Raw genomic sequence first — 115343 nt, 5'->3', positions numbered from 1 at the left:
AATTGATTACCCGTGGCGCCTTAACCACCTTTTCTCTGGCAAATGATGTCTCCAAATACTTTGTGATTTTACCTGCATTGTTTGCAGTAGCAATTCCACAACTTGGGGTGTTGAATATTCTGCAACTCAGTAGTCCAAGCAGTGCAGTAATTTCAGCATTGATCTTTAATGCGTTGATTATTCCGATGCTGATTCCATTGGCATTAAGAGGTGTGCAATTCAAACCCGCCAGTGCATTGCAATTGTTACGCCGTAATATGCTGATTTACGGTGTAGGTGGCGTGATCTTTCCGTTTATTGCGATCAAGTTGATTGACCTTGTTGTGTCATTGTGGATTTAGGAGTGAGAGATGAATACTTTATTGAATCATGAGCAATTGAATAAACAGGACCTACCATTATCCAATCCAGTGCATGCAATTTTACGTCCAAGCCTTGGTTTGATCTTGGTGGGGTTCCTTGTCGCAGGTGTCTTATATTCTGCTGTGAGTATATCGATTGCCCAGTTAATTTTTCCGAAGCAGGCCAGTGGTAGCTTAATTGAATTTGATGGCAGAATTGTTGGTTCAAGTTTGGTGGGGCAAAATTTTGTTGGTGAACAATATTTCCATGGCCGCCCCAGTGCGGTAAGTTACAATGTTGATGGGATGGCAGGCAGTAATTTGGCGGTTTCTAATCCTGACTTACAAAAACAAATGAAGGAAAGAACAGTGCAATTTGCTCACAATAATCACATTTCAGAACAGCAGGTACCGAACGATATGGTTACGGCATCAGGCAGTGGGATTGATCCTGATATTTCACCTGAGAGTGCATTATTACAAGTGAAACGAGTGGCACAACAACGCCATTTAGCAGAGCAGCAATTGCAAGATTTAGTGCAACAACAGATTCAGCCTGCACAGCTTAGTTTATATGGGCAAGCACGAGTCAATGTACTGCAGTTGAATCTAGCCTTAGACCAATTGTCATCTACACCTCGTTAGTAGAGTCCACTTATGCAGATCGACCGTAATCACAAAGCAGATGCATGGCTGGCACATAGCCAGCGTGAACAGTCTGGACGTTTGACCATTTTCTTGGGTGCAGCACCGGGGGTTGGTAAAACCTATGCCATGCTGACTCGAGCACATGAATTGATGCAGCAAGGGCAACATGTGGTGGTTGGGATCGTAGAAACTCACGGTCGATCTGATACCGAGCGCTTGATTCAAGGCCTCAATGTGATTCCAAGAAAGGCAGTGGAGTATCAAGGCCGTATTTTGGAAGAGATGGATCTTGATCAAATTCTTAAATTAAAGCCTGAAATTGTGTTGGTAGATGAACTCGCACATCGTAATGTTCCGAATAGCCGGCATGAATTTCGCTGGCAAGATGTGAATGAATTATTGGATGCAGGCATTGATGTCTATAGCACTTTAAACATTCAGCATCTAGAAAGTCTGAATGATGTGGTCTATCAAATCACGGGCATTCGGGTCAGTGAAACGGTTCCTGATGCGTTATTAAAACGTTTGAAAGATATTCGTTTGGTTGATTTGCCTGTTCCTGAATTATTAGAACGCATGAATCATGGCAAAATTTATTTAGCCGATGTTGCACCACATGCACTGCAAGGTTTTTTTAAGCCCGCACATTTAACTGCTTTACGTGATTTAGCAATTCAAACCGTTGCAGGGCAAGTTGAAATTGATTATCGGGAGAAGTTTGTTGCACAAGGGCAGATTATCCCGATTCAAAATCATGTGATGTTAGCGATTGATGGATCAGAATTTTCTGAAGATCTGGTACGGCGGGCACATCGTATTGCGGAAAGACGCAATGCAATCTGGAGTGTGATTTCGATTCAAAAAAGCCAAAATTCGAATACACAAGTTTTTGCAGTGACCAAAGCATTCAACTTGGCACGTAAGCTGGGTGCTGATACTTATTTGTTACATAGTAATCATATTGCATCGACCATTTTACAGGCTGCCTATGATTATGGTGCATCGAATATTCTGTTGGGGAAAAGTCCTAAAAAATCATTATGGCAACGCCTGTTCTCCGACCATATTGCGGATCAGCTATTAGAAAAGCAGCATCCATTTGAAATTACTTTTGTTCAACCCTTAAAAGCTAAAAATAATACTGAGGCTAAACCACAGATAGATAAGGCTTACTCTTCTTGGTTAGAACAAGGTTTGGCATTTAATCCACGTGAGATGATCGAAAGTATTTTGATTGTTCTATTGGGGTTGATTGCGGCAACTGTGAGTGATCACTTTATTGGTTATAGCGAATTGGCCTTGATCTTTGTAGTCACCGTGCTTGTCGTGGCGATGCGAGCAAGGATGTTCATCACCATTATCAGTGTGTTGATTTGCTTCTTGCTGTATAACTATTTCTTTATTGAACCACGATTTACGCTTCGCATCAGTGCTGAACGAGGGGTGATGACCATCATCATCTTTATCATTTCAGCATTATTGGTGGGTCGTTTAGCCAATCAATTACGTGCTCAGGTATTGAGCTTACGTGCAGCAAACTCAGTTTCCCTACAAATGCAAGAATTAGAACGGAAACTATCCAGCTGTGTCGATATTGAACAAGTTCTGAATATCGCCAAGCAACATTTAGAAAGCTCTTTAAATGCAGCCGTTTGGCTACGGATCGGAACACAAGAGTTAGGTGATCACTCTTTATTCAATGAAAAAGATCAGATTGCAGCGAGTTGGACCCAGAAAAATGCCAAACCTTGTGGACGTTTTACCAATACATTAACGCAATCCGAATGGTGGTTTAATCCGCTGAATTTGGTGGGGGACTATGGTGTCATTGCCATTCGATTTAATCAAAATACAGACAGCATTAGTTTTGAACAACAACGCCTTACAGAATTGATGATCGATGATATTGCTCAAACCGCTTCGCGGGTGCAACTGTCTCTACAATTAGAAAACTCGCGTGTGGTGGCTGAAACTGAAAAGTTGCGCTCTGCATTATTGTCGTCAGTCTCGCATGACCTACGCTCACCATTGGCGGCAATGATTGGTTCTGCAGATAGTCTGAAATACTATGGCGAGCAAATGTCCGAGGAGGACCGACATGAATTGTTAGATACCATTCATGTCGAAGGTGAACGATTGGATCGCTATATTCAAAATTTACTGGATATGACCCGGCTCGGCCACCAAGGTTTGAGTCTCAGTCGTGACTGGATTGGGGTCGAAGAACTGATTGGTTCTGCGACGCAACGCCTGAAGCGTTATCAACCCAAAGTCAATATTGATGTCACAATGACAGATGACTTGCCGCAATTGCATGTGCATCCTGCGTTGATTGAGCAAGCGATATTTAACGTGCTAGAAAATGCAGCCAAGTTTTCACCAGATGATATCCCGATTGAAGTACATATCCAACAGGATGACGGTTATCTTCAAATTGATATTATCGACCAAGGTGTTGGCATTCCCGAAGAGGAGCGAGAGCAAATCTTTGATATGTTCTATACCATGCAACGTGGTGATCGGGGAAAAACAGGAACCGGATTAGGCCTCGCCATTGTCAAAGCCATTATCGGTGCGCATATGGGCAGTATTGAAGCTTTGGCTAGTACATATGGTCAGGGCACCTTAATTAGAATACGATTACCACTGCATCAGGATTAAAATTATTATTTATGCCGCAAACATTAAATTCTCAAGCATCGATTCTGATTATTGATGATGAGCCACAAATTCGAAAATTTCTGGATATCGCTTTACGTGCACAAGGTTATCAGGTACATGTCGCGGAAAATGGTATGAAGGGGCTGGAGACTTTGGCGACACGTGGTGCTGATTTATTGATTTTAGATCTTGGCCTACCAGATATGGATGGGCAAGAAGTTTTGATTGAGTTACGACAGTGGTCTGCGATTCCTGTGATTGTATTATCTGCGCGCCCTGATGAAAATCAAAAAATAAGATTATTGGATGCTGGAGCGAATGACTATGTCACCAAGCCGTTTAGTATTCAAGAACTCTGTGCGCGTATTCGGGTGATGTTTCGGAATATGCCACAACAGTTGGAGCATAATTTAGTCTTCAATGATGGGCAGCTTTGTATCGATGTAGCTGAACATGCTGCTAAATTGCTAGGTGAAGAAATTGCCCTAACTAAAAAAGAGTTTCAATTGCTGGCTTTATTGATTCGTCATCAGGGCAAGATCGTGACGCAAAAACAAATTATGACCGAGTTATGGGGCATTACCCATGAAGAAGATACCCATTATCTTCGTATCTTGGTGAAAAAGCTTAGAACCAAAATCGGTGATTCTGCTGTGACGCCCAAGTATATTTTTACTATTGCGGGTGTAGGGTTACGTTTTTGCGAATAATCTGGATTAAGTTGAGCTAATTGGTTGGATTATAAAATTATTTATGATAATTTAAAGGTGGAGCTTGAATTGTAAAATGTTAGATAGTTCACGGTTTTTAAGCTATAATTTTCACGTTTTTTAATCTTTATTTTGATCGAGCGACAATGAAAAAATTATTAGCGGTGACAGTATTCAGTACTTTTGGCTTAATGGCCTGCTCAACCACAGAAACATCTAAATCAATTCAAAGTCCTCAAGTGACGGCAGCAGTTCAACAGATTAAATATAACGGGGTAAAAGTACCTGTTTCGATTGGTAAGTTTGATAACCGTTCTAGTTATATGAGAGGCATTTTCTCTGACAATGTTGATCGTCTTGGTGGGCAGGCGAAAACTATTTTAGAAACGCATTTACAGCAAACGGGTTATTTCTCTGTTCTAAATCGCGATAATTTGTCTGAACTTAAGCAAGAAGTGGGATTTAGCAACAGCACTCAAAGCATTAAAGGTGCACGTTATGTGATCACTGGTGATGTATCTGAATTTGGTCGCAAAGAAGTGGGTGATCAGCAATTATTTGGGATTTTAGGGCGCGGTAAACAGCAAATTGCTTATGCCAAAGTGAACTTGAATATTGTGGATGTAAAAACTTCAGAGATTGTACATTCAGTACAAGGCGCGGGGGAATATGCATTGAGCGCACGTGAAGTACTCGGTTTTGGTTCTACCGCATCTTATGATTCGACTTTAAATGGTAAGGTTTTAGACTTGGCTGTACGTGAAGCAGTGAATAACTTAGTGACTGATATTCAGAATAATCGTTGGACTGCGCAATAAGGCTGGACCGCTGTAAAATGAAAAAAATTCTGTTCACCAGTTTAATCACGATCGGCTTGGTTGGCTGTGCTGCGGGGCCTCAACCTTTATATAGTTGGGGTTCTTATACACAACAGACCTATCTGATGTATAACCAGCCAGAAAAAGCTACACCGAGTGCACAAATCATTAAGTTAGAAGCGGAAATTGAAAAAGCCAAAGCGAAAAATCTGGCCGTTCCGCCAGGTTTATATGCACATCTAGGATTGTTATCTTTACAAGTGAATAATGCGCAAAAAGCAGTTGAATATTTTCAATTGGAACGACAAGTTTATCCTGAATCTACGGTATTGATGGATCGGTTGTTGCGGAAAATGAATGCCAATGTGGGATCGACGCAGCCATGATTAAGACCTTTTTAGTTACAACCCTTCTGCTGACGGGTTTGGTATTGACGGGCTGTGCTTCATCTCCAGCGGTAAATAAGGATATGACGGCGTATAAACAGCATATGCCGAAATCTATTTTGGTATTACCGCCCGTTAACGATTCTCCTGATGTAAAGGCAACTTATAGCTATTGGCCGACAGTCGTTATACCTGTTGCTGAAGCGGGTTACTATGTCTTTCCAATTTCTGTTGTGGATTCGATGTTTAAAGAGAATGGCGTGACCAATGGTCATGACGCGCAAAGCATTTCAACACAGAAATTGAAGGAAATCTTTGGTGCTGATGCGGCTTTGTATATTCGAATTAAAGAATATGGTTCTCAGTATCAAGTCATTCAAAGTGTTGCAACGGTGAGTGTGGAAGCAAAACTGGTCGATTTAAACACCAATGAGACGCTTTGGTCGGGTGAAAAGAAAGCCGTGCAATCGAGCAATAGTGGCAACAATGACTTACTCACAGCACTGGTCGGGGCATTGGTTGAACAAATTGCGGGGAGCTTAAATGATCGTGCTTATCCCTTGGCAACGATTGTAAATACCCAACTCTTTACCCCGACGCAGCATAACCCTGGTTTGGGTTTGCTTTACGGACCTCGTTCACCGAAATACCAACAAGATGGCGTAGTGAAGTAATTCATGTTTCATTTGCAGAATAAAAAAGCCTCTTGATGAGGCTTTTTTATTATCGAATCTTATTTAATATTTGGATCACCTTGTTTCAAGAAGAAACGTAAGGCGAGTTTCTGTACCCAAGTACCATAAGGTGGATAGAACAGTTGGGTTGGGAAGAAGCGATGACGTGCAAAAACAGTTTTTGCATGGGAAAGCTCACGGAAACCTTCTTCGCCATGATATGTGCCCATGCCTGAGTTTCCGATTCCCCCAAAAGGTGCATCATGATTGACCACATGCCAGCCCCAATCATTTAAGGTTACACCGCCTGAATGAGTCTGCTTTAAGACATAATCACGTTCATTAGCATCGTGGGTAAAGAGGTATAAGGCTAATGGTCGTTCACTCGCTTGAATATAATCAATTGCATCATCCACTGTACCGTAAGCAACCACAGGCAAAACTGGGCCAAATAACTCTTCTTTAAGAATCCGCATCTCTGGGGTGCAATTGAGGACGATATGCACTGGCATACGACGCGCATCTTTGTCACGATCATATTCACCACAGGCAATGATTTGAGCGCCTTTGGCTTTGGCATCATCTAAGATATCGAGTAAACGTTTTAGATGACGATCATTCACAATCGAAGTGTAGTTTGTATTTTGGCTAATATTATTGCCATACATCGTAGTGAAATTTGCTTGGCATTCTGCAACGAATTGATCCACTTTTTCTTTTGGCACCAGTGCATAGTCGGGCGCAACGCAGATCTGACCACAGTTGGTCGCTTTACCATGTAAAACGCGTTTCGCTGCATCAGCAAGAGGATAGTTGCGGCTGACTAATGCTGGGGATTTACCACCAAGTTCTAAGGTGACTGGGGTTAAATTATCTGCTGCCGCACGCATGACCACCCGACCAATTGCTGGTGAACCTGTAAATACAATATGGTTGAAGGGCAGCGAGGTGAATTGTGCTGGATCAAGGATCTCTTCACCAAAAACAGCTACTTCATCTTCACTGAAAATTTCAGCCAGCATCCGTTTAACTACAGCATTGGTTACTGGAGTCACTTCAGGTAACTTGATCATCACCCGATTGCCTGCTGCAATTGCGGCAATTAAGGGTCCCAAGGCTAAATAAACAGGGAAGTTCCATGGAACAATGACACCGACTACACCTTTAGGCTGGTATTGCACCCGTAAACGATTCGATAAAAATAGTAGTTCAGTGCTACGTTTACTTGGTCGCATCCAACGTCTTAAATGATGAATGGCATGTTCTGCTTCAAGCACTGAACCGAGTAAATCAAGCAGTTTTGATTCATCTACTGAGCGTGAACTAAAGTCAGTATTAATTGCAGTCGCAATCACATCTTGATAACGGATAATTTGTTTTTTTATTTGCAATAATTTAGTACGTCGATCATCGAGATCTGGGTAGGGCTTGGCATCAAAAGCAGCACGCTGTTGCTTAAACACCGAATACATATGTTCGGTTGCAGGATCACTGAATTGTTGTGAAGTTGAAAGTGTCATTGTTGCTCCTTTCATGCTTATTAGTAGAATAGACTTTATGATTGATGAGATTTGTAGTCGATGTTAAATTGAGACAACAAAAGGTAATTTAGTGCCATTATGCATCATCACTCAAGGGATGAGGTGAAAAAATGCGTAAACAGGATGTGAGCCCGATGCTGATTGAAGCGCGTTATGATCAAAATCAATTGGCTCAAGGTACGCCGATTTTAGGTCTAACCAGCCTGCTAGAAGCCATGCAACAGCAAGGTTATCGTTTGGATGAGGTTTTAGCGGGCACAGGCATTTCTCAAGATGCGCTGAATAGTGCAGCTTCTCATATTTCTCCCTATCAAAAATTACAACTTTTTCAAACGATTCAGCGTTTATCTAAAGATCCGCTGATTGGCATGCGGGCTGGGCAAAAACAGCGGCTATCGGACTTTGGCGTTTATGGCTATGCGCTGTCTTCCTCTCGTAATTTCCAACAGGCCGTAGAGTTTGGGATTCGTCATATCAAACTCGCGGCACCCGTACTCAAGAAAAGCTTTTCGATTCAAAAGCAAGTTGCCATTTTTGAAGGTCATGAAATTATTGCACTCGGCAAGCTATTGCCTTTGGTGTGTGAATTTTGGTTTAGTTCGATGCAAACCTTGATTGAATGTGTTTTGGAAGCACCCTTTCAAGCGAAAAAATTGTTACTGCCTTATCCTGCGCCTGACTATGCAGATGAATATGAAAAAGTCTTTCGCTGTCCTGTGGAATTCGATGCAGAGGTGATGCAATGGCATTTTGATCTTGATTGGCTCGATAAACCTTGTCCGAATGCCAATCCGATTACTGCAGATATGTGTCAATCCTTTTGCGAAAGGATGTTGGGGAGCGATGATGATGAACAAGAACCCGATTTAGTCCGAACAATCCGTCTGATCTTATTAGATGCAGTGGGCAGCTTTCCGAGCGCACAAGAGATTGCTGATCAATTGCATTTATCCAAGCGAACTTTATACCGCCGTTTGTCAGATGCTGAAGTCAGTTATCAAGAGATTTTAGACAGCACCAGAAGGCGACTTGCAGATGAATATTTGGCAACAAGTTTGAGCATTGATGAAATCGCAGAACGCTTAGGATTTTCGGATACCTCAAATTTTAGAAAAGCCTATCGTAATTGGGTGGGGATTTCACCAAATGAATATCGAGCGGATAAAAATAAGATAATTTAGTTTAAAAAATAGGTTTTATTCTCAAAATATGAATTTTTTAATTTAATTTTAATATCGCGCGATAATAATGACTATTATAATTACTGGAATGCTCATAAACAGATATTTATTTAAATACAATAGAAGTTTTATAAATGAATGATATTTGTTTTAATTATCATTTAATTAAATATGTTATTTTTTAATCAAAAAATGCACCATAATATTGCATTGTGATTTTAAATATATAGCATTTTGATTAGTTATTCTTCAGGTGTTTTGATCGATTGATCTATATTTTTTAATAAAAACATATTAATAATTAGAGTCTTATATTTAAAAAGTATATTTGTATACTTTTAAGGTATTTTTCATGTGAATGGTTGTGTTCACTATATAATTAAATTAAATGAATTAGCTAAAGTTAAATCGCATAGAATCTGTGCTGGATTAGGGTAGGTCTACCCATTAAAAAAACTTATTATGCTAAGGATTGCATTCAATGCTGACTTTTTTAGGTATCAGCATGATCATGTGCTTTATGTATTTGATCATGTCAAAACGTCTCAGTGCATTAGTTGCATTAATTTTAATCCCATTCATATTCGCTATTATCGCTTGGGGCTTAGGTTTTTATTTTGACAGCTTAAGTCATATTCAATTGGCCGAACTTGGCAATACCATGTTAGAGGGTATTAAAAAGCTCGCACCAACAGGCGTCATGCTTCTTTTCGCTATTTTATATTTTGCCTTAATGATTGATTCTGGGTTATTTGACCCTTCGGTAAGATGGATTTTAAAGAAAGTAAAAGGCGATCCATTAAAAATCACTTTGGGTACAGTTTTTCTCACATTATTGGTCTCTTTAGATGGTGATGGTTCAACCACATATATGATTTGTGTGGCAGCAATGATGCCGCTTTATAAACGAGTCGGTATGAATCCACTGATCATGACCTGCTTGATGTTGCTTTGTAGTGGTGTGATGAATTTGACGCCATGGGGTGGACCAACAGCCCGTGCTGCAAGTGCATTACAAGTTGATGCCAGTGAAGTCTTCATTCCAATGATCCCATCAATGATTGTGGCGGCTGCTTGGTTATTCTTCTTGGCTTATATGTATGGCATGTATGAACGCAAACGTTTAGGTGTGATTGAACTGGTCGATATTAGCCATGCAGATGATATTTCGATTTCAAAAGATCCAGAAGCACAACGTCCACATTTACGTTGGTTTAACGGTATTTTGACCTTAGTCTTGATGGCATCTTTGGTAAAAGGGATTTTACCAATGTCGATCTTATTTATGCTGGGTTTCTGTATTGCATTGGTGGTGAACTATCCGTGTGTCAACATGCAGAAAAAGCGTATCGCCATGCATGCAGACAGTGTCTTAGCGGTAGTGGGTGTAATCTTTGCTGCGGGTGTTTTTACAGGGATTTTATCAGGCACAGGTATGGTTGAGGCCATGTCTAAAGGTTTCGTTGCGGTGATTCCACCTAGCTTAGGACCTTATCTAGCACCAATTACGGGCGTATTGAGTATGCCTTTAACCTTCTTTATGTCTAATGATGCCTTTTATTTTGGTGTTCTACCGATTTTGGCAGAAGCAGCATCACACTATGGCATTGCACCCGTTGAAATCGCACGTGCGTCGATTATTGGACAACCGATTCATTTATTATCGCCATTGGTTCCTTCAACCTACTTACTTTGTGGTTTGGCTGCGGTAGAAATGGGGGATCATCAGAAATTCACTTTGAAATGGGCATTTATTACTTGCTGCGTGTTGATGGGCAGTGCCTTAATATTTGGTGTATTTCCATTTTATAATATGTAAGTCAAATTGTTATAATGCTTTTATATTCATGAGAATATAAAAGCATACTTATTTACGCATTCCCACTTAATTCTAAATTTTGCTTGAAACACAGCGAAATAGAGATTTTTTACACTTTTTTTAGATGGTTAGGAACATAACAATGAAGATGAAAATTGCACTCGCGACAATGATGAGTATTGCGACCTGTTCTGCATTTGCAGCACCAAAATTTTATGGAGAGATTGATGCCAGTATTGATTATCTACCAGAAAAAAATGCAAATTCGGCAGATCATGATGTTTGGAAAGTAAATAGTAATAGTTCATTTGTTGGAATTAAAGGTGAAGAAAAATTAACCGAAAATTTGAGTGCGGTTTATTTAGCAGAATGGGCATTTTATGCGGATGGCGACAAAACTGATTGGTCGCAACGTAATCGTTTTGTCGGATTAAAAGATGATCGTTTTGGTACAGTCAAAATTGGTAAACATAATACACCGTTAAAAGATTTATCCAGTCCTGTAGATAGTTTTAATAACTATATCAGTAATAAAGCGGATATCACCGGCATTATGACAGGTGAGAATCGTGTCAATAATGTGGTGGTCTATGATTCACCTGAAATTGCCTTGAATGGTGGTAACTTAGAAGCCAGTGTTTTACTTGCAACAGGTGAGAGTAGAGGCATTGAAGATGATAAACGTGGTGGTGTGAATGCTGCCGGTCGTGGTCTAGGTGATGCATGGTCGGCATCGCTGAGCTATAGTCATCCTGTGTTTTTGGTTGGTGTTGGTTATGACAAAGCCATTCCAAGTGATTTCTTGGGACACGGTTTATTAAATGCAGCTGAGACTGAAACGCAAGTGGATGAAGTGTTCGCTGCTGCGAATACCGTGCGTGTGATTGGTCGTTTGACACCAATTGAAGGACTTGCCATCAAGGCTCTTTATCAGACATCAAAGATTGTAGATAAGCCAGGCAATAAAGTTGTTGATCCAACAACTTTAGATCCAGAAGGATTTATTCGTAATATTGATGATTCACAAGGCTGGCTCATTGGTGCGGAATACAAATTACCAAATCAGTCAAAATGGACGGTGAAAGCACAATACAGTCAAAACAGCACCAGCTTTAAAAGCAATGAGGCCGATTTCGATGCCAATCAATTATTACTTGGTACCGACTATTCATTTAACAAACAAGTGAAAGTCTATGGCTATGCTGGATATTCAACATTCGAGCAGGCAAGTGCTAAAGACAAGCAACCGATTGCGGGCACGGGTTTAGAATTTAAGTTCTAAATTTCAGTGAATTAACATCAATAAATAGGATAAATTTGTCCTATTTATTGGTGATTTTATTTGAATTGTTTTTCTCGTTGATAAAGCAATGTATAACTTAATTCCTTTTAGGATATGTGAATAATAAAATATAAAAATTATTAATAATTTCTTCATTATTCTCCTGTATATTGAGCGCATTGATCTTCATGGATAGTGTGGATAGAAAAGGAAATGATTTTTAAAGATTTAAATATCTCTTTGTTTAATAGTATAAATTCTTTTGCAAAGGAGCATGCCGCGCTAGACAAGGCCGCAATTTTTTTGGCGGAGGATTTGAATACGGTACTGATCAGTTTTCTGGTATTTTTATTGGTCATCCAATGGAAAACATATCATCTTTTATTTGCCAAAACTTTAGTGATTGTGCTGTTTTCTTTACTTCTAAGCGACATTATTGAATTCTTTTATCATCATCCTCGCCCATTTCAAATTGACTTAGGTCATAAGTTAATTGGCCATGGTTCAACTTCATCTTTCCCAAGTCAGCATACGATAACGGTTGTGATTATTGGCTTTTCTTATTGGATGGCGGGCTTTAAAAAGATTGGTTTGATCGGATTATTGTGTAGTGTAGTTGTCGGTCTATCGAGAGTTTTTGTCGGTGTTCATTTTCCGTTTGATGTGATTGGTTCTTTTGTGATTGGTTTTATGCTGGTGGTATCAGTCAATTATGCACTGAAAGAGTTGGCAATTAGAGTCAGAAGGTTGAAAATCATTCGCATTGCGGATTAAAGATTTCAATCTAATAAAAAACGGAGCTTGACTCCGTTTTTTATTGCCCGAGTTATAAGAAATTTATTCGATTACCCCAAGAGTTTACGCACTGTTTACGTTACTTCTAACCAAGCTTTAACTAAGCTAAATCTATCTATATAACTTGAGCTTTCAGCTATGAGTGCTGTACTTGTTGAGATCAATCATCCATCTGCGCTTAAAAAGTATATTCAAACGGCAATCTGCAACAATGATATTAATGGTGTTACGCTAAAAAAACGATTTATAGAAGAAGTTGAAACTTATTTAAAACATTATCCACAGACACAACACGTCGATATTTATTTATGTGACTTAAATGGACATTTACGCGGTAAACGTATAGATGTTAGTTGCCTCAAAAATCTGAGTAAAGGTTGTTATTTCCCATTGTCGATTTATGCCATGAGTCTGGATGGCAAAGTGATTGAGGAGACAGGACTCGGTAAGTATATTGGAGAGCCTGATCATTTATGTGAACCTGTTTTAGGCACATTGAAACCACACGCACTTGAGCCAGAAACAACAGCCCAACTACTGCTCAGTATGAAGGATGATCATCAGCAAGATTGCGTATTTGAACCTCGCAATATGTTGAAAAAAATCCTCTCTCAACTTCATGATAAAAGTTACTTTCCCTGTATCGCTGCCGAAGTCGAGTTCTATCTGCATCCCTTAAGTGAGGCTGATGAGGTTGAAGAAACCATGAGCCAATGCTTTGATATTAATACCTCCGATCATTATCAAAATATTCTGAATGAGATCGAAGCAGTCGCAAAACGACAGCGTATTCAAATTACAGGAATCGTTTCTGAATCCTCTTCAGGTCAGTATGAGATTAATCTGCAACATACAACGGATCTATTGAGCTTATGTGATCAGATTATGTTGCTGAAAAGAACCATCAAGCAGATTGCGAATAAGCATGGACTACGTGCAAACTTCCTTGCCAAGCCTGATATGCATAAAGCGGGCAGTGGCATGCATTTCCATATGAGTCTTTTAGATCACAATCAGCAAAATATTTTTAGCTCATCACAGGGTAATATCTCTGATAATTTATTAAAAGCGGTGAGTGGATTACTGTTATTGATGCCTGATTCGATGGCGATTTTAGCGCCCAATCTGAATTCTTTTAGACGCTTTAAATTTGGCAATCATGTGCCACTTGAAGCCAATTGGGGGCTGAATAATCGTAATGTGGCGATTCGAATTCCATGTTCAGATCAAGAAAATCAGAGACTGGAATACCGCGTGGCAGGAGCTGATTGTAATCCTTATTTGGCTGTCGCTATAATTTTGATAGGTACATTGCATGGTCTAACACAGGGATTAGATATTCCAAAGCAAGCGCATCAGTTAAAACTTAAAAGTGAGCATGTATTCTTGCCGACTGAGCAAATGCAGGCTTTGCAATTATTCCAAGCCAATTCGGTTTTAATCGAATACTTAGGAAAGGACTTTGCCACGCTTTGGTGTACGCTAAAGCAGGCTGAATATCAAAGTGTCTATAGCCAGATTACTGCTATTGAAAAGAGCTGGGATATTTAGCCGCTCGATGTGCTGTTGCAATATAACAAAAATGCTAATGGGTTATGCGCTCAGCGGGACTCGAACCCACGTCGGTCGCTTAGGAGGCAACTGCTCTATCCAGTTAAGCTATAAGCGCATAATTTTATGATTATAAACAAAAAAGTGATTGCAGAAGCAATCACTTTTTAATGAAACCGATTAACTGTTAGTTTTCAGTTTTGCGATTTAAAAACTTATAGAAAATAAACATGGCGACGATCCAGATCGGAATCATCAGTACAGATTCTTTGAAGCCTTGTTGCCACATGATATACAGCACTACAGCAATAAAACCTAATACCAAATAGTTACTAAATGGAGACCATAAAGCAGGGTAAGAGGTTTTAATTTGAGCTTTTTTGATATGACTTCTATATTTCAAATGGGTCAAACTGATCATGGCCCAGTTTAAAACCAGTGCACCAACAACCACATACATCAAATGTCCAAGTGCATCTTCAGGTACAAAGTAGTTTAACAAGACACAACCAAAGATCAGGAATGCCGAGAGCAGGACTGCTGGAACAGGGACGCCTTGTTTATTGGTTTTGGTAAAGATTTTTGGTGCATTACCTTGTTGAGCTAGGCCAAATACCATACGGCTATTGGCATACATACCACTGTTGTATACAGATAATGCTGCTGTCAGGATAATAAAGTTAAGTAGGTGGGCTGCCCAACCAATCCCCATTTGACTGAAAATCATCACGAATGGACTTTTATCTAAGCCACCTAAGTCCAATTGGTTCCAAGGCACAAGTGACAAGAGAATAGCAAGCGAACCCACATAGAACACTAAAATACGAATCACCACTTGGTTAATCGCTTTAGGAATGGTGGTCTTTGGATCTTTGGCTTCTGCTGCGGCCATACCAATCAGTTCAATACCCCCGAAGGCAAACATCAAGAAAGCCAGCATATAGAACAAGCCATCGAAGCCATGCGGGAAAAAGCCGCCATGTGACCACAGGTTGCTAAATGAGGCTGTTGAATTTGCATCCGCAGTGAAGAGCAAGAATAGACCAAACAAGATCATAGCAACGACGGCAGTTACCTTGATGATCGCTAACCAGAACTCTGATTCACCATAGAATTTAACATTGGTTAGGTTCACTGCCGTAATCACGACAAAGAAGAACAATACAGACTGCCAAGCGGGGATTTGTGGCCACCAGTAATTAATGTATTTACCTACTGCCGTTAGCTCAGTCATTGCGACAAGGATATACAGTACCCAATAATTCCAGCCAGTGATAAAACCTGGAAATTTACCCCAATACTTATAAGCAAAATGGCTAAATGAACCTGCAACAGGTTCTTCAACAATCATTTCACCTAAATGACGCATGATTAGAAAAACAATCAAGCCGCCAATCGCATACCCCAAAATAATAGATGGCCCAGCAGACTGGATAATTTGCGCAGAACCTAAAAATAAGCCCGTACCAATCGCTCCACCCATCGCAATGAGTTGGATATGGCGGTTTTTTAGTCCACGCTGAAGTTGAGAAGAATCGTTGTTCAAAGGACTGAGCTCGACGAGGAATTAACTGGATTATTCTAATAGATTCAAAGATTTTCGCCTAGTAAAAGTACAGCGATGCTATGACTGGAAAGTTGTTTTTAAAAGTTATTTAAAATCTTATATTTATATGAACATTAAAATGAAATATGCTGCAATTTTGTACAGTTGGAGAATGCCTTTGTTTTTCCCGACGGATGGAATAGTATTTTTGCCATTGTGAAAGTCTTGAAATCTACTCACTATAATGCATAGATTTTACACATTATGACCAATCCCAAAACCATTGGTCGTATGGTATTTTTGATGGCCGTGCAGTACCTTTAGATTCAAAACCAATCTGCACCAAGAATATGATAAAAGGAAGACATTGACATGAGCTCAGTACCGCAAATAAAAGTCCCAGCAACCTATATGCGTGGGGGGACAAGTAAAGGTGTGTTTTTCAAACTGGATGATTTACCTGAAGCGGCACAAATAGCGGGCAAGGCACGTGATCAACTTCTTCTCCGTGTGATTGGCAGTCCAGACCCTTATGGCAAACAGATTGATGGCATGGGTGGGGCGACCTCAAGCACCAGTAAAACGGTAATTTTGGCAAAAAGTTCTGAGTCAGAACACGACGTTGATTATCTATTTGGTCAAGTATCAATTGATCAGCCGTTTGTCGACTGGAGTGGTAACTGTGGCAACCTAACCGCAGCAGTGGGTTCCTTTGCCATTTCAAATGGTTTGGTCGATGCAGCGCGTATTCCTGAAAATGGGATTTGTACGGTACGGATCTGGCAGAAGAATATTCAAAAAACCATTATTGCACATGTTCCTGTGACCAATGGTCAAGTTCAGGAAACAGGTGATTTTGAACTGGACGGTGTGACTTTCCCCGCAGCTGAAGTTCAGATTGAATTTTTAGACCCGGCTGATGATGGCGAAGAAGGCGGCGATATGTTCCCGACAGGAAACGTTGTGGATCAACTGGTTGTTCCTGAAATTGGCACATTCCAAGCCACATTTATCAATGCAGGTATTCCGACCATTTTCCTCAATGCAGAAGATATTGGTTATCAAGGTACAGAATTACAAGATCAGATTAATGGTGATGCTGCAGCTTTAGCACGTTTTGAGAAAATTCGTGCTTATGGCGCAGTACATATGGGTTTGATTGAAGATATTTCAGAAGCAGCTGCGCGTCAGCATACGCCTAAAATTGCTTTTGTATCACAACCAAAGAGCTATACCTCATCAAGTGGTAAACCCGTCGAGACCAGTGATGTGGACTTATTGGTACGTGCTTTGTCGATGGGAAAATTACATCATGCCATGATGGGAACGGCAGCAGTTGCGATTGGTACGGCAGCCGCTATTCCAGGAACCTTAGTGAATTTGGCTGCCGGTGGCGGTGAGCGTGAAGCCGTTCGTTTCGGTCATCCATCTGGGACTTTACGTGTGGGTGCTCAAGCTGAATTGATTGATGGTAAGTGGTCTGTTAAAAAAGCCATTATGAGTCGCAGTGCGCGTGTGTTGATGGAAGGCTGGGTTCGTGTACCAGGGGATACCTTCTAGTTTATTTTCTTTTTGAGTTTTATAGGTAAGGCCTTCATTTGAAGGCCTTATTATTTTAGGTCTATTAAAAATACAAACACAATTTCATGAGATAAATAATGTTATGATGTGGCAATTCTGGCAAGTCTTGTCATTTTACTCTTCCATTCAGATTTCCTGAGGCAACAACTGTGTCATCTATCTCTCAAGTTAATGCGGATGTTCTAAAACAAGCTCAACAACGTATTCAACAAGATTTATTGACAGCATTGGCTGCATTTTCAATTCCAGAACCTTTAAAAGCAGCCGTTCATCATACCGTGATGTTAGGTGGTAAGCGGGTTCGTCCTGCACTCTGTTATGCAGCAGCGTCATTACAGCCGAATCACAACTTTGCAGCAGCACGCCGTGCCGCAGTTGCGGTTGAATTGATACACTGTTATTCGTTGGCACATGATGATTTACCATGCATGGACAATGATTTACTACGTCGTGGACAACCAACCTGTCATGTTGCATTTGGTGAAGATACGGCCTTATTGGCGGGTGATATTTTGCAGTCGATGGCATTTGAGATTTTGGGCAGCCGTTTGTTTGATGAGCAGGGCCAAGGAACTGAAGCTGCCATTGTCTTAAAACAAGTGCAAATCTTGGCAACAGCAAGTTCAAGAATGGTTTGTGGCCAGGTATTGGATTTACAGGCTGAAGGGGAAGGAAAACAAGTTGATCAAGCTGAATTGGAAAATATTCACCGTAATAAAACAGGGGCTTTGATTCAAGCAGCAATTATGATGGGTGCGGTGACCATTTTTAATGGGACTGATCAGGCAATTCCTAAATTACGCCAATTTGGGCAAACGATTGGTTTAGCCTTCCAAGTACAAGATGACATTCTAGATGTGACGGCAAGCACTGAGACTTTAGGTAAGACTGCGGGTAAAGATGAGCAAGTTCAGAAATCAACTTATCCATCGTTGATGGGCTTAGCACAAGCACAGGCTTATGCACAAACTTTACATGATCAAGCCTTTGAAGCCTTGGCTTATTTTGGTGCTGATGCCAAAGAGCTGGTCGAAATTTCGCAGTTTTTACTGGCTCGGAAAAGTTAATCTTTCGTCAGCTTTGATCAATTATTGAGTGTTATAAAAGACCATCCTTGTATGGTCTTTATTTTTGGAGTCGGTATATACCTTAAGATGATCAACAGAATAGATTTAAGCAGTTTATAAATCATTGTTTTAATATAAAAGTGAATCTAAGATAAATAGATGATCCATAGAAATAACAACAGAGCATCACTTTATGAATGACGATCAATTAGAACAATGTGCGCTTGAATATGGACAACAACTGGCTTTTTCCATCCAATCACAACCTTTTGGTCCAGACTGTGAGGTCTTTAAGGTCTTTGATAAGGTATTTATGTTGATTGGTGCTTATTCTGGCAAGTTGCTGGTGACGATTAAATGCGAGCCTGAGAAAAGTTTGGAATATCAGGAACTTTATCCTTCGATTTCGGCAGGCTACCATATGAATAAGAAACACTGGATTTCGATTGCAAGTCGTCCAGAGATCACCGCAGATTTGCTGCAAGACCTGATTAAAGATTCTTATGATTTAGTGGTGGGAAAACTCCCACTTAAAGATCGAAAGCGAATTCAGAATGTATAAAAAATAAAGCAGCGATAACGCTGCTTTATTTTGATTGGAAACAGGACTTAGTGTTTGCCCATAATTCCACGAATGGCATTGAGTACATCCGCTGGAAGGACCACAGTTTTTGCATTGCTAGATTTAGAAAGATCTTGCATCGCTTTCACATATTGCTCACCGAGTAAGTAAGCAACAGGGATTTCTTTATCACCGACAGCTGTCGTGACCATTTCAATCGCACGTTGTGAAGATTCTGCAAGAACAACCTGTGCTTCTGCATCACGACGCGAAGCTTCCAAACGACCATCCGCTTCTAGAATCGCAGCCTGTTTTTCACCATCTGCTTTAGTCACCGTCGCACGACGTTGACGCTCAGCCGCCGCTTGAGCTTCCATCGCAGCTTGCATGGTGTGAGATGGCTGAATATCTTGGATTTCAACCGTTTTCAGGGTAATGCCCCAATCTGAAATATCATCAGAAATGGCTGCTTTTAACTTCGCTTTGATATGATCACGTGAAGAAAGCGCATCATCCAAATCCATTTCACCAACGATTGAACGGAGTGAAGTTTGAACAAGGTTTTGAATGGCCCAAGTATAGTTTTCAATCCCGTACACCGCTTTTTCTGGTGTTGTCAGGTTGATATAAGCTACGGCATTCATCACCAGTACAGCATTGTCTCGGGTAATGACTTCTTGTGAAGGAATATCTAAAACAATATCTTTCGTGGTAATTTTATAAGCAACTTCGTCTACATATGGAATCACGAAATTGAGACCAGGATTCAACGTGGTATGGTATTTACCTAAACGTTGAACAATCCATTTATAACCTTGGGGAACAATACGAACCCCTTTAAAGATGGTTATAGCAATAAAAGCTAAAAAAGCTAAAACAACAATAGTACCGACAGACATTGAAAACCCTCTTTTGTATTTATGACGTGCTATGCGGTTGAACGACTAAATCATTACCCAAAATATCAACGACTCGAACGCGATCGCCGACTTGTACAGGTACAGTACAACGGCAATTCCATTCATCAGAACCTAAAACAGGCATCGAGAAGCGTACAATAATTTGTCCATGTTCAAGACCAGTCTGGATCACCATACCGACTTGACCAATGGTTGCTTCACGAGGAAGTCCTGCTTTGGTTTTATCAATGGAGAGAGGTTTGATAAATTTGAACCAAAGAATCGTGCATAAAATAGATAAAATTCCCCAAGTAATGACTTGGGTGGTAAAGCCCATCATCGGGAAAAGCCACAGTAAAATACAGACCATGACTGCTGCTATGCCAAACCATAATGCAGCAAAAGCAGGCAAAATTAACTCTGAAAGAATGAGTAAAATCCCTAATACAAACCAGTGCCAAGGTTCAACTACAAATTCCATAGATTTGCTCGCATCATTAAACGGAGTGGAGGTGAAAAAATATTCACCTTTAGCACTCTAGCAGATCATTATCTTTATGAATATACAAAGATTGTTTTTTTGGAATTTGGGGCTGATGGTCACAAGGAATCTTGCTTGGATTGCAAGTCGTTATGCAGATCAACAGCCCTTGAGGAGGATTTTTAGAATTTAGACTTTGGCGCAGGCTTAAGGGCAGCAGGGGAGTTTTTAAACGTCGTAATCGCATTTCGAATCGCAGTGATCTTGGCTTGAGCCGCTTTTTCACCTTCTAAAATTGCTTCATTACTGGATTTTAGGTCTAATGCGCCTAAATGGCCCACTTTAGGCTGAATCACGACGGTGGCTTGATTCAACTCTTCATTAATACTTTGCTGTCCCATGATATTAATGGTTTGATCGAGTAAGCCCCACATACTTAAAGGTTTGCCTCCTACTGGACGTGCAGAAATATCTACGGCAATCACAATATCAGCCCCCATATCTTTGGCTGTTTTAACAGGAATTGGACTGACTAAGCCACCATCTACATATTTGGTATTGCCAATCACCGCAGGCACAAACACGTTTGGAATACTACAAGAAGCTCGTACAGCTTGACCTGCATTGCCTTTAATAAACTCTGCTTTTTTTCCATTATCTAAGCGCGTTGCGACCGCAGCAAAACGAATTGGGAATTGCTCAATTGGTTTATTGCCCACTTGCGTATTTACATAGTTTTGTAGTTTTTGGCCGAGGATAATACCTTGACTATTCAAAGTTAAATCGCGTAAATCAGATTCTTGCAGTTTTAACGCCAGATTCTGCATTTGATAAGGGGTTTGTCCACTGGCATAAATACTGCCCACGAAACTCCCTGCACTGGTGCCCGTCACGATTTTGGCTTTAATGCCATGTGACTCTAACACCTTGATCACGCCAATATGGGCAAAGCCTTTGGCACCGCCACCACCCAACGCGAGTGCAATGACAGGTTCACGTGCTTTAATCGCCGTAGTTTGAGGTGTTTTCTTTGCTGTTTGATCACAACCAAATAAAGCGAGACTTAGAACAGCCAAGCAAGACAGTCGAGCAATTTTCATATCAGGTGCAGATAAAATGTACAAAAAGATGGGCACATCAGAGCAGATTTACCCTTAACTTTCTAGTTTTTTTTCACAAGTTTTTGTAAGGGTTCTGCCAGCCAATCTGGGTTCTTGGGCGAGAAGTGTCCGACATAACGTTGCATGATGTGCTCTAAGTCTTGTTGATAGTGACCTGTTGGGGTAAAAGCACCTAAGCAGTAAATGGTTTTATGGTCGTAATCAAAAGCAAACATTACGATGGGAATCCCGGCAGCATGGGCAATATGATAGAAACCACTTTTCATTTTCTCTGCTTTTTTACGTGTTCCTTCAGGCGCCATCCCAATCCAGATTTTATCGTGTTGATGAATCGTGGCAACGACTTGTTCGGTTAAACCATGAGCACTATCACGATGAACAGGAATGAGTCCTGCCCAGTTTAAAAGTGGCTTCAAAGCTGGTTTAAATAAAGTATCTTTACCTAAAACCGTAATTTTTAAGCCCAAGCCACCTATAGCGAGAAAGCCATACCAACCGTCAATGTTGGAAGTATGTGGCGAGATAATGGCAACAGCTTTAGGTAGATTGGGAATTTCACCAACAACCGTCCAGCCTTGGCCGAGAAAAAGTTTTTTACACAATGCACGACTATAAGCTGTACCACGTTGTGGAACCAGCGGAGGTAAATCTGGAAAATGCTGTGGCATAAATCACGATATGTAATGACAACTACAATTATGTTAAACACTCATGACAGCGCCTGCATTGGCAAAAAATAAGATTTTATTGCCTTACAGATGAAAGGATTGGATACTTGATCGACTTTATTGTACTGCCATGGAAAACGCGGAATGCCTAATCTTCGACAGATTTACATTTTATTGTTTTCTTTGTATTGGGCACAGGGCTTGCCTGTTGGCTTTATGACGCATGCATTGCCTGTGATTTTAAGGGCACAAGGGGTGTCGCTGGCGCATATTGGTGGTTTCGGCTTATTGATGTTGCCTTGGTCGATTAAGATTTTTTGGGCTGCTTATGTGGATCGGTTTGCCTTATTGGGATTCGGGCACTACCGTAGCTGGATCATTCCGACGCAACTTTGCAGCGTTGTTATTCTGATTATTCTCTCATTTTTCCCTATCCATGCCTTGGATCAACCGAGTTATCTACTGATTTTCTTTGGCTTACTCTTGTTGATGAATTTAACAGGGGCAACCCAAGATATTGCCACAGATGGTTTGGCTGTCAATTTACTCAAAAGTGATCAGCAGCATTGGGGCAATACCTTCCAAGTGATCGGATCACGTTTAGGTTTTATTGTAGGGGGCGGAGCTGTACTTTGGTGTTTGGATTGGCTGGATTGGCAAAGCACATTTCTGGCTTTGGCAGGTTTGGTTTTTTTAAACACATTGCCTGTTTTATTTTATTCCGAGCCGCAACATGAAAGCAAAGACACACTCAATAAAGCGAATGTTCAATCCTTTACTCAGGCAATTAAAGCTTATTTAAATTATTTCCAGTCTTCTCCAGAATTAAAAGCATGGCTGTTGGTACTGATCAGTTTTAAAGTGGCTGATGGTCTAGCAGGACCTTTATTGAAACCATTGATGGTGGATATGGGGCTGAATTTCACTCAGATAGGGGTGTTTATTACCATGTTTGGAGCGGTTGCGGCATTATTGGGAGCGGCTGTCGCTGGGCTATTATTAAAATATTTCTCTAGAACAAGTTGTTTAATCGTATTCTCATTTTTGAAAATTATAAGTTTGGGGGCGTATGCCATTCTCGGCTATGCCTATGAATCTCGTTATCAAATTGCTCCACTTTGGTTGTATGTGGTAAATGCAGTTGAAGATGCCTGTTCTGCAATGCTGCTGGTCGCGATGCTGACACTGGTCATGCAATATAGCCGTAAACAATTTGCAGGAACGGACTTTACCTTTCAGGTATCGACCATGGCAACGGTCAGTGGTTTATTGTATTTATTCAGTGGTATGGTTGGCGATTGGCTGGGCTATGCAGATTATTTACTGGTGATCTGTGTCATTTCGATGCTGTGTATGAGTCCGATCTTTTATTGGAAAAATAAAGCAAGATAAAGGTCACTTTTTATTACAATTTTTGTGTTTAAACGATGTATGTTGAAACAAATAATCTGGGTATATGACTCAGCTTATATAGGAATGGAATGATTTTCGTCGGATTTTATCATTTTATGAATATAGAGATTTCTGTGAATAAGAATATAGAAATATTGCGATAATTAATTGATATAGATATTAAATTTAGAGTGGATATTGTCGTAAATAAGTCAATTAAAATGAATAACTGAATGTATAAAAATTAAACTTTAGTCGAAATTGGAATAAATTAATAAGATTTTAATCGTTTTGTCATATAAAGTTAATGTGTAGGATTTGTTACAAATTTAACCAGGATGTAAACAATGAAAATCAAAATTGTAACAGCAGCAGTGCTTAGTTTACTTGCAACAACCACTTTTGCTGCACCAACATTTTATGGCGAGATTGATGCCAGTGTTGATTATTTACCAGAAAAAAATGCAACGAAGTCAAACAAAGACGTTTGGGAAATCAGCTCAAACAGTTCATTCCTTGGACTTAAAGGTGATGAAAAGCTAACTGAGCGTTTAAGCGCAGTTTATGCAATTGAATGGGGCTTTAGCGCTGATGGCGATAGCAATGATTGGGTACAGCGTAATCGTTTTGTCGGTTTGAAAGATGCGCAATTGGGTACTTTGAAAATTGGTAAGCATGATACGCCTGTAAAACAATTATCGAGCGTTGTAGATACTTTTAACAACTATGTTGCCAACAAGGCTGATATCACAGGTATTTTCACAGGTGAAAACCGTATTGATAATGCAGTGATTTATGAATCACCAGCAGTGAAATTACTCGATGGTGCATTTAAATTTAATGCGTTACTTGCAACAGGTGAGTCTTCTGGTATTAAAGCAACCAGTGGCGGCGCAAAAGTTGCTGGTCGTGGTTTAGGTGATGCATGGTCAGCATCTGTAACTTATGAAAATCCATTGGTGGTAGCTGGTCTTGGTTATGACAAAGCGATTCCAAGCACCTTCCTTGGTCGTGGTTTCTTAAATGCTGCTGAGCCTGCAATTGCTGGTGGTGGCTTGTTTGCAGCGGCAAATACGGTACGTGCAATTGGTAAAGTCACGCCGCTTGAAGGCTTGGCCCTTAAAGCACTGTATCAGACTTCAGAAGTAGAAGCTGTGTCTGGTAATGCGCCAGGTTCAGAGAATATTGATGACACACAAGGTTGGTTGTTGGGCGCGGAATATAATATCCCTCAAGCGAAGAACTGGACAGTGAAAGGTCAATATAGCCAGAATGATACGAGCTTTAAAACCAATACTGCTGACTTTAAAGCAAAACAAATTATCGCTGGTGCAGATTATGCATTTAACAAACAAGTTAAGACTTATGGTTATGCAGGTTATCTAACGCTTGAGCAAGCAAGCAAAAAAGATAAACAACCTGTTGCAGGCTTAGGTTTAGAATTCAAATTCTAATCTGTTTTTATTTAAAAAAATGCCCTTTAAGTTTGCTTAAAGGGCATTTTTGTTTATATTGTTTTTTCTTTAAATAGAATCATTTATTTTAATAAAACGCTAGGCTACAAGGATCGGGAATTGCTTCAACAAGGATTTATAAAAACAGGACATTATTTATACTTTAATTAATCCAATTCTTAATTAACTCAATTTTTAACCTGTCATTTTGTTGGGTTGCTATCGTTTTGTTTAAGTCATTTTTAAGTTTTTATTCTTATCTTAAAAAAAGCTAAGAAATTTATTTTTAGATTGTGATGCTTATGTTGCTGAAAAGACTCAAAACCAAGACCATTTCATTACTTACCTTCAATGTGTTACTCGCAGTTTGGTTAGGGGTTTTTCTCAATCTTGCATTTTATGAAAAGATGCAGACACTGACCCCTTATACAGGTTTTAAAGCAGGACTATTTGTTTTAGCCTCAGTCGGTGTGGTAACTGCATTCTATACTTTTCTTTTTCAAGTTTTGAATTGGAAATGGACCGCAAAACCAATCGCAATCGCCTTAGTTTTTATTGGTGGTTTTGCCTCTTATGCGGTTAATACTCTAGGGGTCTGGATCACCTCAGACCAAATTCAAAACCTGATGCAAACGGATATCGCTGAAGCAAAAGATACATGGTCTTGGCATTTGCTGGTTTGGATCATTGGTATGGTGATTGTGCCGATTATTGTGATTTTGCTGATTAAATTAAAACCTGAACCTGTTATTCGACAAATTTGGAAAAAGGTGGTGGCTTCACTTGTTTCTTTAGCTATGGTTGGTGGTTTATTATTTGTCTTTTATGTCGATTTTGCTGCAATCTTTCGTGAAAACCGCGATTTAAAAGGCATGATTTCTCCTCAAAATATGATTGCTTCATTTGTATCGTATTATAAAAAGAAAGCACCTAAGGAAAATCTTCCTCTGGTGACTTATGGCGAAGATGCTCAAGCAACGCAATCATCAACAACTGTACCCAAATTGATGGTGTTGGTGGTGGGTGAAACGGCACGTGCAGAAAATTTTTCTTTAAATGGTTATGCAAAAGATACCAATCCCAAACTCGCCAAACAGGATATTTTAAATTTTTCTCAGGTGCGTTCGTGTGGTACAGCAACGGCAGTTTCAGTACCTTGTATGTTCTCTGGTATGCCCAGAGAAGATTACGATGAACGTCTTGCGAGTCATCGAGAAGGCCTACTGGATATTGCAAAACGAGCGGGTTACCAAGTGACTTGGATTGATAATAATTCGGGTTGTAAAGGGACTTGTGACCGTGTTGAGCAATTTAAAATCCCTGAGCCAATTCAACAGAAATGGTGTAAGGATGGAGAGTGCCTGGATGATATTCTGATTGATAGTTTAAAAGCTTATCTTGAAACCATCCCGAAAGATGATACCCGTCCACATTTAGTGGTATTGCATCAAATGGGCAGCCATGGACCAGCCTATTATAAGCGGGTACCTGCTGAATACCGTGTATTTAAACCAACCTGTGATACCAATGCGATTCAGGGCTGTACTCAAGAAGCACTCGTGAATAGCTATGATAATACTTTGCTTTATACCGATTATGTTTTAGATTCATTGATTGAAACATTAAAAAATACAACGAAATATCAAACAGGTTTGTGGTATTTGTCTGATCATGGTGAATCAACAGGTGAGAGTGGGATGTATTTGCATGGTGCGCCTTATGCGATTGCACCGACGCAACAAACCCATGTCCCGATGGTGATGTGGTTCTCTCAGACATGGCAGCAACAAGCCGCGAAGCAAGTCAAATGTTTGGCACAACAAAGTAAAAATAAGCTGAGCCAAGATAACTTGTTCCCAACCATGCTGAGTTTGCTTGATATTAAAACCAAGGTAATTAATGCTAAAAATGACATGTTGCAGACATGTCCTAACCCATAAGGTGTAATGAAATCATGACTAAGATCTTGATGATAGAAGATGATTTTATGATTGCTGAGTCAACATTGACTTTATTGCGATATCATCAGTTTGAGGTGGAGTGGGTCAATAACGGGGTTGATGGGCTAGCTTTGTTAACCAAACAGCCTTTTGATTTAATCTTGTTGGATTTAGGCCTACCTTTGATGGATGGGATGCAAATTCTCAGACAGATTCGTCAACGTAGTTCAATACCTGTGTTGATTATTTCTGCACGAGATCAGTTACAAAATCGTGTCGATGGTCTCAATCAAGGCGCAGATGATTATTTGATCAAGCCGTATGAGTTTGATGAATTACTTGCACGGATCAATGCGTTATTACGTCGAGGCAGTGTAGAAACAGCACAATTGAAAAGCCAGTCACAATTGTTAAAAAGTGGTGAGTTGACTCTCGATGTTGAACAGCACTTGGCGACATTTAAAGGACAACAGATTGAACTGTCTAATCGGGAATGGGCCATTCTGATCCCGATGGTTTCTCATCCAAACAAAATTTTCTCGAAAGCTAATTTGGAAGACAAACTGTATGATTTTGACAGTGAAGTGACCAGTAATACCATTGAAGTCTATGTACACCATTTACGAGCCAAACTTGGAAAAGACTTTATTCGAACCATTCGTGGTCTAGGTTATCGTTTGGGGCAAGCTTAAACTTATGAAAAAAACTCAGCATTATTCACTCAAGAAAAGACTGATTTGGGGGACCTCTATTTTCAGTATTGTGCTGGGTTGTTTCTTGATTTTAGCCGCATATAAAATTTCATTACATGAGGTCGATGAAATTTTAGATACCCAAATGCAATACATGGCGGAACGTTCCAGCTCTCAGCCAGTAACGCCAACGGCAAGTCGGGTGGAGTTGCACAGAACCTACCATGAAGAGGATTTGTTGATTGATATTTGGGCCTATAAAGATCAAAGTCATTTATGGCATCAGACCCATCTCTTGCTCCCCCCTGTGAAACAAGCTGGTTTTTATACCCAAAACACACCGCAAGGAAAGTGGCGTGTGTATGTGATTCCATTAAAAGACTATCAGATTCAAGTCAGTCAGCAAGAAGAGGTACGCCATGCGTTTGCGTGGGAGTTGGCCGGGAGTATGTTTGTCCCTTATCTGCTCTTATTGCCGATTGCGATTTTGGTGTTAGCATTTATTATCAGTTTGAGCTTAAAACCCTTAGATGATTTTAAAACGGAATTGACCCAACGTGATTCGGATGGTTTATCACCGATAGATGTGAAAGATTATCCGCAAGAACTGTTACCCACCATTGAAGAAATGAATCGTTTATTTGAGCGTATTCAGCATGCTCAAACTGAGCAAAAGCAATTTATTGCCGATGCCGCGCATGAACTTAGAACACCTGTGACTGCACTGAATTTGCAAACCCGAATTTTGATCAGTCAGTTTCCAGAACATGAGGCTTTGCAAAACCTGAGTAAAGGCTTAGCCCGTATTCAACATTTAGTCACCCAGCTTTTAGCATTGGCTAAGCAGGATGTTGCACTAAGCCTGATTGAACCCAATACTAATTTCAGATTGAACGATGTTGCACTCAACTGTGTTGAGCAATTGGTGAATTTGGCCATGCAAAAGGAGATTGATTTAGGCTTTGAACGCAATGATCCAATTGAAATGCAGAGTCTTGAATCAACTGTACATTCGATTATTTTTAACCTGATTGATAATGCGATTAAATATACCCCGAATCAAGGCATTATTAATATTTCAGTCTATAGCGATACCGATGATTTTGCCTATATTCAAATCGAAGACAGTGGTAATGGAATTGATCCTGAACAATACGACAAAGTTTTGAAACGTTTTTATCGTGTCCACCATCACTTAGAAGTGGGCAGTGGACTGGGACTTTCAATTGTAGATAAAGCCACCCAACGTTTAGGTGGGGTTTTGACTTTATCTCGGAGTATTGAATTAGGCGGTTTGAGCGTTTTGGTCAGATTACCAAAGAAACTTGCGCATCATGAACCGCATTGAATATAAAGAGGACTTAATTTGACTGAGTATTGATTTCAGATTGCTGTTTCAGGTCGCGCAGGAATAACACACATTTCTGGATGCGTTTACCATCATTGCCGACTTTGCTGACATTCAAGCGTAATACCCAGTTTAAACGTTTACCGACCTTACAAATATCTTTATAGACTTGAGGTTCATCCAGTAAAGCTTGATAAAGTAGCTGGCTGGCTGGCTCGAGTCGTTCAAATTCAAAATGATAGGCTGTCGAGAAGATAAACAGTAACCAGTCACGAACAAAACAGTCATGCAGGCTGAGCACATCTCGCGGATCTGTTTCAAAATCAATAAAAGTAAACTGATTTTGTTCATCGACCAGAATGTTCCGCGCAAAGGCTTCACTTAAATAACCCTCATTCCCATGCAACTGGCGAATGGATTGAATGGCTTGATGAAATAAGTCGAATTGTTGTTCAGGATGATCTTTAAGGCTTGCAATTTTCTGGTCTAGTTGGCTGACGCGGCTTTGACGTTGTGAGCCGACATCTTCGAGCAAAATGCCTTTTTTTGAAAGTGCCAATACATTTGGTGTTGAAATCCCTAATGCTTTGAGCTGATGGATACGTTTGAATTCACATTGGATTGCAGCTGATCCCCCTTGGTTGGGAACTGGGGTGATGGAGCCGAGATTAAATATTTTTGCTAGCCATTTCAGAGGCGTATATAACCACAAACCATGACGTTCAGATGCTTTTTTAAGCCATACTTTACGTGAATCTAGTTCATAAGACTGAATAGAGTCGGATTGCGTTGCTAAAGTGGATTCCAAAAAAGTTTGATAGTCAGACATACGGCAGCAAGAAAAATCCTAATGTGGGTGTCAACCGAACTCGTTCTATAAGTTCGGGCATCCACTTTACCACATTGGATATCGAGAAAGGTACTCAATTGCGATTTGTAATGGCTTGGTGGTGCTTATAAGTGAGCGCATACAACACAAGGTTCACAGCAACACAAACCCATGCAGTCCATAAGTTATGACTCAAAAAATGGGCGCCACGCATCATCTGTGCCCAACCCATCGCAAAGCCAATAATCATTGCTGCAACAAGATAAAACCAAGCACGTTGTGTTTGATGCAAACGATAGACAAAATAGCCTGTGACCAGTGCGAAGCCTGTACTGGCATGCCCACCAGGAAAACAGTGTCCAGCAGTTGCAGAGAAATCCCAGATAAAGCCTGTTGGCGTTTCATGGGTCATATACCATGGACAAGCGTGATAAGAATGGGCTTTGAGTAGTCCTACGATACCTGTACAGAGCATGCTGACCCAAAACATATAACCATATTGCCAACGTTGTGGTTTCAGCTTTTCGACTTTAAAAGAGGCGCACCACAAAAAGAAAAAAACCACATAAACAAGCGTTAAAAGTTGTTTGACGTAAGTATGGTTAAGTTTATCGAGAAACCAATCATTTTTATAAGGGAAGCCACCCTGTTGACTGACCCAAGGTTGGATCAGTTGCATGTCAATGGTTCCACCGACTGGAAACACGAACAACAAGATGAAAAAGCTGACCAATAATAGAAAGCTCATCAATGCGAAGAAAGGTGTTTTCAAAATCATGGAACGTATTATTAAAATCAGATGACAATTGTGTTATTTAATGTGAATAAGCTTAATTGGCTCTTAAATCATCATAAAAAATGTTAGTAGAGGATAGTTAAAAATAAGCACAAACTTATTTTTTTAAGCATTTGAAAATATTTATTTTATTTTTTATTTAAGTATATTTTATGATTTTTGCTTGTTCCATTTCAGCATAAAGCAGCCATTTGGCTGCTTTATTTCTGCTATAAACTAGAACTGATTAGTGCAGGATTTTATTCAGGAATTGCTGTGCACGTTCTCCACGTGGTGCCCCAAAAAATTCGTCTTTAGAACAGTCCTCTACGATTTTTCCTTGGTCCATGAAAATAATCCGATTGGCCACCTGACGGGCAAAGCCCATTTCATGCGTCACACACATCATGGTCATGCCTTCTTTGGCCAATCCCACCATCACATCGAGCACTTCATTGATCATTTCAGGGTCAAGCGCAGAAGTTGGCTCATCAAATAGCATCGCAATCGGGTCCATACTGAGGGCACGGGCAATTGCAACTCGCTGTTGTTGCCCCCCTGAAAGCTGGGCGGGATATTTATTGGCATGGGCACTGAGTCCAACCCGATCCAGATAGGCCAGTCCTTTTTTATTGGCTTCCGCTTCTGAGCGTCCAAGCACTTTGATCTGTGCAATAGTCAGGTTTTCGGTAATGCTGAGATGAGGAAACAATTCAAAGTGCTGGAACACCATACCAACCCGACTACGTAGTTTAGTCATATCCGTTTTGGGTTCGTGAACGGGCACGCCATCGACAAAGATTTTACCTTGCTGAAATGGTTCAAGCCCATTCACGGTTTTAATCAAGGTTGATTTTCCTGAGCCTGATGGGCCACAGACCACCACCACTTCACCTTGGCAGATTTGGGTACTGCATTCGGTTAGCACCTGAAATTGATCATACCATTTACTGACATTCTGGAGGTCTATCATTACTTTATTGTCGCTCATACACTTAACCTCCTTTGTAAACGTTTCACTGCGAATGTTGCTAAAGCACTAATCGTGAAGTACACCAGCCCCGCAAATAAAATATATTGGGTGAGTAGAGACATTAAATCGCCACGAACATAATTTGTTCTGAAAAAATCGAGTAAGCCAATGGCATAGACCATGGTGGAATCCTGAAACAGGATGATGCTCTGTTGAAGCAGTAACGGTGTCATTTTTCTGAATGCCTGTGGCAGAATAATCAGTCGCATGGATTGGCCATAGCTCATGCCCAATGCAGAAGCAGCGGCAGCTTGACCTTTGGGAATGGACTGAATCCCTGCACGGACAATTTCAGAAAAATAAGCAGCTTCAAATAGCATGAAGGCGACGATACTTGAAACTAAAGCGGTATCAATGGTCAGATATTGTCCGGTAATTGCGGTATAAAAAAATGGCACAGCAAAGTAGAACCACATCAGCACCAGTAACAGCGGAATGGAACGGAACAGATCCACATAAGCCTGTGCAATCCAATTTAAAATTTTGATTGATGACAGCCGCATCAGGGCCACGAGAGTACCAATCGCAATACCGCCAATGGTCGCAATCACCACGACTTTTAAGGTAATGCTGAATCCATACCACAGCGCAGGTCCAGACTGCTGTAAGTCACTGAGAAAAGACGTTAGCCATTCCATACTACTTTCCTCCTGATATTAAACCAGGAATACGCAGACGCTTTTCCAACAGGTTCATGCTAAAAATAAGACAGATGTTAATCAGAATAAAAATGAGCGTGACATAGGTATAAATTTCGATGGTATTCTGGGTATATTCACTGATGGTTTTCATCTGTGAAATAATTTCTGCAACACCGACCAGCGAGGCGACCGAGGTGTTTTTGACACAGTTGGTCAACTCTGAACTGAGCGGCGGTAAAATGGTGCGAAATGACTGAGGTAGAATGACATAGCGATACAGTTGCGCCGTGGAAAAGCCCATGGCATAACCTGCATTGATTTGTCCCTTGGGTAAGGCTTCAATCCCAGTTCGGACTTGCTCACATACCCGCGCAGCAGTGAACAGACCCAGCCCGATACTGGCCGAGATCAGGGCAGTGGTATTGGCCCCAAGATCATTCATCCACCAGTTTTTAATCGGGGCGGGCAGAAAGTTGGGAACCACATAAAACCAGATAAATAATTGAACCAGTAAAGGTACATTTCTAAACAGGGTGACGTAGGTGGTACCGATGGCTCTGGCGGTTTTATTGGGGAGCGTGCGCATAATGCCGAGGATACTGCCCAGCAGCAGGGCAATACTCCAGGCGACCACAGCAATCACAACCAGCCAACCTAGACCTGTGATGATCCAGTTCAGGTAGGTGGTATCTCCGATACCTGTAGATTGCCACAAAACTCCCCAGTTCCAGCTATAATTCATAACAACTCCTGAGTAGAATCGGGACAACATCCACTGTTTCCCGATTCCACAATATTATGCTTGCGATAAGGGGAGCGAATTACTGATCGCGATCATGTGGATTGCTGATTAAGGCTTTGAGCTGATCCGACATGGCAAAATTCAAATTAATATTTTTTGGCGGAATCGGTTGCTGGAACCATTTTTCATACATCTTGTTGATTTCACCAGAGGCATAAGTTGCCTTGATGGCATCATCAACTACCTGTTTAAAACCAGTATCACCTTTACGCAGCATACAACCATAGATTTCATGAATTGGTGCAGTACCAACGATGTCCCATTGATTCGGATCTTTGGCTTTAGATTTTTCACCTGCGAGCAGAATATCATCCATCATAAAAGCGACAGCACGGCCATTTTGCAGCATCAAGAAAGATTCAGCATGGTCCTTGGCAGAAATGATTTCACCAATACCAAGTTCTTGTTGGTGTTGACGGATATAGCGTTCAGATGTGGTTCCTGCTGTTGTCACCAATTTTTTGCCTTTTAAATCGGCAAAGTCTTTAATCCCCGAATTTTTAGCAGTTAGCAGTCGAGAGCCGACCTCAAAGAAACCAACAGAAAAATCAACCTGCTGCTGTCGTTCTTTATTATTGGTGGTTGAGCCACATTCTAGATCGACAGTCCCATTCGAGACCAGTGGAATACGGTTCTGACTAGTGACGAGGTTATAGCGAATTTTCAGGTCTGGCATATTCAGCTTCTGCTTTACGGCTTCAACCACTTTAAGTTGCAGATCATGCGCATAACCGACGGGTTGGTTTGGGGTCGATGCAATATAAGAAAAGGGAATGGATGAATCTCGATAACCCAGCACTATCGTGCCAGAGCTTTTGATTTTGTTTAATGTTCCCGAAGTGGAGACACCCGCTTCAGTCGCTTTGTCGCCAGCAGCCGGCGCTTTGTTGTCACTACAAGCACTGAGTCCGAATACCAATGTGCCTGCACAAAGCAGAGAGGTCATGGTGCGTTTATAAATCATGTACAAAACTCCTTTTGTATCGTTATGATCGCATGCGTCATTGTTGCGGTTTAACCGTTCATTGTTATGAAAAATAATGTGTTCTTTTTGATGTCTTAAAAAACATTATTTTTCATCTTAATAGAGTTCAATGCGCATGCTCAAGCGATATTCTTTGCGGTTTTGTTAATCGTAATGGTGGATGAATGGCGTAATTTAAAAGCTGTAAATTACAGTAAAAATTGCAAGAAATATAAAGCATGATATGTGCCATGATCGCTTGAATTCACTGGGGCAGAGTCGGTTGCACAACTGCTTTATTTCAGTATTAAAACTGCTATGTATCGATAGCATCGATGAGAAGAGAAAAATAAAATAGGGAAAATAAAAACTAGCCCGTTTTTAATTGAGATAAAAAAAAGCGACGTTTCCGTCGCTTAAAAAGGTTTGAAAATTAGAACATCGATTCTTCAGAATTGGCTGAAATTTTATGGATTGAAAGATCCGCACCACGATACTCATCTTCTTGTGACAGGCGAATACCCATAGTGGCTTTTAATAGACCATAGACAATAAAACCACCGACTAAGGCAATGATAATGCCAAGACCCGTACCAATGACTTGTGAGATAATGGAGACACCCCCTAAGCCACCTAAAGCTTGTTGACCAAAGATGCCCGCTGCAATACCGCCCAATGCACCACAAACACCGTGTAATGGCCATACCCCAAGTACATCATCGACTTTGAGTTTGTTTTGAGTGTAAGTAAACAGGTAAACAAACAATGCACCTGCAGTACCACCAATTACTAACGCACCAATTGGGTGCACAATATCGGAACCTGCACAGATTGCGACCAATCCAGCCAATGGACCATTGTGTAAGAAACCAGGGTCATCTTTGCCCATGAAATTGGCAGCTAAAGTTCCACCTACCATTGCCATGAGAGAGTTAATTGCAACCAGACCAGAGATGGCTTCAACCCGTTGTGCACTCATCACGTTAAAGCCAAACCAGCCCACGATCAGAATCCATGAACCTAAAGCAAGGAATGGAATAGATGAAGGCGGATGGGCACTGACACGACCATCATTTTTATAACGACCATGACGAGCACCGAGTAAAATCACCGCAGCAAGGGCAATCCAGCCGCCCATTGCATGAACCACAACAGAACCTGCAAAATCATGGAAACTTGCACCAAAAGAGTTCTCTAACCACTTTTGCAGACCATAGTTACCATTCCAAATCATGCCTTCGAAGAAAGGATAAATCAGTGCTACCAAGATCAATGTTGCAATGGCTTGAGCACGCATCTTGGCACGTTCTGCGATACCACCCGAAATAATCGCAGGAATTGCAGCAGCAAAGGTCAGTAAGAAGAAACAACGCATTAAGTTATAGCCATGATCGGCTGCTAAGGTACTGCCTGCATGGAAAAAGTTTTGACCATATGCAATCCAATAGCCTACAAAGAAATAGGCAATCGCTGAAATGGCAAAATCGGTAAGGATTTTACTCAATGCATTGACTTGGTTTTTATGGCGTACCGTGCCCAATTCCAAGAACGCAAAGCCAGCGTGCATTGCTAATACTAGTACTGCACCGAGCAGTAAGAAAAATAGATCTACGTTTTGCATAGTGGTGCTCAAAAAAAGTGCTAAATTTTATTTTGATGCAAATATTTGATTCATTTTTTGCACCAAAATAGATTTAGTAAATCTAAAAACTCAAGCTGTATTGAAACAGCTCAATTTGATGAAATTTATAAAGCAAAAAACGCACCAATTTAGAAATTAAATTGTAATTTTGGTGAAAAGTGGTGCAATTTGCCTAAAAATAGCACAGTTCTGGGCATTTCTAAATGAAAGGAGTCGTGGGTGATTTCAATGCAAATGGGGAGATGGTTTTTGCTGTGTTCAAGAACAGCTCACGCCACTTTTCATATCTCTGATGTTCAATATAAAAAGCAGCGCTGTACAATTGTTGCTGGTCTTACATGACTGGTGGGCTATAGCTGAGGGTGCGTCCTAAAATCCACAATAAGAACAGCACTAACGGAAGATGGAACACCAATTGAGTCACGGTAAAACCAATCACGTCTTTGGCCTTGAGTTTTAAAATTCCCAACATCGGCAGCATAAAGAAGGGATTGATCAGATTTGGCAATGCTTCTGCCGCATTATAAATCTGCACCGACCAACCTAAATGCACCTGCAAATCATTGGCAGCCTGCATCACATATGGCGCTTCAATAATCCATTTACCACCGCCTGAGGGAACAAAGAAACCGAGTACCGCAGAGTAGATGCCCATCACAATCGCAAAGGTCTCTTTGGAGGCAATCGAGACAAAGAATTCAGCAATATAGTGCGACAGGGATAAATCCTGACTATTCAGCGCTTGGGTCATAATAAAGGCGATACTGCCATAGAGTGGGAACTGGATTAAAATTCCTGACACAGCAGGCACGGCCTGACTCACCGCATTGAGAAAATTACGTGGAGTACGGTGTAGTGCAAGCCCCAGCATCAAAAACACAAAGTTATAAGTATTGAGACTGGAAATGGCGATGATTGGATTGGTTTTAGAAAACTCGATAAACATCCAGATCAAGCCTAATGCCACCACAATAATGGTCAAAAGCGGTGAGTTCTCCAACCAATCCCCAGGTCGGGTCGATTTGACTTCGGTCTTTTCCTCTTCTTCAAAGTTGAGCTCAAAATCCTGCATGGTTTTGACATTGTCACCTTTCGGTGCAGACCAATAGGCAATCGCAATTGAGACAATCACCAAGATTAAAGTCATTAACATGGATTGCCACAGGAAGATGGTTTCGGTAAATGGAATTACACCGGTTAAGTTATAGATTGACTCAGGCAGACTGGCTTTATTGGCCTGTAACTGGGCTGCAGAAGAGCTGATACCCAGTGCCCAAGTTGCGCCCATGCCAATGATTGCAGCGGCTGCGGCTGCACGGTAGTCCATTTGTAGTTCTTTACGTTTTGCTAGCGCAATCACCAATAACGCCGTCAGAATAGTACTGACTGCCCAATTGACCAAAGAAATCAATAAACTGACCGTGGCCACCAACACAATGGCACTGCGTCCCGAATGGGGGATACGCGCCATCTTCTGAATCAGTTTTTTCACAGGTGCAGAAACCGAAACCACATAGCCAACAATAATCAGCATGGTCATTTGCAGAGTGAAAGGGATTAAACTCCAAAAACCATTCCCAAAGGAGCTGGCGACATCTTGTACCGATGCACCGATACTGATTGCAGCAAAGGAAACGATAATCACACCGAGCAGGGCAAAGATATAAGAGTCAGGAAACCATTTTTCCGACCAGTTACTAATCCGCAGGGCAAACCGTTCTAACAAGGCAGGTTGTTTATTCATGTTTAGCATCCATTTTTAATTTTGTTGTATCTGATTCATTTGTCCTAAATGAATGTGCTGCTCCCGAAAACAGCGAAAAGTGATGCCATTACAGCATCACTTCAACGAGAAAAATAAAAGGGGGGGAGAGTTAAGCTTTGGCTTCAATCAACAGCTCAACACCTGTAGCATCTAGAATTTGTTGTTCAGTGACATCCGGTGCTAACTCCACCAGTTTGATGCCTTCTGCGACAACATCTAAAACGCCCAAGTCGGTAATAATACGATGCACGACTTTTTGACCTGTCAGCGGTAAGCTACACTGCTTAACGATTTTAGCAGTCCCATCTTTGGCATTGTGTTCCATCAGCACCACCACACGTTGAACGCCTGCAACCAAGTCCATCGCGCCGCCCATGCCTTTGACTTTTTTGCCCGGAATCATCCAGTTGGCGAGGTCACCTTGTTCAGAGACTTCCATAGCACCCAGAATGGCGATATTGACGTGGCCGCCACGAATCATGGCAAAGGATTCACTGCTTGAGAAAAATGCCGCACCTGCACGAGCGGTGACAGTTTGTTTGCCTGCATTGATTAGATCAGGGTCGAGTTGCTGTTCGGTTGGAAATTCACCAATGCCGAGTAGACCATTTTCCGATTGCAACCACACATCCATATCCTCTGGGATGTAGTTGGCAACCAATGTTGGCAGGCCAATACCAAGATTGACGTAGAAACCATCTTGTAATTCTTGCGCGGCACGTTGTGCCATTTGTTCACGTGTCCATGCCATGATTATGCGTCCTGTGCTTTTAGGGTTTTTTGTTCGATACGTTTTTCTGGTGTGGCATTCAGCACCACACGATTGACGTAAATGCCCGCTAAATGAATTTCATCTGGATCAAGTTCGCCGATCTCAACAATTTGCTCTACTTCAGCAATGGTGACTTTTCCAGCCATTGCACATTCAGGGTTAAAGTTTTGTGCAGTTTTACGGAACACCAGATTGCCAGCTTTATCCGCTTTGTAGGCTTTAACCAGTGCCACATCTGCGGTCAGTGAGGGTTCAAGGATGTAAGTACGACCATTAAATTCGCGCTGTTCCTTACCTTCAGCCACCAAGGTGCCTGCACCTGTTGCGGTATAAAAGGCAGGAATGCCTGCACCGCCAGCGCGTAATTTTTCGGCTAGTGTGCCTTGAGGAGTGAGTTCAACTTCGAGTTCGCCATTTAGATACTGGCGTTCAAATTCTTTATTTTCGCCCACATAAGACGAGATCATTTTTTTAATTTGTCGGGTTTTGAGCAAGACACCCAAGCCAAAATCATCAATGCCTGCATTATTGGAAATACAAGTGAGGCCTGTTACACCAGTTTCTTTCAGTGCTTGGATTAATGCCTCAGGAATACCACATAGGCCAAAACCGCCAACCGCAAATGTCTGTTGATCTTGCACCACATCTTGCAGTGCCAGTGCTGCGGTTGAATAGACTTTATTCATTTTTTTCACCTGTAAATTCCTTGGTTTCTAATAGTTTTAGCACTCAGGGATTATTTACAGAAGTTTAAATTTTTAAAGGATTAATGAGGGAAACTCATTAATACAATAAATTTCATCTATTTCACTCAAAACTGGCGTTATAACAGGGGAGTCTGTCTTGGTGTATCAGCCGAAAGGACTTAGCCAAAATCATGTTGTAGCAAGATCTCGATAAACTCGGCTGAGATATTGGAAAGCTCAAAGTCTTTTTTATAGACAATGCCAATCGCTTGCGGCAGTTTGCCGTCCTCAATTTCAATTAAGACATTATGTTCCTTATCGATAAAATTCTGAAAATGACGGGGGATGGCACTGACCCCCATATCCAATGCGACAAAGCTGGAGAGGGAGCTGATCTGATGACATTCAACTTTTAAATCTAAAGTCAGATGGTTTTTAAGACAGTTTTCTTCAATCAGGTGTCGAACGATCGAGGGATGTTGCAAGGTCACAAAGGGATTGGCACAGAGTTGTTTCCAACTGATCGAATCCGCGCTTGCCAAAGGATGAGTCTTTGGTAAGAGCGCAAGGAAATCTTCCTCAAATAAAGGTTTAAATTCCAGTTGATCATTGCGTGGTGGTTCAAAGCAGATACCAATTTCAAAAATGCCATCCTGAACGTTTTCCAGTACTTTTTCATTGGGAATGTCATGAATAGAAAAACTGATATTGGGGTGTTTGGCTAAGAAGCTATGAATCACTTGCGGCAAAATCGCATGGGTGACAAAGGGCATCGAGGCAATATTGAGGGTGCCGCGATTGAGTTTAAATCGTTGCTTGACGTCTTTTTCCATATCTTCCCAATTGGCCAGTAATTTCTTGGCATAGGGGATCAATGATTTTCCTTCTTGTGTTAGTTCAACCCGACGGGTATTACGTTTAAACAGCTTGCCGCCCAGTTCTTCTTCCAGTGATTTGATACTTAGACTTAAAGCAGATTGACTGAGATGCAATTCAGCAGAGGCATTTGCATAATTCAGGGTACGAGTCAAAGCCAGAAATGCTTTGAGTTGCTTTAAAGTCATGGTGGACGACCTATGCGGAAAGTTTTTGATTTATATGCTGTAATTTATAAAAAAAACAGCACATTGTGACTGGCATTTTTGTTAATTCGGTGGCGAGAGGCAAGCTGTTTATTTTTAAAAATTTGACATGCGATTATTGATTTATTTTATCTCAATATCGAAAAATGGATTTTAAAAAGAATAAGCTAAATATAATTTGATGAGATTGATGAGTATTTTTGAATAGTTAATTTGTTTTATTAATCAATTAAATTTTTTGGTATTAATTTGTGTATTATATTGATTTTTAATAATAATTAAAATTATGTGTTTTGTTTTAATGGTCTTGTTTTTTGTGATTTTAATGCTATTTTAAAATACGTTTTAACATGCGTCATGGTTTTAGATTCAGTACTGCAATCGGCAGTATTTTGATTTTATTTATGGTTAGGATAACCACCACACAGTATAAAAAAAATAATTTGGTTGACCCTGACATATATTCTTTGGAATGGAGTAAAAGAATATGTGGGACTTATTTGTCATTCTGCTGTCTTTAGGCTTGCTGATGTACACGGCCTATCGCGGTTTTTCCGTGATTCTCATGGCGCCGTTATGTGCATTGCTCGCGGTTTTTCTGATTAACCCTGCCAATGTGCTGCCATTTTATTCGGGCGTTTTCATGCCGAAGATGGTCAATTTCATTAAAGACTATTTCTTGGTGTTCTTGCTGGGTGCAATCTTTGGCAAAGTGGTAGAAATGTCAGGTATTGCCGAGTCCATTGCCCGTACCATTGTCAATTTGATTGGCGCAAAGAAAGCCATTTTAACCGTGGTTTTACTCGGTGCCATTCTGACTTATAGTGGTGTCAGTCTGTTTGTGGCGGTATTTGCGATTTATCCATTTGCCAATCAGTTGTTCCAACAAGCCAATATTCCAAAACGTTTGATTCCCGGCACTATTGCCCTAGGCGCATTTACATTCACCATGGATGCTTTGCCGGGTACACCGCAAATTCAAAACGTGATTCCAACCACCTTCTTTGGCACCAATATTTATGCAGCGCCGTTTTTAGGTGTCATTGGGGCGATTTTCGTCTTGAGCATGGGTCTACTCTATCTGGAATCACGCCGTAAAGCTGCGGCTCGTGCAGGTGAAGGTTATGCTGGTTTTGCTGCTGAAGATGCAGTCACACCAGCGACTGCCGATGTTGAACAATCTACGCAGCACAATGGTTCAGTACTACGTCAATGTATGGCCTTTGTGCCGTTGATTTTGGTTGCAGTGATGAACCGTTATCTATCCACAGCCATCAAAGAATGGTATCCAAATGGCTTTGATTTTAATGCAATTGGTCTCGCCAACTACACTGTTGATGTGGCAAAAACAGGCGCAATCTGGGCAGTCGGCTTGGCCTTGATTGTCGGGATTATTGCTGCGATCTTGTTTGATTATCGGCGCGTGGTGACCAACTTTAAAGAAGGCGTCAATGCCAGTATCAGTGGTTCATTATTGGCGGTGATGAATACCGCTTCTGAATATGGTTTTGGTGCGATTATTGCGGCATTACCGGGCTTTGCTTTGATTAGTCATGCACTCGGTACGACCTTTACCAATCCTTTGGTCAATGGTGCGGTGACCACGACCGTATTGGCGGGGATTACAGGTTCGGCATCGGGCGGGATGAGTATTGCTTTGAGTGCGATGGCAGAAACCTATAACGCTGCTATTGTGGCGGCAGGCATTCCACCAGAAGTGATGCATCGTGTGGTGGCGATGGCATCGGGCGGTATGGACACGCTCCCACATAATGGCGCGGTAATTACCTTGCTTGCAGTCACAGGTTTAACCCATAAGCAATCCTATAAAGATATTTTTGCGGTCACTATTATTAAAACCTTGGCAGTATTTGTGGTGATTGCTGCATTTACATGGTTCGGTATTGTCTAAGTTGAATTTTAATTTGAGCTTGCCAGTAGTGGCGGGTGAACAATCAAAATGATTAAGAATAGGAGTAGCACAATGACTCAACAACTCGAAGCCAAAGTGGCCTTTATTACAGGTTCGGCTAGTGGGATTGGTTTGGAAATTGCGAAAAAATTTGCTCAGGAAGGCTCGAAAGTGGTGATTTCTGATGTCAATGCAGAGAAATGTCAGCAAGCAGTGGAGCAGTTAAAACAGCAGGGTTTTGAGGCTTTGTCTGCGCCTTGTGATGTGACTGATGAGCAAGCTTATAAAGCGGCGATTGATTTGACCACGCAAACTTTTGGGCGTTTGGATATCCTGATCAATAATGCAGGTTTTCAGCATGTCGCTGCAATTGAAGACTTCTCCACTGATATTTATCAGAAACTGGTACAGGTGATGCTGACAGGTTCATTTATCGGAATTAAGCACACATTTCCGATTATGAAAGCACAACAATATGGCCGTATTATCAATATGTCTTCGATCAATGGCCTGATTGGTTTTGCGGGTAAGGCGGGCTATAACAGTGCCAAGCATGGGGTGATTGGTTTAACTAAAGTGGCAGCTTTGGAATGTGCCCGTGACGGCATTACCGTAAATGCTTTATGTCCGGGCTATGTGGATACGCCATTGGTGCGAGGGCAGATTGCGGATTTGGCGAAAACCCGTAATGTGAATCTGGAAAGTGCTTTGGAAGATGTGATTTTGGCGATGGTGCCACAGAAGCGTCTACTTAGCGTTGAAGAAATTGCCGACTATGCGATTTTCTTAGCCAGCAACAAAGGCGCAGGGATTACAGGACAGGCGGTGGTGATGGATGGTGGTTATACCGCACAGTAATCTGTTTACGTGATTGAAAAAGCCGCTCAATTGGGCGGCTTTTGTTATGAAATGGAAATTAGGATTTAGCACAGCGCGATTCGTTTAATTTTTTCATCTGTTAAGAAAAATACAGATGTTGCACAGGTTTCTTCTAAAACATTGACAGAAATGCCATCACCCTTGAACTTTAGATAATGTTTTGGGTCAATTTGCTCATCAGCTAAGATATTTCCATCTTCATCAAAGCGATAGTCTTCATCCACGTAAATATCTGTTTTAGGTGCAACTTCAAAAGTTCCGAAAATATCGAGGTCATAATCTTTATCTGTATTTTCGTAGTAATAAACTTTGTCGCTATTTGAGATACGGAATTCAAAGAGATATTTCATTCCTTTTTTATTTGGGTTTTTCAGCACTCGAAAAGTATCCAGATCTCCATCGCCATCAAAATCAATAAACAAAGGCTTTTTGAGATGGGTTGTATCAACTGAATAGCCTTTTGGTAGTGGAGTTGAATTATTGGCGAGATAATCGGATTCGGGGGTAGCGGGAATAAGCACAGGTTCTGATACGGCTTGGGTTTGTTGAGTTGCTTTTGGTGTGGGTTGATCGCCTTCCGATGAAGGCTTCGGTTTTTCATTACATCCAGCGAGCAAAATAAATGAGGTGAGTAATAGGACTTTATTCTTCATAAAATTAGAGTATTTAAATGATGATGTATATAACAGATTTTAGCTTAAAAATTGGGTCTGTCATTTTTAATGTTGAATTCAAATTGAGGAGTATGAGGACTTTTTTTAGTCACTCAATTTTTAAGATAGAATGAGTCAACCTTTAATTCTAATACGACTTCATATGAACAATAAATTCGCCAACTTTTGTATTATATCCTTATGTTTAACTCAGCTGAGCCACGCTGAAGCAACGCCATTCAAGATGTATCAATCTGAGCCGTTACATTGTGGTGAAGCAACTTTTCAAGTGATTTCATCCTGTTTTGATCCAGATGAAGGCGCGCTGAGAGGAAGTGGTGGCGTCATGCGTGAATCTTGTCAATCCAGTCATTTGTTGGTGAGTTGGAAAGGACAGCAAAAGCAGATTGATTTTCCAATCGCAACAGCAGAGCAAGCGCAGCAATTAAAAAGCAAAGGCTATACGTTGCAAAAAGTGATTCGCCAAGGGGATTGGTCACCACAAAGTTTGGCTTGTGGTCAGGTCAAAGGCATTTCAGGCTATTTTGTGGTGGTCAATCAAGCAACCACCAATGATTTGAATCAAGAATACTTAGGTAAAGGGTCACTGAGCGAAGAGCCTGTGTTACTGAATTTGAATGGCAGCATGACCAGTGATGTACTTAGACAAAAAATCTATCCCTTGCTGAAACAAGATAAAGTTAAAATCACCAAGGTCGTTTCAGCCAATGCCTTATTTGGCGATGAGTAAAGCTTAGTTAAGCGATTTGTTTGTCCAAACACGATATTGAAAGTGTTTGCTGACTTTGTTGGTTGATTATTGCTACACTTTTTAATTTTTAGGCGGCAGCATTATGTCCTTTGATCTCAAAGTCAATTTAAAGCAAAGGGCTCAACCTTCTGCACAGCAGAAGAAGCTGAATCGCCTGATTGATCAAATAGAACAGCAAAAAATCAGCCTTGCCACATGGCAAAACGCTCAAGCCGAGATTCAACAGCACACACGGCAAAAGCTGATGCCTGTGTATAGTGAATTGCATGAAGTCTTGTTTCAGCAGTTAGATCAGCTTTGGACGCTGTTACAGCAGCATGAGTTTTCCAAAGCGGATATGCAACAACTGGATGAAAAAATTGCTCAGCTTGCCCAAATGTTAAAGCGCTCCAAAATGTTAAAGGATGAACAGCTAAGATTAGTGAAGCAGATCGATACCTTTTATCAGCAACATGCACAGCAATCGCTTAAAAAGAATAAAAAAGTACAGTCAGCTGAGTTTGAATTCAATGAAAGTTCTGAGCAAAGTGTAGAACTAGAACAAGATGACTTTGAGCAGTATGCTGTTGAGCAACAACAGGCTAGGGAACAGGCCAAGCAACTGAGACAACAGCAGAAAAGAGAACAAGCTGAGCAGATGGCAGCACAATCGTTGAAAACGGTGTATTTAAAAATAGCAGCGATGATTCATCCTGACCGTGAGCAAGACGAGACCAAAAAAGAAGAAAAAACTGAGTTGTTCCAGCAGGCAAGTCAGGCTTATGAGCAGCAGGATTTGTTTTATTTGCTCAAGCTTCAATTACAGCTTGAACAGAACAAAGGTGTTGGCGCTAAAGAGTTATCAGCAGAGCAAGTGAAGTTTTATAAACTGGCTTTGGATGCACAAAGTCAGCAACTCGAAAGTCAAATTGATGAGATTTTGGATTCTTTTCAGTTGGCGAAAAAAGTCAAAGCCGAGCATCTGCATATTGGTGATGTATATAAAGCTATAGATGCGGATTGTGCTGAGTTAAAGCAGCAGTTGAAGTGGGAAAAAGAACGTTTAAAGCATATGAAAAAGCTGAGTGGGGTGGAGATGTTGTTGGGGCATGGGGTGCTGTAACCTCTCCCTAACCCTCTCCTAGAAGGAGAGGGCATGTTGCGTATCGAATAACTATCAAATTCACAAAGGATGCTCCCTCTCCCTCAGGGAGAGGGCTGGGGTGAGGGTAATTAAAATGGAAAATAAAAAATGAAACTAGACCCACAATTATTAGAATTCGCCAAAGCTATGCGTAGTAATGCAACAGATGCTGAACATTTGATGTGGCAATTACTTCGGGCTAAACGATTTATGAATCTGAAATTTCGCAGACAGCATGTGATTGCACCTTATATTGTGGATTTTTACTGTCATGAATTGGGTTTGGTGATCGAACTAGATGGCAGCCAGCATGGAGCTAAAGATGCGATTGAATATGATGCTGAACGAACCAAGTTTTTAGAGGCTCTGGATTTAACAGTGGTACGGTATTGGAACCATGAAATTTTGAAAAATACTGAGAGAGTTTTGGATGATTTATGGAATAAATGTTGTGCACTTTCTAATAAGACCTCTCCCTAACCCTCTCCTCAAAGGAGAGGGAATATCGCATATCAGCTATAGGGCAACATTTCGTAACTTGAAAGGAATCTAAGAACTTAAAACTTGGATTTATTTTTAATATAAAGGGCTGAATAATCAGCCCTTTATACAATACATTAGATCAAAAATGCAACACATTAAAGCGCAGCAATCTGCTCCATACTTTGCTTAATTTTCGCTAACTGATCAGCAAACTCAGCCAATTTCACTTTTTCACCTTCAACAACTGCTGCTGGTGCTTTCGCTACGAAACCTTCATTCGAAAGTTTATTGGCAATTTGATCATGTTGCTTTTGAACTTTATCCAAGTCTTTCTGCAAACGACCCAATTCAGCTTTAGGATCAATCAAACCTTTCATTGGTACAAATACTGATGCATGGCTGACAACGCTAGAACAAGACAACGGTGGTTCTTGCTCATTGCTTAAGAACTCGATGCTTTCAACTTTAGCGAGTGCTTTGAATAAAGCTTCGATACGGATGATTTGCTCACGCTCAGCATCAGAAATATTCTTGAGTAATACAGGCAATAAACGCGCATTACCTAAGCCCATTTCACCACGAATATTACGTACCGCACCAATCAAACCTTGTAACCACTGCATGTCTGCTTCAGCTTGATCATTCACTTTCGCTTGATCAGGAACAGGGTATTGTGCAGTCATAATCGTAGCACCGCCTTTGCCTAACATCGGCGCAAGCGTTTGCCAGATTTCTTCAGTCAAATACGGCATCAACGGATGTGCTAAACGTAAAGAGGCTTCCATCACCGCAAGTAATACACGGCGAACTTCCGCTTTACGCTCTTCAGATACATTGGCATCGTTTAGAACTGGTTTGGTTAATTCAACATACCAGTCACAGTATTCATTCCAGATAAAGTCATATATCGCTTGTGCAGCAAGGTCTAAACGATAGGTAGCGAATGCTTGATGTACAGCAGCTTCTGCTTTTTGCAGACGGCTCATGATCCATTTTTCTGGAAGTTCCCACAGCTCAGGACGCGCTTCTTGAGCAACCGTTTGACCTTCAACATTCATCAACACGAAACGGGTTGCGTTCCAGATCTTGTTGGCAAAGTTACGGTAGCCTTCAACACGTTTCATATCGAACTTAATGTCACGACCTGTATTGGCAAGCGCACAGAACGTGAAACGAACTGCATCGGTACCGTAAGCTTGAATGCCTTCTGGGAATTCTTTACGGGTTGATTTCTCAATCTTCGCCGCTTGTTTCGGGTTCATCAGACCCGTCGTACGTTTTTGTACTAAAGTCTCAAGGTCAACACCGTCAATTAGGTCTAATGGGTCAAGCACGTTGCCCTTAGACTTCGACATTTTTTGACCTTCGCCATCACGAACCAGACCGTGAACATACACCGTTTTAAACGGTACTTGTGGCGTACCATCTTCATTCTTCATGAAGTGCATCGTAAACATGATCATACGCGCAACCCAGAAGAAGATGATATCAAAACCAGTCACCAATACATCAGTTGGGTGGAAGGTATTGAGGAAATAGTTTTCCGCATCTTTCTTGGCATCGCCAGTCCAACCTAAGGTTGAGAAGGTCCACAGCGCAGAAGAGAACCAAGTATCCAGTACGTCTTCATCTTGGTTTAACACAACATCAGCAGGGATGTTGTTTTTGGCACGGACTTCAGCTTCGTCACGACCGACATAGATGTTGCCTTCAGCATCGTACCAAGCTGGGATACGGTGACCCCACCAAAGTTGACGAGAGATACACCAGTCTTGGATGTTGTTCATCCACGCCATGTACATGTTGCTGTATTGCTCAGGAACAAACTTGATACGACCATCTTGAACCGCTTCAATTGCAGGTTGCGCCAATGGTGCAATTTTTACATACCATTGATCTGTCAATAATGGCTCAACAATCACACCTGAACGGTCACCACGAGGTGGTTTAAGCGTATAAGGTTGGATTTGATCCAACCAGCCTTCAGCTTCTGCTTGTTCAACCAGTTTTTTACGTGCTTCAAAACGCTCTAAACCAATATAGTCCGAAGGCGCAGGGATGGTTTTAGAAATTTGCTCGCCCGCTTTGGCGATATATTCAAACTCAGCCAATACTTCTGCATTTTTATTGAAGATATTGATGATTGGTAATTCACAACGCTTACCGACTTCATAGTCGTTAAAGTCATGTGCAGGGGTGATTTTTACACAGCCTGTACCGAATTCTTTATCTACATATTCATCTTTAACGATTGGAACAGCACGACCTGTAATTGGCAGGATAATGTTCTGACCTACAAGGTGCGTATAGCGTTCATCATCCAGTGCCACAGCAACAGCGGTATCACCTAACAAGGTTTCAGGACGAGTCGTGGCAACAACGATGTGGTCTTTACCATCATGGGTACGGAGGTTTTTATCTTCAAAGAAATATTTGAAGTGCCACAATGAACCTGCTTCTTCTTTATCTGATTCAACTTCTAGGTCTGATAGCGCCGTTTGTAGTTTCGGGTCCCAGTTAACCAGACGTTTGCCGCGGTAGATCAAGCCATCTTCATGCAGTTTTACGAAGACTTCTTTTACTGCATTGGACAAACCTTCATCCATCGTGAAGCGTTCACGCGACCAGTCGACTGACGAACCTAAACGACGAATCTGACGGGTGATGGTGTCGCCTGATTGCTCTTTCCATTCCCAGATTTTTTCGATGAACTTTTCACGACCTAAGTCATGACGGCTGACACCTTGTGCACCCAATTGACGCTCGACCACCATCTGCGTTGCAATCCCCGCATGGTCAGTTCCTGGTTGCCATAACGTATTTTTACCCATCATACGGTTGTAACGGGTCAGTGCATCCATGATGGCATTGTTAAAGCCATGTCCCATGTGCAAGCTACCGGTGACGTTCGGTGGTGGAATCATGATACAGAATGATTCACCTTGACCTGATGGTTTGAAATAACCTTGTTGTTCCCAGATTTGATACCATTTCTTTTCGATCTCGGTTGGATCGTAAGTGGTTGCAATATTTTGAGCAGATTGAGCGTCAGTCATAGTACAGAAGATTAAAATTGAATAAAAAATTAGATCTATTGTAGCAAAAAATCCTCGCTTCTGTAGGCATTTCAGCCATGCCAAGTGTTAATGCGAAAAGCTGCTTAAATAATGTCTGAATTGCTGTTTTTTGAGCTTTTATAGAGGGGATGTTGAATACAGCTTCATAATGTGGCTTTTATGACCGATGATCGCCAGCTCAATCAAGATAAATGCTTTATAGACTTCGTTTTTTTCGGGAAAAACCGATGGAAGGCGTTGGATTTTTATATAAATAGGATTAGATTTGTGTAATGCATCACATAACTTAAAAATATTGATGCTTAAAACAACAATATAAGAATGCGAAAAACTAAAAAAGGGATGCTTCTCATGAGTTATTCAATCCTGTTGAAAATTAATGACGTCACGCATGGACAATTTGAAACCATCCGCCAACAGCTCAATGCTGGTACGCATGAGAGCCAATCCCGTATCTTGGGTGAGGTGTTATCCGAAATTGCCTGTGAGATTGTCGAGCAAGTGTTTTCAGTACTCTTGATTCAAAATCGTCAGCCGACGCAGCTCACCCAGAAAAATACTGCTGAATCTGAAAGAGTGATTCAACAGATCATTGCTGCGGTGCGTAAATATATGCCGTGGTCGATTGCTTTTTTTGGGAATGAGCGTCTGTGTCCCTTTGCCAATTACTTTTCCAATATGATCAAGTATCACGATGAGCAGGTTTATGTATCTTATCCGATTGATCGACAATTGGTACAGCAGGCACATACATTGGTCACCCAACTCAAGAATAATGAAATCAGTGATATGGTCGATGTGTTTCAAACCCTGATTCAAATCGTGGATTTGGGGGTGACCAGTTTGATTCGTGAACCAAAAAAATGTCTCAACTTTAATACCGTGGTGGATAAAACCTTAAATGGGGTGATCAATATGACTGCTCATTTAAGTTATAAGCGTTTAGAGAAAATGGGTAATCAAGTGGATAGCAATGCAGCAACCGATTGCGTCAATCATTTTTTAGCATTTATGCATGTCGATACAGAATAGAGTGTGCTAAATTCGGCGTGTACAACGCCAAAAATGATAGAAAAATAGATTTGATAAAAGGGCTTGTTTAACAAGCTCTTTTTTTATGGAATCTTACAATTAGGGTTATTAAAATGAACACCGCCGTTTTTTTAAATATTCATGCGGATACTTATGCAAGGTTTGCACATATTCGAGCGCAATTATTGCAAGGACATAAAGAAAGTCAGGCCAATGCTTTGGGCAGTGTATTGTCTGAAATGGCTTGTGAAGTGATTGAACAAGTATTTATGGTGCTGTTACAAGAAAATCAGCAGTATTCACAAACGGGTGAATCTGAAAAAGTGATTCAGCAAATTTTGGAAGCAATTCGCAAATATATGCCGTGGTCGATTTCATTTTTTGGCAATGACCGTTTAATCCCTTTGGTGGAATACCTCTCTAAAACCTTACAACTTGAAGATGAACAGGTATATATGACTTATCCTGTTGAGCAGCATTTGGCTCAGAAGGTCATCGCTTCTAGCCAAAAGTTGGCAGGCGGAGATCATCGAGAAATTTCAAATGCACTCAAACTTCTCACCGAAGTCATTGATGCTGGCGTCACTCATTTGATTCGTGAACCAAAAAAATGTCTCAAGTTCAATTTTGTGGTCGATAAAACCCTCAATGGGGTGATTAATATGACCACACATTTGGGTTATAAGCGTTTGGAAAAATTAGGCACGCAAATTGATCAGCAAGTCGCGGCAACATATGTAGATTACTTCCTGAAATTTATGCGTCATCAAGCATAGGTAGGACATGGACATGGCAAAACTCAAAACTCTTGAAAATAAAGTGGTCTGGATTACAGGTGCTTCATCTGGCTTAGGCAAAGCTTTGGCTCGTGAATGTGCGTTGCAAGGTGCACAAGTGGTGCTGACCTCGCGTCGTTATGATGAACTGGAAGCAGTACGAGTAGGTTTACTTAAACCTGAACAGCATCTTTCGATTGCCGCAGATATTACCGATGAAGCTCAAGTCCGCCATGCGCATGAACAGGTCTTGGCCTGTAAAGGACGTATTGACTGGCTGATCAATAATGCAGGTTTGAGTCAACGTGCCTTGATTCAAGACACCACCATGCAAACTGAACGTGCCATCATGGAGGTTGACTACTTTTCACAGGTCTTTTTTACCAAAACAGTACTGCCAACCTTGTTAAAACAAAAAACAGGGCGAGTGGTATTTGTTTCCAGTGTCGCGGGCTTATTAGGCACCCAATATCGTGCCACGTATTCTGCGGCTAAGGCGGCGATTCATATGTGGGCCAACAGTTTGCGTGCTGAAGTCGCGAATGATGGTGTTGAAGTTTCGGTGGTCTTCCCTGGCTTTGTTAAAACCAATGTCTCTTTTAATGCCTTAAATGGTGAAGGCAAGCCTCAAGGTCATCAGGATGAAGCTATTGAAAATGGTTTAGATGCTGATGTATTTGCTGAGCGTGTGGTGGAATCCTTGATGGCAGGCGAGCAATATATTGTGGTCGGTGGGAAAAAAGAACAATTGGGTGTGTTGGTTTCTCGATTGTCACCAAACTTGTTGTATAAGATGATTCGCAAAATGAAAGTGAAGTAAAGGTGGAAGATAGTCCAAATTTATCTCAGCCATCTTCAAGCCATCGAGTATCAATTACATTGATTGTAAGTTATTTGTTGCTTAGTTTACCTGCTAGTTTTTTGATGGGTGGGCTAGTAAGTCAGTTATTTACAATCATGGCTCCTCTTTTCGGAAATACAAAGAGTGATGCTTGGATTGGCGTATTTATACTGTCTGTCCCATCAATCTTGTTGGCTTGCCTCATTGCATTGCCGATTATAATCAAAAAAGCATGTCACATTTTATCGACTGTTGTTTGGGTATTGGGTTGCTTAACTTTATTTTTGGTTTTATATCTCACAAGCGTTTTTCACTAGACTGAAATAATTGAAAATAGAGTAGAGTTTAGATGCTCTATTGAATGGTATGGTCAAATGACAATCAATAATCGTAAGAAAGCCGTTTTTAATTGGAGCGGTGGTAAAGACTCTTCATTGGCACTGTATAAAGTCTTACAGCAAAATGAATTTGAGGTGGTTGCTTTATTAACCACGGTCAATGAAGAAACAGCGTTGTCATCCATGCACGCCATTCCGCATGCATTGCTTGAAAAGCAGGCTGAAAGTATTGGTATTCCACTCTATCCTGTATTTCTACCGAAAAATCTACCTGTCTATGAGCAACGTATGCTCGATGCAGCCAATCATTTTAAGGCACACGGCGTTGAGCACTTTATCTTTGGTGATATTTACCTCAGCGATGTACGCAAATATCGTGAAGACCGTTTGCATCCTTTAGGTATTGAAGTGGTTGAGCCGATATGGAATCTGAACTCGCTTGAAGTGATGCAGGACTTTTTGGATTCAGGCATTAAAACCAAGATCATCGTGACCGATGCTAGTAAGCTGGATGAGTCGTTTATTGGACAGGATATCGATGCAGCTTTGCTTGAGCGGATGCCTAGCGATGTTGATGTTTGTGGTGAAAACGGGGAATACCATACTTTTGCTTATGCAGGCGGTTTATTCAAACATGCTGTTGAATTTGAAATTGCTGAAACTCGAAAAATGTCATACCAGTTTAAGTTAGAAGATGGGGAAGAGAAAACCTATCATTATTGGCAAGCGATCTTTGCCGAGTCCTAAGCAAATATTCTGTGCATGGCACAGGATATTTTTAAAAATCATTAAATCTGTTATGTACTATTTATTAAAAAAAGCTACTTGATAAGAACAAGATATTTTTTGCACAATCATTTGATTGGTCTTCACTGAAAAATAAGCATAATACCAAGCTCTGGCATCAGCGCGAATCGCTGCCTAGACCCAAATGAATAATACTAACTTCTCTTTAGCAGTGAAGGTATGGAGATTGTACATGGAAAGACGACTTTCACTTCTGGCCAAGGAACGCACGATTGCCCATTCTGGTTATAACCGATGGCTATTGCCTCCTGCCGCGTTAGCGATTCATCTCAGTATTGGTATGGCATATGGCTTTTCCGTGTTCTGGTTGCCATTATCCAAAGCATTGGGAATTGATGCCCCGATCGAATGTAAAAATATAGGTCTGCTTGAGCAGTTGTTCACGACAACCTGCGACTGGAGTGTGTCTACATTAAGCATTATGTACACGCTATTTTTTGTCTTTTTGGGTTCATCCGCATTTTTGTTTGGTGGTTGGCTTGAACATGCAGGACCGCGAAAGGCAGGCGTGGTTGCTGCATTTTGCTGGGCAAGTGGTTTGATCTTATCTGCGCTGGGTGTTTATACGCATCAGTTGTGGTTATTGTGGTTGGGAGGTGGAATAGGGGGCATCGGGCTTGGGCTTGGCTATATTTCACCTGTATCTACCCTGATTAAATGGTTTCCAGACCGTCGTGGTTTAGCAACAGGTCTTGCCATTATGGGCTTTGGTGGAGGCGCCATGATTGGTGCGCCATTGGCAGATAAGCTAATGAAGTTCTTTGCAACGGATACCTCTGTGGGTGTCTGGCAAACGTTTTTGGTACTGGCTGCCGTTTATTTTATTTTTATGATTGGCGGTGCCTTCGGTTACCGCATTCCGCCTTCAAATTGGAAGCCGAGTGGCTGGCAACCGACAGTAACGCAGGCGACGGGTCTTGTGACCAATCGTCATGTGCATTTAAATAAGGCATGGAAAACCAAACAGTTCTGGTTGATTTGGGGTGTACTCTGTTTAAACGTTTCTGCTGGTATTGGCATTTTAGCAATGGCTTCGCCGTTGTTACAGGAGGTATTTGGCGGACGCCTCATCGGCTTAGATGTGGGAATTAATGAATTAAACGCGGACCAAAAAATGCAGATTGCAACTTTTGCAGCAGGCTTCACGGGTTTACTGTCCTTATTTAATATTGCTGGGCGCTTCTTCTGGGCATCGACATCGGACTTTATTGGTCGTAAAAACACATATTTTATTTTTCTCGCATTGGGCTTTTTGTTGTATGTCTCGATTCCACATTTGGCACATGCCGAAAATTTGCCATTATTCGTTTTAGCCTTCTGTGTCATCCTGTCGATGTATGGTGGTGGTTTTGCCACTGTACCTGCTTATTTGGCTGATATTTTCGGCACACAAATGGTTGGGGCTATTCATGGGCGTTTGCTTACCGCATGGTCTGTGGCAGGCGTATTTGGAACCTTACTGATTACCAATATTCGAGATTATCAACTGGCACATGGCGTAGCTCAAGCGCAATCTTATGACACGACGATGTATATTTTGGCAGCTATGTTAGCGATTGGATTTGTACTCAATTTAATGGTCAAACCAGTTGATGAAGATAAATACATGACAGAGGCTGAATTGGCTGCTGAAAAGGCTTTGGCACATGAGAAATTACCGCAAGATTTAAGCCTGAATCATGATGTAGCATATGCGCCATCCAAAACAATTACTGTGGTACTTGCTTGGTTGGTTGTGGGTCTCCCTTTGTTGGCAGGGATTTGGTTTACCTTACAAAAGGCGATCGTTTTATTTCATTAACTTTAAAATCTAAGCGATAAAAATGCCTCATGATTTGAGGCATTTTTATTTTATGGGTACGACAGTAATTCCCCAATAGGCGACTGTCATCAATGAGGAGCGTTTACAATGGCTGTTCCATAAGCAAACACTTCAACCATTCCACCTTGCATACCCAATTCAGTGGTACTGAGTCGAACCCCCATAATATGGTTCGCACCCATGGCATGCGCTTCTTGCTTAAGGCGAATCACAGCTTCACGACGCGCCCGTTCCACCACACTTTCATAGCTGACTAGACGTCCACCAAAGAAGTTTCGAATGGTTGCCAGTACATATTTAAAATAATCGTGAGAGATTACCACATTGCTGCTGACCATTTGCCCGTAGGCTGAGGTTTCGACAAAGCGATTGGTATCAATACGGATATGGGAAAATTGCTTTTCTTTTTGATCCAGCTCGCGCAAATGTTTTTGCTCGATATGACGACCAAAACCCCAACCGACAGAGAATAGGATTAGAAACAGGACAATCTGAAAAATGAATCCATCCATAATTTTGCCTATACGCCGAATGGATCAGGAAGTTTAGGCGCAACAGGCTGTACCACCACGGCTGTGCCGTAAACAAATAGCTCTGATGCACCTTGGGCAATATTCGAGGTTGAGAAACGAATACCGACAATCGCATTGGCACCTAACGCTTTGGCCTTATCAATCATACGTTGTGTGGCTTCCTGACGTGATTCTTCCAACAATTCGGTATAACCCGTCAACTCACCACCCACAATATTCTTTAAACCTGCCATCAAATCACGGCCCACATGTTTACTGCGAACGGTGCTGCCATACACCACATCTAGCTGGCGTAAAATTTCATGGCCCGGTACAGACTCTAAACTGCTTAGTAACATTGTATTTTCTAAATCATCAATATATTCAGTTTGAAGATAAGAAATATTGGCAATGGTTGCAATAAAAAAGCTCACCGAAGTGAGCTTTTTTATGCGCAAAAATGAAATTATTTTTTTGCGTAATGTTGTTCAGAACTTGAAGGCTGATGCGTTACCGTTTCACTGCTAGAGGCTTTGAGGCCACCGCCTAAAGTTTTGTACAGTTCAACTTGGTTGTTGAGGTTGGCTTGTTGTAATAACAGCAAACCTTGCTCAGCTGAATAAGCAGAACGTTGTGCATCCAATACGGTTAAATAGCTGTCAATACCAGCACGGAAGCGGGCATTTGAAAGCTTGTATGTTGTATTGGTAGCATCAACCAAACGGCGTTGAGCGGTTAAACGGTCGCCAATGTTGGCACGCGTCGCCAAAGCATCATTCACTTCACGGAAAGCGGACTGAACTGATTTTTCATAGTTAGCCAGTGCAATTTTCTGATCGGTTTCAGAGATTTTGATATTGGCTTTACGTGTACCCCAGTCAAAAATTGGGATATTCAGGCTTGGACCAATAGACCAGACACCATTACCCGCTTTGAACAGATCGCTCAAGTCAGTTGAGGCATAACCCGCAGAACCTGTCAGGCTGATAGTTGGGAACAGTTGAGCTTTAGCAGCCCCAATATTCGCACCCGCAGCACTTAACTGGTATTCAGATGCTTTCACATCTGGGCGGTTGTTGAGCAAGTCACTTGGTAGGCCAGCACTAAACACGCTTTGTTGTGTAATACGCGCCACTTGTTGTTGAGGGAGCAAGTTCTGAGGAACGGGCTGACCAACAAGCAAGTTCAACAAGTTTTGTGCTTGAGCAACTTGAGTCTTGTAGTTCGCAACATCATTACGTGCAGTTTCAACCGAAATTTGTGCCTGACGCACAGGGATTTCGCTATCAATACCCACATCGAAACGTTTCTTGTTCAAGTTAAACGAGTCTTGTTGGGCTTTCAGCGTTTGATCCGCAAGTTTCAATTGTGCATTCGCGTATGAGTAGTTTAACCATGCTTGAGTGACTTGGCTGATTAAACTGATCTGCGTTGCATCACGTGAGCTTTGTGTTGCGAGGTAGCTATCTAAAGCTGCATCTTTCAAGCTACGTACACGACCCCAAAAATCCAATTCATATGACGTTAAGCCTAAGCCAACTTGATAGGTTGAATACGGATTATTTGGGTCACGGGTAGGGGTCACTTGACGAACTGCACTACCACTTGCACCAATCGTTGGTAATTGGTTGTTTTCCGAGATTTGGTATTGCTGTTGTGCTTTTTGAATATTCAAAGCCGCAGTACGTAAATCACGGTTATTGGCAAGCGCCAGATCAATCACTTGTAGTAAACGCTGATCAGCAAAGAAATCTTTGTAACCTTGTTCTGCAATTGATGTTCCAGAAGCATTGCCATAAGACGCGAAGCTTTCAGGAACATCTGAGCTTACTACAGGCTCTGGCCCGCGCATGCTTTGGCAGGCAGCCAAAGACAGCGCGAGTGCAGAGATTGCAATGCCACGACTGGAAATAGACCATACAGTTTGCATCACGATCAATGCTCCTGAGTATTTAAAGTTTTAGGTTTGTACTTAAAGATACTACGAATCCACACGAAGAATACAGGGATAAAGAAGATACCTAAAAGAGTTGAAGAAATTACACCACCAAGTACACCATAACCGACTGAGTGTTGGCTACCAGCACCCGCACCGCTTGCCAAGGCTAATGGTAATACACCAAAACCAAATGCAAGTGTGGTCATGATAATTGGGCGTAAACGCATTTTTGCAGCATGTAATGTTGCTTCAAAGAGCTCTTCGCCTTGTTCCTGTAATTCTTTCGCAAATTCGACGATCAAGATCGCATTCTTCGCTGAAAGACCAATTACGGCAACAATCGCAACCTGGAAGTAAATGTTAAAGGATAAGTTTGGATCACCTTTAATCAGCATACCTAACCATGTCAAGGTAAATGCACCTACGATACCTAAAGGTACAACCAGTAATACCGAAACAGGTACTGACCAGCTTTCATAGAGAGCAGCAAGACATAGGAATACGATTAATAATGAAAGAACCAACAGAGGAGCCGTTTGGCTACCAGAATCACGTTCTTCTAAAGATAAACCTGTCCATTCATAGTCGAAACCAGTTAAGCCCATAGAGGGTAACTTACCAATGATTTCTTCCATCGCTAACATTGCATCACCAGAGCTAACACCCGGTGCAGGCGTACCTTGAATGTTAACAGATGATACGCCGTTATAACGCTCTAGACGTGGTGAACCATAAGTCCATTCACCTTTGGCAAAGCCAGAGAAAGGAACCATTTCGCCTTTGTTGTTACGGACATACCACTTGTTCAAGTCTTCAGGCATCATACGAGTATCCGCTTCGCCTTGGACATAAACTTTCTTCACACGACCACGGTCAACGAAGTCATTGATATACGAACCACCCCAAGCCATGCTCATGGTGCTATTAATATCAGCGATACTGACACCCATTGCACCTGCTTGCGCTTGATCAATGGTGATCTGGTACTGAGGTGTATCTTCTTGACCATTTGGACGTACACCTGCAAGACGTTTATCTTGAGATGCCATACCTAAAATCGCATTACGAGCAGCAATCAGCTTTTCATGCCCTTGACCGCTTGCATCTTTCAACTGGATATCGAAACCAGAAGCGACACCCAATTCAGGCATTGCAGGTAACTGTAATGGCATGATGTAAGACGCATCTTTCACAATCATGTTCAATGCCATACCACGTTGAATGATGGCACCAATCTGCGATTCTGGTGTAGTACGTTCGCTCCAGTCTTTTAATTTAATAAAGGCAAGACCTGCGTTTTGACCCACCCCTGTGAATGAGAAACCAGCAACTGTAAAGATCGACTCTACATTTTCTTTTTCCTTATTCAAGAAGTAGCCTGTCATGGTATCAATGACTTTATCGGTACGTTCCAAGCTCGCACTTGGTGGCAACTGAACTAAGGTCATGACCACACCTTGGTCTTCTTCTGGTAAGAAAGAAGATGGCAATACTTTGTAGATACCAACCAATGCTGCGATGACAGCAATATAAAGCACACCAGAGAATAACTTATGGTGGGTCATACGATTGACACCGCCTTGGTATTTCTCTGAAAGTTTTTCAAAGCTGCGGTTAAACCAACGGAAGAAACGCGCAAAAATGTTGTTGCTTTCCTGCTTGTTTGGATCATGTTGTTTTAACAAGGTCGCACACAGGGCAGGGGTAAAGGTCAATGCTACGATCAAAGACAGGATCATCGCGGTAACCAGCGTGATCGAGAATTGGCGATAAATCACCCCAGTGGTTCCACTAAAGAACGCCATTGGTACGAATACCGCTGTTAATACACTGGTAATACCGATCAAGGCACCTGAAATCTGACTCATCGACTTTTCAGTCGCAGGGACTGGTTCCAGATGTTCTTCCTGCATCACCCGTTCAACGTTCTCAACCACGACGATAGCGTCATCCACCAACAGACCAATGGCCAGTACCATTGCAAACATGGTAAGGGTGTTGATTGAGAAGCCGAAGATATTAATCACGGCAAAGGTACCCAATACCACCACTGGTACGGCCAATGTCGGAATAATCGTTGCACGCCAGTTCTGCAAGAACAAGAACATCACGATGAATACCAAGACAACGGCTTCAATTAGTGTGTGTACAACACTTTCAATTGAGAGACGAATAAATGGTGTGGTGTCATATGCCAGCTTGTCTTTTAAACCGCTTGGATAGTTATGACGTAACTCAGATAAACGTTTTTCAACTGCAGCCGCAGTATCCAAGGCATTGGCACCTGTTGCCAATTTAATTGCGACACCACCTGCAGGGTTGCCATTAAACTTCGAGTCAAATTGATAGTTATCTGAACCGAGTTCGACACGTGCAACATCACCTAAACGAACTTGAGCACCACCTGAAGTATTTTTCAGGAAGATGTTTTTAAACTGTTCAGGAGTTTGCAACATGGTTTGTGCATTCACCGTTGCGTTGAGTACTTGACCTGCTGTCGATGGTGCACCACCGAGCTGACCAACTGCAACTTGCGAGTTTTGTGCACGAATGGCTGTTGCAACATCATTTGGCGTCAAGTTAAAGCTAGTGAGTTTTGCCGGATCTAACCAGATACGCATTGCGTATGAACCACCAAACACTTGGAGTTCACCCACACCCGCCACACGACTGAGTGGCTCAGAAATATTTGAGTTCACATAGTCTTTAATGTCAGATGCAGAAAGGCTGTTATCTGGTGAGTAAAAGGCAATCACTTGCATGAAGCTTGCGCCAGACTTAGTCACCTTTACACCTTGACGTTGTACGTCAGCAGGTAAAAGTGCAGTGGCTGATTGCAGTTTGTTTTGAACCTGAACTTGGGCGATATCAGGATCGATACCTTGTGCAAAGTTCAAGTTAATCGATGCTTGACCATTACCCGCACTGTTCGATGAAATGTAACGTAAACCATCCAAACCATTCATTTGTTGTTCAATGATTTGGGTGACCGTATTTTCAACAGTTTGAGCAGAAGCCCCAGGATAAGTTGCAGAAATCGTTACCGTGGGGGGGGCAATTGTCGGATATTGTGCAACTGGCATTTTTGTCAGCGTGATAATACCCGCCAACATAATGACCAGTGCGATCACCCAAGCGAAAATTGGGCGATGGATAAAAAATTGAGCCATGCAATCTACCCCTTAAGCTTCTGAAGTTGCTTTTTGTTCAGCTTTTGGTGAATTGGCTTGTTTTTGTTCAGCAGCTTTTGGTGCTGCATTTTGAGCTTCAGCTGCTTTAGGTTGATAAGGTTTAGCAGACACTTCTTGTCCTTCTTTCACCTTGGCAACACCATCAACAACAACCTTATCACCAGCCTGTAAGCCTTCAGTTACAATCCAGTCCTGACCTTTTACACCCACTGTTTTAATTGGGCGTGTTTCAATTGCACCTTTGGCATTTACCACCAATGCAATTGCTTGGCCTGTTGGTAAACGAGATACAGCTGCTTGAGGAATCAGGTATGCATTTGGTAAAACACCTTGCGAGATTTTAGCCGTTGCATACATACCTGGTAATAACAGGTGGTTTGGATTTGAGAACACTGCACGTAAAGTCACAGTACCAGTATCTGGGTTCACACTTGCATCAGAGAACGCAAGCTGCCCTTCGACAGGGTATTCAGAACCATCTTCCAGTGTGATTTTGACACGGGTATTGTTACTGTTATTTAAGCTGCCTTTGCTGAGTTGTTGGCGTAAACGCAATAATTCAGCACTTGATTGGTTGATATCAACATAGATTGGATCAAGTTGTTGAATCGTGACCAATGGATCAGCTTGGTTTGCCGTCACTAAGGCACCTGGTGTCACCGAAGAACGGCTCGACTGACCAGAGATTGGTGCGCGAACAGTTGAGTAACCCAAGGTAATTTCAGCATTCTTTAATGCAGCTTCAGACGCAGCGACATCCGCTTCAGCCAATTTTACTTGCGCATTGATATCGTCATACTCTTGTTTAGAAACAGCATTTGTTCCAACCAATTGACGATAACGACCTTCTTTCACACGCAATGCATTTAAGTTTGCTTGTTGACGCAATAACGTTGCACGAGCATTGTCTGCTGTTGCACGGTTGGTATTTGCATCAATTTGATAAAGTGCTTGACCTGCTTGAACGTAGCTACCTTCAGCAAATAAACGTTTTAGAATCACGCCACCTGTTTGTGGGCGTACTTCAGAAACTTGATATGCAGAGGTTCGTCCTGACAGTTCGACGTTTTGTTCAACGCTTTGTGGTTGTGCAACAATGACACCAACTTCTGGAGGTGGCATTTTTTGAGCAGCAGCAGCTTGCTGTGCATCTTTAGGATCTTTGCTACAACCAACAAGCGCAATGCTTGTTGCTAATGCGCAAGCAGTTAGGGCAGGGGCCCAAAGCTTAGCCGACATCATTATTCCACCTCAATTTAGATTTTTTATCTAAAAACAAATTGTTGCTGAAAGTGCTTTGATACAGCCCAAACCAAAGCAACGAAGTCCAAATCAACCCAATTCCCCAACCGGCAAGGACGTCAGTTGGGTAGTGAACCCCCGCATAAACTCTAGATATCCCCATGAATATAAACCATAAAGTAGATACTAAAATGACACTGGTGCGATATTTGTGTTGTTGACACAACAACATGGCTAAACTCGCAAGGGTTGCAGCATAAAGGCTATGGGCACTTGGGAAGGATGCACCATAACTTTGAACCAAGTGATAAAACTCCATTGGTCTTGGCCGATCAATGCTCCATTTCAGAAGCCAACCAATCACAATGCTGCCAATCACACTTAAAGCGATAAACGTCACATTCTTATAATTTTTAATCCAAGTTTGGTAAAGACACAAAAATGTAGTTAAAAATAGTAAAAAGGGCATTCCGCCAAGCCGAGAGAACAGAACTGTCACATGATTAAGCGTAAATGAACGGTGCTCAAAAAAAGCTTGAACACTAAAAAGGTCTAAAGTTGATGTGTTGGAAAGGGTTAGTCCAATCACACCGAATCCTAAAAAAAAGCAACCAATACAAAGCAATAGGTACGGCATGCGCTACTCATTATTTGCTTAACCATTATTCAGGGTTGTTGAGTGTTTGAAAGTGTACTCGTGAGTACACTTTTGGTCAAGTCTTGAAATTTTATGATAATTTCATTTTTGTGTTTTTTTAAGGTCTAGTAAAAAAACATAACAAAATTTGATGTATATCTCATTTTCAATTGATGTCAGTATTTATTGAAAGAAGCTGTTTTTAACGTATTCGATTTATCATGAAAACCACAATATCTGTCATATAACATGATTCGACGAAAGTGAAATAACAAACCACTTATTCAAAATACATCATAAAATTCTTACATAGTTAGTGATGTAGAAGCATTTTTTTGATCTCTATCATTCAAATTGAGATACGGACTCACGTCATCGTATCTCCTTCGGGTAAAAAGGGGATACCATGGCTGAGAAGTGATCTATTGAACAATAGACGTTGGGAATACCAACCCATTTGAACTATTTTTGGTGGTTTGATTATACGTAAAAATAGTTCAAATGTTAGACTTGTACTTCGCTGTTTTTTCTGTACAAAGTTAGTGATGTGAAGATACGTTTTTCGTTTGCTCTTCAACTTCTACGGGTTGTTTAGGTGGCCAGAAAAAATCACTTGGTCGAGTTAAGAAATGCGTTGTCACTAACTTAGCTAAAGGCTTCCATTGTGCAAAACGAACACGACGTGCGCGTAGAGCAACAATAATCGTCAAGGTAAAGCTGACAAATAAGTTGGTTAAGCCGATCAGCATCACACCTAAGAACGATACTAAAATTAAACCAATGTCAGGACCACCAATGGTCATTAAACCTTGGATAAAGTTGGCAGAAGCAAAGGCAATATGACGAATATCTAAAGGCAAGCCTAAGATAAATCCAATCGTTCCCATACTACCCAGCATGATCCCGAACAAGAAGTTACCCGCCAATGCGCCAAGATTGGTTTCAATATAGTTGGCAAATTTATCCAACCGTTGTTGCCCCATCCAGCGTTTTAAACGTCGATGCTGCTTTAAGCGTGGACCGACTTTACGGTAAACCGCCAAGTTATCGAAATATCCTGCGATTAGGCCTGAGAAAAATAAACAAACACCTGCAATTGCAGCATGTGGAACCGCCAATGAGGTAAAGGGGTTGAGACTATGTAGCAATGCGGCTGATTTGGCATGATTAAGCAGCGGTTCACCGAGATTGTATTGCCATAAAAAGGTAATCAGTGCTGCGGTTGGAATTGCAATCGAGATATTGCCTAGAATCGCAATGAACTGGGTTCGGATAATATTAATAATCAATGCGGCCAGTTCGGCAATTTGTGCGGTCTTGCTGCCTTTTTGCTGCTGTACGGTTGACGCCAATGCTGCTGCAGTCATCGCTGGCTGTTTAGTCGCCACGGTAAAATGCAAAACATGGATTAGCATAAAACCAAGCGCATAGTTCATACTATATAAAAAGGCATGACCAAACGGTGCAAGTACCAAGCGTGCAGTTAAAATTTTCAGCGTTGCCATGGTGGCAATGATTGCACCTGCACCCGCAGCTGCCTTGTACATACCAAAGAAGCCAGCTTTGTCGGTACTTACATAATGTTCGCCTGTTTTACTGGCGTTTTCAGTCACCTGTAAGGCAATCAATTCACTGGTTGAGGTTAATAAGTGACGAACACTTTTTTCATTGTAATGTGCTTTGGTCAAATCGACGATCAGCTCACCCAATGCGGTATAACGTGCATCATTTTTACTGGCTAATAAGGTCAGCAGCAATTCAATCCGATCAATCGCCTGTTCTAATAGTGACAATAAATAGGTCAGGCTGATACTAACCCCAATCCGTTTGGTGGCACGGCGAATTTTCAAGACCACTTCACGACACTGATCCAGCATCACAAAGGCTTGTGAAGCGTCTGGTGGTGGTAAAACAACAACCGCGTCTTGATCATCAATCTGCTTTTTATATTTCTCGATGAATTCTACGATTTCTCGGTTTTGAACTAGAAAAGGCGATTCATATTCGGTAATTTCGGGTTGCGCATTAATAAATTCAGGATATAAACCGATACCACTAATTCGATAGGACAATACCGTAATCGCTTTAATCAGCTCATTTTTTGAAACTTGCTTTTCTTTGGTATTGCTTTGGCTTTCACCTAATAGGTTGAATAGCGTAATCCAGTCCTGATTCTCAATCAGATCGAGCCATTCACTGTCATTTTCCTGATTGAACACTTTTCCAATCAAGGTTTTCAGTTGTTGACCGTCTTCGACCAAAGGGAGGAAGTGTGCGCCTAGGCGCTGTCCCAACTGATTCCAGAAACCATCCAGCGATAAAATGCCGCTGTCAGCATATAAGCTTAACTGTTTATATTGGCTAATGAGCTTAAGTAAGAAATTTTGCAGCAGGATTGCAGAGGTTGGCGTCAGTAATAATATTTTGATCAGCGCATGAATACGTTGTTTGACCTCATCCGCATCATTTGAATTTTTGGGACGGATCCGATTGACCAGTTCAATCAGCAGTTGTTCGTCAAGAACAGCTTGAGGTTGGTCAAGCTGTTCCTGCATTTTTAGAAAAAGATCAGATAAGGTTAAATGCATAGGCGGTCAGAAAATTATTGTAGTCGATGTAAAGCCATTAAGGTCAAATTGATCAGTGCTTGGCGATATTCATTATCTGGCAGCGCTTTTAACGCTTCTAAAGCGGCATCCGTTTCCTGTTGGGCACGTTTTTGACAGTAATCTAGGCCACCCGAGTGATGAACAATTTCAATCACTTTATCTAAATGCTCAACACCACCCGTTGCAATACTGCGACGAATGATCTCGTGATCCTCGCCAGTTGAATGAGCTAATGCCGAAATTAACGGTAAAGTTGGTTTTCCTTCCATTAAATCATCACCAATATTTTTACCTAATGTTTCAGCATCAGAGGTGTAATCTAAAATATCGTCGATAATCTGAAAGGCATTACCAAAATGACCTGCGAAGCGACGTAAAGGTTCACGGTATTCTTCTGCTCCCGCCAGAATAGCTGCACCTTCAGTGGCAAGTTCGAATAAACGAGAGGTTTTACCGTGGATAATTCTTAAATAGGTTTCTTCTGTGGTTTCTGGTTGGTGCTGCGATTGCAGTTGCAGTACTTCACCTTCTGCAATTTCACAGGTGCCTGTCGAGAAATCTTTTAATAAGGTCATATTGTTTAAGTCGACCAATAAATCAAAAGCGCGTGAGATTAGAAAGTCACCGACTAAAACTGCTGTTTGATTATTCCAAGTGGCATTTGCTGTTGGACGACCACGGCGCAAGTTCGATTCATCTACCACGTCATCATGAACCAAAGTTGCGGTGTGCAGCATTTCAATCACCGCAGCCAAATGCTGTGCCTGTTGCATATTGGCGAGTCCACAAGCACGCGCTGCCAATAAGCACATAATCGGGCGCATGCGTTTGCCGCCTGCTTCTACCACGTGTTTACTGACACTCATGACAAGGCCCACTTTTGAGCTAATTCCTTCATTAATCAGGCGATCCATCGCAGCAAAATCTGTCGCAACAGGGGAGAGAATGTCTTGCTTAAAATCGATAACCATATGAAGAAAAACCTCGTATAGGTGGGTAGTGTTGCCAAGTGTATCAATTAATCTGTGACTAAACAGTTATACAGACTGCGTAATCTGTCATTTAAAACACGATGATGAGCTCTTTGGTCTTAAATTAGACAGAAAAAAGGGAAGTTCCCCACCAAGCGCCATTACTTTACTTATGGCACTGTAAAAACACAGTTTGTTATTGTCACAATTTGTTTTCAAAAATGTATTTCAAATTTTGATCAGAATCAATCAAAACAGTTCGCCATCAATCTAATTGATTTTGCTTAAAAATCCAAGCAAGTTATCGATATACATGTGTTTATGTAAAATCACTTGTCGTTTGATCAATTTTCACTTAAAATTTGTCCCCTTGTATAACCCCAGTGGCGTTCGTCTTAAGATCGGTATATCCCTTTATCGGCACGACGACACGGGCAAGTTGGAGTACATTATGTACGCAGTAATCCAAAGCGGTGGTAAACAGCACCGTGTTGTTGAGGGTGAAACCCTTAAAGTAGAATTATTGAAAGCTGAAACTGGCGCGACTATTACGTTTGATGACGTATTAATGGTTGTTAACGGTGACAACATTCAAATCGGTGCTCCAGTTGTTGCTGGCGCAAAAGTAACTGCAGAAGTAGTTGGCCATGGTCGTCACGACAAAATCCGCATCATCAAAATGCGTCGTCGTAAACACTACCGTAAGCAACAAGGTCACCGTCAATGGTTTACCGAGTTGAAAATTACTGGTATCGCAGGCTAACACGAGGAGTAAATAGACATGGCAACTAAAAAAGCCGGTGGATCGACGAAGAACGGTCGTGATTCGAATCCTAAGATGTTAGGTGTTAAAGTTTACGGTGGTCAAACTGTAACTGCTGGTAACATCATCGTTCGTCAACGTGGTACTGAGTTCCACGCTGGTGCAAATGTTGGTATGGGCCGTGACCATACTTTATTTGCTACTGCTGACGGCGTAGTAAAGTTTGAAGTGAAAGGTCAATTTGGCCGTCGCTATGTAACTGTTGAAGCTTAAGTTTTAATAGTTCGAGAAAACCCGCTTTGAGCGGGTTTTTTTATGTATATCAATTTTGAATTGTAGTTTAGTCTGAAGTTGTTCCAAAGTTTCCTGTTTTTAAGTCCTCGTAGGCCTGTAAGATTTCCTCATAACTGTTCATCACAAAAAAGCCATGCCCGTTGATTGGTTCTTGTAAGGGAGGTGCGGATAAAAATAGCAGATCACAATCCTCTAAGGCAATGATCACAACATCCGTATCAAAGCTCGACATCACCGCTAAGGCCTGTTCTTCTAAACGATCCTCATGCGTTGCGAACTGAAGCTTGCCTTTACGTAGGTAAATTAAAGTCGTGTCGCCATGATTGGCAGGCAGAGTGAGTTGCTGTCCTTTATTTAGGTGTACATCAAAGACATTCATCGGGCTAAAGGTTTCGGCGATCCCCTGAATATTCTGAAATTGTCCCGCCACGATACGGACATAGCCTGCATTATTTTCGAGAATGACTTTTGGGATATTGTGATTCAGCAAGCTTTGATAATGTGGCGCAGACATTTTATCTTTGGCGGGTAGATTGACCCACAATTGAACCATTTCAAAGAGTCCGCCTTGTTCACGAAATTCAGGACTGAAATGTTCAATATGTTGTATACCCGATGCGGCAGTCATCCATTGCACATCGCCTTGCGCAATGATGCCGCCTTGACCCGTAGAATCTTGGTGTTGTAATTCACCAGCAAAAACAAAGGTCACGGTTTCAAAGCCACGGTGTGGATGTTCATTGACACCTTTCTTCGTGCTTTTGGGCGACAAGCGTCCTGGCCCTAGATGATCTAATAATAAAAAGGGCGAGGTGGTATTCCCCAGTTCCTGATAAGAAAAGACGGAAAGGGCCGGATAAAAATCGCCAATCGCAAATCGTGTGTCATTCCTGTGAATAAAGGCGAGACTTTTCATGGACGGTGCTTGTTAAAATTATTGGTTTTAGGTTATCAAACTCTTATTTTTCGTCTAGAGCATTGTTGATGAATAATTTCTCTGATCTGGCATTGAAATCCTTAGTTGGTGAATGGTCAAAAAGTTGAATTTCATCCTTACAATCTCTACATAAAGGCTGCAACTTCATACATAATGCAGAACTTTGCGACACGAATTACACAAAACCGTTGCTTTTCTTCATTTTTTTAATGATCAAAAACAGTAAGATGTCGTCATACCAGTAGAAATCTGATAGAAGGTTGTTTTTATGAATTTCGTAAAAAAAATGGCTTATGCTGCAACGTTAAGTGCAATGACACTTGCTCCTGTTGTGAGTAGTCAGGTATTCGCTGCACCTGTTGCTGCATCGGCTCAGCAAGCGACCACAAGTTTGGTTCAACAGCTATCTGGCTTGCAACGATTCACCGCAGATTTTGAACAAACCACAAAAGTGGCAACCAGTAATAAAGCAATACAAAAAAAAGGTTTAACTGCTCAACATATGAATCAAACCTTTAAAGGAACCATGAAAGTTGAGCGTCCGGGGAAATTTTATTGGGAAACCACCAGTCCAGCCAAACAAACCATTGTGACCACGGGTCAAGTGGTGTGGATTTATGATCCAGACTTGCAGCAAGCCGTGCGTCAAAGCTTAGATGATCAAATTGCCAATACTCCAGCATTATTGTTATCGGGGAATACCAATCAGATCATGCAGTCTTATCGTGTGACTCAACCAGACCGTACCAAACTGTATTACACCTTGTATCCGAAACAGGAAGATGGAGCATTCCAAAGCTTGACCATTAGTTTTGGTGGCAATAAGGCACCGAATTTGATGGTATTACAAGACTCTTTGGGTCAAACCACTTATGTTCGTTTCAATAATATTAAAGTGAATCAGGCGATCCCAGCCTCAGTGTTTAATTTTACGCCACCTAAAGGCACCGATATTATTGATCAGTAATTCTCTGTTCCACTTAAAAAGCCGCACATGTTGCGGCTTTTTTGATATGAAGTTTGGATACATTTCTTAATTTTATATTTCTACAAGGCTTTGTATAGTGAAGAAAAACATCAGAGACTTGCATGACGATGAATACTTCACAATTATCAAAAATTATTCCACTTCTTCCCATTCTGACGGTTGTTGCACTTGTAGGTTGCCAACCTAAAAAAGATACTGCAGCGGCAACTGAAAAAGTCGATATTCCATTGATTCATGCAAAAGTGGTGGCGGTTAAAATTCCAAAGCAGAAAGTCTGTTTGGAGGATGGTTGTACCACTTATGATTTACAAACAGTTGAAACCAATCAGAAATGGATTGATGAGTATTTCGTGAATCGGATGAAAAAAGCGGAGCCGAATGCATTTTCGAATATTGCCGATCAAAAAGTAAAAGTCCCTGCGGACGAACCATCGCAAAGTGAAAGCAGTACTTATGTACGCTTTATTGGGCAAAATTATAATTTAGCGACTTTTGCGATTCAGAGTTATTCTTACTCTGCAGGTGCAGCACATGGCATGTCACATCAAGAGTTTGTGAATTTTGATTTGACTAATAAAAAACATATCACAGTCAGTGAATTGCTTAAACCTGATATGAATACCAAACTACGTGATGAGCTTTATGCATCCAATCAAAACTGGTTGGAAGACCACAGCATTAAAAAAGAACAATTACAGGTCAGTGATAACTATTACTATGGGGTAAATGGCATTGTCTTTGTTTATCCACTGTATGAATTGGCATCTTATGCAGAAGGTATGAGTGAGTTGACCTTGCCATACTACGCAGCCAAGCAGTTTGTAAAAGCAGAATACTTACCAAGCTTACCTAAAGATCCTAATTAGTGCATGTCAGCACCTACATCTTAGCTGTAGGTGCTGAGACTTTAATTGTCAATCGCTGTATTTTTTTAGGTTAAAGCCTTACACTATAGCCAGTTTTTTCTCTATTCATGATTGATTATGATCGACCCAAAATTACTCAGAAATAATATTGAAGCAGTCAATGCTGCTTTGGCAAAACGTGGTATTCAGCTAAATGTACAAGAGTGGGCTGATTTAGAAGCTCGCCGTAAAGATTTGCAATCCAAAGCTGAAAACTTACAAGCAGAGCGTAATGCTGGTGCTAAGCAAGTCGGTCAAATCAAAAAGTCGGGTGGAGATGCTTCTGAGATCATGGCACGCATGGCGGCCATTGGTGATGAAATCAAAGCTGCAGAAGTGGCTTTGGCTGAATTACAAGCTGAGCTTGAGCAAAAGTCTCTCGCAATTCCAAATTTGCCAGATGAATCTGTTCCCTTTGGTAAAGATGAAAGCGATAACCTTGAAATCTTAAAGTGGGGTACACCACGCCAGTTTGATTTCGAGATCAAAGACCATACCGATCTTGGTGAAATGATGGGTGGTCTGGAGTTTGAAACAGCAACCAAATTAACAGGTTCACGTTTCAGCGTATTGAAAGGACCTTTGGCGCGTTTACAACGTGCTTTAGCTCAGTTCATGCTCGATACACACACGCTTAAAAATGGCTATACCGAAGCTTATGTACCATATTTAGTCAATGCAGACAGCTTACGTGGTACAGGTCAATTGCCTAAGTTTGAAGAAGACTTATTCAAGCTACAAGGTGAAAAAGAGTATTACCTGATTCCAACGGCTGAAGTGCCAGTAACCAACTTCGTTCGTGACGAAATTATTGATGCGGATCGTTTACCACTGAAATATTCTGCACATACCCCATGTTTCCGTAGTGAAGCTGGTTCTTATGGTCGTGATACCCGTGGTTTGATTCGTCAACATCAATTCGACAAAGTCGAAATGGTACAAATCGTAAAACCAGAGCACTCTATGCAGGCACTTGAAGAATTGACTGCACACGCAGAGGGCATTTTGCAGGCATTGGGCTTACCGTACCGTAAGATTTTGCTCTGTGGTGGTGACATGGGTTTTGGTGCTGTCAAAACTTATGACCTAGAAGTATGGGTACCAAGCCAAGATACTTATCGTGAAATCTCAAGCTGCTCAAATGTGGGCGATTTCCAAGCACGCCGTATGAAAGCGCGCTACCGTGTTGATCAGAAGAAGATCGAATTGGTGCATACTTTGAATGGTTCAGGTTTGGCGGTTGGTCGTACCTTGCTTGCGGTGATGGAAAACTATCAACGCGCTGATGGTTCAATCGAGATTCCAGAAGTTTTACGTCCATATATGGGCGGTGTTAGCTACATCGACTAAACTTTGCATCGATTTTGTGCATAGTTTTTGCTTTAGCTCAATCAGATTGAAAATATAGAGGCGTGACGTGGAAATTTTCCCAATCTCTTTAAAGTTGCAGCAGCAACGTTGTCTGATTGTGGGTGGTGGGCATATTGCCTACCGCAAAGCAAACCTGCTCGTCAAAGCTGGTGCAATTGTTGATGTGATTGCACCAGAGATCCTTCCTGAATTAGGCCAACTGGTTGAACAATCGGCAGGGCAATATATTCAAGCCTCTTTTTCGGAAACTGTTCTGGCAACAGCTTATCGCTTGGTGATTGCTGCGACAGACCAGCCTGACGTCAATAAAAGCGTATTTGAACAGTGTGAACAGCGTAACCTGCTGGTCAATAGTGTCGATGATATTCCACATTGCCGTTTTATGGTGCCTGCGATTATTGATCGTTCACCGTTGGTGATTTCAGTGGCTTCCAATGGTGCATCACCCGTTTTATCCAGACAGTTGCGTACTCAGATCGAAACCATCGTGCCACATGGCATGGGCAAATTGGCTGAGTTTTCGGGGCAATGGCGTAAGCAAGTGAAAGCCAAAATTGCCAATCCAGATGAACGTCGTATCTTCTGGGAAAACTTGTACGCCAGTCCGCTGAAAGAACAGGTTTTCAATGACAATATTGATGTGGCCAATAATTTGATTGAGCAGGCTTTAACAGAATGGACTGCACCGAAAGGTGAGGTGTATTTGGTCGGGGCAGGGCCAGGTGATCCAGAACTGCTGACTTTAAAAGCTTTGCGTTTGATGCAGCAAGCTGATGTGGTGATTTATGACCGCTTGGTGTCTGCGCCCATTCTAGATTTGTGCCGCCGTGATGCTGAAAAGATTTATGTCGGTAAAGCCCGTTCTAATCATTCGGTTCCACAAGATGGCATCAATGCCTTATTGGTGGAATATGCACAGCAAGGTAAACGTGTTTGTCGTTTAAAAGGTGGCGATCCCTTTATCTTTGGACGTGGTGGAGAGGAAATTCAGGAATTGGTGGAGGCTAATGTGACCTTCCAAGTTGTTCCGGGTATTACCGCAGCTTCAGGTTGTTCTGCCTATGCAGGTATTCCACTGACGCATCGTGATTATGCGCAAAGTGTACGTTTCCTGACAGGTCATTTAAAAGAAGGCTCACCTGAGTTACCTTGGAATGAACTGGTTTATGAAAACCAGACTTTGGTGTTATACATGGGCTTGGTCGGTTTAGAACGTATTTGTGAGCAATTGATTGCACATGGTCAGCGTCCAAACATGCCTGTGGCCTTAATTTCTAAGGGTACCACCCCTGATCAGAAAGTGGTGGTGGGTACATTGGCAGATATCGCGACCAAAGTATCTGAACATCAGATCGTAGCACCGACTTTAACCATCATTGGTGAAGTGGTCAGTCTACGTGAACAGTTAAAATGGTCTATGTAGGATCATGGCGTTCTATTTAGCTGGTTATCATCTCATTCAATTGAAATCAGCTAATCTATTTAAGGATGTGCCATCTAGAATTTTTACATGTAGTTCTTGTATAAATGATCATCTTGCTGATCGTTGGTCATATTCTTGGGTATTAAAAACGCAAGACGAAATTCAGGAAATAAAATCCAAACTTAGTTTAACGAATGAACAATTCCATTTACTTGAAAATTGGGTAAATGACTTACATCAGAAGAACTTGCTGGGTTGGACTAATGTCTTTCAGGATATTCAGACCGCAACCAAATATAAAGAAAGATTTTTTAAAGATCATGCTGATATTTATTTGCTATCTCTTTATGTAGATGGTGATTATAGGGCTGATATTTTAGAGATTTTTGCTCCAAGCTCTGAACAAGTTAGCGAAATTGGTATCTATCAGTGTTTAAAAAAAGACATTAGAGAAAATTGCAACCCAAATGAAAAGCTTTTGGGTTATGACTATATTGGCTTGGAAGTAAGTGGTGATTTTCATAGTTTTCACTGCCATGATCTTTCTAAAAATTTAGTTGAAAGATTTGATTTAACTTTAAATGAATTTGGGTTGTTTGAAGAGTCATCAAAAAGTGATCAAATTGAAGCATTTTTAAATGATGATTCGAATGGATTTGAGGCGATTCCGTGGGGTATTGCCAAAGTAAAATTGGTTAATTCTTGGTAAAATATTTAAGATTTATCTAGAAAAATTTAGTAGAGAAAATTTGTGATTCATGTCGTCCTATATGAACCTGAGATTCCAGCGAATACAGGTAATATTATTCGTTTATGTGCCAATACAGGTGCGCAGCTGCATTTAGTCAAACCTCTAGGCTTTGAGCTGGATGATAAAAAGTTGAAGCGTGCAGGTTTGGACTACCACGAATGGGCAAGAATGCAAATTTGGGACAATATCGAGCTTTGCCTTGCTGATTTAAAAGCGAAGGGTGTGGAGCATGTTTTTCCACTCACCACGAAAGGCACAGCAACACCGCATACGGTTGATCTGAACCGTCCAGTTGCCTTGTTGATGGGACCTGAAACACGTGGTTTACCTGAACAGGTACGTCTCATGTTCCCGCAAGAACAGTGGATTCGTTTGCCGATGGCAGAAAATTCAAGAAGTTTAAACCTTTCCAATGCGACGGCCGTGATTGTGTACGAAGCGTGGAGACAGCAAGGTTTTAAACAACTCTGATTTATCGTGCTTTAGATATCGCCATATGGACTTGCGACAACCAGCGTATAACCATTTGGGTCTTTAAACCAAATTTCGCGATGATGCGCGTTGGGGTTATATTTAGGGCCTTCTAAAATTTCAACTTGATGGGTTTGTAGCTTTTGTACAATCTCATCAAATTGATTGCTTTCAAACCACAATAAAACCCCATTCCCGATCACTCGTTTGGGATCACCAATATGTGGATGTTCATGCGCTTGCCATTGATGCAGTTGCAACACCATACGCTGTTCATATAGCAACTGTTCATAGTCTTTGCCGCTATGACCACTTTCTAAGCCAAGTATTGTTTGATACCACTGACTAGTTTTCTCGACATCGGCCACAGCAATTAAAGGTTGTGGGTACATATGAACCTCACCATATCGTCTCGTTTATTCTTCTTGAATTGAATCAAATCGTTGTTGAGCATAAATAACTTGTTCTATATTACTTTCAGCCCAATCTTTGAGTTGATACGCCATTTCCGCGACTTCTAAACCGAGTGCGGTGAGTGAATAATCCACTCGAATTGGTGCAGTATCTTGTACTTGCCGTTCAATAAAACCATCGCGTTCAAGCATTTTTAGTTTTTGAGACAATACTTTCGGTGAAATGCCTTGAATGCTTTTTTTGAGCAAATTGAAATGTTGGGTTTCTCGCGCAAGCACATTGATGATCATCAGTACCCATTTGTCTGCAATTTTTTCAAAAAATAACCGAGCAGGGCAATGCTGTTGATAAATATCGTATTTTAATGCCTGATTCATAGCGATAACCTTCATTTTCTTAATCGAATGTTAGTAGTTACCAGTTGGTAACTAATTGACACCTAGTTTCTAAAATATATCATTGAATCGAAGTTTTGAAAAATTTTGGATATTCTCATGACACAAATTGCAGTTGTTTATTTCTCAGGCTATGGCCATACCAAAGTGGTTGCGGAAACTTTTGCGGGTGCGATTGACGCATCTCTAATTGAAATTGATCAGAATGGTGAGATTACGGAACAGGATTGGCAAACGCTCAATAATGCGCAAGGTATTGTGTTTGGTGCACCAACCTACATGGCGGCAGCCCCTTGGCAGTTTAAGAAGTTTGCTGATGCTTCTTCAAAAATTTGGTTTACCCGTGGCTGGCAGGATAAAGTCTTTGCAGGTTTTACCAATAGTGCGAGTCTGAATGGTGATAAGCAGGTGACCTTGATTCAGTTACAGACTTTGGCTTCTCAGCATGGCGGTATTTGGGTGAGCTTGGGATTATTGCCAGCTAATACCAAAGATGCAAAACGTGAAGATGTAAATAACCTTGGTGGTTCGGTTGGTTTGTTGGTTCAGTCACCATCTGATGCGAGTATTGATGAGATTCCAACAGGGGATTTGGAAACAGCGAAGCTTTATGCACAACGTGTGAAATCGATTGTTGAAAAGCTGCACGGCTAAATTTTCAAGCTATAAAAAAGGCGCATTCAGCGCCTTTTTTATTAACTTATCAGATTAATGTCTGTCATCAAATTCATTATGCTGTGGTGCATTGTATTTGAAGCCTTTAGTCTTATAAGCAAGATAACCGACACCGATTACTGCCCAAGCCAGACCAATCTGTAAAGCCAATTTATCAATTTCCAACCACATCATAAACACGCTGGCGAAACCTAGCGTAGGAATGATGATGTAACTGATAATGTCTTTTGGTGTCTTGTTCTTGCCATCTCGTAACGCGTAGCGAGAAATCACCGAGAAGTTAACAAAGCTAAATGCGGTTAAAGCACCGAAGCTAATCAAGTTCACGATATGCTCAAGATCAAGGAAACCAGCAGACAACGCAACAACACCTACAATCAAGATGTTGTAAGTTGGGGTATGCAAGCGTGGGCTAATATGACCGAATAACTTTTTATTGATCACGCCATCACGACCCATCACATACATTAAACGCGATACACCTGCATGTGCCGAAATACCTGATGCCATGACTGCTACGACTGCAAAGTATAAAACCATGGTTTTAAATGCAAGGCTACCAATGGCTGCAACCATGACCGGTTGAGATTCATCCAGTGGGTTGAAGTAGGTATTCGGATTACTTGGGAAGTAAAGCTGAATAAAGTAGGTGCTGACAATGAAGATGATACCTGCAAGCAATGCTGTGGTGAAAATTGCACGTGGCAAAGTCTTTTCAGCATCTTTGGTTTCTTCTGCAAGTGAAGAAAGCGCATCAAAACCGGTAAATGAGAAGCAGAGAACAGTTGCACCAGCAATTAAAGCCCCGACAGAGGTCATTTCATTCCAGAATGGCGCAAGTGACCATAATTCAGCTTTGTCTGGATTCAGTGTGCCGTCGGCATAGACCCCTTGTGTGAGCAGGATATAGACCTGATACACAAAGTAGAAAATGACACCGAGCTGGATCACCACAATGGTACTGTTAAAACGCGCAACAAAACGTGCACCAAACAAGTTGATCACAGTCATGAGTACGGTTAAACCAATCACCCAAATCCAGTTGTTTACTTCTGGGAAGAGTGCTCTCAAATAAATATCAGCAAGAATGATATTCACCAGAGGAGAGAGCAAATAATCTAACCATGAAGACCAACCCACCATAAAACCAACATTAGGGTGAATCGACTTTTGGGCATAGGTATATGCAGAACCAGAAGACGGATAACGACGAATCATGTGACCATAACTGATCGACGTTAAAAGAATTGCAACTAAGGCAAATATGTAGGAAGTCGGTACATGACCACCACTTCTTTCAGATACTAAACCAAACGTATCAAATAAAGTTAATGGTTGAATATAAGCCAAGCCAATAATGATGATGTGCCAAAGCACAAGATTCTTTTGAAGCTTCGCTGTTGGTTGAGTCCCAGATAAATTTGTCAACGGCGTTATCCTCATAATCGTTGATCAAAGATCAGCCATAGTGTTAAGGATCATTTGAGACAAAAACGATCCCCCGTACAAAAAACGAAAGTGCGCCAATCTATCCTAAAACACTATAAATTGTCAGTACTTTTATGCTTTTTTTAGCAATTTTTTTGCCAATTGGGTAAAGAAATAGATGAATAAAGATTCACTTAAAATTAAAAAGCCCCGATACTCAATCAATATCGGGGCTTGTAAGCAGCAATACTTGATTTAACTCAATGTATTACCATGCTTTTTGTAAGATTGCACGAATGTCTTGCAAGTTTGCTTCTTTCGGATTGTAAATGATAGAACCATCATTCAATGCCTTATCTGCAACTTCATCCAGTTGTGCTTCAGTGACTTTACCTGTTTCGCGTAACGTACGTGGCAGTTTGGTCAGGCTGAAAAGACGATCACGCATTGCTAAAATTGTGGCAATGGCTTTGTCTGCACGTAAGTTTGCAGGAGTTTGTGCATAAATATCGGCACCCGCAAGTGGTAGCAGTAATTCACCAATCTTGTCGCCATTAATTTCTTTATTGTATTCCAGCACGTATGGCAGGAATAAGTTCATGCATAAACCGTGGGGCAGATGTGCAACTGCACCGAGGGCATGACCCAATGAGTGAACTAAGCCCACCATTGAATTAGAGAAGGCAATCCCCGCCATGGTGGATGCTTGTGCAAGCTCTAAACGACTTTGTGCATCGCTTGGATTGTCTAAAACTTTGAACAGATTTTCGCTGATCTTTTTAATCCCTGCGCTGGCATAGGCATCACTTAGTGGATTCGCTGCTAAGCAAGTATAAGCTTCCACACAATGAGTTAATGCATCCATACCAGTCATGGCAGTCAGATGCGGTGGTAAAGTCTGGGTCATGCGTGGATCAAGAATCGCGGCATGTGGCATCAAGTAATACGAAGCAAAAGCCAGTTTTACATTACGTTGCGTATCTGAAACCACAGCCACCATTGTCACTTCTGAACCAGTACCAGAGGTGGTTGGAATCACAAAGAATGGCTTAAGTGGTTTTGGCAGGTTATGAGCACCTGAATATTGTAATAAATCATCACCACCTTCAGACACCAAGATATTGGTCGCTTTAGAGGTGTCGATGACTGAGCCACCACCAATCGCGATGATTGCATCACATTTTTTCTGGCGGTAAAGTTCTGCGGCTAAGCGAACCACTTCCAAGCTTGAATCGGGTGGAACATCATCAAAGATCGCACCAATCACCGCATCAGTTGTACTAAAAGCTGCTTCGATTGGGCTAAGTAAACCATTGGCACGGACACCTTTATCGGTAATGATCATTGGGCGTTTTGCGCCAAGCGTCGCAAGTTCAAATGGGATATGCTCTAAGGCAGCGTTACCAGCAATGACTTTTACAGGACAGAAAAACTCGTAATAAGGCTTAGCCATGTTATGCGCTCCGTTTGAGATATGATTTTGCGACTTTAAGATAAATATTTTTTGCACCTGTGAATTTTTCTTTTAATGTTAATTCAACAGGGTAGCGTTTGACTGCAAGTGAAGCGATCAGCTTTGGTAAGATCAAGGCTTCCATTTTATTCAGGCAACGCACCAGACGGATGGCACTTGAAACATCACCATCGGCAATCATACGGTCATTGGCAAAGGCTTGTGCCGTACTTTCTTGGAAAGAAAATACCAAAAAGGCGTGGGTTAAATGCTTGAAGGTAATGGTTAAATCAGGCTTGCCTTTGTAGTTGGACAATAGCTCTAATTGTTTTTCTTCGGTTACTCGAGCAACAAATGCAGGTCCATTGGGGAAAACATTCATTGAAAGGATAAAACCAACAGGAAACTTCGACACTTCCTGTTGTACTTCATCATCCACTTGGCTTGCCATCACGAGGCCACGACCCACAACATCCATCATGAGTTTGACGTAGGCAAATTGCAACGTGGGCTTCACTGCTTTGGTTGAAATCACTTGCGTATCCCTTGTTAAAATTATGCAAAAGCTAATTTAGAGTATTTACTCTAATTTATTTTATTAGAATTGAAAAGTAAATTATTCAGATTTGACTACAAGGTCATTAAAGAAATCGGTATTTTGCAGATAGTGGACAAAATCAGCGCAAAGCTGTTCAAAGCTTGGATAATCTGTCAGTAAGTCCTGTAAGCGCACCATCTCTAAACCTGCATAACCGCAGGGATTAATGGTTTGAAAACCAGTGAGGTCGCAGTCGATGTTCAGGGCCAGACCATGATAACTACGGCCACGACGGATTTTAAAACCAAGAGAACCAATCTTGCGTTCATCGACATAAACGCCTGGGGCATCAGCTTTGGCATAGGCATTGATATTATATTTTTTGAGTAGATCAATCATGGCTTGTTCTGCAAAACTGACCAAAGTACGCACATGCCATTTCAAGCGATTCAGGTCTAACAGGAAATAGGCCACCAATTGACCTCTGCCATGCCAAGTGACTTGGCCACCGCGATCAGTATGTACAATCGGCAGGTTGCTGTGCAGCAGGATATGTTCAGGCTTGCCTGCTTGTCCTTGGGTCAGGACATCTTGATGTTGAAGCAGCCAAACTTCATCGGGTGTGGTTTCATCACGATTAGTTGTGAAGTCTTTCATTGCTTCAAAACGAGTTGTGTAATCTTGTAGATCATTGAAACAACGAATGATTAAAGTCGGTTTTGCAGCATTCATTACAACAGGATTTCCTTGGCGGCTTTGAATTGATGAGTTGTTGAATTATGTAATGATTTGAATCAGATAAATAGGAATTTATCAAAAAAGTCGGATGTTATTTTTTGCGAAAAAAAAATCCAAAACACTTTCGCATTTTGGATTTTTTGATTATAGCGCTGTCTTAATTAAAGGACAGGCTGCAAGGTCAGCGTATAAGGCATGAACTTGTTCCAGCTCTTCAAAGCGCAATTGTGCAGTCAAAGAGTGGTATTTGCCTGTACGTGACGGCTGAACTTTCACTGTGTCGCCATCAAATTCAGGGAAGTGCTTCTGCAAAATATCAACAACAGCCACTCGAAGTTCATCCCCTGCATTACCAATCAATTTGATCGGATAGTCCATCGGGAAAACCCAAAGATGTTCTTGCAATTCACGAGAAGGAGTGCGGTCTAACATGAGCAACCTCTTAATTTGAAACGCCTGCATCAGTGCAGGCGCTTTTGATCTAATACATAGATGGGGATGAAGTGTTGAACTTCAAGTCCTGCGCTAAACCAATACAATGCATTGGTCTAGCACAAAATTTCCCAAAGATTAGTCGTTTTCCAAGAATGAACGTAAGTGTTCTGAACGAGAAGGGTGACGCAGCTTACGTAACGCTTTCGCTTCAATCTGACGAATACGTTCACGTGTTACGTCAAACTGTTTACCTACTTCTTCTAAAGTATGGTCGGTTGGCATATCGATACCAAAACGCATTTTCAATACTTTTGCTTCACGTTCAGTCAAGTTTTCAAGTACTTCACGTGTCGCTTCTTTTAAGCCTTCTGAGGTCGCAGCATCCACTGGTGAAGTGATGTTTGAGTCCTCAATGAAGTCACCAAGATGCGAATCTTCATCATCACCGATCGGTGTTTCCATCGAAATCGGTTCTTTTGCGATTTTAAGTACTTTACGAACTTTAACTTCGTCCATTTCCAGACGCTCACCCAATTCTTCAGGAGTCGGTTCACGGCCCATTTCTTGAAGAAGTTGACGAGAAACACGATTGATCTTGTTAATCGTTTCAATCATGTGTACTGGAATACGAATGGTACGTGCTTGGTCGGCAATCGAACGTGTAATCGCCTGACGAATCCACCACGTTGCATAAGTCGAGAATTTATAACCACGACGATATTCAAACTTGTCCACGGCTTTCATCAAACCGATGTTACCTTCTTGAATCAAATCGAGGAATTGTAAGCCACGGTTGGTGTATTTCTTCGCAATTGAAATTACCAAACGTAAGTTTGCTTCAACCATCTCTTTCTTGGCACGACGAGCTTTTGCTTCACCAACCGCCATACGTTTAGAGATATCTTTGATATCTTTAACGTTTAAACCAAGATCTTTCTCAATATCTGCAATTTTTTGCTGGAAAGCCAATACGTCAGGACGTACTTTCTCTAAATGCGCTTTGGTTTCAGCAGGTGCTTTTGCAATTTGTTCGTCTAACCAAGCTGGATTTGATTCTTGCTCAGGGAAAGTTGTACGGAACTGGGTACGATCCATACGACCACGACGGACTGCATAACGCATAATTTCACGTTCATTTGAACGAATTTGGTCATGTGTACCACGAATCATTTCTGAAATGATTTCGAATAAACGTGGTGTAAATTTGAACATCATGAACACAGCAGCAAGCGCTTCAAGCGCAGCTTTTGCTTCATCACTATCACGACCGTGCTTCGCTACAACCGTTTTAGTTTCATTCCAAGCAGCCTCTAATTCAGAGAAACGAACTTTGGCAACTTCAGGGTCTGGACCTGACTCACCTTCAGAATCATCATCACCTTCAGATTCTTCTTCTTCGTCATCATCATCGAGTTTGACGTCTTTCGCTTTAGGTGAAGAATCTTCGTCTTCTTCAAGCTCAGCTTCTTCTTCAAGAACTTCTGGAATATCTTCGTCAGTTTCTGGGTCTAAATAACCAGAGAGAATATCGGCAAGACGACGCTCGCCTGTTAAAAAGTCATTATATTCTTGTAAAACAACTTCAACAGCATTTGGCCAGTAAGCAATCGAATGTAAAACGTCACGAATACCTTCTTCGATGCGTTTTGCAATGCTAATTTCGCCTTCGCGTGTAAGAAGTTCAACCGTACCCATTTCACGCATGTACATACGTACAGGGTCTGTGGTACGACCAGGCTCACTTTCAACCGATGCTAATACGGCAGCAGCTTCCTCTTCGGCAACTTCGTCAGCCGCTTCAGTTGATTCACCAAACATGGTGTCATCAGTTTCTGGTGCACGTTCATGCACTGGAATACCAACGTCTTGAAGCATCTGAATGATGTCTTCAATCTGCTCACTTTCCGTAATTGAGTCTGGTAGATGATCGTTAACCTCAGCGTAAGTTAAATAACCTTGCTCTTTGCCTCGGCTAATCAGAGCCGCTACTTGCGAAGTAGGGGAATTCATATCGCTCATCTTTGCTTACTCTTTTGTTGAATCTGGGGCGGTGAAAAACCGTGCATGATAGCACAATTCACGACGAATGTTTTGGATTTGATCCGTTTGCTTTAAATAAAAAATAGCTTTGATTTCACGTTCGTTTCTTGAATATGGGGTTGAGTCATAAATTTTCAAGCAGTCAATCCTGATTAAAGATGTTTTTTAATTACAATTGTTCTTAGATTATAAATACACAAAAAAACTGACGAAAAAAAGTACAAAACATCATTTTATCACAAAAAAAACAAATAAAACTTGACAAGGCTGGCTAAGACCGATAAATAGCGGCTAGACCCATTTATATTTTTTCATTAGAGGTACTTAGTGTCTTCTACAGATTTTGAATTAGATGATGATAACTATGGTGAAGATGATGCAGGTTTTGATGAGTCATCTGGAAAAATTACTGCCAAAGAATCATTAGAAAAGCGCCGTTTGATTGATGAGCTTCTGGCGCAACGTCGTTTAGAGCGAGAACTCAAAGATTTTGATTACGATTTCGACGACGATGATCTTGATGACGAAGACTAAGCAAAATTGCTAAGACTTTATGTCCGAAAATGTTATGCTGTTGACGATGTATTTTTAAAATTGGATTAAAGAATGAGCACGTTAGATTTAGACTTATTGAGTAACTATCTTGACGGCGATCAAAATGAATATGGTCTAGATTTTGCAGCGACTCATGGCTTTTTGTGTGCGATTGCAGTTGGTCCACAATTCGATCGTTGGTTAGATGAGCTTTTCGAGAGTAATCAAAAGAAACTTCCTGCTGAAGTGCTTGAGCAGGTTAAGCTTTGGTTGGAGTCTATTCGTCAAGATTTAGCCAATGAAAATGGAATCGAGTTTCCATTTGAAATCGAAGAAGCAGACGTTGAATCGAGCTTAGGTGATTGGAGTGTTGGTTTTGTTGATGCCATGTTCCTTAATGAAGATGCGTGGTTTGCGCCTGAGTTTGAAGAACAGCTTATCGATTTAACATTACCAATTATGGTGTTTAGCGGAATTGATGAAGAAGATCCACAAATGGAATCTTTCCGTCGCAATGGTCAGTTGATGGATGAATTAGCGGAAGAAATTCCAAATAATTTAAATGAACTCTATCTGATGTACCATACGCCAGCATAAGGATACCTCGGATACTGTGATCATCGCGGTTGAAGAATGACAAACAAATAGAATATTAAAACGCCTCTAGAAGGCGTTTTTTTATTGCCGACAATTGGCGTTGTTGCTTTACATTTAGATCGTTTAAAGATCAATATTTAAAAATGAGCGAAAAATAGACTCAGTCCTAAAGCACTCAAGATACAACCAATCACTCGATTAATGCTGATTTGTCGAGAGAGAATTTTATTTCGAATGAAAGGGGTAGAACAAAAAAGTGCAACAAGACAAAACCAAGCCAAATGACTGCCAGAAATAAAAATACCATAGCCGATTAACGTGTGCAGACTGTTGGTGGTGGTCATGAGTTGTGCATAAATACTCATGACAAAAAGTGTGGTTTTGGGATTGAGACTATTGGTGAGAAAACCATGCCTGATGGCCTGCCAACGTGTGATCTGATGGCTATTGTCATCAAACAGAATGGGGGCTTGGGCAAAGGTTTTGTAGCCAATATAGATCAAATAAGCTGCACCCATATATTGAATCAGATGAATTAAACTGGGGAGGTGTTGCTGTAAAAAGCTGAGTCCAATCAAGCTGTAGCTGATATGGACCCAGACACCCATCGCAATGCCGTAGGTGGTGCACATGCCCAAATGTCGACCATAGAGATAGCTGTTTCGGGTCACCAGGGCGAAGTCAGCACCTGGGCTGATGACTGCAAGCAGGGTGACGATGCCGACTGCAATGATTTCATTCACTCATCTATTCCTAAATTGATTGATTAAAGATTTTTTATATTTTTCATATTCTTGCTATATTTAAAATTGAAGTTAATTCTTTTTATGCATGAGTTTTTGGAATGATTGAGCGATTATCTTTGAATTCACTCAAGTTTTTTTATTACGTGGCTTGTTATGAAAGTGTGACGCTTGCTGCGGAAAAGCTATTTGTGACTCAAAGTGCGGTGAGTAAGCAACTTAAAAACTTGGAAGAAAGTTTAGGCTTGCTCTTATTTGTACGTGAAGCCAGAAAATTAACTTTAACCTCAGAGGGTGAAGTGCTGTTTGATTGTTGTCAGCAGGTCTTTCAACAGATCGAGCAGTGCGTAGTACAATTACAGCAACACAATAAGGTGCAAAAGAACCTGATTCTTTCTTGTGAACCGACACTGGCCATGAAATGGCTGATTCCCCGCTTGGCGCAATTTAAACAGCGCTATCCTGAATTTGAGGTGAGTTTGTTAACCGGTGGTGGAGCGGTGGATTTTACTGCACAGCATATCGACGTGGCGCTGAGAAGAGATGATTTTGATTGGGGCGCTGCCCTGTATAGTGAAAAAATTGCAGATGAACAGATGCTCGCTGTACGGGCGAAGAATGATCATGCGGCAATGACACAGCTATTTATTTCCAAGTCCAGACCTCAGCTATGGCAACAGTTTAAACGTCGGCATCTAGCACAACTCAGTGATTTAAAACGATCTTCGCTTGAGCATTTTTATCTCTGTATTGAGGCTTGCTTGGCGGGTTTAGGTGCAACAGTGGTTTCAGCCTATATGGTTGAACGAGAAATGGAATATCAGATGCTGGAACCACTTACCACGACTTATGCAGATGGTTCGGCCTATCATTTATTGTCTGCCCAGCCTTTTGAAGCGGATATTCGTAAACGATTGCTGAGAGACTGGTTAAGGGATGAAATGCATAAAAGCCAACTGGGATTTAACGCAGTTTCATCTCAGGTCTAAGTTTTGTTAGTGTTATTGGTTATGGTTTGATTTAGATCGGTAAAACTTTTTAATTGCCCACCAGATGATATATAAGGCAATTAGGGCGAAGATCAGATAGCTGATGCGTTGAAGAATCGCCAGCATGAGTGTCTGATTTTCACTAAAATGATAGCCCAGATAGGCAAGGAAACTGGTCCAAATCAGTGTTCCAGCACTACTGTAGAGCATGAATTTACTAAAAGGCATTCGGCTGATCCCTGCGGGAATACTAATCAAGGAACGAACTGCAGGAATCATTCGTCCAAAGAAAACAATGCGATGCCCATGTTTGTTAAACCATGTTAGTGCTTTGTCCAGATCAGTAACCTGAATGCGTAAATATTTGCCATAACGTTCGATAAACTGAAACAGTCGTTGTTGTGGTACTTTTCGACCGATCCAATAGAACAACATCGCAGCTAAAATTGAACCAGCACTTCCTGCAATAATGACACCGATCAGGGTGAGTTCACCTTTTGAAGCGGTATAGCCAGCCGATGGCATAATGATTTCTGAGGGAATAGGCGGGAAGATATTATCTAGGAACATTAAAAATGCGATACCTAAATACCCAAGTTTTTCCATGATCGATAAGACCCAATCTTCAAGTCCCATAATGCCCTTATATAGTTCATTTGATTATTGTTTTTAGCATAGAGAGGTGCAGGGTAATGCTCAAGGGTTGAATCGTTACATGATTTTTATCAACACAATAAAAAAGCCATAGTTTAACTATGGCTTTCATTGACTGATTAAGCTTATAGACGTTTGCGTTTTGCAGCAGCAATCTGTGACTGACGCATACGGAAGCCTGCTTTTTGTTTGTCTGTGGTTTTATCAATACAGTACACACAAGATACGCCATGTTCATAGCTTGGCAGTTCAGCTTCAACTTTGGTCAATGGCCAACCGCAAGCATGACATTTGATGTTTTCACCTTCTTCAACACCATGGGTAACAGCAGTACGGCCATCAAAAACGAAACATTCACCTTCCCACATGCTTTCTTCAGCAGGTGTTTCTTCTAGATATTTAAGAATACCGCCTTTCAGGTGATAAACCTCATTGAAACCTTCTTGAAGCAGGAGAGAGGTTGATTTTTCACAACGAATACCACCAGTACAGAACATCGCAATTTTTTTGTCTTTGTGCTGTTCAAGATTCTGTTTTACGTATTCAGGGAATTCACGGAAGGATTCTGTTTTAGGATCAATTGCACCCTTGAATGTACCCGCTTTGTATTCATAATCATTACGGGTATCGATCAAGATTACATCATCACGACTAATCAGATCATTCCATTCTTTAGGATCAAGATAGTGGCCAACTAAATCACGTGGCTTGACTTCTACACCTAAAGTTACAATTTCATTTTTAAGTTTAATTTTCATTTTACGGAATGGCTTTTCAGAGCTTTCAGACTCTTTATATTCCATTGCGTTAAAACCTTCGTTGAGAAGGAATTGATGAACTGCATCAATCGCGGCACGGTCACCAGCAACAGTTCCGTTAATTCCTTCAGACGCTACAATCAGAGTTCCACATAAATTGATGCTATTCACTAAGTCCAAAAGACGTTGTTGCAGATCTGCTGCATCTGAAACTTCTTTAAATTGATATAGTGCCGCAACAACCCAATTATTGGTCGCTTGCTGTTCTACAGGTGCAAGCTGTTCTACAGTAGCGTTCATGGATAACTCCAAATGTATTAAGATAGAAAAATGAGGCGCACATTTTAGCGCGAAATCTGAAAATAAGCGAGAAAACCATAAAATAAATATGGTTTTAGAGGAGTTGGTTTTGAGTAATGATCGTCGAATCCCATCATTGACCCCATGTGCAGGGCGTTGTTCAACGGTATTTGGTGATCTGGTTTGCCGTGGCTGTCGCCGTTTTAATCATGAAGTGATTCAGTGGAATACCTATACTGCAGAGCAGCGTTTGATGGTGTGGAAGCGTTTAGATGCGCAACTGGATCAAATTTTGGTGCCCTTGTTGCCTCATGCAAATTTACCGCATATTGAAGGCTTTATTCAGAACAAGCGTACACGCGTATTAGAAAGTGCCAGTAAAGGACGTAAGCTTTATCATGCTTTGAAGATTTGTGAAAAAAACAAACACTTGGCACATGATAGTGGGCTGGGAATTAGCGATGCTCAGGTTAAACCGATCTGGGATGAGTTTGAACGTCGTGTACTGGCTCTGGCGAAGGCCAGCTATGAATTGGCTTGGTTGCGTGCGGATGGCATCAGCAATACCTTATTGCGTGCATTAGAGCTAGAAGAAGATGAGATTTAAGCAATCACATGTTGTAGGTAATCTTGTCGATTATGAAGGGTGTTGATCAACATCCAGCTGATCTTGTTAATTCTGAGATCTGTTGATCTCCCGGTTATGAAACAGGTTGGATAGTTTTAAAGCGCTAGGGTTGCGAGCAAAATATTGTGCCATGATCTGTTGATCTTGTTCACGAATCAGGCTTATTTTAAAACCATGTGTGGTCGTTCCTGAAGAGCGTCCTTTAGATCGGTAGATCTTTTCAGTGATGGTGTACATATTTTTTCCATCACTAAAGCGCCGATCCTCCAGAACCTGCAACTGCATTGGTTGAGGAAATCGATAGAGCACTTTTAATCGTTGATAAAATTCATCATAGATATAAATGTTTTGCTGATCTGTAAAAATATAACTGAAATTTCCTGTATAGGGCTCACTGCTTTGGCTACCAATGAGTTGCAGGTGTGATAAATCAACAGGTGTTGTTCCCCAAAACTTGTGCTCAGCAATATGTGGTAATGGATGTTCATTTAAATAAAAAGATCGACCGTCTGTTGCTAGATTTAAGTTCTGACTAAAACGGTTACTTCTACTAAAAATTTGCGTCTGTTGCGCATTTAACTTGCCCAGCTTTTTGTCTTGATAATAAACATAGCGGTGATCGTGGATATATTGACTACTATTTGGAAATGCTTGGCTCTGTTGTGGATCTAAATCTGTTAATGCTTTTGTTTTGTAATAGACCTGTTGATCATCTTTGGCGTAAAAATAGCTAAGTGTATTGAATCTTGGATGTAATATTGTCGAGAAATGAGCGGCATTCGCGTTGGTTAAACCTATATCGCGAAAGTAAACCTGTTGATGATCTTTGGTGAAATCATTACCTAAATAGCGTGTTTGCGCAGGATTTAATTGAGACAAGATGTGGTCTTGCCAGTAAACCTGTTGCGGTGTTTTACCGACATTGCTATACAGCTCATCTGCACGATTAGGGAGATTACTCAGAGCTAAACCTGTAAATTGATTAGCCTTTACTTGGGGAACTAAAAAAGTACCTTGACCTTGTTTAAAAATATAGACCTGATTCTGAAATGTTTCGAAATTTGTGCCGGAGATTGACTGGGTTTGTTGATGAGGCAGATCAATGCTGCCATCATCAAATTCACGCCAGAGTAAGTAGCTCATAAAAAGGCTAAAGCTGACTAAAATACCAAGCGTTAATCCGATAGCTGACCATCTCTGTTTTCGTTGAAAAGTGTCTAGCGCCTGTTGATTTGCAATTATGCTAATGATATCAATATGGGTTTTCTTGTGGGTACTTGCGTTGCTGATCCGTTGCAACTGTTGCTGTTTTGCCAGTGCTTCCAGTTTTTTCCAGAATGGTAAAAACTCACAATGTTGCTGGGTTAAGGTGGCAGGCCACATCCATGAGTTAAAATAAAAATACTGTCGATAGGGTTTGCTTGTGCTTAAGAGATTAAAACTATGGATTTGAGTTTGTCGTTGTTGAAGTTGTATCTGAATCAAATCTTGCCAAGAGAAAAAAGTAGCTTGCTTGGAATCTTCCAGTGCCATGCCTTGCTGATATAACTTAAAGGTGATGGGACGTCTAAAGTATTTTTGATAAAGCTGGTTATACAGGTAAAGCGTCGGTATCAATAAAGCAAACATCAAAGCAATACTAAGCAGTTGGGCGAAGAAAGGCAGGAATTGATAAAGATAGTACAGGCTTAAATCATAACTAAAGTAAACCAGTAAGAGCCAAGTCAGTATGATCATCAATAAAAACAACGCAAAAGACGCAATTGTTATTTGAAAGACGGGCAGTGTGACTTGCATCAAAACAGCGGTTTTTTTGATCATTGGCTCGATATAATTAATTCTGCAAAATGAATGTTGTTTAGGTTTTCTTTTTTGAGCATAACCGATAAAAATAAAAAAAAGGATGCAGAAGCATCCTTTTTTTATTAACGCTAATCGAAATTAACGTTTGATGTCGCGCTGCGTCGAGCCTGTGTAAAGCTGACGTGGACGACCGATCTTGTAAGGACCGCTGTGCATTTCTAACCAGTGGCTGATCCAACCAACTGTACGTGCAAGCGCGAAGATCACCGTAAACATACCTGTTGGGATACCAATCGCTTTTAAGATGATACCTGAGTAGAAGTCTACGTTCGGGTAAAGCTTACGCTCAACGAAGTACGGGTCGTTCAGTGCAATACGCTCAAGTTCCATTGCAAGTTGCAATTGTGGATCGTTGATGCCTAATGCAGCAAGAACTTCGTCACATGTTTCTTTCATGACTTTCGCACGTGGATCGAAGTTTTTATAAACACGATGACCGAAGCCCATGAGTTTAACTTCTTTACGTTTTACTTTTTCCATGAATTCAGCAACGTTTTCTACGCTACCAATTTCATCTAGCATTTTAAGTACAGCTTCGTTTGCACCGCCGTGAGCAGGTCCCCAAAGTGCAGAGATACCCGCAGAGATACATGCATATGGATTCGCACCAGTAGAACCAGCAAGACGAACGGTAGACGTAGACGCATTTTGTTCGTGGTCAGCATGAAGCGTGAAGATACGATCCATTGCACGAGCAAGAACAGGATTTACTTTGTAATCACGGTCAGCAGGCGTAGCAAACATCATGTGTAAGAAGTTTTCTGCATAACCAAGGTCATTACGTGGGTAAATGAATGGTTGACCTACAGTGTACTTGTAGCTCCACGCTGCAAGTGTAGGGATTTTCGCGATTAAACGAATTGCAGTAATTTCACGGTGGTTAACATCTTCGATGTCTAAACCGTTGTGATAGAACGCAGATAATGCACCAACAACACCAACCATGATTGCCATAGGGTGAGCGTCACGACGGAAACCATTGAAGAAGCGGCTTACTTGATCGTGAACCATCGTATGGTTACGTACTTTCGCATCAAATTCTGCTTTCTGTTCAGCATTTGGAAGCTCGCCATTAAGTAGTAAGTAGCAAGTTTCTAAGTAGTCTGCTTGAGTCGCTAATTGATCAATTGGATAGCCACGGTGTAATAACACACCTTTGTCACCATCAATGAATGTGATCTTAGATTCGCAAGCCGCTGTCGCCATAAAACCAGGATCGAAAGTAAAGTGACCTGATGCCAATACATCTTTAACGTCAATTACATCTGGGCCTAATGTGCCGCTGTAAATTGGTAATTCAATTTCTTTGCCATCAAGCTGTAATACGGCTTTTTTGCCAGTTGCTGCAGACATTCAATAGATCTCCTGTCCTGGTGAATGATTATCTGACTCGAAATACTAATCTTGTCATGTGCGAATCAGACGGTGTCAAAATTTGCTATAAGATTAGTGGTTACTAAAATTTTGTCAATTATACTTAGGGATAAAAAATGACGTTGCTACAGTCAATTAGTCATTCAGTATCGAAGAAAAAACTGAGTAAAATCACAGCACCGGTCGAGTATAATATGTCAAATCAAGTTTCAGGTGCATAAAAAAAATGAAGCATCAGTCCAATTGTAAGTAAATTTTTATTTGGGTCAGATGTTGCTGCTTATAAAATAAATACTTATCCCGTCTGCAAGCCCTATAACGGCCATACTTTGCCGTGAACTGTTCATTCAAAAAGCAATCAAAAGCGCTCTAGGTAAATTCATTATTGGTGCATTTTGGTGCGATTAATTGCCTAAAAAATGACTCATTGAATTTGGCAAAAGGAATCTTAAAAATAGATTATTAATTAATTATATTTAATATATAAATGAGCAGTATTATTTGGGGCTATATATAAAGGTTGAAAAATTGCGCTGCTTTGACGCTGAAAAGGGCATTTTTTGTGAAATATGAAGAAAAGAATTTATAAAATTAAAAAGTATCTATAAAAAATAGTATTTTATTTTTATCATTACAAAACAATCAGATAGTTGTTTTTGCTTAAACTTGATGCATTAATCGCCGCTATTATGCGTGTGAATGATTCTTATTTAAAGTTTTTTTCGACTAAAGCGAAAGTTGATTGTTTGTATTTTGATATTTCACGTTTTATAATTCGATGTCGTTTATAGGTTAGGCATGTGCTGTGCTTGCCTAACAATGCCAGCTTTCCTTTGAATTAATTCAAACAAACTCCGGATGGAGTTTCTACCTACAGGATGCCCGCTGTGAAAAGCAACAGACCTGTCAATTTGTCCATGGGTCAGGTGTTAGCGGTAAATTTACGCTCACCCGTGGCTATTGCATCAATTCTACACCGTCTATCAGGTGTAATCGTATTCTTATTAGTCGCAGTTCTTTTATGGATTTTGGATAAATCTTTATCTTCACCAGAAGGATTTGACTACGTTAAAAATGTCGTTTTCGGAAATATCATTGTACGTTTCATCGTATGGGTATTTGTAGCTGGCTTGATTTTTCACTTTATTGCAGGTGTGAAGCATTTACTTGCTGACCTCGGTTTTGCTGAAGAACTTCAAAGCGGTCGTATCGCTGCTACAGTTTCATTGATCTTGTCTGCGGTTGGTATTGTCGCAGCATTCGTATGGATTATGTTCTGATGAAAAGTGCTACAGGTTTAACAGGTTCAGGTTCTCGCGACTGGTATATCCAACGTGTCAGTGCTGTAGTGTTAGCTGCATACACTGTAGTGTTGTTTGGCTGGATCCTTTGCAATAGCGGATTTGGTTATGAACAGTGGGCTGGCTTTATGCTGACTTTGCCAATGAAGATTTTCTCTTTATTAGCAGTGTTATCGCTGGTTGCACACGCTTGGATTGGTATGTGGCAAGTCTTTACTGATTATGTAACGACTCGTCAAATGGGCCCTTCAGCTTCAGGTTTACGCCTTGTACTCACTTCTGCTGTCATTATTTCAGTGTTCGTGTACGCAATCTGGGGTATCCAGATTTTCTGGGCAAATTGATAGGAAGAGATCATGGGCGCAATTAACCCTAAAGAAGATTATTCAAATATTCAAAACCTCACTTTCGACGCAGTTATCGTTGGTGGTGGTGGTTCTGGTATGCGTGCTGCTTACCAACTTGCTCAAGCGGGTTTAAAAGTTGCTGTATTGACCAAAGTATTCCCAACACGTTCGCATACAGTTGCCGCTCAAGGTGGTATTGGTGCCTCGTTAGGTAACATGCAAGAAGATAATTGGCATTATCACTTCTATGACACGGTGAAAGGTTCTGACTGGTTAGGCGATCAGGACGCAATCGAGTTCATGACACGTGAAGCGCCAAAAGTTGTGTATGAGCTTGAACACTTGGGTATGCCGTTTGACCGTAATGAAGATGGTACGATCTATCAGCGTCCATTTGGTGGTCACTCTGCAAACTATGGTGAAAAAGCAGTTCCACGTGCGTGTGCTGCTGCTGACCGTACAGGTCATGCGTTATTGCATACCTTGTATCAAAGCAACGTGAAAATGGGTACTCAGTTCTACGTTGAATGGATTGCATTAGATTTAATCCGTAACGAAGAAGGTGATGTACTTGGTGTAACGGCGATTGACCAAGAAACAGGTAACATTGCTGTATTCCAAGCCAAAGCAACCTTATTCGCTACAGGTGGTGCGGGTCGTGTTTATCGCGCATCAACCAATGCTTATATCAATACTGGTGACGGTCTTGGTATGGCTGCTCGTGCAGGTATTCCATTGCAAGATATGGAATTCTGGCAATTCCACCCAACGGGTGTTGCTGGCGCAGGCGTATTGTTGACTGAAGGTTGTCGTGGCGAAGGTGGTATCCTTCGTAACAAAGACGGCGAACCATTCATGGAACGTTATGCACCAACTTTAAAAGACTTGGCGCCACGTGACTTCGTATCACGTTCTATGGACCAAGAAATTAAAGAAGGTCGTGGTTGTGGCCCTAAAGCGGATTATATCTTATTGGATATGACTCACTTAGGCGCTGAAACGATTATGAAACGTCTTCCGTCTGTATTTGAGATTGGTAAGAAGTTTGCAAACGTTGACTGTACTAAAGAGCCAATTCCAGTGGTACCAACAATCCATTATCAAATGGGTGGTATTCCGACCAATATTCATGGCCAAGTGGTTGTACCACATGGTGTAGAAGAAGGTGAATTCTCTGCAAGCTACAACAAAGACACTAAAGAGTATCATTATGTCGGTACTCGTGATTACGTAAAACCTGTGAAAGGGTTCTATGCAATTGGTGAATGTTCTTGCGTATCAGTACATGGTGCAAACCGTTTAGGTACCAACTCATTGCTTGACCTTGTGGTATTCGGTAAAGCAGCGGGCGAGCACATCATTGACTATGTAACTAAACATCATGGCGATGATTATGCACCGCTTCCAACTGATGTCTTGGTGAACACTTTAGCGCGTATCCGTAAGCTTGATGATTCAACAACGGGTGAAAACGCACAGGAAGTTGCTGATGCAATCCGTGACATCGTACAAGATCACGCCGGTGTATTCCGTACTCAAGCATTGCTTGATAAGGGCGTAAAAGAAATTCTTGCGATTGAGCCGCGTGTTCGTAACATTCATTTGAAAGACAAATCTAAAGTATTTAACACTGCGCGTGTTGAAGCGTTAGAAGTTGAAAACTTGTATGAAGTTGCGAAAGCGACTCTGATTTCTGCTGCTGCACGTAAAGAATGTCGTGGTGCGCATACAGTTGTTGACTATGAGTTAGCACCTGATCACCCAACTTATTCTTACGGTCGCCGTGATGATGAGTGGATGAAGCATACTTTATGGTATTCATCAGATAACCGTCTTGAATATAAGCCGGTACGTTTCAGCCCATTAACGGTTGAAGCAATTGAACCTAAACCACGTACATTCTAATCGGGAGAACAAAGATGAGTAGAGGCACTCGTACATTCGAAATCTACCGCTATGATCCTGATAAGGATAAAGCGCCGTACATGCAAACTTTCAAACTTGAGTTAACCGATAAGCATCGTATGTTGCTTGATGCGTTACTTGCGTTGAAAGTGCAAGATGAGTCATTAACATTCCGTCGCTCTTGCCGTGAAGGTATTTGTGGTTCGGATGGTGTGAACATCAATGGTAAAAATGGTTTAGCGTGCTTGTGGAACTTGAACGATTTACCAGAGAAGATTGTGATCCGTCCTTTACCTGGTTTACCAGTGGTAAAAGACTTGGTTGTAGACATGAACCAGTTCTATGATCAATATGACAAGATCCAACCATTCTTGATTAATAATCAGCCAGCACCGGCAAAAGAGCGTTTACAGTCTCAAGCAGAACGTGAACACTTAGATGGTCTATATGAATGTATTCTTTGTGCATGTTGTTCAACGTCATGCCCATCATTCTGGTGGAACCCTGATAAGTTCCTTGGGCCGTCTGCATTGTTAAATGCATACCGCTTCATCATTGACTCTCGTGATACGGCAACACAAGAACGTTTGGCTCGTTTAGACGATCCATTCTCTTTGTTCCGCTGTAAAGGGATCATGAACTGTGTATCAGTATGTCCTAAAGGTTTGAACCCGACAAAGGCTATTGGTCACATTCGTAATATGCTGTTGGATCAAGCGGGTTAATCTGCTTTTTCTAGCGTAAAAAAGAGAAGCTCCGAAAGGGGCTTCTTTTTTTATGGTTGCTGTAATTCCTGACTGCTTAAAAAATATCTATTTGCAAAAGTTGGGCTTGAATTTTAGAAATGAGGCCTTAAATATTTATAGATTTTGCTGTTAAACCAAATCATGGGAATCGATATGATAAATATATTGATTTATTTTTCATCAAACTGAATAAGGTTTGTGCAAGATTTGTAGAGAATGTTTATTTTTGATCGATTGGAGTGCAACTTTTATCAAAAGGGCGGTATATTAGAATATAATTTGATGTGTGTATTTCGCTGCTTTATAGATGGTATGTGTCAAAAAAATCAATCCCTGCTTGAGAACATGATAGGATTTCTGCCACAAATGAAATCAAAAAATAAACAGATTCTGGATGTTATCGATCGATAATGCCTTAGAGATTTGTACAGATTTCATGGAAAAAGTCAATTTAGAAAAGTTAAAAATCCAGTTAATTTTTCTAAAATGATTTGCAAAAAATTGCTCGATTTCATCGAGTATGAAAAATGAGTTATGTGCCTTGAATTGAAGGTGCGTAGCTCATTTGTTACATCAAAGGGAATACTCCTGATGTGTAGTAATAATGTCTCAAGGTTGGATGATCTTGAGTAGTAGTGTCGTGTTTACCAATTTGACACTATGAATCATGGGTGTGCTTAAAAGGCAGCCTGTATTATTTTTTGCAATAGGAAATGGGTCCAAAAATGCAAGAAGTTGCTGACGCATCGCGTCTTGACACTGAACTTTCCGCTGATAGTGCAGCGTATATTGAAGAGCTATACGAGCAGTACCTAACTTCTCCAACCTCAGTGTCAGAGGATTGGCGTGAATATTTCGATAAATACCCTAAAGGTGATCAACCACACGGCAGTGTGCGCGAGCAATTCCTCCTTTTGGGACGTAATGCAAGCCGAGTTCAACCTGTCGTACAAAGCACTGTAAGTACAGAACATGAGCGTCGTCAAATTGGTGTATTACAACTCATCGCTGCTTACCGTAACCGTGGTCATCAAAAAGCTAAACTCGATCCATTAGGTCTTGCGAAACGCGAAGACGTTCCTGACCTCGATTTATCTGCACACGGTTTAACTAAGTCTGATCTCGATACTGTATTTAATACAGGCAACCTCGCAATTGGTAAAGCAGAAGCAACATTGTCTGAAATGGTTGATGCCATGGAAGCAACTTACTGCGGTTCAATTGGTGCAGAATACATGCATATCGTTGACACTAAAGAAAAGCGTTGGATTCAACAGCGTTTGGAAGGTGTTCGCGGTAAATTCAATTATACCAATGATCAGAAAAAAGGTTTCTTGGAGCGTTTAACTGCTGCTGAAGGCCTAGAGAAGTATCTTGGTAACAAATTCGTTGGTGCAAAACGTTTCGGTGTGGAAGGCGGTGAGTCTTTTATTCCAATGATGAACGAAATCATTCAACGTGCAGGTAGTGTCGGTTGTAAAGAAGTTGTGATTGGTATGCCACACCGTGGCCGTCTCAACCTTCTTGTCAACATCATGGGGAAAAACCCAGCTGATCTGTTTGGTGAGTTCGAAGGCAAGAGCCTACATAAAAAAGGTTCTGGTGACGTTAAGTATCATCAAGGCTTCTCTTCAAACGTCATGACTCCAGGTGGCGAAGTTCACTTAGCATTGGCATTTAACCCATCCCACTTAGAAATCGTTGGTCCTGTGGTTGAAGGTTCAGTACGTGCACGTCAAGTTCGTCGTAAAGACATTGGCGGTGATGATGTACTTCCTGTGATTGTACATGGTGATGCTGCATTTGCAGGTCAAGGTGTAAACCAAGAAACCTTCCAAATGTCACAAACACGTGGTTACACAGTGGGCGGTACCGTTCATATCGTGATTAATAACCAAGTGGGCTTCACGACTTCTGATCCACGCGATACACGTTCTACCGAATACTGTACTGATGTTGCAAAAATGATTCAGTCGCCAATTTTCCATGTGAATGGTGATGATCCTGAAGCTGTTATTTTTGCGACTCAAATTGCCCATGACTTCCGTCATGAGTTCCGTAAAGATGTGATCTTAGACTTGTTCTGCTACCGTCGTCGTGGTCATAACGAGGCAGATGAACCATCTGCAACTCAACCATTGATGTATCAAGTGATCAACAAGAAAGCGACTACGCGTACCTTGTATGCAGATCAATTGGTTCAAGAGAAAGTACTTGATCGTTCAAGTGCTGATGCCATGGTTGAAGGCTACCGTTCTGATTTAGAAGCAGGAAACCACGTTGCTAATGCTTTAGTTCGTGAACCAAATAAAAAGATGTTCGTCGATTGGACACCTTATTTGGGCCATGAATACACCGATCTTTGGGATACAACGTTCAGCATTGATCGTTTGAAAGAACTTGGTTTGAAAATGAATACATTGCCAGAAGGTTTTGTATTACAGCGTCAAGTTCAAAAAGTCATTGATGATCGCGTGAAAATGCAAACAGGTGAAATGCCACTCAACTGGGGTGCTGCAGAAACTTTAGCGTATGCGACTTTACTTGATGATGGTTTCTTGGTTCGTATTACTGGTGAAGACGTGGGTCGTGGTACATTCTCGCACCGTCACGCCAAATTACATAACCAAGTTGATGGTTCTGTTTATATCCCACTTTGCCATATCAAAGAAAATCAGCCACGTACTGCGGTTTATGACTCTTTACTGTCAGAAGAAGCAGTACTTGCATTTGAATACGGTTATTCAACGACATTGCCAAAAAGCTTGATCGTTTGGGAAGCTCAATTTGGTGACTTCGCTAACTGTGCACAAGTTGTAATTGACCAGTTTATCGCTTCGGGTGAAACCAAGTGGGAGCGTGTTTGTGGTCTAACCATGTTGTTACCACACGGTTATGAAGGCCAAGGTCCAGAGCATTCATCTGCACGTTTAGAGCGTTTCTTACAGCTATGTGCTGAAGACAACATGCAAGTGATGACACCTACGACACCAGCACAGATTTTCCATGCATTACGTCGTCAGGCAGTTCGTCCGATTCGTAAGCCAATGATCGTGATGTCGCCAAAATCGTTATTGCGTCATAAACTTGCGACTTCAACTTTAGATGAATTAGCAAACGGTTCATTCCAAACTGTGATCGATGAAATTGATCAAATCAACAAAGCTGACGTAACTCGCTTAGTGCTTTGTGGCGGTAAGGTTTATTACGATTTACTCGAAAAACGTCGTGAGCTTGGTTTAAACCATATCGCGATTGTTCGTATTGAGCAGTTATATCCATACCCAGAACAACGCTTAGCTGAAGTCATGGCAGCTTATCCAAACATTCAAGAACTTGTTTGGACACAAGAAGAGCCGAAGAACCAAGGCGCTTGGTTGTTCATCGTTCCTCGTTTGTATGAAGATGTTCTTAAATCTGGTAAACAAATCCGTATTAGCTATGCTGGTCGTGAAGCATCTGCCGCACCTGCTTGTGGCTCGCCATACTTGCATGCAAAACAACAAGCTCAGCTTATCAATGACGCACTTGCGATTGAAGTTGAACAATCAGGAGATTCTAAATAATGGCAACCGAAATTAAAGCACCGGTATTTCCAGAGTCAGTTGCTGACGGTACGATCGCAACTTGGCACAAGAAAGTAGGTGAACCTGTGTCACGTGATGAAGTGATCTGTGACATTGAAACCGATAAAGTTGTTTTAGAAGTGGTTGCTCCAGCTGATGGTAGCTTAGTTGCAATCATCAAAGGTGAAGGCGATACAGTTCTTTCTGACGAAGTGATTGCTCAATTCGAAGCTGGTGCTGTTGCTGCAGCTGCTCCTGAAGTTGCTGCTCCAGCCGCGGCGGCTCCTGCTGCATCTGCGCCTGCGGCTGCATCAACTCAAGCTGTTGATTCAAACCAAGCGCCTGCGGTTCGTAAAGCATTATCTGAAACTGGTATCAATGCTGCTGACGTACAAGGTACAGGCCGTGGTGGTCGCATCACTAAAGAAGATGTTGCTAGCCATCAAGCTAAACCTGCTGCATCAGTTCAACCATTAAGCGTTGCTGTAGGCGAGCGTATCGAGAAACGTGTTCCAATGACACGTTTACGTAAGCGTGTTGCTGAGCGTTTATTGGCTGCGACACAACAAACTGCAATGTTAACAACGTTTAACGAAGTTAACATGAAGCCAATCATGGAAATGCGTAAGCAATATAAAGATGCTTTCGAAAAACGTCATGGTGCGCGTTTAGGCTTTATGTCTTTCTTTGTTAAAGCAGCAACTGAAGCATTAAAACGCTACCCAGCAGTGAACGGTTCTATTGATGGTGATGATATTGTTTATCACGGTTTCTATGACATCGGTGTTGCTGTATCGAGTGAGCGTGGCTTAGTTGTACCAGTCCTTCGTGATACTGACCGTATGAACTATGCAGAAGTGGAAAACGGTATCCGTGATTACGCTTTCAAAGCACGTGATGGTAAATTAGGTATCGAAGACATGACTGGCGGTACGTTCACGATTACCAATGGTGGTACTTTCGGTTCATTATTATCTACGCCAATTTTGAATACGCCGCAAACAGCGATCTTGGGTATGCATAAAATCCAAGAGCGTCCTATGGCGGTAAATGGTCAAGTTGAAATCTTGCCAATGATGTACTTAGCGCTTTCTTATGACCACCGTTTAATCGATGGTAAAGAAGCTGTAGGTTTCTTGGTAACAATCAAAGAATTGTTAGAAGAGCCAGCTAAACTCATTCTTGATCTTTAACATATTTAAATCCCCCTAAAACCCCCTTTGATAAAGGGGGACTACCAGTCACGGTATTTCCCCTCTTTGCAAAGAGGGGGTTAGGGGGAGATTTAAGGAATAGAAAAATGTCTCAACAGTTTGATCTTGTTGTCATTGGCGGTGGACCTGGTGGTTATGAAGCGGCGATTCGTGCAGCTCAACTTGGTTTCAAAGTCGCTTGTATCGAAAAACGTATTCACAATGGTAAGCCATCTTTAGGTGGTACCTGTTTAAACGTTGGTTGTATCCCTTCTAAAGCATTGCTTGACTCTTCTCACCGTTACGAAGCAACTGTTCACGAACTTGCTGAACACGGTATTACGACGGGTGAAGTTAAATTTGATTTAGACACTTTGTTGGCACGTAAAGACAAAGTTGTTGATCAATTGACGGGTGGTGTGGCTCAATTACTAAAAGGTAATGGTATCGAGTGGTTACAAGGTACTGGTAAATTACTTGCAGATAAAAAAGTAGAATTCACACCTTTTGAAGGTGAAGTACAAGTTTTAGAACCAAAGTACGTAATTCTTGCGACCGGTTCTGTACCTGTAAATATTCCAGTCGCACCTGTTGATGAAGACTTAATTGTTGATTCGACTGGCGCATTGAAATTCTCAGAAGTTCCTAAGCGTCTTGGTGTAATTGGTGCTGGTGTTATCGGTCTAGAACTTGGCTCTGTATGGCGTCGTCTTGGATCAGAAGTTGTTGTGTTTGAAGCATTAGATGCATTCTTACCAATGGCTGATAAAGCATTGGCGAAGGAATATCAAAAAATCTTGAAGAAACAAGGTTTGGATATCCGTATTGGTGCGAAAGTTTCTGGCGCTGAAACCAATGGTCAAGAAGTAACGGTTAAATACAACCAAGCTGGCGAAGACAAAGAACAAGTTTTTGACAAGCTTATTGTTTGTGTAGGCCGTAAAGCCTATGCAGAAGGTTTATTGGCTGAAGATTCTGGCATTAAATTGACTGAACGTGGTTTGGTTGATGTAAATGATCAGTGCCAAACATCTGTTGAAGGTGTTTATGCGATTGGTGACTTGGTACGCGGTCCAATGCTTGCACATAAAGCAATGGAAGAAGGCGTAATGGCAGTTGAACGTATTCACGGTCATGCTGCTCAAGTGAACTACGACACAATCATCAGCGTTATCTACACGCATCCAGAAGCAGCTTGGGTTGGTTTAACTGAAGAACAAGCAGCTGAAAAAGGTCACGAAGTTAAAGCAGGTCAATTCCCGTTTGCGGTGAATGGTCGTGCGTTGGCTGCTGGTGATACTGCAGGTTTTGTGAAGTTCGTTGCTGATGCGAAAACAGATCGTCTTTTAGGTATGCACGTTGTGGGTCCTAATGCATCTGATATCGTACACCAAGGTATGATCGCGCTTGAATTTGTTTCTTCTGTTGAAGATTTACAATTGATGACTTTCGGTCACCCGACTTTCTCTGAAGTTGTACATGAAGCAGCGCTTTCTGTTGACGGTCGTGCAATCCACGCGATTCAACGTAAGCGTAAATAAATATAAAGTGTGGTTCGCCACACTTTTTTTGAATGATGATGATTGTCTTATTTAGACAAGCATTGATTCAATATGTAGCAGTCTGATTTTAAGAAGATCAAGGCTGTATCACTACAAACAACATAGTAGGTAACTAAATGAACTTACATGAGTATCAAGCTAAAGCGTTATTGAAAGAATATGGCATGCCAGTACAAGAAGGTATCTTGGCAACAAATGCAGACGAAGCAGTTGCTGCATTTGAACAGCTTGGTGGTAAATTCGCTGTAATGAAAGCGCAAGTTCATGCTGGTGGTCGTGGTAAGGCTGGTGGCGTTAAAGTTGCAAAATCTAAAGAAGATGTTATCGAATTTGCAAACAATATCATTGGTACTCGTCTTGTAACGTATCAAACAGATGCAAACGGTCAACCAGTTAACAGCATTATCGTTGCTGAAGACGTTTATCCAGTTGAGCGTGAGCTTTACTTGGGCGCGGTTGTAGACCGTTCTAGCCGTCGTATTACTTTCATGGCTTCTACCGAAGGTGGTGTAGAAATCGAGAAAGTTGCAGAAGAAACGCCTGAAAAAATTATCAAAGTTGAAGTTGATCCATTAGTTGGCTTACAACCATTCCAAGCACGTGAAGTTGCGTTTGCTTTAGGTTTGAAAGACAAGCAAATCAGCCAATTTGTAAAAATTATGGCTGCTGCTTACCAAGCATTTGTTGAAAATGACTTTGCATTATTCGAAATTAACCCACTTTCAGTTCGTGAAAATGGCGATATTTTATGTGTAGATGCGAAAGTAGGTATCGACTCTAACGCGCTTTACCGTTTACCTAAAGTTGCTGCTTTACGTGATAAGTCTCAAGAGAATGAGCGTGAATTGAAAGCATCTGAATTTGATCTTAACTATGTTGCTTTAGAAGGTAACATCGGTTGTATGGTTAACGGTGCTGGTCTTGCAATGGCAACGATGGACATCATCAAACTTTATGGTGGTCAGCCTGCAAACTTCCTTGATGTTGGTGGCGGTGCAACGAAAGAGCGCGTAATCGAAGCGTTCAAAATCATCCTTGCTGATACTTCTGTTCAAGGTGTTTTAATCAACATCTTCGGTGGTATCGTACGTTGTGACATGATTGCTGAAGCAATTATTGCAGCGGTTCAAGAAGTAAATGTAACTGTACCAGTTGTTGTTCGTTTAGAAGGTAACAACGCTGAGTTAGGTGCTAAATTACTTGATGAATCAGGTTTGAAATTAATTTCTGCGAACGGTTTATCTGATGCCGCAGAAAAAGTTGTAGCTGCAGTTAAAGCGTAAGGAGTATCAATCATGAGCGTATTAATTAATAAAGACACTAAAGTATTGGTACAAGGTTTTACTGGTAAAAACGGTACTTTCCACTCTGCACAAGCTTTAGACTACGGTACAAAAGTTGTTGGTGGTGTTACTCCAGGTAAAGGTGGTACAACTCACCTTGACCTACCAGTATTCAACACAATGAAAGAAGCGGTACGTGAAACAAATGCAGATGCATCTGTTATCTATGTACCAGCTCCATTCGTTTTAGACTCAATCGTTGAAGCGGTTGATTCAGGTGTTGGCCTGATCGTTGTGATCACTGAAGGTGTTCCAACTATCGACATGCTTAAAGCTAAACGCTACTTAGAAACTAACGGTAACGGTACTCGTTTAGTTGGTCCTAACTGCCCAGGCGTGATCACTCCAGGTGAATGTAAGATCGGTATTATGCCTGGTCACATCCACCAACCAGGTCGTATTGGTATCATTTCACGTTCAGGTACATTGACTTATGAAGCTGTTGCTCAAACAACTAAGCTTGGTTTAGGTCAGTCTACTTGTATCGGTATTGGTGGTGACCCAATCCCAGGTATGAACCAGATTGAAGCGCTTCAATTGTTCCAAGACGATCCAGATACTGATGCAATCATCATGATCGGTGAGATCGGTGGTACAGCAGAAGAAGAAGCTGCTGAATTCATCAAATCTAACGTGACTAAGCCTGTAGTCGGTTACATCGCGGGTGTAACTGCACCTAAAGGTAAACGTATGGGTCACGCTGGTGCGATCATTTCTGGTGGTCAAGGTACTGCTGAAGAGAAATTCGCTGCATTTGAACGTGCAGGAATGGCTTACACGCGTAGCCCAGCTGAGCTTGGTTCTACTATGTTGCAAGTTTTAAAAGAGAAAGGTTTAGCGTAATACGTTAGATTTTAATCTTTAAAAAACCCCAATGGAGACATTGGGGTTTTTTATTGGGTTATTATTCAGTTTTGTTTTAAGGATTGAGCTTTAACCCAACACCGCTGTTAATTCTTGAGTATATTGGGAAATACCGTCCAGATTAAAAAATTCAACTTTTAACGCTTTACTTTGGGGATCAATATTCACTTCACCAAAGAACTGGTACCCATCTAAAGGCGAGAGATTTGCTTTACCTGCGGGTGGAGTTTTTTCAAAGATCACTTGTCCACCAAAGGTTGCATCCATTTGATTAGGACCAAAAGTACCCGCATTTAAAGGACCTGCTACAAACTCCCAGAAGGGTGAAAAATCAGTAAATTGAGCCCGGGTATTATCATAATAATGTGCGGCACAATAATGAACATCGGCTGTTAGCCATATAATGTTTTTTACTGACTTAATACGACGAAGTAAGCCAGCAATTTCCAGTTCACGCCCGAGAGGTGCGCCATTGTTGCCATTTGCAATCGCTTCCCATGTTTTAGCAATACCGTCAGCGACGCCAAAATTATCTTGCACATTTAAACCAATCGGCATATCTGCAGCAATCCCTTTCCATACGGCTTTTGAATTAGACAATTCATCCACCAGCCAGTTGACTTGAGTTTCACCGAGAAAGGCTGTGTCTGCATTTAGACTGGCCTGTAAATTGGTACTATTACCTCCACGATACGACCGCATATCGAGTACAAATACATCTAGTAATGGACCATGACTGATTTTACGGTAAATACGCTGATCGCTGAATGCCTCAGTTGTCCATGGCATCGGAGAGTATTCTAAAAATGCTTGCTTGCCACGATAACTCAGCGTATTGATGTCTTTTTCAGCATAAGCATTATTTTTGCTCAGATCTTTGGTAGCAGACCAGTTATTGGTAACCTCATGGTCATCCCATTGCCAAATTTGCGGTACTTCTGCAGCGAATTTCCGTAAGTTTTCATCCATAAAATTATAACGATAGCGACCACGGAATTCTTTTAGGCTTTCAGCGACTTTACTGACTTCTTCTGTGACAATATTTTTCCAGATGCGCAGCTCATCGGGCTTTAATGATTGTCCTGCTTGTAAAGTCACCGTATTTTGGATCGGACCATCTGCGTAAATGGTGTCACCACTATGAATAAAAAAGTCTGGTTGACGTAGCCGCATCGTTTCCCAGATTTTCATGCCTCCAATATCGGGGTTAATACCCCAACCTTGTCCTACAACATCGCCACCCCAAACAAAACGAATAGGGGAGGTGCCTGTTGACATGGTGCGGAAGCTACCAGTATAGATTTCACTGGAGGCATTATTTTGTATCGCATCTTCAAAGCTAACTCGCAAAAAAATATGCTGATCATTTGGTAAACCTGTCAGGTTCACTCGCCCTGTATAGTCACTGGCTGCGGTTACCACTGGGCCTGATACGACTTTGGGTTGTTTAAAGCGATCAGTAAAGTCATATTCTACACGTAGTTTCGAAGCTCGATCTGATTGTGCCCAAATGGTTGCATTGCCATTGCGGACATCACCAATTTGAATACCAGACGGGAGTTTGGGTCTGGCATGCTCTGGAAGAATAATTGCTGGGGCTTTGTTGTCATTTAGGCCGCAGGTAGCCAAGGTTGAAAAAGATGCAACACCGACAGCCAATTTTCCACTATTAATTAAGAAACGACGACGGCTTTGAATAAACTGCGACATATTGGCATCTCATTTATTTACTGAGGTGGGGATTTTGCAGTATGAGAAGCCTAAGTGAATGAATGATGACATCAACATCATTTGAATTTTTGCAGAAGCGAGAAGTGCTGATTCACTTTATAAAAATAAAAAATCGGTTGCAAGACAACCGATTTTTGAAATGACTTACGGCTCTCTAGCCATAAGATTGTTGGTCTACTCTTTAGGTTTTAACCCTTGCGTTAAACCATTAATATCACCACCTTGTAAGCCAAGTTCATTCATTAAGCTATCAATGAGTGGTGCTTGTGAGCGGTAGCGTAGGGCACTATTTACCACTTGATCAGATAAAGAGGTTTGACCATTTTCAACCGTATCGCTACCGACAGTACCGCCACCTGCAAAACCATTTAAACCATTAACCTGTAAAATCTTGATATCATCAATATTCTCCATTGGTTTAACACTTTCGCGAATGATCTCAGGTAAGTGTTTAAGCAAAGCTAAGCGAACTTGCATTTCAACCTGTTCAGCAGAAAGAGTATTGGCTGCTTCATTCACCGCACGCGCACCTTCCGCATCAACCTGATATTGTTTTTCCAACGCTTGAGCAAGTAGGATTTTTGCATCCGCCTCACCTTTCGCTTTTAAGCGAATCTTTTCAGCATCTGCTTCTGCTGCAATACGTACTGCTTCTGCTTCATCAGCAGCGGCTTTTTTACCTGCATCCGCAGCAACCGTAATTGCAATGGCTTCTTTCTCTGCCGTTTGTTTAGCTGCAACCAGCTCGACTGCTTTTTGACGCTCAGCACGTTGTGTTTCACGTACCGTCACAACTTCTTCCTCTGCTTTCACCGCTTCGGCACGAGCCTTGTCTGCTTGCGCTTTGGCTTCTGATTCAGCACGAGATTTTTCAGCAATGGCAATGGCGCGATCTTGCTCAGCCAATTCAATAGTTTTCTTCTGTTCGACCTGTGCTTTTTGAATGAGCTGAGCTTTTTGAATATTTTCATTCTCTACATCACGAGCAGAAGCAATTCGTTTTAGTTCCACTTCACGCTCAGCCGCAATTTGAGCTTCTTCAGCCTCACGTTTTTTACCTGCTTCTTGAGAGGCGATTTCTGCAGTTTGTTCAGCTTTACGAATCGAGATTTCGCGCTCTTGTTGCAACTTTGCATATTCTTCTTCACGTGAAATTTCTAAACGAGCACGTTCTGCTTGTAAGTTCTTGGCACGAATCGCAAGGTCAGCATCTTGTTCAATATCATTGCGTTTCTTGCGACGGTCTTCAATGGTTTCGGTCAGCTTGGTTAAACCTTCCGCATCAAACGCATTTTGTGGATTAAAGAATTTAAAGCTAGTTTGGTCTAGACCCGTTAAAGATACGGTTTCAAGTTCTAGACCATTTTTGGATAAATCTTCAGACACGACTTGTTGAACTTTTTGCACAAAGTCGACACGCTTTTCATGTAGTTCTTCCATTGCCATTTCTGCAGCAACGGCACGAAGTGAATCGACAAATTTACCTTCGACCAGATCTTTAAGCTCTGGCGGGGACATGGTTTTACGCCCCAAGGTTTGTGCAGCAGTCGCAATGGACTCTGCAATCGGTTTAACACGAACATAGAATTCAGCCATGACATCGACACGCATCCGGTCACGGGTAATCAGGGCTTGGTCTGCAGCACGTTTTACCTCTAAACGTAAGGTATTCATATTTACAGGAATAATTTCGTGTAAGACAGGGAGAACAATTGCACCGCCATTTAAAATGACTTTTTCGCCACCAAAACCAGTGCGCACAAAAGAAACTTCTTTACTTGAACGGGTATAGAGACGGGCGATAATTATGCCAATAAAAATCAGTGCTGCAAAAATAACACCAGTAATAATTAAAATTTCAGTCAATGCTGAATTCAACATGTAAACACCCTCATGTAGTCATAAATATAAAAATTAAGCAGCAATCGCTTGGAATCCAATTTTGGTTCTTTGCGTTAAAATCACATCTTGTCCTTGATGGAAAACCAGATCAAGTTCGGGTTCAACCAAGACGTAATGGGTTTGGCCAAATTGGTCTTTAACTTTGGCTTGTGCAGGGGAGTTGGGTTTAGCATCCCCTAAAATGATATGTGCTGTTCTGCCAATTAGATCGTCTGCTTGAATTGCTGTGGTTTCATCTTTAGGAATAATTTTGGCAATTAATGCAGCGCTGTAACGGACCAGTGGCATACAGAGAAATAAGCAGGCAGGGGCAATGATCCACGCAGAAAGATAATGTTCTGTAAATTGATAGAACAGGTCTTGGATGATTAAACCTGTGAGTGCATAGACGGTTAAGAAGATGATCAGCCAGATCAGTAAAGGGACTTTACCCAAATACAGCCATTCTAAAAACTGGATCAAAACAGAATCAGATTGTTCTACAGAGACATCTGCATGATCAATATCGCTCAGACTATCAGGTAAAAATTGTTCTAAAAAGCTAGAACTACCACCGAATAATAATAGAATGAATTCGAGCAGGCCAATAAACAGGCATAGCATTAAAGCAATGCTAAAAACAAGGTTAGAAGGATGTGTTAAAAGATCCCAGATCATCGTAATTACTCTTATTTCTTTTAGCGTTAATTAATAAATTTTTTATAAAAATAAAACAGTTATAAGAGTAAAGCCAACACGTCTAAATTTCAACCTAAATTGACCACAATCTTGCAGACGAAAAAAAACGCAATGATTGGGGTGATCACTGCGTTGAACAACGAATCTGTTTAAAACAGTTTCGGTTGAAAGGAGAAATGTCATGAGATTAGTGTTAACTAACCTACAACGCCATAGTATTTAAAAACCTGACTAAGTTCATCGGTATTCATGTTAACTACTGTTAATAGATGTTAAGAAGTGACGATAATTGTTAGTTTTTGATTGTTCGGAAGAGTTCTAAAATAAAACTTAAATCAAATGCTTAAAACATAAAAAGCCCAATCAAGGGCTTTTTATGTGAAAAGTAACGCAAATTAGAATTTAAATAATCCAATTCCCGCTTTCACTTCATCCAGTGTTTGTTGAGTAATGATGCGGCACTTTTCGGTACCTTGTTTCAATACATCCATAATGTAATCTGGATCTTTTTCCAGCTCAGCACGACGTTCACGAATCGGGGCAATTAGCTCTTGCAAAACACCTTCCAAGCGCTTTTTCACAGTACCATCACCGAGACCACCACGACGATAATGTGCTTTTAATTCTTCCACTTCTTCTTTGTTTGGATCGAAAGCATCAAGATAGGTAAATACGATGTTGCCTTCAACCTGACCTGGGTCTTCAATACGAAGATGGTTTGGATCGGTATACATTGCATTGACAGCTTTTTTAATGTCTTTATCCGTAGCATTCAACACAATGGTATTGCCCAAAGATTTCGACATCTTCGCTTTGCCATCAAAACCAGGTAAGCGTGCCATATTTGACAACAGGGCTTTACATTCTGGTAATAGATCATGACCAATTTGACGATTAATACGACGTACCACTTCGTTGGTTTGTTCGATCATTGGGAGTTGATCTTCACCAACAGGAACGACAGTCGCTTTAAATGCGGTAATGTCTGCTGCCTGTGCAATTGGGTAGCACAGGAAGCCTGCTGGAATATCACGCTCAAAATTACGTAATTGAATTTCAGCTTTTACAGTAGGGTTACGCTCTAAACGTGCAACAGTCACGTAATTGAGGTAAATCATGGTCAATTCATTCAACGCAGGTAAGCAAGACTGTACACAAATTGTGGTTTTGCTTGGGTCAATCCCGACAGCAAGATAGTCGAGTGCAACTTGCAGAATGTTATTACGGACTTTATCTGGATTATCAGCATTGTCTGTCATTGCTTGCGCATCTGCCAATAACAGATGTTGATGATGACTATCTTGTAGACCTACACGAGAACGTAATGAACCGACAAAATGTCCGAGGTGGAGTTGTCCCGTTGGACGGTCGCCTGTCAAAATGATGGGACGTTGATCAATATTACTCATGATATGTTCCAAGATTCAGTAATTTCATAGATATAAGATTGATATTATTGTACGAGAAATAAATTTTTTTCGTCAGCGATAATTTTAACTTTTTCTTAAAATCATATTGTGATTTCACTGCGTGATTCTACAATGGCTGTATAAATACAAATCAGGAAATAAAAATGGCGAGTGGTTTATTACTATTACTAGATGATATTGCAACAATTTTAGATGATGTTGCAGTCATGAGTAAAATGGCAGCCAAAAAAACTGCTGGTGTTTTAGGTGATGACTTAGCGCTGAATGCTCAACAAGTGAGTGGTGTACGTTCAGATCGAGAATTACCTGTAGTCTGGAGTGTTGCAAAAGGTTCATTTGTTAATAAATTAATTCTCGTTCCATTGGCGTTATTGATTAGTGTTGTTGCCCCTTGGTTGATTAACCCGTTACTTATGATCGGAGGTCTATTCCTCTGTTATGAAGGGGTAGAGAAGGTTGTGCATATGCTGTTTCATAAAAAAGCCAAAACAGCAGAGGAGGCCAGTGAAAACTTACAACACGTCGAAGTCGATTTAGCCAAATTTGAAAAGGAAAAAGTAAAGGGAGCGATTCGAACAGACTTTATTCTTTCTGCTGAAATTGTGGTGATTTCGTTAGGTACAGTTGCAACAGCTGCATTTATGACTAAAGTGACAGTATTAAGTATTATTGCAATCGTCATGACTGTCGGGGTATATGGCCTAGTTGCAATGATCGTAAAAATTGACGATTTAGGTTTATATCTTACACAACAAGCTTCTGAATTAAAAAATAAAATCGGTCGTGGTTTACTTGGTTTTGCTCCAATTTTAATGAAAACACTTTCAATTGTTGGAACGGTTGCAATGTTTTTAGTGGGTGGAGGTATTATTTCGCATACCATTCCTTTATTGCATCATTTTACTGAAGAAACGGTTGATCATTTAGAGCTCATTCCAAGTGTCGGTTCAATCATTGGTGCTTTAACACCAACCTTGATTAACTTAGGCATTGGTTTGCTTGCAGGTGCTGTTGTGTTGGTGATTGTCAGTTTGATCAAGAAACTCTGGCCAAAAAAAGCATCTACTTAAACCTAGGTCGTCATCATCAGAATTATGTGAGGTAATTATGCGTTGGAAAGGTCGTCGAGTCAGTACCAATGTAGAAGACCGTCGTGGTGGTGGCGGTGCGAAAGCAGGTGGTATTAGTATTATTGGGCTAGTGGTTGCTTTCGTGGCTTGGAAGTTTTTTGGGGTTGACCCTCAACAAGCCTATCAAGCGACACAAGCTGTAACCGCACAGTCTTCTCAACAAGGCAGTGCACCACAGAACTTGACTGCTGAACAAAAAGAGGCCAGTGAGTTCGTTGGAACGGTGTTGGCAGATACAGAAGATACGTGGACACCAATCTTTCAGCAGCTGGGGATGACTTATAAGCCGCCAAGCTTAGTACTCTTCAGTGGTGTTGTACGTTCAGGGTGTGGTACTGCACAGGCTGCGATGGGACCTTTTTATTGTCCGGCTGATCAGAAAGTTTATATTGATACCTCATTCTTTAAAGATATGCGTCAGCAAATGGGTATTTCTGGAGAACAAAATCAAACAGAACTTTCTCGTCAGGATCAGGCTGGGGATTTTGCTCAGGCCTATGTGATTGCGCATGAGGTGGGGCATCATATCCAAAACCTATTAGGTATTTCAGGTCAGGTGCAGCAAGCACGTGCACAGGCCAGTCAAGCACAAGGTAATCAACTCTCTGTACGTTTAGAATTACAGGCAGATTGTTTTGCAGGAATTTGGGCGCATCAGAATCAAAAACGTACGCAGTTCCTTGAACAAGGGGATATTGAAGAAGCAATGGATGCAGCCGAAAAAATTGGTGATGACTATTTACAACGCCGTGCGACTGGACAAGTTGTGCCAGATAGTTTTACTCATGGTACTAGTGAACAGCGGATGCAATGGTTTCAGATCGGTTTGAAATCAGGTGACGTGAATCAGTGTAATACCTTTAAATAGGACAAAAAAGGAGCGTTTCTCCTTGATTTTTATACGGAAGATATACGAATCAGAAGAACAATTAACGTAAAATAAGAGCGTCTATGCTGAATTGAGGATGATTGGTTTATTGTTGTATCTAAACCATTTGTTAATATAAATTAAATAATAAAATGGAGGAATTACAGCATAGACCTTCACTCTTTATTCAATCGCATAATATTTTAAATTTTATCATTGATTAAAATTTTAAAATTTAAATAACGTATATGTTGTTAAAATTGAATAAATAAAGAGGTCATATGGGTAACTTTTTTCTTTTACAAGCATTGACGGTTGTTTTTGCCTTATCCATTGCGACGACCATTTTTAATAAACGAATACTCGGTTTTCCTCAGGCAATTGGTGTTCCAATTGTCTCGGCTATTTTTGTCTTTATTTTGCAGTGGGGTGCAAGTTTATTAAATGGTAATCAATTTATTACCATTAATATTCATAATATTGAAGCTGCTGTAAGAAATATTGATTTTTATGATTTTCTAATCAATGGTGTGATTTGTTTTATTTTAACTTCATCTGCACTGAAATTTAAAATTTCAGACTTAAGGAGTTATTGGAAACCAATTGGCATTTTAGCCACGATTGCACTGGTGTTATGTGCAGGATTTTATGCCGGATTATTGTATTTATTTCAATGGCTGGTTGGCTACCCGGTACCAATTGGTGTTTTACTATTATTAGGTGCGGCACTTGGTGCAACCGATCCAATTGGTGTTAAAGGGGTATTAAGTTCTATTCGGGCACCGCATCATCTGATTGTAAAATTAGAGGGGGAGTCATTATTTAATGATGCGATGTGTATTGCCTTGTTTATGACCTTATTAAAGGTTTTGCAAGGAGAGCATTTTTCATTATTAGCAACCATAGAAACGTTATTATATGAAATCTTTGTTGCTGTGATTATTGGTTTTGCATTTGGTTTTGCGATCTTACGTTTACTAAGAGGTAAACATGAGATGGAATCTTTGATTTTAACTACCGCACTACTTGCAAGTGGTTCTTATCTCGTTGCTTTATTTGCACATGCATCTGCTCCGATTGCCTGTGTCATTGGTGGTTTGATTGTCGGCAACAAGTGGCAGGAAATTCGCGAACAAAGAGAAATTCGTGAAGTGAACCATTTTTGGCATACTGTTGAAGGGATTATCAATTCATTCCTGTTTACATTGATTGGTTTAGAGCTGTTTATTCTTGATTTAAGTGCCAACTTAATTATTGGTGGCATCATTGCCTTTATTATTCTGCATTTATCTCGTTTTGCAGCAAACTTCGCTGCTTTCGCCCTATTTCCATCCTTCCGTAATAAAAGTTACAACGGCAGTTTAGCTATTCTTTCGTGGGGCGGTGTCCGCGGAGGGATTTCACTGGCGTTGATCCTTGCTGTGGCGAATATTCCAGAATTGAGCCAATACAGTAGTATCTTGATTGGCTATACCTTTATTAGTGTACTGCTGTCAGGTGTGGTTTGTGGTCTTGGTTTACCTGCAGTGATGAATGCTTTCTATTACAATCCGAGTGAAGAGACACAAGGGCTGAAGGGTTTCTACCAACGGATGTGCAATAAGATGAATCGTCGTGGTTTTAAATATATCGTTGATGAGGATAGCTTGGGGAGAGAAACGATTACTATCTATAATCCTGAAATTTTATTGGATCAGAAAACTGAAGATGGGGTCGCAACCATGCATCATCCAAATAAGAGAGAAGAAGTTAAGCGACTAGAGAATCCTGAGAATTTTTAATTGCATATTTTTGTTTTTTGTTAAAAAAGCCTTTTTTATAAAAAGGCTTTTTATTTTGTTGGGTAAATAAAAGTTAAACTATATTTGAATTTTAATTAAAGAATAATTTAAAAATTTAATTTGTATTTGTTATTTAAATAATATATTTAAAAAGTTTGTTAAATTAAATTTAAATACCTTTTAGGAATCTAATGGATTATTTTGTCATATTTGTTTAGAAGTGTAATTTTTATAATTATTAAGAAAAGCTTTTTTATTTTTTAATCTTTTAAATCATGGTCTTATTTTGTTGTGAAAAAATATTACAATGTAAGTTTGTTTTTTTATTTTGTGCGCTATTTAACATTTATTTTGTTTGATTTAAAGTGTTGCTGTGAACTCTATCACTTAGAAACAATAATTTAAACTTAAGTTAATAATGTAATTAAGAATTGATTAAGAATTAATAATTTATAATGAGGAATATAACCATGTCTCAAATACAGATTATTTCCAAGGAAAGTCATCAAACCCTTGTAAATACGACGGGAAAAACAGCAACATTACCCTCTGAACCTTCAGTTGTATTAATTAAGGTCTCTGCAAATGATATTTCAGTTGTTAAGAGAGATGGTGAAAATGCTGTTGTAGTATTAAAAAATGGCGAAACAATCGTTATTCATAATTTCTTTAATAATAGTGAGGTAGCTGATAACAGCCTTGTACTACAAGGTGATGATAATCAATTAGTCTGGGCACACTTTAAGGATATGGAAAGTGATGCCGATGCCGATGCGGACGCAGATGCAGATGCGGACTCGGATGATGATGATCATGAAGGGGCTGTCTTTTTAGAAGAAACACCAGCGGTAGTACCCGAAGCGGCAGCGGCACCTGTTGAAGCAGCAACATTGCAGCCAATTCAGGCAGTAGAACCATTACTTTATGCAGGTGAAGCATCGAGTGGTTTTAGTCCATGGTTGTGGGCTTTACCTGTACTTGCGATTGGCGGGATAGCCGCAGCAGCAAGTGGCGGCGGTGGAGGTGGGGGCAATAATGACAACAATACAGATACCACACCACCAAATACGGATGGCGTAAAATTTAATATTGATCCAGTCACTGCAGACAATGTCCTGAATGCGGCAGAATCATCAGGCAATGTTACCTTAACTGGAACCTTGACAGGCGTACCTGCAGATGCAGCGAGCACTGTTGTAACCGTTGTTGTGAATGGTGTGACTTATACAGCAACAGTCAATTCAGCGAATGGTACATGGAGTGTGAGTGTACCAGGCAGTGGCTTGTTGGCAGATGGCGATAAGACCATTGATGCTAAGGTCACGTTTACAGATGCGGCAGGTAACAGCAGCAATGTAACGGACACTCAAGTTTATTCAGTTGATACCACAGCACCGAATGCACCAGACATTGATCCAATCAATGCAGTTGATCCGATTACAGGAACAGCAGAACCAGGTTCGACAGTGACGGTGACCTTCCCGAACGGAACCACAGTTCAAGTACCAACTGATCCAGTCACAGGTGCGTGGACAGTACCAAATCCAGGTAACTTACCAAATGGTGGTACAGTTACTGCGGTTGCAACCGATCCAGCGGGTAACCCATCTGCACCAGGCACAGAAACAGTGGATACAGTTGGACCAGATGTTTCTGGTACAACACTGAACATTGATCCTGTGACTGCGGATAACGTTATCAATGCAGCAGAATCTGCGGGCAATGTAACCTTAACTGGAACCTTGACAGGTGTGCCAGCAGATGCAGCAACCACAGTGGTAACGGTTGTAGTCAATGGTGTGACCTATACAGCGACAGTCAATTCGGCGAATGGCACTTGGAGTGTGAGTGTGCCAGGTAGCGGTTTATTGGCTGATGGCGATAAAACCATTGATGCCAAAGTTACGTTTACAGATGCGGCAGGCAATAGCAGCAATGTAACAGATACCCAAGTGTATACAGTTGATACAACTGCACCAAATGCACCAGAGATTGATCCAATCAATGCTACTGATCCAATTACAGGGACTGCAGAACCAGGTTCGACGGTGACGGTGACCTTCCCAGATGGCACTACGGTTCAAGTACCAACAGATCCAACCACTGGGGTATGGACCACACCAAATCCAGGTAATTTACCGAATGGCAGTACAGTAACAGCTGTGGCAACAGACCCAGCAGGTAACCCATCTGCACCAGGTACAGAAACTGTGGATACAGTTGGCCCAGATGTTTCAGGTACAACCCTCAATATTGACTCTGTGACAGCAGACAATGTTTTGAATGCGGCAGAATCAGCGGACAATGTAACCTTAACAGGCACATTAACAGGCGTGCCAGCAGATGCAGCAACCACAGTGGTCACGGTTGTAGTGAATGGTGTGACCTATACAGCGACAGTCAATTCGGCGAATGGTACTTGGAGTGTGAATGTACCAGGTAGCGGTTTATTGGCTGATAGTGATAAAACCATTGATGCCAAAGTCACGTTTACAGATGCAGCAGGCAATAGCAGCAATGTAACAGATACCCAAATCTATACAGTTGATACGGTTGCACCAAATGCACCCGTCCTTGATCCAATCAATGCGACTGACCCAATCAGTGGTACGGCAGAACCAGGTTCGACGGTTACGGTGACGTTCCCGGATGGTAGTACAGTTCAGGTTCCAACGGATCCAACGACTGGAGTATGGACTACACCAAATCCAGGTGGCTTGACCAATGGTGAGACCGTCACTGCGACAGCGACTGACCCAGCAGGCAACACCT

The 115343-nt window shown here is 41.2% G+C and carries 101 protein-coding genes and 1 tRNA gene (1 of these 102 running past the window's edge); 56 read left to right on the top strand and 46 right to left on the bottom strand.

Going from position 1 to position 115343, the window contains the following annotated elements; all coding sequences use genetic code 11:
- The 7 genes from kdpB to A7P54_RS15810 all read left to right on the top strand — a co-directional run.
- Window positions 1-341, top strand: the final stretch of a protein-coding gene (gene kdpB / locus A7P54_RS15840; RefSeq protein WP_171550140.1) for a potassium-transporting ATPase subunit KdpB. The gene continues 1672 nt to the left of window position 1, outside the view; only the last 341 of its 2013 coding nucleotides appear in the window; the start codon falls outside the window, past its left edge; it ends in the stop codon at window positions 339-341.
- 9 nt (window positions 342-350) lie between these two features.
- A complete protein-coding gene (gene kdpC / locus A7P54_RS15835; protein ID WP_171550139.1) occupies window positions 351-986 on the top strand; it encodes a potassium-transporting ATPase subunit KdpC in 636 nt (211 codons plus the stop codon).
- A gap of 12 nt (window positions 987-998) precedes the next feature.
- Window positions 999-3650 carry a sensor histidine kinase KdpD gene (locus A7P54_RS15830; RefSeq protein ID WP_171550138.1) on the top strand — a complete coding sequence of 884 codons (2652 nt, stop codon included), beginning with the start codon at window positions 999-1001 and terminating at the stop codon, window positions 3648-3650.
- Between the two features lie 11 nt (window positions 3651-3661).
- The gene (locus A7P54_RS15825) at window positions 3662-4360 is read left to right on the top strand and encodes a response regulator transcription factor (RefSeq protein ID WP_171550137.1); all 699 of its coding nucleotides are present in this window, start codon (window positions 3662-3664) and stop codon (window positions 4358-4360) included.
- 146 nt (window positions 4361-4506) lie between these two features.
- Window positions 4507-5178: a CsgG/HfaB family protein gene (locus tag A7P54_RS15820; RefSeq protein WP_005322629.1), complete on the top strand. Its 672-nt coding sequence runs from the start codon at window positions 4507-4509 to the stop codon at window positions 5176-5178.
- 17 nt (window positions 5179-5195) lie between these two features.
- Window positions 5196-5564, top strand: a complete 369-nt coding sequence (locus A7P54_RS15815; RefSeq protein ID WP_005322632.1) for a DUF4810 domain-containing protein — start codon at window positions 5196-5198, stop codon at window positions 5562-5564.
- Window positions 5561-6238: a GNA1162 family protein gene (locus A7P54_RS15810; RefSeq protein WP_171550136.1), complete on the top strand. Its 678-nt coding sequence runs from the start codon at window positions 5561-5563 to the stop codon at window positions 6236-6238. Before A7P54_RS15815 ends, A7P54_RS15810 begins: the two co-directional genes overlap by 4 nt.
- A gap of 59 nt (window positions 6239-6297) precedes the next feature.
- Here the strand turns inward: A7P54_RS15810 and A7P54_RS15805 are convergent, their stop codons facing one another.
- Window positions 6298-7758, bottom strand: a complete 1461-nt coding sequence (locus tag A7P54_RS15805; RefSeq protein ID WP_171550135.1) for a coniferyl aldehyde dehydrogenase — start codon at window positions 7756-7758, stop codon at window positions 6298-6300.
- Between the two features lie 155 nt (window positions 7759-7913).
- Here A7P54_RS15805 and A7P54_RS15800 point away from each other — a divergent pair, with 155 nt between their 5' ends.
- The 5 genes from A7P54_RS15800 (at window position 7914) to A7P54_RS15780 (ending at window position 14407) form a co-directional block, all read left to right on the top strand.
- Window positions 7914-8960, top strand: coding sequence for an AraC family transcriptional regulator (locus tag A7P54_RS15800; protein ID WP_252728625.1), 1047 nt, complete (start codon window positions 7914-7916; stop codon window positions 8958-8960).
- A 481-nt stretch (window positions 8961-9441) separates the two neighbouring features.
- Window positions 9442-10779 carry a CitMHS family transporter gene (locus A7P54_RS15795; protein ID WP_171550133.1) on the top strand — a complete coding sequence of 446 codons (1338 nt, stop codon included), beginning with the start codon at window positions 9442-9444 and terminating at the stop codon, window positions 10777-10779.
- Between the two features lie 142 nt (window positions 10780-10921).
- Window positions 10922-12061 carry a porin gene (locus A7P54_RS15790; RefSeq protein ID WP_171550132.1) on the top strand — a complete coding sequence of 380 codons (1140 nt, stop codon included), beginning with the start codon at window positions 10922-10924 and terminating at the stop codon, window positions 12059-12061.
- Between the two features lie 213 nt (window positions 12062-12274).
- A complete protein-coding gene (locus tag A7P54_RS15785) occupies window positions 12275-12835 on the top strand; it encodes an undecaprenyl-diphosphatase (RefSeq protein WP_171550131.1) in 561 nt (186 codons plus the stop codon).
- 159 nt (window positions 12836-12994) lie between these two features.
- The gene (locus A7P54_RS15780; protein WP_171550130.1) at window positions 12995-14407 is read left to right on the top strand and encodes a glutamine synthetase family protein; all 1413 of its coding nucleotides are present in this window, start codon (window positions 12995-12997) and stop codon (window positions 14405-14407) included.
- Window positions 14408-14452: 45 nt separating this feature from the next.
- Here A7P54_RS15780 and A7P54_RS15775 read toward each other — a convergent pair.
- Window positions 14453-14525 (bottom strand) — tRNA-Arg (locus tag A7P54_RS15775).
- Between the two features lie 69 nt (window positions 14526-14594).
- Window positions 14595-15953 carry an amino acid permease gene (locus tag A7P54_RS15770; RefSeq protein ID WP_004803037.1) on the bottom strand — a complete coding sequence of 453 codons (1359 nt, stop codon included), beginning with the start codon at window positions 15951-15953 and terminating at the stop codon, window positions 14595-14597.
- Window positions 15954-16325: 372 nt separating this feature from the next.
- Here A7P54_RS15770 and prpF point away from each other — a divergent pair, with 372 nt between their 5' ends.
- From prpF to A7P54_RS15755, 3 genes are all read left to right on the top strand, one after another.
- Window positions 16326-17513 (top strand): 2-methylaconitate cis-trans isomerase PrpF, encoded by a 1188-nt coding sequence (gene prpF / locus A7P54_RS15765; RefSeq protein ID WP_004803039.1) that lies wholly within the window; start codon window positions 16326-16328, stop codon window positions 17511-17513.
- A gap of 170 nt (window positions 17514-17683) precedes the next feature.
- Complete coding sequence (locus A7P54_RS15760) at window positions 17684-18601, top strand: polyprenyl synthetase family protein (protein ID WP_004803041.1); 918 nt, start codon at window positions 17684-17686, stop codon at window positions 18599-18601.
- 193 nt (window positions 18602-18794) lie between these two features.
- Window positions 18795-19163: an MmcQ/YjbR family DNA-binding protein gene (locus tag A7P54_RS15755; protein ID WP_171550129.1), complete on the top strand. Its 369-nt coding sequence runs from the start codon at window positions 18795-18797 to the stop codon at window positions 19161-19163.
- 47 nt (window positions 19164-19210) lie between these two features.
- On the opposite strand, the gene A7P54_RS15750 is transcribed toward A7P54_RS15755, so the two are convergent.
- The 4 genes from A7P54_RS15750 to A7P54_RS15735 form a co-directional block, all read right to left on the bottom strand.
- On the bottom strand, window positions 19211-20062 hold the full coding sequence (locus tag A7P54_RS15750; protein ID WP_004803045.1) for a stomatin-like protein: 852 nt from the start codon (window positions 20060-20062) through the stop codon (window positions 19211-19213).
- Between the two features lie 19 nt (window positions 20063-20081).
- The gene (locus A7P54_RS15745) at window positions 20082-20543 is read right to left on the bottom strand and encodes an NfeD family protein (protein ID WP_004803047.1); all 462 of its coding nucleotides are present in this window, start codon (window positions 20541-20543) and stop codon (window positions 20082-20084) included.
- Window positions 20544-20725: 182 nt separating this feature from the next.
- Complete coding sequence (locus A7P54_RS15740; RefSeq protein ID WP_004803049.1) at window positions 20726-21643, bottom strand: patatin-like phospholipase family protein; 918 nt, start codon at window positions 21641-21643, stop codon at window positions 20726-20728.
- A 62-nt stretch (window positions 21644-21705) separates the two neighbouring features.
- A complete protein-coding gene (locus A7P54_RS15735) occupies window positions 21706-22332 on the bottom strand; it encodes a 1-acyl-sn-glycerol-3-phosphate acyltransferase (RefSeq protein ID WP_004803051.1) in 627 nt (208 codons plus the stop codon).
- Window positions 22333-22476: 144 nt separating this feature from the next.
- Here A7P54_RS15735 and A7P54_RS15730 point away from each other — a divergent pair, with 144 nt between their 5' ends.
- From A7P54_RS15730 to A7P54_RS15710, 5 genes are all read left to right on the top strand, one after another.
- Window positions 22477-23724, top strand: a complete 1248-nt coding sequence (locus A7P54_RS15730; protein ID WP_171550128.1) for an MFS transporter — start codon at window positions 22477-22479, stop codon at window positions 23722-23724.
- 347 nt (window positions 23725-24071) lie between these two features.
- Window positions 24072-25178: a porin gene (locus A7P54_RS15725; RefSeq protein WP_004803055.1), complete on the top strand. Its 1107-nt coding sequence runs from the start codon at window positions 24072-24074 to the stop codon at window positions 25176-25178.
- A 302-nt stretch (window positions 25179-25480) separates the two neighbouring features.
- Entirely contained in the window at window positions 25481-27118 is a 1638-nt protein-coding gene (locus tag A7P54_RS15720) for a phosphoethanolamine--lipid A transferase (RefSeq protein WP_171550127.1), read from the top strand.
- Window positions 27119-27132: 14 nt separating this feature from the next.
- Entirely contained in the window at window positions 27133-27810 is a 678-nt protein-coding gene (locus A7P54_RS15715; protein WP_016162748.1) for a DNA-binding response regulator PmrA, read from the top strand.
- 4 nt (window positions 27811-27814) lie between these two features.
- A complete protein-coding gene (locus tag A7P54_RS15710) occupies window positions 27815-29158 on the top strand; it encodes an ATP-binding protein (protein WP_005205968.1) in 1344 nt (447 codons plus the stop codon).
- 13 nt (window positions 29159-29171) lie between these two features.
- Here the strand turns inward: A7P54_RS15710 and A7P54_RS15705 are convergent, their stop codons facing one another.
- From A7P54_RS15705 to A7P54_RS15655, 11 genes are all read right to left on the bottom strand, one after another.
- Window positions 29172-29987 carry a serine/threonine protein kinase gene (locus A7P54_RS15705; RefSeq protein ID WP_171550126.1) on the bottom strand — a complete coding sequence of 272 codons (816 nt, stop codon included), beginning with the start codon at window positions 29985-29987 and terminating at the stop codon, window positions 29172-29174.
- A gap of 94 nt (window positions 29988-30081) precedes the next feature.
- Complete coding sequence (locus A7P54_RS15700) at window positions 30082-30765, bottom strand: phosphatase PAP2 family protein (RefSeq protein ID WP_171550125.1); 684 nt, start codon at window positions 30763-30765, stop codon at window positions 30082-30084.
- 244 nt (window positions 30766-31009) lie between these two features.
- Complete coding sequence (locus A7P54_RS15695) at window positions 31010-31735, bottom strand: amino acid ABC transporter ATP-binding protein (RefSeq protein ID WP_171068244.1); 726 nt, start codon at window positions 31733-31735, stop codon at window positions 31010-31012.
- A 14-nt stretch (window positions 31736-31749) separates the two neighbouring features.
- Complete coding sequence (locus A7P54_RS15690; protein WP_171550124.1) at window positions 31750-32433, bottom strand: ABC transporter permease subunit; 684 nt, start codon at window positions 32431-32433, stop codon at window positions 31750-31752.
- A 1-nt stretch (window position 32434) separates the two neighbouring features.
- Window positions 32435-33178 carry an amino acid ABC transporter permease gene (locus A7P54_RS15685; RefSeq protein ID WP_171550123.1) on the bottom strand — a complete coding sequence of 248 codons (744 nt, stop codon included), beginning with the start codon at window positions 33176-33178 and terminating at the stop codon, window positions 32435-32437.
- A gap of 79 nt (window positions 33179-33257) precedes the next feature.
- The gene (locus A7P54_RS15680) at window positions 33258-34202 is read right to left on the bottom strand and encodes a transporter substrate-binding domain-containing protein (RefSeq protein ID WP_171550122.1); all 945 of its coding nucleotides are present in this window, start codon (window positions 34200-34202) and stop codon (window positions 33258-33260) included.
- A 433-nt stretch (window positions 34203-34635) separates the two neighbouring features.
- Complete coding sequence (locus A7P54_RS15675; RefSeq protein ID WP_171550121.1) at window positions 34636-35823, bottom strand: ammonium transporter; 1188 nt, start codon at window positions 35821-35823, stop codon at window positions 34636-34638.
- Between the two features lie 355 nt (window positions 35824-36178).
- Window positions 36179-37588, bottom strand: a complete 1410-nt coding sequence (locus tag A7P54_RS15670) for a TIGR00366 family protein (RefSeq protein WP_171550120.1) — start codon at window positions 37586-37588, stop codon at window positions 36179-36181.
- A 130-nt stretch (window positions 37589-37718) separates the two neighbouring features.
- Window positions 37719-38360, bottom strand: coding sequence for a CoA transferase subunit B (locus tag A7P54_RS15665; protein WP_033133597.1), 642 nt, complete (start codon window positions 38358-38360; stop codon window positions 37719-37721).
- 2 nt (window positions 38361-38362) lie between these two features.
- Window positions 38363-39067: a CoA transferase subunit A gene (locus A7P54_RS15660; protein WP_070075836.1), complete on the bottom strand. Its 705-nt coding sequence runs from the start codon at window positions 39065-39067 to the stop codon at window positions 38363-38365.
- Window positions 39068-39246: 179 nt separating this feature from the next.
- Window positions 39247-40131 carry a LysR family transcriptional regulator gene (locus A7P54_RS15655; RefSeq protein WP_004803082.1) on the bottom strand — a complete coding sequence of 295 codons (885 nt, stop codon included), beginning with the start codon at window positions 40129-40131 and terminating at the stop codon, window positions 39247-39249.
- Between the two features lie 505 nt (window positions 40132-40636).
- Here A7P54_RS15655 and A7P54_RS15650 point away from each other — a divergent pair.
- A complete protein-coding gene (locus tag A7P54_RS15650; protein WP_216077139.1) occupies window positions 40637-42061 on the top strand; it encodes a GntP family permease in 1425 nt (474 codons plus the stop codon).
- Window positions 42062-42133: 72 nt separating this feature from the next.
- The gene (locus A7P54_RS15645) at window positions 42134-42919 is read left to right on the top strand and encodes a 3-hydroxybutyrate dehydrogenase (RefSeq protein WP_171550119.1); all 786 of its coding nucleotides are present in this window, start codon (window positions 42134-42136) and stop codon (window positions 42917-42919) included.
- 65 nt (window positions 42920-42984) lie between these two features.
- Here the strand turns inward: A7P54_RS15645 and A7P54_RS15640 are convergent, their stop codons facing one another.
- Window positions 42985-43593 carry a hypothetical protein gene (locus A7P54_RS15640; RefSeq protein WP_171550118.1) on the bottom strand — a complete coding sequence of 203 codons (609 nt, stop codon included), beginning with the start codon at window positions 43591-43593 and terminating at the stop codon, window positions 42985-42987.
- 163 nt (window positions 43594-43756) lie between these two features.
- Here A7P54_RS15640 and A7P54_RS15635 point away from each other — a divergent pair, with 163 nt between their 5' ends.
- The 3 genes from A7P54_RS15635 (at window position 43757) to A7P54_RS15625 (ending at window position 45968) form a co-directional block, all read left to right on the top strand.
- Window positions 43757-44344 (top strand): hypothetical protein, encoded by a 588-nt coding sequence (locus tag A7P54_RS15635; RefSeq protein ID WP_171550117.1) that lies wholly within the window; start codon window positions 43757-43759, stop codon window positions 44342-44344.
- A 103-nt stretch (window positions 44345-44447) separates the two neighbouring features.
- Entirely contained in the window at window positions 44448-45467 is a 1020-nt protein-coding gene (locus A7P54_RS15630) for a molecular chaperone DnaJ (protein ID WP_171550116.1), read from the top strand.
- A 129-nt stretch (window positions 45468-45596) separates the two neighbouring features.
- Window positions 45597-45968, top strand: coding sequence for an endonuclease domain-containing protein (locus tag A7P54_RS15625; protein ID WP_171550115.1), 372 nt, complete (start codon window positions 45597-45599; stop codon window positions 45966-45968).
- 158 nt (window positions 45969-46126) lie between these two features.
- Here A7P54_RS15625 and A7P54_RS15620 read toward each other — a convergent pair whose 3' ends face one another.
- Window positions 46127-49027: a valine--tRNA ligase gene (locus A7P54_RS15620; protein WP_171550114.1), complete on the bottom strand. Its 2901-nt coding sequence runs from the start codon at window positions 49025-49027 to the stop codon at window positions 46127-46129.
- Between the two features lie 372 nt (window positions 49028-49399).
- Between A7P54_RS15620 and A7P54_RS15615 the strand changes: the two genes are divergently transcribed.
- The 5 genes from A7P54_RS15615 to A7P54_RS15595 all read left to right on the top strand — a co-directional run bounded on the left by A7P54_RS15615 (window position 49400) and on the right by A7P54_RS15595 (window position 54643).
- Window positions 49400-50080 (top strand): hypothetical protein, encoded by a 681-nt coding sequence (locus A7P54_RS15615; protein WP_171550113.1) that lies wholly within the window; start codon window positions 49400-49402, stop codon window positions 50078-50080.
- A gap of 113 nt (window positions 50081-50193) precedes the next feature.
- The gene (locus tag A7P54_RS15610; protein ID WP_159414388.1) at window positions 50194-50856 is read left to right on the top strand and encodes a hypothetical protein; all 663 of its coding nucleotides are present in this window, start codon (window positions 50194-50196) and stop codon (window positions 50854-50856) included.
- A gap of 13 nt (window positions 50857-50869) precedes the next feature.
- The gene (locus tag A7P54_RS15605) at window positions 50870-51676 is read left to right on the top strand and encodes an SDR family NAD(P)-dependent oxidoreductase (protein WP_171550112.1); all 807 of its coding nucleotides are present in this window, start codon (window positions 50870-50872) and stop codon (window positions 51674-51676) included.
- Window positions 51677-52071: 395 nt separating this feature from the next.
- Complete coding sequence (locus tag A7P54_RS15600; RefSeq protein WP_171550111.1) at window positions 52072-52782, top strand: diphthine--ammonia ligase; 711 nt, start codon at window positions 52072-52074, stop codon at window positions 52780-52782.
- A gap of 232 nt (window positions 52783-53014) precedes the next feature.
- The gene (locus A7P54_RS15595; protein ID WP_171550110.1) at window positions 53015-54643 is read left to right on the top strand and encodes an OFA family MFS transporter; all 1629 of its coding nucleotides are present in this window, start codon (window positions 53015-53017) and stop codon (window positions 54641-54643) included.
- A gap of 89 nt (window positions 54644-54732) precedes the next feature.
- Here A7P54_RS15595 and A7P54_RS15590 read toward each other — a convergent pair whose 3' ends face one another.
- From A7P54_RS15590 to sdsA, 8 genes are all read right to left on the bottom strand, one after another.
- Complete coding sequence (locus A7P54_RS15590; RefSeq protein WP_171550109.1) at window positions 54733-55176, bottom strand: YbjQ family protein; 444 nt, start codon at window positions 55174-55176, stop codon at window positions 54733-54735.
- Window positions 55177-55184: 8 nt separating this feature from the next.
- Window positions 55185-55535 (bottom strand): YbjQ family protein, encoded by a 351-nt coding sequence (locus A7P54_RS15585; RefSeq protein ID WP_171550296.1) that lies wholly within the window; start codon window positions 55533-55535, stop codon window positions 55185-55187.
- Window positions 55536-55642: 107 nt separating this feature from the next.
- Window positions 55643-57106 (bottom strand): multidrug efflux RND transporter AdeIJK outer membrane channel subunit AdeK, encoded by a 1464-nt coding sequence (adeK, locus tag A7P54_RS15580; protein WP_171550295.1) that lies wholly within the window; start codon window positions 57104-57106, stop codon window positions 55643-55645.
- Window positions 57107-57111: 5 nt separating this feature from the next.
- The gene (locus A7P54_RS15575) at window positions 57112-60285 is read right to left on the bottom strand and encodes an efflux RND transporter permease subunit (protein WP_171550108.1); all 3174 of its coding nucleotides are present in this window, start codon (window positions 60283-60285) and stop codon (window positions 57112-57114) included.
- A 12-nt stretch (window positions 60286-60297) separates the two neighbouring features.
- Window positions 60298-61548 (bottom strand): efflux RND transporter periplasmic adaptor subunit, encoded by a 1251-nt coding sequence (locus tag A7P54_RS15570; RefSeq protein ID WP_016660187.1) that lies wholly within the window; start codon window positions 61546-61548, stop codon window positions 60298-60300.
- On the bottom strand, window positions 61535-62185 hold the full coding sequence (locus A7P54_RS15565; protein ID WP_171550107.1) for a phosphatase PAP2 family protein: 651 nt from the start codon (window positions 62183-62185) through the stop codon (window positions 61535-61537). Before A7P54_RS15565 ends, A7P54_RS15570 begins: the two co-directional genes overlap by 14 nt.
- Window positions 62186-62724: 539 nt before the next feature.
- Window positions 62725-64773, bottom strand: a complete 2049-nt coding sequence (locus A7P54_RS15560; RefSeq protein WP_171550106.1) for a site-specific recombinase — start codon at window positions 64771-64773, stop codon at window positions 62725-62727.
- 14 nt (window positions 64774-64787) lie between these two features.
- Entirely contained in the window at window positions 64788-65765 is a 978-nt protein-coding gene (sdsA, locus tag A7P54_RS15555; protein WP_004803115.1) for an All-trans-nonaprenyl-diphosphate synthase, read from the bottom strand.
- Window positions 65766-66216: 451 nt separating this feature from the next.
- Between sdsA and rplU the strand changes: the two genes are divergently transcribed.
- Both rplU and rpmA read left to right on the top strand, forming a co-directional pair.
- On the top strand, window positions 66217-66528 hold the full coding sequence (gene rplU / locus A7P54_RS15550; RefSeq protein ID WP_004652230.1) for a 50S ribosomal protein L21: 312 nt from the start codon (window positions 66217-66219) through the stop codon (window positions 66526-66528).
- An 18-nt stretch (window positions 66529-66546) separates the two neighbouring features.
- The gene (gene rpmA / locus A7P54_RS15545; RefSeq protein ID WP_004640422.1) at window positions 66547-66801 is read left to right on the top strand and encodes a 50S ribosomal protein L27; all 255 of its coding nucleotides are present in this window, start codon (window positions 66547-66549) and stop codon (window positions 66799-66801) included.
- A 67-nt stretch (window positions 66802-66868) separates the two neighbouring features.
- Here the strand turns inward: rpmA and A7P54_RS15540 are convergent, their stop codons facing one another.
- Window positions 66869-67738 (bottom strand): pirin family protein, encoded by an 870-nt coding sequence (locus A7P54_RS15540; RefSeq protein ID WP_171550105.1) that lies wholly within the window; start codon window positions 67736-67738, stop codon window positions 66869-66871.
- Between the two features lie 289 nt (window positions 67739-68027).
- Between A7P54_RS15540 and lolA the strand changes: the two genes are divergently transcribed.
- The 6 genes from lolA to A7P54_RS15510 all read left to right on the top strand — a co-directional run bounded on the left by lolA (window position 68028) and on the right by A7P54_RS15510 (window position 73668).
- The gene (lolA, locus tag A7P54_RS15535) at window positions 68028-68726 is read left to right on the top strand and encodes an outer membrane lipoprotein chaperone LolA (protein ID WP_171550104.1); all 699 of its coding nucleotides are present in this window, start codon (window positions 68028-68030) and stop codon (window positions 68724-68726) included.
- Between the two features lie 122 nt (window positions 68727-68848).
- Window positions 68849-69613, top strand: coding sequence for an RsiV family protein (locus A7P54_RS15530; protein WP_171550103.1), 765 nt, complete (start codon window positions 68849-68851; stop codon window positions 69611-69613).
- 117 nt (window positions 69614-69730) lie between these two features.
- Window positions 69731-71002, top strand: coding sequence for a serine--tRNA ligase (gene serS / locus A7P54_RS15525; RefSeq protein ID WP_005205904.1), 1272 nt, complete (start codon window positions 69731-69733; stop codon window positions 71000-71002).
- A gap of 67 nt (window positions 71003-71069) precedes the next feature.
- Window positions 71070-72446, top strand: coding sequence for a siroheme synthase CysG (cysG, locus tag A7P54_RS15520; protein WP_171550102.1), 1377 nt, complete (start codon window positions 71070-71072; stop codon window positions 72444-72446).
- A gap of 4 nt (window positions 72447-72450) precedes the next feature.
- Window positions 72451-73155: a hypothetical protein gene (locus A7P54_RS15515; RefSeq protein ID WP_171550101.1), complete on the top strand. Its 705-nt coding sequence runs from the start codon at window positions 72451-72453 to the stop codon at window positions 73153-73155.
- A gap of 42 nt (window positions 73156-73197) precedes the next feature.
- Entirely contained in the window at window positions 73198-73668 is a 471-nt protein-coding gene (locus tag A7P54_RS15510) for a tRNA (cytidine(34)-2'-O)-methyltransferase (protein WP_004803126.1), read from the top strand.
- A gap of 11 nt (window positions 73669-73679) precedes the next feature.
- On the opposite strand, the gene A7P54_RS15505 is transcribed toward A7P54_RS15510, so the two are convergent.
- Both A7P54_RS15505 and A7P54_RS15500 read right to left on the bottom strand, forming a co-directional pair.
- Window positions 73680-74060 carry a VOC family protein gene (locus A7P54_RS15505; RefSeq protein ID WP_171550100.1) on the bottom strand — a complete coding sequence of 127 codons (381 nt, stop codon included), beginning with the start codon at window positions 74058-74060 and terminating at the stop codon, window positions 73680-73682.
- A gap of 24 nt (window positions 74061-74084) precedes the next feature.
- On the bottom strand, window positions 74085-74459 hold the full coding sequence (locus A7P54_RS15500; protein ID WP_005150311.1) for a helix-turn-helix domain-containing protein: 375 nt from the start codon (window positions 74457-74459) through the stop codon (window positions 74085-74087).
- A 111-nt stretch (window positions 74460-74570) separates the two neighbouring features.
- On the opposite strand from A7P54_RS15500, the gene A7P54_RS15495 reads away from it, so the two are divergent.
- On the top strand, window positions 74571-75131 hold the full coding sequence (locus A7P54_RS15495) for a flavodoxin family protein (RefSeq protein ID WP_171550294.1): 561 nt from the start codon (window positions 74571-74573) through the stop codon (window positions 75129-75131).
- A gap of 54 nt (window positions 75132-75185) precedes the next feature.
- Here A7P54_RS15495 and A7P54_RS15490 read toward each other — a convergent pair whose 3' ends face one another.
- The 6 genes from A7P54_RS15490 to rpoD form a co-directional block, all read right to left on the bottom strand.
- Entirely contained in the window at window positions 75186-76580 is a 1395-nt protein-coding gene (locus tag A7P54_RS15490) for an APC family permease (RefSeq protein ID WP_016541349.1), read from the bottom strand.
- A gap of 268 nt (window positions 76581-76848) precedes the next feature.
- Window positions 76849-78033 carry an iron-containing alcohol dehydrogenase gene (locus tag A7P54_RS15485; protein ID WP_005322725.1) on the bottom strand — a complete coding sequence of 395 codons (1185 nt, stop codon included), beginning with the start codon at window positions 78031-78033 and terminating at the stop codon, window positions 76849-76851.
- A 1-nt stretch (window position 78034) separates the two neighbouring features.
- Window positions 78035-78568 carry a hypothetical protein gene (locus A7P54_RS15480; protein ID WP_005192584.1) on the bottom strand — a complete coding sequence of 178 codons (534 nt, stop codon included), beginning with the start codon at window positions 78566-78568 and terminating at the stop codon, window positions 78035-78037.
- Window positions 78569-78649: 81 nt separating this feature from the next.
- The gene (gene lipB, locus A7P54_RS15475) at window positions 78650-79303 is read right to left on the bottom strand and encodes a lipoyl(octanoyl) transferase LipB (RefSeq protein WP_004803142.1); all 654 of its coding nucleotides are present in this window, start codon (window positions 79301-79303) and stop codon (window positions 78650-78652) included.
- 150 nt (window positions 79304-79453) lie between these two features.
- Window positions 79454-79741 (bottom strand): DUF493 domain-containing protein, encoded by a 288-nt coding sequence (locus A7P54_RS15470; RefSeq protein WP_004652212.1) that lies wholly within the window; start codon window positions 79739-79741, stop codon window positions 79454-79456.
- Window positions 79742-79879: 138 nt separating this feature from the next.
- Window positions 79880-81763, bottom strand: a complete 1884-nt coding sequence (rpoD, locus tag A7P54_RS15465) for an RNA polymerase sigma factor RpoD (protein WP_016162793.1) — start codon at window positions 81761-81763, stop codon at window positions 79880-79882.
- Between the two features lie 348 nt (window positions 81764-82111).
- On the opposite strand from rpoD, the gene A7P54_RS15460 reads away from it, so the two are divergent.
- Both A7P54_RS15460 and A7P54_RS15455 read left to right on the top strand, forming a co-directional pair.
- Entirely contained in the window at window positions 82112-82318 is a 207-nt protein-coding gene (locus tag A7P54_RS15460; protein WP_004803146.1) for a PA3496 family putative envelope integrity protein, read from the top strand.
- 72 nt (window positions 82319-82390) lie between these two features.
- Window positions 82391-82915: a YecA family protein gene (locus A7P54_RS15455; protein ID WP_004803148.1), complete on the top strand. Its 525-nt coding sequence runs from the start codon at window positions 82391-82393 to the stop codon at window positions 82913-82915.
- Window positions 82916-83052: 137 nt separating this feature from the next.
- On the opposite strand, the gene A7P54_RS15450 is transcribed toward A7P54_RS15455, so the two are convergent.
- Window positions 83053-83658: a LysE family transporter gene (locus A7P54_RS15450; protein WP_171550099.1), complete on the bottom strand. Its 606-nt coding sequence runs from the start codon at window positions 83656-83658 to the stop codon at window positions 83053-83055.
- A gap of 101 nt (window positions 83659-83759) precedes the next feature.
- On the opposite strand from A7P54_RS15450, the gene A7P54_RS15445 reads away from it, so the two are divergent.
- The gene (locus A7P54_RS15445) at window positions 83760-84647 is read left to right on the top strand and encodes a LysR family transcriptional regulator (protein WP_171550098.1); all 888 of its coding nucleotides are present in this window, start codon (window positions 83760-83762) and stop codon (window positions 84645-84647) included.
- Between the two features lie 12 nt (window positions 84648-84659).
- Here the strand turns inward: A7P54_RS15445 and A7P54_RS15440 are convergent, their stop codons facing one another.
- Complete coding sequence (locus tag A7P54_RS15440; RefSeq protein ID WP_171550097.1) at window positions 84660-85283, bottom strand: DedA family protein; 624 nt, start codon at window positions 85281-85283, stop codon at window positions 84660-84662.
- 143 nt (window positions 85284-85426) lie between these two features.
- Window positions 85427-86359: a rhodanese-related sulfurtransferase gene (locus tag A7P54_RS15435; RefSeq protein ID WP_171550096.1), complete on the bottom strand. Its 933-nt coding sequence runs from the start codon at window positions 86357-86359 to the stop codon at window positions 85427-85429.
- A gap of 109 nt (window positions 86360-86468) precedes the next feature.
- Between A7P54_RS15435 and A7P54_RS15430 the strand changes: the two genes are divergently transcribed.
- On the top strand, window positions 86469-86966 hold the full coding sequence (locus A7P54_RS15430) for a DUF1289 domain-containing protein (protein ID WP_026057483.1): 498 nt from the start codon (window positions 86469-86471) through the stop codon (window positions 86964-86966).
- A gap of 66 nt (window positions 86967-87032) precedes the next feature.
- On the opposite strand, the gene A7P54_RS15425 is transcribed toward A7P54_RS15430, so the two are convergent.
- Together A7P54_RS15425 and gltA are read right to left on the bottom strand one after the other, a co-directional pair.
- Window positions 87033-88808 (bottom strand): DKNYY domain-containing protein, encoded by a 1776-nt coding sequence (locus tag A7P54_RS15425; RefSeq protein WP_171550095.1) that lies wholly within the window; start codon window positions 88806-88808, stop codon window positions 87033-87035.
- 120 nt (window positions 88809-88928) lie between these two features.
- Entirely contained in the window at window positions 88929-90203 is a 1275-nt protein-coding gene (gene gltA / locus A7P54_RS15420) for a citrate synthase (protein ID WP_004652200.1), read from the bottom strand.
- 899 nt (window positions 90204-91102) lie between these two features.
- Here gltA and sdhC point away from each other — a divergent pair.
- The 9 genes from sdhC to sucD all read left to right on the top strand — a co-directional run bounded on the left by sdhC (window position 91103) and on the right by sucD (window position 103030).
- Window positions 91103-91504 carry a succinate dehydrogenase, cytochrome b556 subunit gene (gene sdhC / locus A7P54_RS15415; protein ID WP_017401997.1) on the top strand — a complete coding sequence of 134 codons (402 nt, stop codon included), beginning with the start codon at window positions 91103-91105 and terminating at the stop codon, window positions 91502-91504.
- Complete coding sequence (gene sdhD / locus A7P54_RS15410) at window positions 91504-91869, top strand: succinate dehydrogenase, hydrophobic membrane anchor protein (protein WP_004652198.1); 366 nt, start codon at window positions 91504-91506, stop codon at window positions 91867-91869. The genes sdhC and sdhD overlap by 1 nt, the downstream gene beginning before the upstream one ends.
- 12 nt (window positions 91870-91881) lie before the next feature.
- Window positions 91882-93777, top strand: a complete 1896-nt coding sequence (locus tag A7P54_RS15405) for an FAD-dependent oxidoreductase (RefSeq protein ID WP_005322752.1) — start codon at window positions 91882-91884, stop codon at window positions 93775-93777.
- Between the two features lie 14 nt (window positions 93778-93791).
- Window positions 93792-94502, top strand: a complete 711-nt coding sequence (locus tag A7P54_RS15400) for a succinate dehydrogenase iron-sulfur subunit (protein ID WP_004664446.1) — start codon at window positions 93792-93794, stop codon at window positions 94500-94502.
- Window positions 94503-95248: 746 nt separating this feature from the next.
- Entirely contained in the window at window positions 95249-98089 is a 2841-nt protein-coding gene (locus tag A7P54_RS15395) for a 2-oxoglutarate dehydrogenase E1 component (RefSeq protein WP_216077137.1), read from the top strand.
- Window positions 98089-99282, top strand: a complete 1194-nt coding sequence (gene odhB / locus A7P54_RS15390) for a 2-oxoglutarate dehydrogenase complex dihydrolipoyllysine-residue succinyltransferase (protein WP_171550093.1) — start codon at window positions 98089-98091, stop codon at window positions 99280-99282. Before A7P54_RS15395 ends, odhB begins: the two co-directional genes overlap by 1 nt.
- A gap of 107 nt (window positions 99283-99389) precedes the next feature.
- The gene (gene lpdA, locus A7P54_RS15385; protein WP_171550092.1) at window positions 99390-100823 is read left to right on the top strand and encodes a dihydrolipoyl dehydrogenase; all 1434 of its coding nucleotides are present in this window, start codon (window positions 99390-99392) and stop codon (window positions 100821-100823) included.
- Between the two features lie 137 nt (window positions 100824-100960).
- The gene (gene sucC / locus A7P54_RS15380; protein WP_003655470.1) at window positions 100961-102127 is read left to right on the top strand and encodes an ADP-forming succinate--CoA ligase subunit beta; all 1167 of its coding nucleotides are present in this window, start codon (window positions 100961-100963) and stop codon (window positions 102125-102127) included.
- A 12-nt stretch (window positions 102128-102139) separates the two neighbouring features.
- The gene (gene sucD / locus A7P54_RS15375) at window positions 102140-103030 is read left to right on the top strand and encodes a succinate--CoA ligase subunit alpha (RefSeq protein WP_003655479.1); all 891 of its coding nucleotides are present in this window, start codon (window positions 102140-102142) and stop codon (window positions 103028-103030) included.
- Between the two features lie 90 nt (window positions 103031-103120).
- Here sucD and A7P54_RS15370 read toward each other — a convergent pair whose 3' ends face one another.
- The 4 genes from A7P54_RS15370 to trpS form a co-directional block, all read right to left on the bottom strand.
- Window positions 103121-104761 carry an alkaline phosphatase D family protein gene (locus A7P54_RS15370; RefSeq protein WP_171550091.1) on the bottom strand — a complete coding sequence of 547 codons (1641 nt, stop codon included), beginning with the start codon at window positions 104759-104761 and terminating at the stop codon, window positions 103121-103123.
- Window positions 104762-104956: 195 nt separating this feature from the next.
- On the bottom strand, window positions 104957-106663 hold the full coding sequence (locus tag A7P54_RS15365) for a flotillin family protein (protein WP_005205870.1): 1707 nt from the start codon (window positions 106661-106663) through the stop codon (window positions 104957-104959).
- A gap of 33 nt (window positions 106664-106696) precedes the next feature.
- Window positions 106697-107341: a YqiJ family protein gene (locus A7P54_RS15360; RefSeq protein ID WP_005205862.1), complete on the bottom strand. Its 645-nt coding sequence runs from the start codon at window positions 107339-107341 to the stop codon at window positions 106697-106699.
- A 416-nt stretch (window positions 107342-107757) separates the two neighbouring features.
- Window positions 107758-108771: a tryptophan--tRNA ligase gene (gene trpS, locus A7P54_RS15355; protein ID WP_004652187.1), complete on the bottom strand. Its 1014-nt coding sequence runs from the start codon at window positions 108769-108771 to the stop codon at window positions 107758-107760.
- Window positions 108772-108935: 164 nt separating this feature from the next.
- Here trpS and A7P54_RS15350 point away from each other — a divergent pair, with 164 nt between their 5' ends.
- The 4 genes from A7P54_RS15350 to A7P54_RS15335 form a co-directional block, all read left to right on the top strand.
- The gene (locus A7P54_RS15350) at window positions 108936-109862 is read left to right on the top strand and encodes a DUF808 domain-containing protein (RefSeq protein ID WP_171550090.1); all 927 of its coding nucleotides are present in this window, start codon (window positions 108936-108938) and stop codon (window positions 109860-109862) included.
- A gap of 37 nt (window positions 109863-109899) precedes the next feature.
- Window positions 109900-110790: a neutral zinc metallopeptidase gene (locus A7P54_RS15345; protein ID WP_005205856.1), complete on the top strand. Its 891-nt coding sequence runs from the start codon at window positions 109900-109902 to the stop codon at window positions 110788-110790.
- A 281-nt stretch (window positions 110791-111071) separates the two neighbouring features.
- Entirely contained in the window at window positions 111072-112571 is a 1500-nt protein-coding gene (locus A7P54_RS15340) for a cation:proton antiporter (RefSeq protein ID WP_171550089.1), read from the top strand.
- A 470-nt stretch (window positions 112572-113041) separates the two neighbouring features.
- Window positions 113042-115343: Ig-like domain-containing protein (locus A7P54_RS15335; protein WP_171550088.1), on the top strand; the 2302-nt coding region annotated here is incomplete at its 3' end.

The organism is Acinetobacter sp. Ac_3412, assembly GCF_013072675.1.
GTDB lineage: Bacteria > Pseudomonadota > Gammaproteobacteria > Pseudomonadales > Moraxellaceae > Acinetobacter > Acinetobacter higginsii.
The sequence above is the reverse complement of the archived record's forward strand: the minus strand, read 5'-3'. Positions and strand labels throughout refer to the sequence as shown.

Coding starts and splice junctions, on each gene's coding strand:
- A7P54_RS15395 (WP_216077137.1), top strand. CDS start 95,249: ATGCAAGAAGTTGCTGACGCATCGCGTCTTGACACTGAACTTTCCGCT.
- A7P54_RS15435 (WP_171550096.1), bottom strand. CDS start 86,359: ATGAACGCTACTGTAGAACAGCTTGCACCTGTAGAACAGCAAGCGACC.
- A7P54_RS15730 (WP_171550128.1), top strand. CDS start 22,477: ATGCCTAATCTTCGACAGATTTACATTTTATTGTTTTCTTTGTATTGG.
- A7P54_RS15585 (WP_171550296.1), bottom strand. CDS start 55,535: ATGTTACTAAGCAGTTTAGAGTCTGTACCGGGCCATGAAATTTTACGC.
- lolA (WP_171550104.1), top strand. CDS start 68,028: ATGAATTTCGTAAAAAAAATGGCTTATGCTGCAACGTTAAGTGCAATG.
- A7P54_RS15750 (WP_004803045.1), bottom strand. CDS start 20,062: ATGTCTGTCGGTACTATTGTTGTTTTAGCTTTTTTAGCTTTTATTGCT.
- A7P54_RS15600 (WP_171550111.1), top strand. CDS start 52,072: ATGACAATCAATAATCGTAAGAAAGCCGTTTTTAATTGGAGCGGTGGT.
- A7P54_RS15630 (WP_171550116.1), top strand. CDS start 44,448: ATGTCCTTTGATCTCAAAGTCAATTTAAAGCAAAGGGCTCAACCTTCT.
- lipB (WP_004803142.1), bottom strand. CDS start 79,303: ATGAATGCTGCAAAACCGACTTTAATCATTCGTTGTTTCAATGATCTA.
- sdhD (WP_004652198.1), top strand. CDS start 91,504: ATGAAAAGTGCTACAGGTTTAACAGGTTCAGGTTCTCGCGACTGGTAT.
- A7P54_RS15445 (WP_171550098.1), top strand. CDS start 83,760: ATGATTGAGCGATTATCTTTGAATTCACTCAAGTTTTTTTATTACGTG.
- A7P54_RS15675 (WP_171550121.1), bottom strand. CDS start 35,823: ATGCAAAACGTAGATCTATTTTTCTTACTGCTCGGTGCAGTACTAGTA.
- A7P54_RS15595 (WP_171550110.1), top strand. CDS start 53,015: ATGGAAAGACGACTTTCACTTCTGGCCAAGGAACGCACGATTGCCCAT.
- A7P54_RS15350 (WP_171550090.1), top strand. CDS start 108,936: ATGGCGAGTGGTTTATTACTATTACTAGATGATATTGCAACAATTTTA.
- A7P54_RS15515 (WP_171550101.1), top strand. CDS start 72,451: ATGGCGTTCTATTTAGCTGGTTATCATCTCATTCAATTGAAATCAGCT.
- A7P54_RS15655 (WP_004803082.1), bottom strand. CDS start 40,131: ATGACTTTAAAGCAACTCAAAGCATTTCTGGCTTTGACTCGTACCCTG.
- A7P54_RS15365 (WP_005205870.1), bottom strand. CDS start 106,663: ATGTTGAATTCAGCATTGACTGAAATTTTAATTATTACTGGTGTTATT.
- A7P54_RS15810 (WP_171550136.1), top strand. CDS start 5,561: ATGATTAAGACCTTTTTAGTTACAACCCTTCTGCTGACGGGTTTGGTA.
- A7P54_RS15425 (WP_171550095.1), bottom strand. CDS start 88,808: ATGATCAAAAAAACCGCTGTTTTGATGCAAGTCACACTGCCCGTCTTT.
- A7P54_RS15670 (WP_171550120.1), bottom strand. CDS start 37,588: ATGAATAAACAACCTGCCTTGTTAGAACGGTTTGCCCTGCGGATTAGT.
- A7P54_RS15680 (WP_171550122.1), bottom strand. CDS start 34,202: ATGATTTATAAACGCACCATGACCTCTCTGCTTTGTGCAGGCACATTG.
- A7P54_RS15725 (WP_004803055.1), top strand. CDS start 24,072: ATGAAAATCAAAATTGTAACAGCAGCAGTGCTTAGTTTACTTGCAACA.
- A7P54_RS15485 (WP_005322725.1), bottom strand. CDS start 78,033: ATGGCTAAGCCTTATTACGAGTTTTTCTGTCCTGTAAAAGTCATTGCT.
- A7P54_RS15605 (WP_171550112.1), top strand. CDS start 50,870: ATGGCAAAACTCAAAACTCTTGAAAATAAAGTGGTCTGGATTACAGGT.
- A7P54_RS15575 (WP_171550108.1), bottom strand. CDS start 60,285: ATGGCTCAATTTTTTATCCATCGCCCAATTTTCGCTTGGGTGATCGCA.
- A7P54_RS15340 (WP_171550089.1), top strand. CDS start 111,072: ATGGGTAACTTTTTTCTTTTACAAGCATTGACGGTTGTTTTTGCCTTA.
- A7P54_RS15755 (WP_171550129.1), top strand. CDS start 18,795: ATGAATGACGATCAATTAGAACAATGTGCGCTTGAATATGGACAACAA.
- adeK (WP_171550295.1), bottom strand. CDS start 57,106: ATGCAAACTGTATGGTCTATTTCCAGTCGTGGCATTGCAATCTCTGCA.
- A7P54_RS15500 (WP_005150311.1), bottom strand. CDS start 74,459: ATGAATCAGGCATTAAAATACGATATTTATCAACAGCATTGCCCTGCT.
- A7P54_RS15710 (WP_005205968.1), top strand. CDS start 27,815: ATGAAAAAAACTCAGCATTATTCACTCAAGAAAAGACTGATTTGGGGG.
- lpdA (WP_171550092.1), top strand. CDS start 99,390: ATGTCTCAACAGTTTGATCTTGTTGTCATTGGCGGTGGACCTGGTGGT.
- A7P54_RS15695 (WP_171068244.1), bottom strand. CDS start 31,735: ATGATAGACCTCCAGAATGTCAGTAAATGGTATGATCAATTTCAGGTG.
- A7P54_RS15745 (WP_004803047.1), bottom strand. CDS start 20,543: ATGGAATTTGTAGTTGAACCTTGGCACTGGTTTGTATTAGGGATTTTA.
- A7P54_RS15700 (WP_171550125.1), bottom strand. CDS start 30,765: ATGATTTTGAAAACACCTTTCTTCGCATTGATGAGCTTTCTATTATTG.
- sdhC (WP_017401997.1), top strand. CDS start 91,103: ATGCCCGCTGTGAAAAGCAACAGACCTGTCAATTTGTCCATGGGTCAG.
- A7P54_RS15590 (WP_171550109.1), bottom strand. CDS start 55,176: ATGGATGGATTCATTTTTCAGATTGTCCTGTTTCTAATCCTATTCTCT.
- A7P54_RS15800 (WP_252728625.1), top strand. CDS start 7,914: ATGCTGATTGAAGCGCGTTATGATCAAAATCAATTGGCTCAAGGTACG.
- prpF (WP_004803039.1), top strand. CDS start 16,326: ATGAGCTCAGTACCGCAAATAAAAGTCCCAGCAACCTATATGCGTGGG.
- A7P54_RS15685 (WP_171550123.1), bottom strand. CDS start 33,178: ATGAATTATAGCTGGAACTGGGGAGTTTTGTGGCAATCTACAGGTATC.
- A7P54_RS15565 (WP_171550107.1), bottom strand. CDS start 62,185: ATGCCGTACCTATTGCTTTGTATTGGTTGCTTTTTTTTAGGATTCGGT.
- A7P54_RS15625 (WP_171550115.1), top strand. CDS start 45,597: ATGAAACTAGACCCACAATTATTAGAATTCGCCAAAGCTATGCGTAGT.
- A7P54_RS15825 (WP_171550137.1), top strand. CDS start 3,662: ATGCCGCAAACATTAAATTCTCAAGCATCGATTCTGATTATTGATGAT.
- rpoD (WP_016162793.1), bottom strand. CDS start 81,763: ATGAGCGATATGAATTCCCCTACTTCGCAAGTAGCGGCTCTGATTAGC.
- A7P54_RS15470 (WP_004652212.1), bottom strand. CDS start 79,741: ATGTTAGACCGCACTCCTTCTCGTGAATTGCAAGAACATCTTTGGGTT.
- A7P54_RS15715 (WP_016162748.1), top strand. CDS start 27,133: ATGACTAAGATCTTGATGATAGAAGATGATTTTATGATTGCTGAGTCA.
- A7P54_RS15820 (WP_005322629.1), top strand. CDS start 4,507: ATGAAAAAATTATTAGCGGTGACAGTATTCAGTACTTTTGGCTTAATG.
- sdsA (WP_004803115.1), bottom strand. CDS start 65,765: ATGGTTATCGATTTTAAGCAAGACATTCTCTCCCCTGTTGCGACAGAT.
- A7P54_RS15645 (WP_171550119.1), top strand. CDS start 42,134: ATGACTCAACAACTCGAAGCCAAAGTGGCCTTTATTACAGGTTCGGCT.
- A7P54_RS15815 (WP_005322632.1), top strand. CDS start 5,196: ATGAAAAAAATTCTGTTCACCAGTTTAATCACGATCGGCTTGGTTGGC.
- A7P54_RS15650 (WP_216077139.1), top strand. CDS start 40,637: ATGTGGGACTTATTTGTCATTCTGCTGTCTTTAGGCTTGCTGATGTAC.
- serS (WP_005205904.1), top strand. CDS start 69,731: ATGATCGACCCAAAATTACTCAGAAATAATATTGAAGCAGTCAATGCT.
- A7P54_RS15830 (WP_171550138.1), top strand. CDS start 999: ATGCAGATCGACCGTAATCACAAAGCAGATGCATGGCTGGCACATAGC.
- A7P54_RS15665 (WP_033133597.1), bottom strand. CDS start 38,360: ATGGCATGGACACGTGAACAAATGGCACAACGTGCCGCGCAAGAATTA.
- gltA (WP_004652200.1), bottom strand. CDS start 90,203: ATGTCTGCAGCAACTGGCAAAAAAGCCGTATTACAGCTTGATGGCAAA.
- A7P54_RS15720 (WP_171550127.1), top strand. CDS start 25,481: ATGTTGCTGAAAAGACTCAAAACCAAGACCATTTCATTACTTACCTTC.
- A7P54_RS15660 (WP_070075836.1), bottom strand. CDS start 39,067: ATGAATAAAGTCTATTCAACCGCAGCACTGGCACTGCAAGATGTGGTG.
- A7P54_RS15795 (WP_171550133.1), top strand. CDS start 9,442: ATGCTGACTTTTTTAGGTATCAGCATGATCATGTGCTTTATGTATTTG.
- A7P54_RS15455 (WP_004803148.1), top strand. CDS start 82,391: ATGAGCACGTTAGATTTAGACTTATTGAGTAACTATCTTGACGGCGAT.
- A7P54_RS15405 (WP_005322752.1), top strand. CDS start 91,882: ATGGGCGCAATTAACCCTAAAGAAGATTATTCAAATATTCAAAACCTC.
- A7P54_RS15620 (WP_171550114.1), bottom strand. CDS start 49,027: ATGACTGACGCTCAATCTGCTCAAAATATTGCAACCACTTACGATCCA.
- trpS (WP_004652187.1), bottom strand. CDS start 108,771: ATGAGTAATATTGATCAACGTCCCATCATTTTGACAGGCGACCGTCCA.
- A7P54_RS15360 (WP_005205862.1), bottom strand. CDS start 107,341: ATGATCTGGGATCTTTTAACACATCCTTCTAACCTTGTTTTTAGCATT.
- A7P54_RS15780 (WP_171550130.1), top strand. CDS start 12,995: ATGAGTGCTGTACTTGTTGAGATCAATCATCCATCTGCGCTTAAAAAG.
- rpmA (WP_004640422.1), top strand. CDS start 66,547: ATGGCAACTAAAAAAGCCGGTGGATCGACGAAGAACGGTCGTGATTCG.
- A7P54_RS15610 (WP_159414388.1), top strand. CDS start 50,194: ATGAACACCGCCGTTTTTTTAAATATTCATGCGGATACTTATGCAAGG.
- A7P54_RS15400 (WP_004664446.1), top strand. CDS start 93,792: ATGAGTAGAGGCACTCGTACATTCGAAATCTACCGCTATGATCCTGAT.
- A7P54_RS15530 (WP_171550103.1), top strand. CDS start 68,849: ATGACGATGAATACTTCACAATTATCAAAAATTATTCCACTTCTTCCC.
- A7P54_RS15370 (WP_171550091.1), bottom strand. CDS start 104,761: ATGTCGCAGTTTATTCAAAGCCGTCGTCGTTTCTTAATTAATAGTGGA.
- A7P54_RS15570 (WP_016660187.1), bottom strand. CDS start 61,548: ATGATGTCGGCTAAGCTTTGGGCCCCTGCCCTAACTGCTTGCGCATTA.
- odhB (WP_171550093.1), top strand. CDS start 98,089: ATGGCAACCGAAATTAAAGCACCGGTATTTCCAGAGTCAGTTGCTGAC.
- A7P54_RS15440 (WP_171550097.1), bottom strand. CDS start 85,283: ATGGGACTTGAAGATTGGGTCTTATCGATCATGGAAAAACTTGGGTAT.
- A7P54_RS15735 (WP_004803051.1), bottom strand. CDS start 22,332: ATGCCACAGCATTTTCCAGATTTACCTCCGCTGGTTCCACAACGTGGT.
- A7P54_RS15690 (WP_171550124.1), bottom strand. CDS start 32,433: ATGGAATGGCTAACGTCTTTTCTCAGTGACTTACAGCAGTCTGGACCT.
- A7P54_RS15540 (WP_171550105.1), bottom strand. CDS start 67,738: ATGAAAAGTCTCGCCTTTATTCACAGGAATGACACACGATTTGCGATT.
- A7P54_RS15345 (WP_005205856.1), top strand. CDS start 109,900: ATGCGTTGGAAAGGTCGTCGAGTCAGTACCAATGTAGAAGACCGTCGT.
- A7P54_RS15560 (WP_171550106.1), bottom strand. CDS start 64,773: ATGCATTTAACCTTATCTGATCTTTTTCTAAAAATGCAGGAACAGCTT.
- A7P54_RS15790 (WP_171550132.1), top strand. CDS start 10,922: ATGAAGATGAAAATTGCACTCGCGACAATGATGAGTATTGCGACCTGT.
- A7P54_RS15740 (WP_004803049.1), bottom strand. CDS start 21,643: ATGAAAATTGCTCGACTGTCTTGCTTGGCTGTTCTAAGTCTCGCTTTA.
- A7P54_RS15805 (WP_171550135.1), bottom strand. CDS start 7,758: ATGACACTTTCAACTTCACAACAATTCAGTGATCCTGCAACCGAACAT.
- sucD (WP_003655479.1), top strand. CDS start 102,140: ATGAGCGTATTAATTAATAAAGACACTAAAGTATTGGTACAAGGTTTT.
- sucC (WP_003655470.1), top strand. CDS start 100,961: ATGAACTTACATGAGTATCAAGCTAAAGCGTTATTGAAAGAATATGGC.
- A7P54_RS15505 (WP_171550100.1), bottom strand. CDS start 74,060: ATGTACCCACAACCTTTAATTGCTGTGGCCGATGTCGAGAAAACTAGT.
- A7P54_RS15615 (WP_171550113.1), top strand. CDS start 49,400: ATGAGTTATTCAATCCTGTTGAAAATTAATGACGTCACGCATGGACAA.
- A7P54_RS15785 (WP_171550131.1), top strand. CDS start 12,275: ATGATTTTTAAAGATTTAAATATCTCTTTGTTTAATAGTATAAATTCT.
- rplU (WP_004652230.1), top strand. CDS start 66,217: ATGTACGCAGTAATCCAAAGCGGTGGTAAACAGCACCGTGTTGTTGAG.
- A7P54_RS15635 (WP_171550117.1), top strand. CDS start 43,757: ATGAACAATAAATTCGCCAACTTTTGTATTATATCCTTATGTTTAACT.
- A7P54_RS15640 (WP_171550118.1), bottom strand. CDS start 43,593: ATGAAGAATAAAGTCCTATTACTCACCTCATTTATTTTGCTCGCTGGA.
- A7P54_RS15705 (WP_171550126.1), bottom strand. CDS start 29,987: ATGTCTGACTATCAAACTTTTTTGGAATCCACTTTAGCAACGCAATCC.
- kdpC (WP_171550139.1), top strand. CDS start 351: ATGAATACTTTATTGAATCATGAGCAATTGAATAAACAGGACCTACCA.